Source organism: Phenylobacterium sp. RIFCSPHIGHO2_01_FULL_69_31 (assembly GCF_001824475.1).
GTDB lineage: Bacteria > Pseudomonadota > Alphaproteobacteria > Caulobacterales > Caulobacteraceae > Phenylobacterium.
Genome location: NZ_MHXN01000014.1, coordinates 159,854 through 270,196, shown reverse-complemented (window position 1 = coordinate 270,196; position 110,343 = coordinate 159,854). Strand labels below are relative to the sequence as shown.

General features: G+C 70.6%; 104 protein-coding genes, 1 tRNA gene, 2 pseudogenes and 1 riboswitch (1 of these 108 running past the window's edge). Of the genes and pseudogenes, 47 read left to right on the top strand and 60 right to left on the bottom strand.

Going from position 1 to position 110,343, the window contains the following annotated elements:
• From trmB to miaB, 8 genes and pseudogenes are all read right to left on the bottom strand, one after another.
• Positions 1 to 118 carry the start of a tRNA (guanosine(46)-N7)-methyltransferase TrmB gene (gene trmB, locus A2790_RS10610; protein ID WP_293391016.1) on the bottom strand. Its footprint begins 557 nt before the window's first position, so 118 of the gene's 675 nt are visible here — the first part of the coding sequence; the start codon lies at positions 116 to 118; its stop codon lies off the left edge, out of view.
• Positions 119 to 178: 60 nt separating this feature from the next.
• Positions 179 to 490: pseudogene (locus tag A2790_RS10605) on the bottom strand (DUF1232 domain-containing protein); the annotation flags it as partial.
• Between the two features lie 8 nt (positions 491 to 498).
• On the bottom strand, positions 499 to 1,719 hold the full coding sequence (metK, locus tag A2790_RS10600) for a methionine adenosyltransferase (RefSeq protein WP_293391013.1): 1,221 nt from the start codon (positions 1,717 to 1,719) through the stop codon (positions 499 to 501).
• An 88-nt stretch (positions 1,720 to 1,807) separates the two neighbouring features.
• Positions 1,808 to 3,364: an apolipoprotein N-acyltransferase gene (gene lnt / locus A2790_RS10595; RefSeq protein ID WP_293391010.1), complete on the bottom strand. Its 1,557-nt coding sequence runs from the start codon at positions 3,362 to 3,364 to the stop codon at positions 1,808 to 1,810.
• 27 nt (positions 3,365 to 3,391) lie between these two features.
• The gene (locus A2790_RS10590; RefSeq protein WP_293391007.1) at positions 3,392 to 4,291 is read right to left on the bottom strand and encodes a hemolysin family protein; all 900 of its coding nucleotides are present in this window, start codon (positions 4,289 to 4,291) and stop codon (positions 3,392 to 3,394) included.
• On the bottom strand, positions 4,269 to 4,745 hold the full coding sequence (ybeY, locus tag A2790_RS10585; RefSeq protein ID WP_293391004.1) for an rRNA maturation RNase YbeY: 477 nt from the start codon (positions 4,743 to 4,745) through the stop codon (positions 4,269 to 4,271). The genes A2790_RS10590 and ybeY overlap by 23 nt, the downstream gene beginning before the upstream one ends.
• Positions 4,742 to 5,698 carry a PhoH family protein gene (locus A2790_RS10580; RefSeq protein WP_293391001.1) on the bottom strand — a complete coding sequence of 319 codons (957 nt, stop codon included), beginning with the start codon at positions 5,696 to 5,698 and terminating at the stop codon, positions 4,742 to 4,744. The genes ybeY and A2790_RS10580 overlap by 4 nt, the downstream gene beginning before the upstream one ends.
• Positions 5,695 to 7,041 (bottom strand): tRNA (N6-isopentenyl adenosine(37)-C2)-methylthiotransferase MiaB, encoded by a 1,347-nt coding sequence (gene miaB / locus A2790_RS10575; protein ID WP_293390998.1) that lies wholly within the window; start codon positions 7,039 to 7,041, stop codon positions 5,695 to 5,697. The genes A2790_RS10580 and miaB overlap by 4 nt, the downstream gene beginning before the upstream one ends.
• A gap of 142 nt (positions 7,042 to 7,183) precedes the next feature.
• On the opposite strand from miaB, the gene A2790_RS10570 reads away from it, so the two are divergent.
• Entirely contained in the window at positions 7,184 to 8,506 is a 1,323-nt protein-coding gene (locus tag A2790_RS10570; protein ID WP_293390995.1) for an alpha/beta hydrolase, read from the top strand.
• 6 nt (positions 8,507 to 8,512) lie between these two features.
• Here A2790_RS10570 and A2790_RS10565 read toward each other — a convergent pair whose 3' ends face one another.
• The 8 genes from A2790_RS10565 to A2790_RS10530 form a co-directional block, all read right to left on the bottom strand.
• A complete protein-coding gene (locus tag A2790_RS10565; protein WP_068876681.1) occupies positions 8,513 to 8,884 on the bottom strand; it encodes a Fur family transcriptional regulator in 372 nt (123 codons plus the stop codon).
• Positions 8,885 to 8,956: 72 nt separating this feature from the next.
• Positions 8,957 to 9,415, bottom strand: coding sequence for a GNAT family N-acetyltransferase (locus A2790_RS10560; RefSeq protein WP_293390993.1), 459 nt, complete (start codon positions 9,413 to 9,415; stop codon positions 8,957 to 8,959).
• The gene (gene tsaB / locus A2790_RS10555; RefSeq protein ID WP_293391443.1) at positions 9,406 to 10,050 is read right to left on the bottom strand and encodes a tRNA (adenosine(37)-N6)-threonylcarbamoyltransferase complex dimerization subunit type 1 TsaB; all 645 of its coding nucleotides are present in this window, start codon (positions 10,048 to 10,050) and stop codon (positions 9,406 to 9,408) included. The genes A2790_RS10560 and tsaB overlap by 10 nt, the downstream gene beginning before the upstream one ends.
• A gap of 62 nt (positions 10,051 to 10,112) precedes the next feature.
• Positions 10,113 to 10,688: a NifU family protein gene (locus A2790_RS10550; RefSeq protein WP_293390990.1), complete on the bottom strand. Its 576-nt coding sequence runs from the start codon at positions 10,686 to 10,688 to the stop codon at positions 10,113 to 10,115.
• Between the two features lie 48 nt (positions 10,689 to 10,736).
• Positions 10,737 to 11,213 (bottom strand): universal stress protein, encoded by a 477-nt coding sequence (locus tag A2790_RS10545; protein WP_293390987.1) that lies wholly within the window; start codon positions 11,211 to 11,213, stop codon positions 10,737 to 10,739.
• Positions 11,214 to 11,268: 55 nt separating this feature from the next.
• On the bottom strand, positions 11,269 to 12,303 hold the full coding sequence (gene trpS, locus A2790_RS10540; protein ID WP_293390984.1) for a tryptophan--tRNA ligase: 1,035 nt from the start codon (positions 12,301 to 12,303) through the stop codon (positions 11,269 to 11,271).
• Between the two features lie 124 nt (positions 12,304 to 12,427).
• Positions 12,428 to 14,065: a murein biosynthesis integral membrane protein MurJ gene (murJ, locus tag A2790_RS10535; protein ID WP_293390981.1), complete on the bottom strand. Its 1,638-nt coding sequence runs from the start codon at positions 14,063 to 14,065 to the stop codon at positions 12,428 to 12,430.
• Positions 14,066 to 14,147: 82 nt separating this feature from the next.
• Positions 14,148 to 14,696 carry a GNAT family N-acetyltransferase gene (locus A2790_RS10530; RefSeq protein ID WP_293390978.1) on the bottom strand — a complete coding sequence of 183 codons (549 nt, stop codon included), beginning with the start codon at positions 14,694 to 14,696 and terminating at the stop codon, positions 14,148 to 14,150.
• Positions 14,697 to 14,775: 79 nt separating this feature from the next.
• On the opposite strand from A2790_RS10530, the gene mutS reads away from it, so the two are divergent.
• Together mutS and A2790_RS10520 are read left to right on the top strand one after the other, a co-directional pair.
• Positions 14,776 to 17,466, top strand: a complete 2,691-nt coding sequence (gene mutS, locus A2790_RS10525; protein WP_293390975.1) for a DNA mismatch repair protein MutS — start codon at positions 14,776 to 14,778, stop codon at positions 17,464 to 17,466.
• A gap of 2 nt (positions 17,467 to 17,468) precedes the next feature.
• Positions 17,469 to 18,077: an HAD-IA family hydrolase gene (locus tag A2790_RS10520; RefSeq protein WP_293390972.1), complete on the top strand. Its 609-nt coding sequence runs from the start codon at positions 17,469 to 17,471 to the stop codon at positions 18,075 to 18,077.
• A 12-nt stretch (positions 18,078 to 18,089) separates the two neighbouring features.
• Here A2790_RS10520 and A2790_RS10515 read toward each other — a convergent pair whose 3' ends face one another.
• The gene (locus tag A2790_RS10515; RefSeq protein ID WP_293390969.1) at positions 18,090 to 18,446 is read right to left on the bottom strand and encodes a hypothetical protein; all 357 of its coding nucleotides are present in this window, start codon (positions 18,444 to 18,446) and stop codon (positions 18,090 to 18,092) included.
• A 111-nt stretch (positions 18,447 to 18,557) separates the two neighbouring features.
• Here A2790_RS10515 and A2790_RS10510 point away from each other — a divergent pair, with 111 nt between their 5' ends.
• Positions 18,558 to 21,380 carry a [protein-PII] uridylyltransferase gene (locus A2790_RS10510; protein WP_293390967.1) on the top strand — a complete coding sequence of 941 codons (2,823 nt, stop codon included), beginning with the start codon at positions 18,558 to 18,560 and terminating at the stop codon, positions 21,378 to 21,380.
• Between the two features lie 78 nt (positions 21,381 to 21,458).
• Positions 21,459 to 23,270, top strand: a complete 1,812-nt coding sequence (locus A2790_RS10505; RefSeq protein ID WP_293390965.1) for a DEAD/DEAH box helicase — start codon at positions 21,459 to 21,461, stop codon at positions 23,268 to 23,270.
• 3 nt (positions 23,271 to 23,273) lie between these two features.
• Here A2790_RS10505 and A2790_RS10500 read toward each other — a convergent pair whose 3' ends face one another.
• Positions 23,274 to 24,221: an ABC transporter ATP-binding protein gene (locus A2790_RS10500; protein ID WP_293390963.1), complete on the bottom strand. Its 948-nt coding sequence runs from the start codon at positions 24,219 to 24,221 to the stop codon at positions 23,274 to 23,276.
• Between the two features lie 93 nt (positions 24,222 to 24,314).
• On the opposite strand from A2790_RS10500, the gene A2790_RS10495 reads away from it, so the two are divergent.
• Positions 24,315 to 24,602 (top strand): zinc-finger domain-containing protein, encoded by a 288-nt coding sequence (locus A2790_RS10495; protein ID WP_082765337.1) that lies wholly within the window; start codon positions 24,315 to 24,317, stop codon positions 24,600 to 24,602.
• A 38-nt stretch (positions 24,603 to 24,640) separates the two neighbouring features.
• On the opposite strand, the gene dnaN is transcribed toward A2790_RS10495, so the two are convergent.
• The 3 genes from dnaN to hrcA all read right to left on the bottom strand — a co-directional run bounded on the left by dnaN (position 24,641) and on the right by hrcA (position 27,583).
• Positions 24,641 to 25,759 (bottom strand): DNA polymerase III subunit beta, encoded by a 1,119-nt coding sequence (gene dnaN / locus A2790_RS10490; RefSeq protein WP_293390957.1) that lies wholly within the window; start codon positions 25,757 to 25,759, stop codon positions 24,641 to 24,643.
• A 182-nt stretch (positions 25,760 to 25,941) separates the two neighbouring features.
• On the bottom strand, positions 25,942 to 26,541 hold the full coding sequence (grpE, locus tag A2790_RS10485) for a nucleotide exchange factor GrpE (protein ID WP_293390954.1): 600 nt from the start codon (positions 26,539 to 26,541) through the stop codon (positions 25,942 to 25,944).
• Between the two features lie 16 nt (positions 26,542 to 26,557).
• The gene (gene hrcA, locus A2790_RS10480; protein ID WP_293391441.1) at positions 26,558 to 27,583 is read right to left on the bottom strand and encodes a heat-inducible transcriptional repressor HrcA; all 1,026 of its coding nucleotides are present in this window, start codon (positions 27,581 to 27,583) and stop codon (positions 26,558 to 26,560) included.
• A gap of 143 nt (positions 27,584 to 27,726) precedes the next feature.
• On the opposite strand from hrcA, the gene rph reads away from it, so the two are divergent.
• Entirely contained in the window at positions 27,727 to 28,440 is a 714-nt protein-coding gene (gene rph / locus A2790_RS10475) for a ribonuclease PH (RefSeq protein WP_293390951.1), read from the top strand.
• A gap of 351 nt (positions 28,441 to 28,791) precedes the next feature.
• On the opposite strand, the gene A2790_RS10470 is transcribed toward rph, so the two are convergent.
• Together A2790_RS10470 and A2790_RS10465 are read right to left on the bottom strand one after the other, a co-directional pair.
• Positions 28,792 to 29,031, bottom strand: a complete 240-nt coding sequence (locus A2790_RS10470) for a helix-turn-helix transcriptional regulator (protein WP_293390948.1) — start codon at positions 29,029 to 29,031, stop codon at positions 28,792 to 28,794.
• A 9-nt stretch (positions 29,032 to 29,040) separates the two neighbouring features.
• The gene (locus A2790_RS10465; RefSeq protein WP_068876676.1) at positions 29,041 to 29,598 is read right to left on the bottom strand and encodes a DUF2975 domain-containing protein; all 558 of its coding nucleotides are present in this window, start codon (positions 29,596 to 29,598) and stop codon (positions 29,041 to 29,043) included.
• A gap of 403 nt (positions 29,599 to 30,001) precedes the next feature.
• On the opposite strand from A2790_RS10465, the gene rdgB reads away from it, so the two are divergent.
• The 7 genes from rdgB to A2790_RS10430 all read left to right on the top strand — a co-directional run bounded on the left by rdgB (position 30,002) and on the right by A2790_RS10430 (position 36,620).
• Positions 30,002 to 30,601: an RdgB/HAM1 family non-canonical purine NTP pyrophosphatase gene (gene rdgB, locus A2790_RS10460; protein WP_293390946.1), complete on the top strand. Its 600-nt coding sequence runs from the start codon at positions 30,002 to 30,004 to the stop codon at positions 30,599 to 30,601.
• Positions 30,598 to 31,746, top strand: a complete 1,149-nt coding sequence (gene hemW / locus A2790_RS10455; RefSeq protein WP_293390943.1) for a radical SAM family heme chaperone HemW — start codon at positions 30,598 to 30,600, stop codon at positions 31,744 to 31,746. The genes rdgB and hemW overlap by 4 nt, the downstream gene beginning before the upstream one ends.
• A 125-nt stretch (positions 31,747 to 31,871) precedes the next feature.
• A complete protein-coding gene (rsmI, locus tag A2790_RS10450; protein WP_293390940.1) occupies positions 31,872 to 32,735 on the top strand; it encodes a 16S rRNA (cytidine(1402)-2'-O)-methyltransferase in 864 nt (287 codons plus the stop codon).
• On the top strand, positions 32,732 to 33,103 hold the full coding sequence (locus tag A2790_RS10445; protein WP_293390937.1) for a YraN family protein: 372 nt from the start codon (positions 32,732 to 32,734) through the stop codon (positions 33,101 to 33,103). The genes rsmI and A2790_RS10445 overlap by 4 nt, the downstream gene beginning before the upstream one ends.
• 7 nt (positions 33,104 to 33,110) lie before the next feature.
• On the top strand, positions 33,111 to 33,926 hold the full coding sequence (locus tag A2790_RS10440; protein WP_293390935.1) for a transglutaminase family protein: 816 nt from the start codon (positions 33,111 to 33,113) through the stop codon (positions 33,924 to 33,926).
• Positions 33,927 to 33,996: 70 nt separating this feature from the next.
• Positions 33,997 to 34,938, top strand: a complete 942-nt coding sequence (gshB, locus tag A2790_RS10435; RefSeq protein ID WP_293390932.1) for a glutathione synthase — start codon at positions 33,997 to 33,999, stop codon at positions 34,936 to 34,938.
• Between the two features lie 140 nt (positions 34,939 to 35,078).
• Entirely contained in the window at positions 35,079 to 36,620 is a 1,542-nt protein-coding gene (locus tag A2790_RS10430) for a YifB family Mg chelatase-like AAA ATPase (protein ID WP_293390929.1), read from the top strand.
• Here the strand turns inward: A2790_RS10430 and A2790_RS10425 are convergent.
• From A2790_RS10425 to A2790_RS24435, 4 genes and pseudogenes are all read right to left on the bottom strand, one after another.
• Positions 36,563 to 37,024, bottom strand: coding sequence for a hypothetical protein (locus A2790_RS10425; protein ID WP_293390926.1), 462 nt, complete (start codon positions 37,022 to 37,024; stop codon positions 36,563 to 36,565). The two genes, A2790_RS10430 and A2790_RS10425, sit on opposite strands and share 58 nt — an antisense overlap.
• Positions 37,025 to 37,098: 74 nt before the next feature.
• Positions 37,099 to 37,461, bottom strand: a complete 363-nt coding sequence (locus A2790_RS10420; RefSeq protein WP_293390923.1) for a hypothetical protein — start codon at positions 37,459 to 37,461, stop codon at positions 37,099 to 37,101.
• 190 nt (positions 37,462 to 37,651) lie between these two features.
• A complete protein-coding gene (locus A2790_RS10415) occupies positions 37,652 to 38,002 on the bottom strand; it encodes a hypothetical protein (RefSeq protein ID WP_293390920.1) in 351 nt (116 codons plus the stop codon).
• A gap of 115 nt (positions 38,003 to 38,117) precedes the next feature.
• Positions 38,118 to 38,282: pseudogene (locus tag A2790_RS24435) on the bottom strand (helix-turn-helix transcriptional regulator); the annotation flags it as partial.
• Between the two features lie 163 nt (positions 38,283 to 38,445).
• Here A2790_RS24435 and A2790_RS10410 point away from each other — a divergent pair.
• The gene (locus A2790_RS10410; RefSeq protein WP_293390917.1) at positions 38,446 to 39,987 is read left to right on the top strand and encodes a response regulator; all 1,542 of its coding nucleotides are present in this window, start codon (positions 38,446 to 38,448) and stop codon (positions 39,985 to 39,987) included.
• Positions 39,988 to 40,022: 35 nt separating this feature from the next.
• Positions 40,023 to 41,714 carry an MFS transporter gene (locus tag A2790_RS10405; protein WP_293390914.1) on the top strand — a complete coding sequence of 564 codons (1,692 nt, stop codon included), beginning with the start codon at positions 40,023 to 40,025 and terminating at the stop codon, positions 41,712 to 41,714.
• On the opposite strand, the gene A2790_RS10400 is transcribed toward A2790_RS10405, so the two are convergent.
• The 3 genes from A2790_RS10400 to rlmN are packed head-to-tail and all read right to left on the bottom strand — an operon-like array spanning position 41,711 to position 44,176.
• Entirely contained in the window at positions 41,711 to 42,541 is an 831-nt protein-coding gene (locus A2790_RS10400; protein WP_293390911.1) for a serine protease, read from the bottom strand. The two genes, A2790_RS10405 and A2790_RS10400, sit on opposite strands and share 4 nt — an antisense overlap.
• A gap of 1 nt (position 42,542) precedes the next feature.
• On the bottom strand, positions 42,543 to 42,962 hold the full coding sequence (locus A2790_RS10395; RefSeq protein WP_068874615.1) for a DUF350 domain-containing protein: 420 nt from the start codon (positions 42,960 to 42,962) through the stop codon (positions 42,543 to 42,545).
• Positions 42,963 to 43,009: 47 nt separating this feature from the next.
• Entirely contained in the window at positions 43,010 to 44,176 is a 1,167-nt protein-coding gene (rlmN, locus tag A2790_RS10390; RefSeq protein ID WP_293390908.1) for a 23S rRNA (adenine(2503)-C(2))-methyltransferase RlmN, read from the bottom strand.
• A gap of 155 nt (positions 44,177 to 44,331) precedes the next feature.
• Between rlmN and A2790_RS10385 the strand changes: the two genes are divergently transcribed.
• On the top strand, positions 44,332 to 45,405 hold the full coding sequence (locus A2790_RS10385) for a hypothetical protein (protein ID WP_293390905.1): 1,074 nt from the start codon (positions 44,332 to 44,334) through the stop codon (positions 45,403 to 45,405).
• A gap of 83 nt (positions 45,406 to 45,488) precedes the next feature.
• Positions 45,489 to 46,487 carry an NADPH:quinone oxidoreductase family protein gene (locus tag A2790_RS10380; protein WP_293390902.1) on the top strand — a complete coding sequence of 333 codons (999 nt, stop codon included), beginning with the start codon at positions 45,489 to 45,491 and terminating at the stop codon, positions 46,485 to 46,487.
• 3 nt (positions 46,488 to 46,490) lie between these two features.
• On the opposite strand, the gene A2790_RS10375 is transcribed toward A2790_RS10380, so the two are convergent.
• A complete protein-coding gene (locus A2790_RS10375; protein WP_293390899.1) occupies positions 46,491 to 48,671 on the bottom strand; it encodes a TonB-dependent receptor in 2,181 nt (726 codons plus the stop codon).
• Between the two features lie 121 nt (positions 48,672 to 48,792).
• On the opposite strand from A2790_RS10375, the gene A2790_RS10370 reads away from it, so the two are divergent.
• The 4 genes from A2790_RS10370 (at position 48,793) to A2790_RS10355 (ending at position 52,555) form a co-directional block, all read left to right on the top strand.
• Positions 48,793 to 49,158 carry a BlaI/MecI/CopY family transcriptional regulator gene (locus A2790_RS10370; protein ID WP_293391439.1) on the top strand — a complete coding sequence of 122 codons (366 nt, stop codon included), beginning with the start codon at positions 48,793 to 48,795 and terminating at the stop codon, positions 49,156 to 49,158.
• Positions 49,151 to 50,695, top strand: a complete 1,545-nt coding sequence (locus A2790_RS10365) for a M56 family metallopeptidase (RefSeq protein ID WP_293390896.1) — start codon at positions 49,151 to 49,153, stop codon at positions 50,693 to 50,695. Before A2790_RS10370 ends, A2790_RS10365 begins: the two co-directional genes overlap by 8 nt.
• A gap of 67 nt (positions 50,696 to 50,762) precedes the next feature.
• A complete protein-coding gene (locus tag A2790_RS10360; protein WP_293390893.1) occupies positions 50,763 to 51,623 on the top strand; it encodes an SDR family oxidoreductase in 861 nt (286 codons plus the stop codon).
• Positions 51,620 to 52,555 carry a DMT family transporter gene (locus A2790_RS10355; RefSeq protein WP_363080740.1) on the top strand — a complete coding sequence of 312 codons (936 nt, stop codon included), beginning with the start codon at positions 51,620 to 51,622 and terminating at the stop codon, positions 52,553 to 52,555. Before A2790_RS10360 ends, A2790_RS10355 begins: the two co-directional genes overlap by 4 nt.
• Before the next feature lie 6 nt (positions 52,556 to 52,561).
• Here A2790_RS10355 and A2790_RS10350 read toward each other — a convergent pair whose 3' ends face one another.
• Entirely contained in the window at positions 52,562 to 52,975 is a 414-nt protein-coding gene (locus tag A2790_RS10350; RefSeq protein WP_293390890.1) for a YkvA family protein, read from the bottom strand.
• A gap of 54 nt (positions 52,976 to 53,029) precedes the next feature.
• Here A2790_RS10350 and A2790_RS10345 point away from each other — a divergent pair, with 54 nt between their 5' ends.
• Positions 53,030 to 53,809 carry an SDR family NAD(P)-dependent oxidoreductase gene (locus tag A2790_RS10345; protein ID WP_293390887.1) on the top strand — a complete coding sequence of 260 codons (780 nt, stop codon included), beginning with the start codon at positions 53,030 to 53,032 and terminating at the stop codon, positions 53,807 to 53,809.
• 75 nt (positions 53,810 to 53,884) lie between these two features.
• Here A2790_RS10345 and A2790_RS10340 read toward each other — a convergent pair whose 3' ends face one another.
• Positions 53,885 to 55,384, bottom strand: a complete 1,500-nt coding sequence (locus A2790_RS10340) for a helicase HerA-like domain-containing protein (RefSeq protein WP_293390884.1) — start codon at positions 55,382 to 55,384, stop codon at positions 53,885 to 53,887.
• 244 nt (positions 55,385 to 55,628) lie between these two features.
• Here A2790_RS10340 and A2790_RS10335 point away from each other — a divergent pair, with 244 nt between their 5' ends.
• Positions 55,629 to 56,783, top strand: coding sequence for an AI-2E family transporter (locus A2790_RS10335; protein ID WP_293390881.1), 1,155 nt, complete (start codon positions 55,629 to 55,631; stop codon positions 56,781 to 56,783).
• 199 nt (positions 56,784 to 56,982) lie between these two features.
• Entirely contained in the window at positions 56,983 to 61,824 is a 4,842-nt protein-coding gene (locus A2790_RS10330) for an NAD-glutamate dehydrogenase (protein WP_293390878.1), read from the top strand.
• A gap of 227 nt (positions 61,825 to 62,051) precedes the next feature.
• Here A2790_RS10330 and A2790_RS10325 read toward each other — a convergent pair whose 3' ends face one another.
• Both A2790_RS10325 and A2790_RS10320 read right to left on the bottom strand, forming a co-directional pair.
• Positions 62,052 to 62,789, bottom strand: a complete 738-nt coding sequence (locus A2790_RS10325) for a LytTR family DNA-binding domain-containing protein (RefSeq protein WP_293390875.1) — start codon at positions 62,787 to 62,789, stop codon at positions 62,052 to 62,054.
• 1 nt (position 62,790) lies between these two features.
• Positions 62,791 to 63,924, bottom strand: a complete 1,134-nt coding sequence (locus tag A2790_RS10320; protein WP_293390872.1) for a histidine kinase — start codon at positions 63,922 to 63,924, stop codon at positions 62,791 to 62,793.
• Positions 63,925 to 64,146: 222 nt separating this feature from the next.
• Here A2790_RS10320 and A2790_RS10315 point away from each other — a divergent pair, with 222 nt between their 5' ends.
• Positions 64,147 to 64,794, top strand: coding sequence for a PEPxxWA-CTERM sorting domain-containing protein (locus tag A2790_RS10315; RefSeq protein ID WP_293390869.1), 648 nt, complete (start codon positions 64,147 to 64,149; stop codon positions 64,792 to 64,794).
• Here A2790_RS10315 and A2790_RS10310 read toward each other — a convergent pair.
• Positions 64,791 to 66,203 (bottom strand): short-chain fatty acyl-CoA regulator family protein, encoded by a 1,413-nt coding sequence (locus tag A2790_RS10310; RefSeq protein ID WP_293390866.1) that lies wholly within the window; start codon positions 66,201 to 66,203, stop codon positions 64,791 to 64,793. The two genes, A2790_RS10315 and A2790_RS10310, sit on opposite strands and share 4 nt — an antisense overlap.
• Positions 66,204 to 66,377: 174 nt before the next feature.
• Here A2790_RS10310 and A2790_RS10305 point away from each other — a divergent pair, with 174 nt between their 5' ends.
• On the top strand, positions 66,378 to 66,770 hold the full coding sequence (locus A2790_RS10305; RefSeq protein WP_293390863.1) for a MerR family transcriptional regulator: 393 nt from the start codon (positions 66,378 to 66,380) through the stop codon (positions 66,768 to 66,770).
• A gap of 50 nt (positions 66,771 to 66,820) precedes the next feature.
• Here A2790_RS10305 and purH read toward each other — a convergent pair whose 3' ends face one another.
• From purH to A2790_RS10285, 4 genes are all read right to left on the bottom strand, one after another.
• Positions 66,821 to 68,413, bottom strand: coding sequence for a bifunctional phosphoribosylaminoimidazolecarboxamide formyltransferase/IMP cyclohydrolase (gene purH, locus A2790_RS10300; RefSeq protein ID WP_293390860.1), 1,593 nt, complete (start codon positions 68,411 to 68,413; stop codon positions 66,821 to 66,823).
• Between the two features lie 25 nt (positions 68,414 to 68,438).
• Positions 68,439 to 68,521: riboswitch (ZMP/ZTP riboswitch) on the bottom strand.
• Positions 68,522 to 68,527: 6 nt separating this feature from the next.
• A complete protein-coding gene (locus A2790_RS10295; protein WP_293390857.1) occupies positions 68,528 to 70,210 on the bottom strand; it encodes a heparinase II/III family protein in 1,683 nt (560 codons plus the stop codon).
• Between the two features lie 7 nt (positions 70,211 to 70,217).
• Positions 70,218 to 70,877: a ribulose-phosphate 3-epimerase gene (rpe, locus tag A2790_RS10290; RefSeq protein ID WP_293390854.1), complete on the bottom strand. Its 660-nt coding sequence runs from the start codon at positions 70,875 to 70,877 to the stop codon at positions 70,218 to 70,220.
• A gap of 69 nt (positions 70,878 to 70,946) precedes the next feature.
• Positions 70,947 to 72,236 carry an RsmB/NOP family class I SAM-dependent RNA methyltransferase gene (locus tag A2790_RS10285; protein WP_293390851.1) on the bottom strand — a complete coding sequence of 430 codons (1,290 nt, stop codon included), beginning with the start codon at positions 72,234 to 72,236 and terminating at the stop codon, positions 70,947 to 70,949.
• Positions 72,237 to 72,288: 52 nt separating this feature from the next.
• On the opposite strand from A2790_RS10285, the gene A2790_RS10280 reads away from it, so the two are divergent.
• Positions 72,289 to 72,483, top strand: coding sequence for a DUF1674 domain-containing protein (locus A2790_RS10280; protein ID WP_293390848.1), 195 nt, complete (start codon positions 72,289 to 72,291; stop codon positions 72,481 to 72,483).
• Between the two features lie 113 nt (positions 72,484 to 72,596).
• Here A2790_RS10280 and pyrF read toward each other — a convergent pair whose 3' ends face one another.
• Complete coding sequence (pyrF, locus tag A2790_RS10275; RefSeq protein WP_293391433.1) at positions 72,597 to 73,289, bottom strand: orotidine-5'-phosphate decarboxylase; 693 nt, start codon at positions 73,287 to 73,289, stop codon at positions 72,597 to 72,599.
• A 97-nt stretch (positions 73,290 to 73,386) separates the two neighbouring features.
• On the opposite strand from pyrF, the gene A2790_RS10270 reads away from it, so the two are divergent.
• Positions 73,387 to 74,073, top strand: a complete 687-nt coding sequence (locus A2790_RS10270; protein ID WP_293390846.1) for a MarC family protein — start codon at positions 73,387 to 73,389, stop codon at positions 74,071 to 74,073.
• Here A2790_RS10270 and A2790_RS10265 read toward each other — a convergent pair.
• Entirely contained in the window at positions 74,070 to 74,870 is an 801-nt protein-coding gene (locus A2790_RS10265; protein WP_293390843.1) for an SDR family oxidoreductase, read from the bottom strand. The genes A2790_RS10270 and A2790_RS10265 overlap by 4 nt on opposite strands.
• A gap of 187 nt (positions 74,871 to 75,057) precedes the next feature.
• Between A2790_RS10265 and A2790_RS10260 the strand changes: the two genes are divergently transcribed.
• The 3 genes from A2790_RS10260 (at position 75,058) to A2790_RS10250 (ending at position 78,652) form a co-directional block, all read left to right on the top strand.
• Positions 75,058 to 76,995, top strand: coding sequence for a potassium transporter Kup (locus A2790_RS10260; RefSeq protein WP_293390840.1), 1,938 nt, complete (start codon positions 75,058 to 75,060; stop codon positions 76,993 to 76,995).
• Positions 76,996 to 77,364 (top strand): hypothetical protein, encoded by a 369-nt coding sequence (locus A2790_RS10255; RefSeq protein ID WP_293390837.1) that lies wholly within the window; start codon positions 76,996 to 76,998, stop codon positions 77,362 to 77,364.
• 64 nt (positions 77,365 to 77,428) lie between these two features.
• Complete coding sequence (locus A2790_RS10250; RefSeq protein ID WP_293390835.1) at positions 77,429 to 78,652, top strand: argininosuccinate synthase; 1,224 nt, start codon at positions 77,429 to 77,431, stop codon at positions 78,650 to 78,652.
• Here the strand turns inward: A2790_RS10250 and A2790_RS10245 are convergent.
• A complete protein-coding gene (locus A2790_RS10245) occupies positions 78,649 to 78,855 on the bottom strand; it encodes a KTSC domain-containing protein (RefSeq protein WP_293390832.1) in 207 nt (68 codons plus the stop codon). The genes A2790_RS10250 and A2790_RS10245 overlap by 4 nt on opposite strands.
• A gap of 128 nt (positions 78,856 to 78,983) precedes the next feature.
• On the opposite strand from A2790_RS10245, the gene A2790_RS10240 reads away from it, so the two are divergent.
• The 4 genes from A2790_RS10240 to A2790_RS10225 all read left to right on the top strand — a co-directional run bounded on the left by A2790_RS10240 (position 78,984) and on the right by A2790_RS10225 (position 83,785).
• Positions 78,984 to 79,385 carry an MAPEG family protein gene (locus tag A2790_RS10240; RefSeq protein ID WP_293390829.1) on the top strand — a complete coding sequence of 134 codons (402 nt, stop codon included), beginning with the start codon at positions 78,984 to 78,986 and terminating at the stop codon, positions 79,383 to 79,385.
• Positions 79,386 to 79,470: 85 nt separating this feature from the next.
• Positions 79,471 to 80,055 carry a hypothetical protein gene (locus tag A2790_RS10235; RefSeq protein ID WP_293390827.1) on the top strand — a complete coding sequence of 195 codons (585 nt, stop codon included), beginning with the start codon at positions 79,471 to 79,473 and terminating at the stop codon, positions 80,053 to 80,055.
• 190 nt (positions 80,056 to 80,245) lie between these two features.
• Positions 80,246 to 82,291: a caspase family protein gene (locus A2790_RS10230; RefSeq protein WP_293390825.1), complete on the top strand. Its 2,046-nt coding sequence runs from the start codon at positions 80,246 to 80,248 to the stop codon at positions 82,289 to 82,291.
• A 24-nt stretch (positions 82,292 to 82,315) separates the two neighbouring features.
• Complete coding sequence (locus tag A2790_RS10225) at positions 82,316 to 83,785, top strand: hypothetical protein (RefSeq protein WP_293390823.1); 1,470 nt, start codon at positions 82,316 to 82,318, stop codon at positions 83,783 to 83,785.
• Here A2790_RS10225 and A2790_RS10220 read toward each other — a convergent pair.
• From A2790_RS10220 to A2790_RS10210, 3 genes are all read right to left on the bottom strand, one after another.
• Entirely contained in the window at positions 83,782 to 84,585 is an 804-nt protein-coding gene (locus tag A2790_RS10220) for an NTP transferase domain-containing protein (RefSeq protein ID WP_293390822.1), read from the bottom strand. The two genes, A2790_RS10225 and A2790_RS10220, sit on opposite strands and share 4 nt — an antisense overlap.
• Complete coding sequence (locus tag A2790_RS10215) at positions 84,572 to 85,597, bottom strand: hypothetical protein (RefSeq protein WP_293390820.1); 1,026 nt, start codon at positions 85,595 to 85,597, stop codon at positions 84,572 to 84,574. The genes A2790_RS10220 and A2790_RS10215 overlap by 14 nt, the downstream gene beginning before the upstream one ends.
• Positions 85,598 to 85,703: 106 nt before the next feature.
• Positions 85,704 to 86,855, bottom strand: a complete 1,152-nt coding sequence (locus tag A2790_RS10210) for a sugar-transfer associated ATP-grasp domain-containing protein (RefSeq protein WP_293390818.1) — start codon at positions 86,853 to 86,855, stop codon at positions 85,704 to 85,706.
• Between the two features lie 68 nt (positions 86,856 to 86,923).
• Between A2790_RS10210 and A2790_RS10205 the strand changes: the two genes are divergently transcribed.
• The gene (locus A2790_RS10205; RefSeq protein WP_293390816.1) at positions 86,924 to 88,036 is read left to right on the top strand and encodes a glycosyltransferase; all 1,113 of its coding nucleotides are present in this window, start codon (positions 86,924 to 86,926) and stop codon (positions 88,034 to 88,036) included.
• 52 nt (positions 88,037 to 88,088) lie between these two features.
• Here A2790_RS10205 and A2790_RS10200 read toward each other — a convergent pair.
• The 3 genes from A2790_RS10200 to A2790_RS10190 all read right to left on the bottom strand — a co-directional run bounded on the left by A2790_RS10200 (position 88,089) and on the right by A2790_RS10190 (position 89,899).
• Positions 88,089 to 88,163, bottom strand: a tRNA-Gly gene (locus tag A2790_RS10200).
• Positions 88,164 to 88,289: 126 nt separating this feature from the next.
• Positions 88,290 to 89,033, bottom strand: a complete 744-nt coding sequence (locus A2790_RS10195; protein ID WP_293390813.1) for a DUF6065 family protein — start codon at positions 89,031 to 89,033, stop codon at positions 88,290 to 88,292.
• Between the two features lie 158 nt (positions 89,034 to 89,191).
• Positions 89,192 to 89,899 carry a PEPxxWA-CTERM sorting domain-containing protein gene (locus A2790_RS10190; protein ID WP_293390810.1) on the bottom strand — a complete coding sequence of 236 codons (708 nt, stop codon included), beginning with the start codon at positions 89,897 to 89,899 and terminating at the stop codon, positions 89,192 to 89,194.
• A gap of 208 nt (positions 89,900 to 90,107) precedes the next feature.
• On the opposite strand from A2790_RS10190, the gene A2790_RS10185 reads away from it, so the two are divergent.
• The 4 genes from A2790_RS10185 to A2790_RS10170 all read left to right on the top strand — a co-directional run bounded on the left by A2790_RS10185 (position 90,108) and on the right by A2790_RS10170 (position 92,453).
• Entirely contained in the window at positions 90,108 to 90,614 is a 507-nt protein-coding gene (locus A2790_RS10185; RefSeq protein WP_293390807.1) for a YbaK/EbsC family protein, read from the top strand.
• A gap of 69 nt (positions 90,615 to 90,683) precedes the next feature.
• Entirely contained in the window at positions 90,684 to 91,583 is a 900-nt protein-coding gene (locus A2790_RS10180; RefSeq protein ID WP_293390804.1) for a co-chaperone YbbN, read from the top strand.
• 6 nt (positions 91,584 to 91,589) lie between these two features.
• A complete protein-coding gene (locus A2790_RS10175) occupies positions 91,590 to 92,243 on the top strand; it encodes an LON peptidase substrate-binding domain-containing protein (protein WP_293390801.1) in 654 nt (217 codons plus the stop codon).
• Positions 92,244 to 92,252: 9 nt separating this feature from the next.
• Positions 92,253 to 92,453 carry a Trm112 family protein gene (locus A2790_RS10170; RefSeq protein WP_293390798.1) on the top strand — a complete coding sequence of 67 codons (201 nt, stop codon included), beginning with the start codon at positions 92,253 to 92,255 and terminating at the stop codon, positions 92,451 to 92,453.
• On the opposite strand, the gene A2790_RS10165 is transcribed toward A2790_RS10170, so the two are convergent.
• Positions 92,454 to 93,701 (bottom strand): UbiH/UbiF/VisC/COQ6 family ubiquinone biosynthesis hydroxylase, encoded by a 1,248-nt coding sequence (locus A2790_RS10165; RefSeq protein ID WP_293390795.1) that lies wholly within the window; start codon positions 93,699 to 93,701, stop codon positions 92,454 to 92,456.
• 168 nt (positions 93,702 to 93,869) lie between these two features.
• Here A2790_RS10165 and A2790_RS10160 point away from each other — a divergent pair, with 168 nt between their 5' ends.
• Genes A2790_RS10160 through A2790_RS10150 form a run of 3 tightly spaced genes read left to right on the top strand, consistent with a single transcriptional unit; the run spans position 93,870 to position 97,216 of the window.
• A complete protein-coding gene (locus A2790_RS10160; RefSeq protein ID WP_293390792.1) occupies positions 93,870 to 94,976 on the top strand; it encodes an HlyD family secretion protein in 1,107 nt (368 codons plus the stop codon).
• Positions 94,977 to 94,980: 4 nt separating this feature from the next.
• Positions 94,981 to 96,606 (top strand): DHA2 family efflux MFS transporter permease subunit, encoded by a 1,626-nt coding sequence (locus A2790_RS10155; RefSeq protein ID WP_293390789.1) that lies wholly within the window; start codon positions 94,981 to 94,983, stop codon positions 96,604 to 96,606.
• 1 nt (position 96,607) lies between these two features.
• Complete coding sequence (locus A2790_RS10150) at positions 96,608 to 97,216, top strand: TetR/AcrR family transcriptional regulator (RefSeq protein ID WP_293390786.1); 609 nt, start codon at positions 96,608 to 96,610, stop codon at positions 97,214 to 97,216.
• A gap of 24 nt (positions 97,217 to 97,240) precedes the next feature.
• Here the strand turns inward: A2790_RS10150 and A2790_RS10145 are convergent, their stop codons facing one another.
• The 3 genes from A2790_RS10145 to A2790_RS10135 form a co-directional block, all read right to left on the bottom strand.
• Entirely contained in the window at positions 97,241 to 98,062 is an 822-nt protein-coding gene (locus A2790_RS10145) for an enoyl-ACP reductase (RefSeq protein WP_293390783.1), read from the bottom strand.
• Positions 98,063 to 98,142: 80 nt separating this feature from the next.
• Entirely contained in the window at positions 98,143 to 98,913 is a 771-nt protein-coding gene (locus tag A2790_RS10140; protein ID WP_293390780.1) for an SDR family NAD(P)-dependent oxidoreductase, read from the bottom strand.
• Positions 98,913 to 99,479, bottom strand: coding sequence for a DJ-1/PfpI family protein (locus tag A2790_RS10135; protein WP_293390777.1), 567 nt, complete (start codon positions 99,477 to 99,479; stop codon positions 98,913 to 98,915). Before A2790_RS10135 ends, A2790_RS10140 begins: the two co-directional genes overlap by 1 nt.
• 54 nt (positions 99,480 to 99,533) lie before the next feature.
• Here A2790_RS10135 and A2790_RS10130 point away from each other — a divergent pair, with 54 nt between their 5' ends.
• Complete coding sequence (locus tag A2790_RS10130) at positions 99,534 to 100,058, top strand: DUF2244 domain-containing protein (protein ID WP_293390774.1); 525 nt, start codon at positions 99,534 to 99,536, stop codon at positions 100,056 to 100,058.
• Here A2790_RS10130 and A2790_RS10125 read toward each other — a convergent pair.
• The 4 genes from A2790_RS10125 to hslV are packed head-to-tail and all read right to left on the bottom strand — an operon-like array spanning position 100,051 to position 103,571.
• A complete protein-coding gene (locus A2790_RS10125) occupies positions 100,051 to 100,836 on the bottom strand; it encodes a M48 family metallopeptidase (protein ID WP_293390771.1) in 786 nt (261 codons plus the stop codon). The two genes, A2790_RS10130 and A2790_RS10125, sit on opposite strands and share 8 nt — an antisense overlap.
• Positions 100,837 to 102,135 carry an ATP-dependent protease ATPase subunit HslU gene (hslU, locus tag A2790_RS10120; RefSeq protein ID WP_293390768.1) on the bottom strand — a complete coding sequence of 433 codons (1,299 nt, stop codon included), beginning with the start codon at positions 102,133 to 102,135 and terminating at the stop codon, positions 100,837 to 100,839. It abuts the gene before it with no gap.
• A 16-nt stretch (positions 102,136 to 102,151) separates the two neighbouring features.
• Positions 102,152 to 103,033 carry a nuclear transport factor 2 family protein gene (locus tag A2790_RS10115; RefSeq protein WP_293390766.1) on the bottom strand — a complete coding sequence of 294 codons (882 nt, stop codon included), beginning with the start codon at positions 103,031 to 103,033 and terminating at the stop codon, positions 102,152 to 102,154.
• A complete protein-coding gene (gene hslV, locus A2790_RS10110; RefSeq protein ID WP_293390763.1) occupies positions 103,020 to 103,571 on the bottom strand; it encodes an ATP-dependent protease subunit HslV in 552 nt (183 codons plus the stop codon). Before hslV ends, A2790_RS10115 begins: the two co-directional genes overlap by 14 nt.
• Before the next feature lie 39 nt (positions 103,572 to 103,610).
• Here hslV and moeB point away from each other — a divergent pair, with 39 nt between their 5' ends.
• Positions 103,611 to 104,357 carry a molybdopterin-synthase adenylyltransferase MoeB gene (gene moeB, locus A2790_RS10105; protein ID WP_293390760.1) on the top strand — a complete coding sequence of 249 codons (747 nt, stop codon included), beginning with the start codon at positions 103,611 to 103,613 and terminating at the stop codon, positions 104,355 to 104,357.
• Here moeB and A2790_RS10100 read toward each other — a convergent pair.
• Entirely contained in the window at positions 104,354 to 106,348 is a 1,995-nt protein-coding gene (locus tag A2790_RS10100) for a S9 family peptidase (RefSeq protein WP_293390758.1), read from the bottom strand. The genes moeB and A2790_RS10100 overlap by 4 nt on opposite strands.
• Positions 106,349 to 106,538: 190 nt before the next feature.
• On the opposite strand from A2790_RS10100, the gene A2790_RS10095 reads away from it, so the two are divergent.
• Complete coding sequence (locus A2790_RS10095) at positions 106,539 to 108,338, top strand: autotransporter domain-containing protein (RefSeq protein ID WP_293390755.1); 1,800 nt, start codon at positions 106,539 to 106,541, stop codon at positions 108,336 to 108,338.
• Between the two features lies 1 nt (position 108,339).
• On the opposite strand, the gene A2790_RS10090 is transcribed toward A2790_RS10095, so the two are convergent.
• Both A2790_RS10090 and A2790_RS10085 read right to left on the bottom strand, forming a co-directional pair.
• Positions 108,340 to 109,656: an ATP-binding protein gene (locus A2790_RS10090; protein WP_293390752.1), complete on the bottom strand. Its 1,317-nt coding sequence runs from the start codon at positions 109,654 to 109,656 to the stop codon at positions 108,340 to 108,342.
• Positions 109,656 to 110,333, bottom strand: coding sequence for a response regulator (locus A2790_RS10085; protein WP_293391431.1), 678 nt, complete (start codon positions 110,331 to 110,333; stop codon positions 109,656 to 109,658). The genes A2790_RS10090 and A2790_RS10085 overlap by 1 nt, the downstream gene beginning before the upstream one ends.
• Between the last annotated feature and the right edge of the window lie 10 nt (positions 110,334 to 110,343).

The window sequence follows — 110,343 nt, the reverse complement described above, 5'->3', positions numbered from 1 at the left end:
GGCCCGCCGGGACGCGTAGGCTGGGCAGGCGCGCCTCCATCAGCGCGGCCTGGCGCGGCTTGATCGGCCGCGACTTCAGACGGCCGAACGAGCGGAGCGGCGGGTGGTGGTCGGACATCCGCAGGCTCTAGCGCAGAGCGTCGACGATCGCGATAGCGACAGCCGCCGAAAGCCCGACCCAGACGAGCCCGACGGCGATCGCCGCAGCTTTGCTGATCGGGCGTCTCGCGGCCGCCTCCGCCTCTTTGCGATGCGCGGCGAGCACCTCGGCCGGGATCAACCGAAGCGCCAGCCAGAGACCGGCCGGAACCAGGATGAGATCGTCGAGGTAGCCGAGCACGGGCACGAAGTCGGGGATGAGGTCGATAGGCGAGAACGCGTAAGCCGCCACGACGATCGCGACGGCCTTGGCGTACCAGGGCGTCCGCGGATCTCGGGCCGCGAGCCAGACGGCGTGGGCGTCACGCTTCAGCGCGAACGCCCAGGCCCGCAGGCCCATCAGGCCAGCGACTTCAATTGCTCGGTCAGGTCGGTCTTCTCCCAGGAGAAGCCGCCTTCGTTGTCGGGCTGGCGACCGAAGTGGCCGTAGGCGGCCGTCCGCGCGTAGATCGGACGGTTCAGCTGCAGGTGCTCGCGGATCGCCCGCGGCGTGGCGCCGCCGATCATCTGCGGCAGGGCCAGTTCCAGCTTCGCCGGGTCGACTTCGCCCGTGCCGTGCAGATCGACGTAGAAGCTCAGCGGATTGGCCACGCCAATGGCGTAGCTGATCTGGATCGTGCACTTCCGCGCCAGGCCCGCGGCGACGACGTTCTTGGCCAGGTAGCGGCAGGCGTAGGCGGCGGAGCGGTCGACCTTGGTCGGGTCCTTGCCCGAGAAGGCGCCGCCGCCGTGCGGGCTGGCGCCGCCGTAGGTGTCGACGATGATCTTACGGCCGGTCAGGCCCGCGTCGCCGTCCGGCCCGCCGATCTCGAAACGGCCGGTCGGATTGATGTGCCACTTGGTCTTCTTGGTGATCAGGCCGGCCGGGATGACGCTCTCGACGTAAGGCTTGATCACGCCTTCCAGGCGCTTCGGCGTGGCGATGTGCAGGCCCATGCGCTTCTTGTGCTGGGTCGAGACCACGATCTGCAGGATCTCGACCGGCCGGCCGTCCTCATACCGCACCGTGACCTGGCTCTTGGCGTCCGGCTCGAGCACCGCGCACTCGCCCGAGTGGCGGACTTCGGCCAGCTTCCGCAGGATGTCGTGGCTGTACTGCAGGGTCGCCGGCATCAGCGCCGGCGTCTCGTCGCAGGCGTAGCCGAACATGATCCCCTGGTCGCCCGCGCCTTCGTCCTTCTTGTCGGAGGCGTCGACGCCCTGGGCGATGTGGGCCGACTGTTCGTGCAGGTGGCAGGCGTACTTCGCCTTGTTCCAGTGGAAGCCCTTCTGCTCGTAGCCGATGTCCTTGATCGCGGCGCGGACCTTGGGCTCCAGCGACTTCACGATTTCCTTGGTCAGGGCCTTGTTCTCGGCCTTGGAGGCGCCCGGCTTGCCCGCGCGGACTTCGCCGGCCAGCACGATCCGGTTGGTGGTCACCAGGGTCTCGCACGCCACCCGGGCCTGCGGCTCGACGCTGAGGAACGCGTCGACGACGGTGTCCGAGATGCGGTCGGCCACCTTGTCGGGATGACCCTCGGACACGCTTTCGCTGGTGAAGATGTAGCTGGAACGGCTCAAGGGCTAGGCTCCGGAGAAGGACGCGGCATGGATGACGGCCGGCAAGTAGGTCGCTCGCCTATAAAGAAATCCTTATGTGGCGCCAAGGCTAGGTCCCCTGATCGGCGAGTGTGCGCGGTCGCCGCCGACGGCCGGCGAGCCAGGCGCCGGCGGACAGGGCGAGCAAGCCTGCGAAGGCGGCATCCCCGACCCGGCTGTAGATCGTCCGCGGGCCAGGCGCGGGCAGGCGCGCGTCGATGACCCCGAACTGACCCAGGCCGAGCATCTTGCCTGCGACGATCCGCCCCTGCGGGTCGATCACCGCGGAGACGCCGGTCGGCGTGGAGCGTACGATCGGCAAGCCCTGCTCGATGGCGCGATAGCTGGCGATGTTGAGGTGCTGCCAGGGTCCGCTGGTGCGGCCGAACCAGGCGTCGTTCGACACATTCAGGATCCAGGCCGGCCGTTCCCCGCCGGCGCCAAGACCCGGGAACAGGGCTTCGTAGCAGATCAGCGGCTGCACCGCGGGCATGCCTTCCACCACCAGCGGACGAGGCGGGGGCCCGGCGGTGAAATCGTCGGGCATGTGGACCAGGGCCCGGATTCCCAGACGCCCGGCGAGATCGCCCAGCGGCATGAACTCGCCGAACGGCACGAGCCGGAACTTGTCGTAGTAGCCCGCCACACGCAGCGCGGCGTCCTCGCGCCGGAACGCCACCAAGGTGTTGAAGTAGCGATAGGCGCCGCGGCCGTCGGGCTCGGCCCGGTTGGCGCCCATCAGCAGGATCTGCCCCGGTCGCACCGCATCGCGCAGGCGCGGCGCGTAGGGTGAGCCATCGGCGATCAGGTCATCGATCACCGCCGGCAGGGCGCCTTCCGGCCAGATCACCACGTCGGGAGGCCGCGCGGCGGGCCGCCGGGTCAGGTCCTCGTAGGCCGAGAACACCAGGTCAAGGTTTTCGGGCTTCCACTTGTCCTTCTGGTCGATGTTGGCCTGAACCACGCGGATTACCGGCGCGTCGGCCGCATAGGTCGTCCGCGCTGCGGCGGCGAGGCGGCCCGCGCCACCCGCGTAGAGGATCGTCAGGCCGATGCCAGCTGCCACAAGCATCGCCGCCTGCGCGGAGCGTCGGACCGAAAGCATCAGGGTCGCCGGCGTCGCGGCGAGGGCCAGGGTGATCCAGGTCAGCCCGTACACGCCCACCACGGCCGCCGCCTGGGACGGGGCGCTGCCGGCGCGCCAGGCCTCGCCCACCAGGTTCCACGGGAAGCCGGTCAGGATGTGGCCGCGCAGCCATTCGGCAGCGGCGAAGACCCCAGCGAAGACCAGCACCTTCCACGCGCTGCGGGGCCGCAGCGCCCGATAGGCGAGGCCGGCAAGTCCCCAGAACAGGGCCAGCCCGCCGCCCATCAGCACGACCGCGAACGGCGCCATCCAGCCGTAGATCGCCGCGTCGACGAGGAAGGGTTCGCCGATCCACCACGTGGAGAGACCGAAATAGCCAAGGCCCGCCAGCCAGCCCATCAGGAAGGCCTGCCGCAGCGGCTTCGGGCCCTGCACCGTCTCCAGCCGCAACAGGACGAGGCTGAATCCCAACAGGCCGAACGCAAGGCCGAACGGCGGATGCGCCAGCCCCGCGGCCAGGCCGCCCAGGAGCGCCGTCACTGGGGCATACCAGCGGGATCGCGCCACTCAGGCCTCGGCGGGGGCTTCGGCCACGGGCGCCCGGCGGACCCGAACGCGCTTCACGCGCCGGGGGTCGGCCGCCAGCACCTCGAGCAGGTAGCCGTCGGGATGCTCGATCCGCTCGCGTCGCTGGGGCACGCGCCCGGCCAAGGCGTTGACCAGGCCGGCGACCGTGTCGATTTCTTCGTCGAGGTCCTCTGGCGCAAGGTCGGCGCCGTCGCCGATGGCGTGCTCGAGCTCCTCCAGGGGCGCGCGGCCGTCGACGATCCAGCCCTCGTCGTCGGCAACGATGGGCAGGTAGGCCTGGTCGCTCTCCTCGTCGTGCTCGTCGGAGATGTCGCCGACCAGGGTTTCCAGCAGGTCCTCGAGCGTCACGAGGCCATCGACCCCGCCGAACTCGTCGATGACCAGGGCCATGTGAATGCGCTTGGCCCGCATGGTGGTCAGCAGGCGCTCGGCGGCCATCGACGGCGGCACGTAGAGAACCTCCCGGACCAGGTGGCGCCGGCCGGCCAGGACATGGTCGTCCGGCTTGGGCTGGCGCGACTTGCTGGCGAGCAGCTTGAACACGTCCTTCACGTGGACGACGCCCACCGGCTCGTCCAGCGTCTCCTTGTACACCGGCATCCGGCTATGCTCGGCGTCCACGAAGCGTGCGATCAGCTCGGCGAATGTGCAGCCCCGCTCGATGCCCACGATGTCCGCTCGCGGCTTCATCACGTCCTCGACCCGAAGGTCCTGGAACGCGCGCGCCTGGCTGACCAGCTCGCCGCCGGTTTCGCTCAAAGGCTCGGGAGCCTCGTCGGCGGCCGCCTCGGCGGTGCGCCGGAAGAGATCGAACAGGCCGAGGAGCCCGCGCCTGCGTCGGCGCGGGCTCTGTCGACTAGGAGGTTCGGGGTCGTTCATGCTCTCCTTCACCGGCCGCATAGGGGTCTGGGACGCCCAGACCGGCCAGCACCGCACGCTCAAGGCCTTCCATGGCCTCGGCCTCATCATCGCCGATGTGATCGTATCCGAGAAGATGCAGAACGCCGTGGACCGTCAGGTGCTGCAAATGGTGGCTGAGCGGCTTGCCCTGCTCGGCCGCCTCCCGGGCGCAGACCCCATAGGCCAGGGCCACGTCGCCCAGGTGCTCCTCGGGATTGGCGGGTGCGGGAAACGACAGCACGTTGGTGGCCGAATCCTTGCCCCGGAACCGGTCGTTGAGCTCACGCACCGACTCGTCGTCGGTCAGCAGAAGCGTGACGGCCCCCGCGGTCCCCTCACGCGCCAGCGCCGCCTCCGCCGCCTGGCGCACGACCGCTTCCGCCTCGGGAAGGGCCGCGGTCCACGACGGGTCCTCGACCTCGATGTCGATCAAACCGTGCGTCCGCGCTTGGCCGCATCGGCGTCGTATGCGTTCACGATCCGCTCGACCAGCGGGTGACGCACCACGTCTTCCGAGGAGAAGCGGACGACGCCGATGCCCCGGACGCCTTCCAGTAGGCCCACGGCATGGGCCAGGCCGCTGTCGCCGGGGTTGGGCAGATCGATCTGGGTCGGGTCGCCCGTCACGGCCATGCGCGAGCCCTCGCCCAGGCGGGTCAGCACCATTTTCATCTGGGCGCGGCTGGCGTTCTGGGCCTCATCGACGATGACGAAGGCGTGGCTGAGCGTCCGGCCGCGCAGGAAGGCGATCGGGGCCACCTCGATCTCGCCCTTCTCGCGCCGCCGGCGAAGCTGCTCAGCGCCGAGGATATCGGTCAGCGCCTCCCAGACCGGCGCCATGTAGGGATCGACCTTTTCGTTCATGTCGCCCGGCAGAAAGCCCAGGCGCTCGCCGGCCTCCACCGCGGGACGCGACACGATCAGGCGATCCACCGCCCCGCGTAGCAACATGCCCGCGCCATGGGCGACGGCCAGGAAGGTCTTGCCGGTGCCGGCCGGCCCAAGGCCGAACACCAGCTCGCACTGGCCGAGGGCGTCGAGGTACTTGGCCTGGGTGGCGGTCTTGGGGGCCACCTGCCCGCGGCGGCCGACCGGCAGGTTCGCCGCGCCGGGCGCGCCGGGCCCCGAACGCGCCTGGCCGATGGCGACGCGGACGTCCGCCTCCTCGATCTCCAGGCCCTGGTCGGCGCGCTCGGCGATGGTCTGCACCGCCTTCTTGGCCTGGCCGCGCGCCTTGGCGTCGCCGGACAGCGAGACCCCGCCGCCGGGCGTCTCGACCAGCACGCCGAACGCGTCCTCGATCAAGGCGGCGTGACGGCTGTTGGCGCCCGCCACCGCGCGGACGGCGGCGTCGGACAGGGCGATGAATTCGGGAGCTCGGCTCAAGCGGTTTCCAGTTCAAGCACGCCGGCCAGGCTGTTCTGGGCGGCGCTTTCCACCTTCACCGGAACGATCTGGCCCAACATCCGATCCGGGGCCGTCACGTGGACCGCCTGGAGGTAGGGGCTCTTGCCCACCAGTTGGCCGGGATGGCGGCCGGTCTTCTCGAAAAGCACCGCCAGCGTGCGGCCCGCCTGGGCGCGATTGAAGGCCAGGCGCTGTTCGTCCAGCAGGGCGTTGAGGCGCGCCAGCCGCTCGTCCTTGACCTCCTCGGCCACCTGACCCGGCATGGCCGCCGCCGGCGTGCCCGGGCGGCGGGAGTATTTGAACGAGAAGCAGCTGGCGTAGTTCGCCTCGCGGACCAGCTGCAACGTGGCCTCGAAGTCGGCGTCCCGCTCGCCGGGGAAGCCGACGATGAAGTCGCCCGACAGCGCGATGTCGGGCCGCGCGGCGCGCACTTTCTCGACCAGGCGCAGGTAGCTCTCGGCCGTGTGGGCGCGGTTCATGGCCTTGAGGATCTTATCCGATCCCGCCTGCACCGGCAGGTGCAGATAGGGCATCAGGGCCTCGACCTCCGCATGGGCGGCGATCAGGGCGGCGTCCATGTCGCGCGGGTGGCTGGTCGTGTAGCGGATGCGGTCCAGGCCGGGGATGTTCGCCAGGCGGCGAACCAGGCCGGCCAGGCCGCCTTCGGCGCCGTCGTAGGCGTTGACGTTCTGACCCAGCAGGGTGACCTCGCGCACGCCCTGTTCGGCCAGGCTGCGCGCCTCGGCCTCGATGTCCGCCGCCGGGCGCGACCACTCGCCACCACGGGTGTAGGGGACCACGCAGAAGGTGCAGAACTTGTCGCAGCCTTCTTGGACCGTGAGGAAGGCCGAGACGCCCGTGGGCCGGCGCGTGGCGGCGAGCACGTCGAACTTCTCGTTGGGCGCGAAGTCCGCGGCCAGCCGTTCGCCGCGGGCGCGATGGGCGCGCGCGATCAGTTCTGGAAGCTGGTGATAGGCCTGCGGCCCGACGACCAGGTCCACCGCGGGCTGGCGGCGCATGATCTCCTCGCCCTCGGCCTGGGCCACGCAGCCCGCCACGGCGATGGTCATCCGCGCGCCGCCCTCGGCGAGGCGCTCGTCGCGCATCTCGCGCAGCTTGCCGAGCTCGGAATAGACCTTCTCGGTGGCCTTCTCCCGGATGTGGCAGGTGTTCAGCACCACCAGGTCGGCGCCCGCCGGATCGTCGGTCATGCCGTAGCCCAGCGGGCTGAGCACGTCGGCCATCCGCTCGCTGTCATAGACGTTCATCTGACAGCCGTAGGTCTTGATGTAGAGGCGCTTCGAGGGCGCTTGCTCGGACATGGCCGGGGTTATGGGGTTGCAGGCGGGGCGGCGCAAGTTACGGCGGCGGCCAGCCCGGTCCACACGTGACAGGAATTTAATCGCCGCCGCCGCCTCCGCACGCACCAGACGCGGCCTCCTACCGATCAGGATGGGGAGACTGATGATGCGTCGGCGTTGGTTGCATTTGGCGGCGGTCGCGGCCCTGGCCGCCCTACCCGGGCTGGCGATCGGCCAGGAGGCGCCGCCTGCAAGCGCGTGCCACTTCGGCGCCTATCGCTTTGCGGATGGAAGCCATCTGGTCATCGATTCCAGCGACGAACCGAACCTCCGCTACCGGCGCATGGACGGCGTGAGCGGCAAGCTCTTTCGCGTCGACGAGGGCCGCTACGAGGGCGGAGCCGGCTGGGCGGTCCGCGAGCCCGTCACGGTCAAGGCGCATCTCGACGCCTGCAGCGAAGGACGGCTTGCGATGCAGCAGGGGGCCGGCCCGGTGATGGAAGCGCGCCGCGTGCCGTTGCCGACGCACCCGATCACCTTCCAGAGCGGCGCAGAGCGGCTTTACGGAGAGCTGGTCCTGCCGGCGGAAGGGCCGCCCAGGGCGGTCGTCGTGCTGCAGTACGGGTCGGGCCGCGAGTCCGCCGTCTACAACAACTATGTCCAGCACCTGCTGCCGCTGAAGGGCGTCGGCGTCTTCGTCTTCGACAAGCGCGGCACGGGGCGTTCCACGGGCGGCTACAGCGCCGACTTTCCGGTCCTGGCGGACGACATGGCGGCGGCGATCGACGCCGTACGGGCCCGGCCCGAGCTGGCCGGCATCCCGCTGGGCGTGATGGGCGAGAGCCAGGGCGGCTGGGTCGCCCCCTTGGCGGCCAACCGCCGGCCCGTGGACTTCGTCGTGGTCAGCTATGGCCTTGCCGTGAGCCCCGTCGAGGAGGACCGGTCCGAGGTCGCCGCCAGCGTCCGCGCCTTCGGTCCCGTCGCGCTCGCCCGCGCCCAGGCCCTGCACGACGCCGCGACACGGGTCGTCGCCAGCCGGTTCCGCGAGGGCCTGCCCGAGCTCGAGCGCCTGAAGGCCCTCAACGCACAGGAGCCCTGGATCGCGAACATCGGCGGCGACTACACGAGCCTGCTCGTCGCCACACCGGCGGCAGACATCGGGAAGGTGCGGGCCGCGTTCGACTTCCCCATCGACTTCACCTACGAGCCCCGCCCCGCCCTGGCTGGCCTATGGGCGCCGTCGCTCTGGATTCTCGCGGGCCGTGACACCGAGGCGCCGCACGAAAGCACGCGGGCGGTCCTCAGGCAGTTGCACGCCCAGGGCTCGCCCATCGACATCGCGATCTTCCCACAGGCGGACCACGGCATGATCGAGCGGGAGGCCGGGCGCGTATCCCCCGGCTATTACGACCTGCTCGCCGACTGGATCAGCACCCGGCGGCTGACGCGGACCTACGGTGACGCCAAGCTGATCCCGCGGCGCTGACCGCGCTCACTCCTCGATCGGCATCCCGTAGAGCTCGAGCCGGTGGTCCACGAGCTTGTAGCCGAGCTTCTTGGCGATCGCGATCTGCAGCGCCTCGATCTCTTCGTCCACGAACTCGACGACCTTGCCGGTCTTCATGTCGATCAGGTGGTCGTGGTGGTCCTCGCTATGCTCTTCGTAGCGCGAGCGGCCGTCCCGGAAGTCGAGGCGGTCGATGATCCCGGCTTCCTCGAAGAGGCGCACGGTCCGGTAGACGGTGGCGATCGAGATGTGCGGGTCGACGGCGTGGGCCCGGCGGTGCAGCTCTTCCACATCGGGATGGTCGGTGGCCTGGGAGAGCACGCGCGCGATCACGCGGCGCTGCTCCGTCATGCGCATGTTCTTCTCGAGGCAAAGTTTCTCGATGCGGTCCGACACGTGGGCCTCTCTTCGTTCACGTAGAGGATAGGTCTAGTCAGGTCCGGATGTAAGGTCGAGACGCATGACGAGCGCATCGGCGCGGCCGTCGGCGCCGCGATCGTAATAGCCCCGGCGCAGGCCGGCCCGGTAGAAGCCGAGACGCTCGTACAGCGCCACGGCGCCGGCGTTGCCCACATCGACCTCGAGGAACACCGCCCGTGCGCCGGTCTGGCGCGCCACGCCGAGCGCCGCCGTCATCAGCGCCTGGCCCACGCCGCGGCGGCGCGCCCAGGGGGCCACGCCGACGGTGAGGATCTCCGCCTCGCCGGCCACGGTCCGGCAGATCAGCACGCCGGCCGGGTCCTCTGCCCGCACGACGAATCCGAACACGCCGGTCCCGCCATCCAGCAGGGCGTCGAAGTCCGCCTCGTCCCAGGGCTTGTCGAAGGCCTGGGCATGGACGGCGGCCATGTCCGGCGCGTCGGCCGCGCTTGCGGCGGTCAGCTCCATGGGTCGATTCCGCCAGGCAGCTTGGCGTCCGGCGCGCGAAGGTAGAGTGGGCGGATCGGCGCGGGGGGCCGTGCGGCGGCCAGGCGCGCCACGGCGCGGGCGTCGCAGCCTTCCGGCGTCAGGATGTGCGCGCCCGGCGCCGCTTCGGCCAGCAACGGCGCGCCTGAGCCGACCAGGGTCAGGGCCCGCCCCATGGCGAGCTCGGCCAGCCGGGCCGCGGCCGTGCCGACCGGCAGGACATCGGGCGCCATCAAGGCGTGGCCGTCGTCGAAGACCTGGAGATAGAGCTGGTCCCGCCGGGCGTCGATGACGGCGGCGACCAGCCCCTGCGCCTCCGCGGCCAGCGCTTCCAGCGATCCCACGCCCACGGCCGGGACTCCAAGCGCCGAGGCGAGCCCCTTGGCGAAGGCGACGCCTACCCGCAGGCCGGTGAACGAGCCCGGTCCGACCGTGGCGCCGATCCGTTGCAGCTTGGAGAACGGAAGGCCGGCGTCGGCCATGACGGCCTTGGCCATCGGAGCCAGTCGCTCCTGGTGGCCGCGCGCCATCGCCTCGGACGCGTACGCGAGCACCGTCTCGCCATCGAGCACGGCGACCGAACAGGCGTTGAGGCAGGTGTCGAGCCCGAGGACGATCATGGGGGGGGGCGTAGCGGATGCGCGGCCGCTCGGGAAGCGGTCGCGCTTGGCCCCCGCCCTTACAGCGCCTGTTCGACCGCGGTGACTTCCGGGACGTAGTGCTTGAGCATGTTCTCGACCCCCGCCTTCAGCGTCGCGGAGGATGACGGGCAGCCGGAGCAGGCACCGCGCATGTTCAGCCACACCACGCCGGTCTCGACGTCGAAGCGGTTGAACAGGATGTCGCCGCCGTCCTGGGCCACCGCCGGGCGGATGCGGGTGTCCAGCAGGTCCTTGATCTCGGCCACGATCTGGGCGGTCTCGCCCTCGTAGACGCCGTCGTCATGGCCGCCTGCGTCGCTATCGCTCTCGTCCGCGAACAACGGCCGGCCCGAGGTGAAGTGATCCATGATGGCGGCCAGGATCGGCGCCTTCATGAGGGGCCAGTCCACCGAGGCGTGCTTGCCCACGGTGATGAAGTCGGGGCCATAGAACACCCGGGTCACGCCCATGATCTCGAACAGTTCGGCGGCCAGCGGCGAGGCGGCAGCCTCCTCCGGGGTGCGGAAATCGCGCGTGCCGTCGCCCAGCACGGTCTTCCCGGGCAGGAACTTCAGGACCTCGGGGTTCGGCGTGGCTTCGGTCTGAATGAACATGGCAGGAGATGTGGCGTCTGGCGGGGTCGGACGCAATAGCGCCAAAGGTCACGCCAGGTCGGTGATTTCCTCGTCGGTGAGGTCGCCGGGGACGATGGTGATCGGCACCTTGCGGCTGCCGAACTTCACGCCGTCCTTGGCGATGGCGGCGACCAGCGGACCGGGGCCGCGCCCCCCGACGGCGGCGGCCAGCACCATGACCTTGATGTCCGGGTCGTCCGACAGCACCTGCTTCAGGGCGGCGCGGGTGGAATCGGCCTCCTTGATCAGGAACTCGGGCGCGAGGCCCGTCTCGGCCTGGACGTACTCCGCCGTCTGCTGCAGCGAGGCTTCGGCTTCCTGCCGCTGCTGGCGGGCGATCTCGTCGCGGACGCCGGACCAATGCTCGAACACGGCAGGCTCGATCACCTTGAGGAGCGCCACATAGCCGCCCGTCGAGCGCGCACGGCGACAGGCAAAGCGGAGCGCCGCCTGGAACTCCGCCGTGTCGTCGGCCACCACGAGGAACTTGCGCCGGTTGCTCATGGGCGGAACCTGCGCTGCGGCGGGCGGGGAGGCAAGATCGCAGGGGCTGACAGCCTCAGCCCGCCCAGTAACCCACAAGCTTCTTGACCTCGGCCACCGTGGGCGCAGCGAGTTCTCGCGCTCGGCTCGCACCGTCGGCCAGGATCCGGTCGATCTCGGCGGGATCGGCCAGCAGCCGACGCATCTCGCCGCCGATCGGGCCCATGACCGACACGGCCAGGTCCGCCAGCTTCGGCTTGAACGCCCCGAAGCCCTGGCCGGCGAACTCGGCCAGCACCTGGGCCTCGCTCTGGCCGGCGAGGGCGGCGTAGATGGTCACCAGGTTCTTGGCCTCGGCGCGGCCCTCCAGCCCTTCCATCGTCTCGGGCAACGGGTCCGGATCGGTGCGGGCCTTGCGGACCTTCTGCGAGATGGCGTCGGCGTCGTCGGTCAGGTTGATGCGCGAATTGTCCGACGGATCGGACTTGCTCATCTTGGCCGTCCCGTCGCGCAGGCTCATCACCCGGGCGCCGGGGCCCTGGGTCAGGGGTTCGGGCAGCGGGAAGTAGCCCGGCGCCGAGAAGTCGTTGTTGAACTTCTGGGCGATGTCGCGAGTCAGCTCCAGATGCTGCTTCTGGTCGTCGCCGACCGGCACCTTGGTGGCCTTGTAGACGAGGATGTCGGCCGCCTGGAGGACCGGGTAGGTGTAGAGCCCGACGCTCTCGCGCTCCTTGTGTTTGCCGGCCTTGTCCTTGAACTGGGTCATCCGATCGAGCCAGCCGAGGCGGGCGACGCAGTTGAACACCCAGGCCAGTTCGGCGTGCTCCGGCACCGCCGACTGGGCGAAGATGGTCGCGACCTTGGGATCGAGCCCGGTGGCCAGGTAGGCCGCGGCGATCTCGCGGACCTGCTGTTTCAGCTTCGCCGGCTCCTGCCACACCGTGATGGCGTGCATGTCGGCCACGAAGATGAAGGTCGGGATTTCGTGCTGGAGGCGCGCGAACTTCACCAGGGCGCCCAGGTAGTTGCCCAGGTGCAGGTCGCCGGTGGGCTGGACGCCGGAAAGCACGCGTTCGGGGCCCGCGTAAGGGGCCGGAGCTTGGTCGGTCATGATGGTGGCTTCTCTAGGGAACGGACAGGCGGGCGCAAGCCCGGTTTTCACGGATGGGCGGTCAGCGCCATCGCCAGGTGAGACGTTCGAAAGCCATGCAGGAGCCGATAGCGCCGCCGGGCCGTCAGGGCAAGTCGGCGGGCGGCGCGGCCACATCGCCCTTGCGCCGGCGGAAGGCGGCGCGAGCCTCGCGGGGCGTCACGCCGCCGAAGGCGAACAGCAGGACGGGATAGAGCGCCGCGCCCGCCAGGCAGACGAGAAGCACCGCGATCTCCTTGGTCCCATGCCGCAGCATCGACGCCAGCGGCGCCTCCAGGGCCGGCCGGAAGTGCGAGGCCAGCGCCACGGCCACGCCCATGCCGACGCTGGCCAGAGTGACGCGCACAACCTTGCCCACCGCCCGCTTCGACGGCGTCCAGATGGATTTCGCGCGGAGATAGGCCACCATCTGAAAGACGGTGATCCACGACGCCGCGGCGGTCGCGAAGGCGATCCCCTGGAACCCCATCGTGAAGAACAGCGCCACGCCCAGCGCGATATTCACGGCTACTGAGATCAGCGAGTAAACCATGGGGTTGCGCGTGTCGCCGCGGGCGAAGAACGCCGGCTGCAGGATCTTGATCAGCACGAAGGCCGGGACGCCCCAGCCGTAGTGGAACAGCAGCTTCGCCGAATCCAAGGCGTCCTGGCTGGTGAAGGCGCCGCGGGTGAAGAACCCGTCGGTCAGGTAATAAGGCATGCCCATGAGGGCCGCGGCGGCCGGCAGGCTGAGCGCCAGGCCGAACACCACCGCCTGGTCCATGGCGCCCTGGGCGTCGTCCTTGTCCTCGACCTGGAGCGCGGTGGAGAGACGCGGCAAGAGGGCCACGCCGATGGCCACGCCCACCAGGCTGAGCGGCAGCTGGTAGAACCGCTCGGCCACGTTCAGCCACACCCGCATGCCCGCCACCTGGCTGGCCAGCATGGCCGAGATGAACAGGTTGATCTGGGTGGCGCTGGAGGCGATCACGCCAGGGACCATCCGGCGGAGCATCGTCTTCACCTGCCCGGTCAGCCGCAGGTGGCGCGGATGGATGCGGGCGCCCGAGCGGTGCGCGCCCCACCAGCAGAGCGCCGCCTGGCTGACCCCCGCGACCAGGACGCCCCAAGAGGCGGCGTAGGCGGCGGTGGTCGGGTCCTTCTGCGGCAGGACGGCGGCCAGCATCACCACGTTCAGCAGCGTGGGATAGAAGCCGTAGATGATGAAGCGCCCGCGCGCCTGCAGCGTGCCGGCGAACAGGGCCGCGATCACCATGCAGGGCAGGTAGGGCATGGTGATCTGGGTCAGGATCACGGCCAGCTTGAACTTGGCCGGGTCCTCCAGGAACCCATAGCTGTAGACCGTCATGATCCACGGCATGGCGAGCTGGCAGGCGATGGTGATGGCAATGGTCACGGCCGCCATCGTCGCCAGGGCGTCGGCGGCGAAGCGGTCGGCCGCCTCCTTGCCCTCGGCCACCAACCGCTTGGCGTAGTCGGGCACGAAGGCCGCGGCGAAGGCGCCTTCGGCGAACATCCGCCGGAACAGGTTCGGGAAAGCCAGCGCGGTGTAGTAGGCGTCGGCGGCGATGGTCTGGCTGGCGCCCAGCCGCGCGGTGATCGCCAGGTCCCGCGCCAGCCCCAGGAACCGGCTGACCAGCGTCAGGCCCGAGAAGATCGCCGACGAGCGGAGGAGGCCGCCCTTCTTGGCGGGAGGCTGGGCGTCGGCGGGGGTCTCGGTCACGGAGGCCTAGGTCGGCTGCGTCGGGAAGCGCGTCAACCTAGCCGCTCGCCGGGATGCAGGCGTGTGGAATCTCGATGCAGCCTCAGCCGGTGAGGCGCCGGATGTCGGGCCAGAGATAGGCCACCTCGTGCAGCATGGCCCCGCCTGGCCCCGCTTCCATCCGCGCAGGCTCGGCCTCCCCGCCCAGGTGCTCGTAGAACCCGCGGGCGGCGACGTTGTCCCGCAGCACCGAAACCATCAGCGACAAGGCCCCGCGCGCCGCGAGCGTCCGGGCGGTTTCCGTCAGCAGGCGCGCGCCGAGCCCTCGGCCCTGGGCGGCCCGTAGGAGATAGAGGGTCGCCACTTCGGCCTCGCCTGCCCGCTTGCGGCGCGATGGTCCCGCCTGGGCGTAGCCGACGATGCCGGCCCGGTCCGCGGCGGCCAGGGTCACGTCGTCCGGGCCGGGATGCAGCAAGGCGCGCGCGAAGCGGCGCGCGTGGCTCGGCTCCGACATCCGGGCCAGGTAAGCGTCCGGCAGCAGCCCGCGATAGGTCTCGCGCCACGCCGCGACGTGGACGCGGGCCAGCGCCTCGGCGTCCGCGGGGCCGGCGGGAAACACGACGAACTGCGTATCGACGCTGCCGTGGGCCATCTATCCACAGCTTGGCGCTCGCGCGTTGCCGTTCAAGGGGGTGCGGGACGCGGGGCATCCCGTTAACGTCCGCCGTTCCATGAACGCCCAGGTCGCCACCGCCACGCCCGATCCCGCCGCCGGCGCCACGCCGGTGATGGCGCAGTACTTCGAGGCCAAGGCCCGCCAGCCCGACGCGCTGGTGTTCTTCCGCATGGGCGATTTCTACGAGCTCTTCTTCGAGGACGCTCAGAAGGCGGCCGCGGTGCTGGGCATCACCCTGACCGCCCGCGGCAACCACGGCGGCAATCCGATCCCCATGGCCGGCGTCCCCGCCCACGCCATGGAAGCCTACCTGGCCAAGCTGGTCCGCGCCGGGTTCAAGGTGGCGCTCTGCGACCAGATGGAAGATCCCGCCGAGGCCAAACGGCGGGGCGGTTCCAAGGCGGTGGTCCGGCGCGACGTGACCCGCGTGGTCACCCCCGGCACCCTCACCGAGGATGGCCTGCTGGATGCGCGCGGCGCCAACCGCCTGGCCGCCGTGGCGGTGCGCGCGGGCGCGGCGGCGGTGGCCAGCGTGGAGCTCTCCACCGGGGAGGTGGAATGCCTGGCGGTGACGGTGGCCGGCCTGGCCTCGGCCCTGGCGGCGCTGGGACCCTCCGAGGTGCTGGTCCCGGACCGCCTCTTCGCCGACGAGGCGGTGTCCGCGGCGCTGAAGCAGGGCGGCGGGTTCGTCCAGCCCATGCCCAGCGCCCTCGCTGAGCCCGGCGCGTCCGAGACGCGGCTGAAGCGACTCTATGGCGTCGAGACCCTGGACGGCTTCGGCCAGCTTTCGGGCGCCGAAGTCTCGGCCCTGGGCCTCATCGCCGCGCACCTGGAAACTACCCAGGCCGGCCGGATGCCGGCCCTCTCCGCCCCTCGCCGCGCGGGCGAGGCCGACGTGATGGTCATTGACCCGGCCACGCGCGCCAGCCTGGAGATCGAGAAGTCCACCTCCGGCGCCCGGGACGGCTCGCTGCTGTCGGCCGTCGACCGCACCGTGACAGCGCCCGGCGCCCGGTTGCTTGCCGCCCGTCTGGCGCGGCCGCTGCTGGACCCCGCCGCCATTGACGCGCGCCTGGACGCGGTGGCCTGGTTCTGCGCCCACCGCGGGCAGCGCCAGAGGCTGCGCGAGACGCTGAAGGGCTTGCCCGACATGGCCCGGGCGCTCAGCCGCCTGGCCCTGGGCCGCGGCGGGCCGCGGGACCTGGGCGCCCTGCGCGATGGGCTGAACGCCGGCGGCGCGGTCTGCCAGCTGTTCAGCGACACCAAGGATCCGCTGCTGACCCTGCCGGCCGAGACCGCCCAAGCGCTCGGCGCCTTGCATCTGGCCCACACGCCGGACCTCGCCGCCTTCCGCGACCTGCTGGTCCAGGGGCTGGGCGGTGACCTGCCGGCGCTGACCCGCGACGGCGGCTTCGTGGCCGACGGCGTGCGGCCGGAGCTGGACCAGGCCCGCGCGCTTCGCGACGACAGCCGCCGCGTGATCCTGGCCCTGGAGGCCCGGCTTGCAGCCGAAAGCGGCGTGGCGCTGAAGGTCCGGCACAACGCCGTCCTCGGCTATTTCGTCGAGACCACCGCCAAGGCGGCGGAGCCGCTGATGCAGGCGCCGCTCAATGCGACCTTCATCCACCGGCAGACCCTGGCCAACCAGGTGCGCTTCACCACCGTCGAGCTCGCCGAATTGGACGCCAAGATCGCCCAGGCCGCCGAGCGGGCGCTGGCCATCGAGCTCGACACCTTCGAGGCCTGGCGCGCCGCCGCTACAGGCGTCGCTGCCGCCATCCAGGCCGCCGCGCAGGCCGCGGCTACGCTCGATGTCGCCGCCGCCCTGGCGGAGTGGGCCGACGACGTCGGCGCGACCCGCCCGATCGTCGACCGCTCCACCGCCTTCGAGGCCGAGGCCGCCCGCCACCCGGTGGTCGAGAACGCCGTCCGCCGCGCCGGCGAAGCCTTCACCCCCAACGACTGCCGCCTGGACGGCTCGGGCGTCGGGGCGGCGCGCCTGTCGCTGGTGACCGGGCCGAACATGGCCGGTAAGTCCACCTTCCTGCGCCAGAACGCCCTGCTGGCGGTGCTCGCCCAGGCCGGTTGCTTCGTGCCTGCCAGGCGCCTACGCATCGGCGTCGTCGACCGCCTGTTCAGCCGGGTCGGCGCGGGCGACGATCTGGCCCGCGGCCGCTCGACGTTCATGATGGAGATGGTGGAGACCGCCGCCATCCTGAGCCAGGCGACGCCGCGCAGCCTGGTGATCCTGGACGAGATCGGCCGCGGCACGGCGACCTACGACGGCCTGGCTATCGCCTGGGCCTGCGCCGAGGCCCTGCACGAGACCAACCGCTGCCGGGCGCTGTTCGCCACGCACTACCATGAGCTGGCGGTCCTGGAGGGTCGGCTCCCCTACGTGTCCAACCTCAGTCTGAAGGCCAAGGAGTGGAACGGGGACCTGATCTTCCTGCATGAGGCAGGCCCCGGACCGGCCGACCGGTCCTATGGGGTCCAGGTAGCCAAGCTCGCCGGCGTCCCTGCGCCGGTGGTGAGCCGCGCCCGCCAGGTGCTGGAGCGCCTGGAACGCGAGGCGGCCGGCCCGGCCAACCTCGACGACCTGCCCCTGTTCGCCGCCGTCGCCGAGCCGGAGGCCAAGTTCGGCCCCAGCAAGGTGGAGGAAGCCCTGCAGGTCCTCGACGTCGACGGCATGAGCCCCCGCGAGGCGATGGACGCGCTTTATCGCCTCAAGGGACTGCTGGGCTGAGGGTGGCGGCTCTGAAGGCCCTGATGGTCGACGTGGACGGGGTGGTGATCCGTCCTCGCCCCGGCGGCTGGGCGGCAGACCTGGAGGCCGACCTCGGCCTCTCGCCAGCCGTGCTGCATGACCAGTTCTTCGGGCCGCATTGGGCGGACATCGTGCTGGGCCGCGCAGGCTTGCACGAGCGGCTGGGACCCGTCCTCGCGGAGCACGCGCCGCACCTCACCAGCCACGACCTGGCCGCCTACTGGTTCGAGAAGGATGCCGAGCTCGACGAGACGCTGCTGGCCGACCTCGCCGCCCTGCGCGCCCGCGGGGTCCAGTTGCACCTGGCGACCATCCAGGAGCATGAGCGGGCGGCCTACCTATGGGACACACTGGGGCTCCGCGACCGGTTCGACGCCATGCACTACGCCGCCGACATGGGCTGCCGGAAATCTGAGGCTGCGTTCTACAAGATGGTCGAGGCGCGGACCGGCTTCCGGGCCGAAGACCTGGCCCTGCTCGACGACACGCCCGCCAATGTCGACGCCGCACGCGCTGCGGGCTGGGGCTCGGTGCTGTGGACCGGCGCGGCGCCGCTGGCAGACGTGCTGGCGACGCACGGTTTCGCCTGACGCCGGCTGCGCTCAGCTTTCCCGCGCCGGGCGCGGTTTCCGCCGCTTGCGGGTCACGACCGTCACCGTAAACGCCGAGCCGGCCCGCGCCTTGAGCCGCTTGCGCGCGGCGTCCGCCAGGCCCGACTTGCCCGTGCTGACCGTGGGGGTCGGGGCGGCTGACTTGGTCTTGCCGGGCGCGAGGCCGTGACGCTTGCGCGCACGCTCGTCCTGGCCCGCCTGCTCGGCGCGGCTCTGGGCCGTCCGGGCGGTGAGGTCCTTGATCAGCGCCTTGCCCTTGCGCGTGCGGCCGGTCAGCGAGGGGGCGATGTAGCTGTTGGCGTTCCAGCCCACCGGGGTAGAGCCGCCCCGATACGATCCTCTGCCCATGATCTACGCCAACTCTCGAACGCGGAGCGCGGGCATAGCGGGCCGTCCGCCCAGGGAAAAGCGCGAACCTCCTGCGCGCGTTAACGAACTCGCCTATATGCGTACTGCGCCATGCCGACCCGCCTGAAACCCACCCGCCTGGAATATGTCGTCGACGGCGTGCGGCTGCGCGCCCAGCTGTCGGCGGCGGCCCTGGAGCACCTGGGCGACGAGACGGCCCAGCGCAAGGCGGCGCTGGACATCCTGAAGGCGGCGCTGTTCCGCGGCCGAATGATCGCCAAGGAGCGGCTGGAGAACGGCGCCGGCGGGATCGAGACCGCGCGCCTCCTGTCCGGCGTCACCGACGAGGTGGTTTCGGCGCTCTACGACTTCACCACTGTCCACGTGTTCCGGGCCCGCAACCCCACCGAGGGCGAGCGTCTGGCGCTGATGGCGGTGGGCGGCTACGGGCGCGGGACCCTCGCGCCCTACTCCGACATCGATCTGCTGTTCGTCCGGCCCTACAAGCAGACCGCCCATACCGAGAGCGTGATCGAGTTCATGCTCTACGCCCTCTGGGACCTGGGCTTCAAAGTGGGTCACGCCTCGCGGACCATCGAGGAGTGCATCAAGCTCGCCCGCGAGGACTTCACGATCCGCACCTCGATCCTGGAGGCGCGGCGGCTGACCGGTGACGAAAGCCTCGCCAACGACCTGGTCCGCCGGTTCCAGACCGACGTGGTCAAGGGCACGGGCGCGGAATTCGTGGCCGCCAAGCTGAAGGAGCGGGACGAGCGTCACGCGCGCGCCGGCGCCAGCCGCTACATGGTCGAGCCCAACATCAAGGAGGGCAAGGGCGGCCTGCGCGACCTGAACACGCTGTTCTGGATCGCCCAGTACCTGCATCCCGGCCAGTCCATCGAGAAGGTGCTGCAGCTCGAGATGTTCGCCCGCCGCGAGGTGCGCGCCTTCATCAAGGCCACGGACTTCCTGTGGGCGGTGCGCGCGCACCTGCACTTCACGACCGGGCGTCCCGAGGAGCGCCTGACCTTCGACCTGCAGCCCGAGATCGCGCGGCGGATGGGCTATGGCGACCGCGGCGACGCGCCGGCGGTCGAGCGGTTCATGCGCCGCTACTTCCTGATCGCCAAGGACGTGGGCGCCCTGACCCGCGTGTTCGCCGCCAAGCTGGAGGCCGACCAGGTGAAGATGGCCCCCAAGGGCATCAGCCGCTTCATTCCGGGTCGCACGGTGAAGCGCAAGCCGCTGGACGAGCCCGGCTTCCACGAGGTGGGCGGGCGCCTGGACGTCGACCCGGACATCTTTGAGCAGGACCCGATCAACCTCCTGCGGATGTTCCGGATCGCCGACCAGCGGAACCTGGACCTGCACCCCGACGCGTTCACCGCCGCGTCGCGGTCGATCCACCTGATCACGTCGGCCGTGCGCCGCGACCGCCACGCGGCGAAGGTGTTCCTCGACATCCTGGCGCGCGGGCGCGACCCGCGCACGACCCTGACCCTGATGACCGAGGCGGGCGTCCTGGGCCGCTACCTGCCCGAGTACGGGCGGATCGTCGCTCAGATGCAGTTCAACATGTACCACTCGTACACGGTGGACGAGCACACCCTGCGCGCCGTGGGCGTCATCGCCGACATCGCCGCGGGCCGCCTGGCCGAGGACCATCCGCTGGCGGTCCAGGTCACGCCGCTGATCGCCGACCGCGAGGCGCTGTTCCTGGCCATGCTGCTGCACGACACCGGCAAGGGCGGGGCTGGCGGCCAGGAGGTCGCGGGGGCTCGCGCCGCCCGGCAGGCGTGTGAGCGCCTCGGCCTGGAGCGCTCGAAGATCGAGCTGGTCGCCTGGCTGGTCGAGCACCACCTGGTGATGAGCGACTATGCCCAGAAGCGCGACGTGTCCGACCCCCGCACGGTGTCGGACTTCGCCCGCATCGTGCAGACGCCCGAGCGCCTGCGCCTGCTGCTGGTCCTGACCGTGGCCGACATCCGCGCGGTGGGGCCGGGCGTGTGGAACGGCTGGAAGGGTCAGCTGATGCGCGAGCTCTATTCGGCCACCGAGGCGGTATTCCGCGGCGGCCGGGGCTCGGACGCCGCCGCCGCCCTGCGCCGCTACCAGGAGAACGCCGCCTACGACGCCCGCGTGCGCCTCGCCAAGGCCCAGCCGGGCGCCGAGACCTGGGGCGACGCCATGGAGGACGCCTACTTCACGGCCTTTACGGACGCGGAGGTACAGACCCACGCCCGCCTCGCGGCCCTGGCCTCGGCCGCCGGCGCGGGCGGAGCTGCGGAGTGCCGGATCCGCGCCGACCTCAACGCTTCGGAGGTCGTGGTGGCCGCCACCGACCGCTCGCGGCTGTTCGTGGACCTGGCGGAGGCGATCACGGCCGCGGGGGCCAACATCGTCGGCGCGCGCGTCTTCACCTCCAACGCCGGCCAGGCGCTGGACGTCTTCTACGTGCAGGACATCACCGGCCAGCCGTTCGGCGCCACCGACGACCGTGTGCTGAAGCGATTGGCTGAAAGCCTGGCGGGCGCCGCGCGGGGCGAGCCCCACGGCCGCGAGCCGCGCCGCCAGGACCTGGGCCGGGCGGCCGCCTTCACGATCACGCCCACCGTCATGCTGGACAACGAGGCGTCCGAGACCTCGACCGTCGTCGAGGCGTCTGGCCGCGACCGACCGGGCCTGCTCGCCGCCTTGGCGCGGACCCTGTCGGACGCGGGGCTGGAGATTACCTCCGCCCACATCGACGGCTATGGCGAACGGGCCGTGGACGCCTTCTATGTGGTGGACGAGGCCGGCGCGAAACTGAGCGATACCCGCAAGGGCAATGCGCTGAAGGCGGCGCTGCTTTCGGCGCTGAACGCCAGCGAGACCGAGGCCGGCCAGGCGCGCCGCGCCAACCTTCCACGAGCGCGCGCCAGCGTCGCACGCTAACGATTGGACTTGCGTTTGGGCGCGATGAGGCGTCCAAGGGCCGCCATTTCGCGCCTGAAGCGCGACTAAGGACTTTCCATGCCTTTTCCGACCACCCATCCGGCGCTGGCCCAGGCGCTCGGCGCCCAGGGCTATCGTGAGCCCACCCCCGTGCAGGAGGCCGTTCTGGCCGCCGAGCCCGGCCGCGACCTGCTGGTCTCGGCGCAGACCGGATCGGGCAAGACCGTTGCCTTCGGCCTGGCGGCCGCCGAGCCGCTGCTCGGCGAGGCGGCGCGTTTCGACCGCGCGGCGGCCCCCCTGGCCCTGGTAATCGCCCCCACCCGCGAGCTGGCCCTGCAGGTCAGCCGCGAGCTGGAATGGCTTTACCGCGAAGCCGGGGCCGTCATCGCCACCTGCGTCGGCGGGATGGACGCGCGGCGCGAGCAGCGGGCGCTGGCCATGGGCTCGCACATCGTGGTCGGCACGCCGGGCCGCCTGCGCGACCACCTGGAGCGGGGCAACCTGGACCTCGGCTCGCTGAAGGTCGTGGTGCTCGACGAGGCCGACGAGATGCTCGACATGGGCTTCCGCGAGGATCTCGAGGAGATCCTGGACACCACGCCGGCCGAACGCCGCACCTTCCTGTTCTCGGCCACGATCGCCAAGGAGATCGCCTCCCTGGCCAAGCGCTACCAGCGCGACGCCGTGCGCATCGACACCATCCGCCGCGACGAGGCCCACGGGGACATCGAGTATCGCGCCGTCCGCGTGGCGCCGAACGAGGTGGAGAACGCGGTGGTCAACCTGCTGCGCTACTTCGAGAGCCCCGGCGCCCTGATCTTCTGCGCCACCCGCGAGCGGGTGCGGCACCTCTACGGCAGCCTACGCGAGCGGGGCTTCGCGGTCGTCCAGCTTTCGGGAGAGCTGTCGCAGAAGGAGCGGTCGGATGCGCTGCAGTCCCTGCGCGACGGCCACGCCCGGGCCTGCATCGCCACCGACGTGGCGGCCCGCGGCCTCGACCTGCCCGAGCTGGGGCTGGTGATCCACGCCGACCTACCGTCGAACACCGCCGCGCTCCTGCACCGCAGCGGCCGGACGGGCCGCGCTGGGCGCAAGGGCACCTCGGTGGTCCTCGTGCCGCACACCAAGCGCCGCCAGGCCGAGCGGCTGCTGCAGCTCGCCAAGCTGGACGTCGAATGGTCGGGGGCGCCGCTGGCCGAGGAGATCCGCGCCAAGGATCAGGCCCGCCTGCTGGAGAGCCCGCTGCTGACCGAGGAGCCCAGCCCGGAAGACCTGGAGCTGGCCAAGCGCATCCTGGCCGACCGCAGCCCCGAGGCCGTTGCCGCCGCCCTGATCCGCCTCCACCGCTCGCGCCTGCCCGAGCCGGAGGAGATGTTCGGCGACGTGCCCAGCCACGACCGCGGCGCCGACCGGGGACCGCGCCCGCCGCGGCCCGAACGCGCGCCCCGCGACGAGCTGCCCGGCGTCAGCGACGGAACCTGGTTCCGCCTGCCGGTCGGCCGCTCGAAGAACGCCGACCCCAAGTGGCTGGTGCCGCTGATCTGCCGCCTCGGCCACGTGACGAAGAAGGACATCGGGGTCATTCGGATCTTCGACCACGAGACCAAGTTCGAAATCAGCAAGGAGGCCGAACCGCGCTTCCGCGAGGCGGTGAAGGCTGCCGCCGACGCCGGCGAGATCCGGATCAACCCGGGCAGCCCGCCCGGCGCCGCACCCGAACGGTCAGGCCCACGCCCGCCCCGGCGAGATGGCCCTCATCCCGCGGGGCCCCGTCCCGCCGGCCCGCGTTCGGCCGGCCCCCGGCCCGGCGGTCCGCGCAAGGATGGCCCGCCCCGTAAGGGTCCCCCGCCCAAGCGCGGGAAGGGAAAGCCGAACCAGGGCGGCTTCTAGCCTTTAGGCCTCGACCTTCGGCGCCGAGGTGAGCGAGACGAACACGTCCTCCAGGTCCGGGTCCTCGGTCGAGATGTCCCGGATGTGCAGGCCGGCGGCGCGGATGGCCGCCAGCACCTGTTCGACGCTGGACTGGCCGGTGCGATAGGTCACCGAGAACCCGCCGGACTTCAGGAGCTTGGTCTCGAATCCCGGCAGGTTCGGCGCGGCGGGCAAGGGCTCCTCGGGCGTCACCAGCACCATCCGGGTGTCCATCCGGCGCAGCAGCGTGGTGGTGGGCTCGCACGCTACGACCTGGCCGCGGTTGATGATCGCGATCTGGTCGCAGAGCTCCTGGGCCTCTTCCAGGTAGTGGGTCGTGAGCACGATGGTCACGCCCTTGCGGTTCAGCTCCAGCACATAGTTCCAGAGCTGCTTGCGCAGCTCCACGTCCACGCCGGCGGTGGGCTCGTCCAGGATCAGCACCGGCGGGTTGTGCACCATGGCCTTGGCGACCATCAGCCGGCGCTTCATGCCCCCTGAGAGCTGGCGGACATAGGCCTTGGACTTGTCGGCCAGGCCCAGGGCGGCCAGCAACTCGTCCGAGCGCCGCTCGGACTTCGGCACGGCGTACATGCCGGCGGCGACCTCCAGGGCTTCCTTGGGCGTGAAGAATGGGTCGGCGGCGATTTCCTGCGGCACCACGCCGATGGCGGCGCGGGCGTCGCGCGGTGACTTGTCGATGTCGCGGCCCCAGATCGAGACCGTGCCCGAGGTCTTCTGGCAGAGGCCGGCCAGGATGTTGATGAAGGTCGACTTGCCGGCCCCGTTCGGCCCCAGCAGGCCGAAGATCGAGCCGCGGGGGATCGCCAGGTCCAGGCCCTTCAGCGCCTGCATCTCCGGCGTGGTCTTGGTGGCGGCGTAGGTCTTGACGAGGTTCTTGGCCTCGATCGCGTATTCCGGAAGGTCCATGTCGTCCTGTCGTTGACGGCGAAAGCCGCGCTCGCATACCTAGGCGCGCGCCGACCCTGCGCCAAGCGGGCGGCCCTCAAGGTAACGAAGATCATGGCCCGTAAAGCTGTCGCGAAGCCCAAAGTCGAACCGGCGCCCGCCAAGCCGGCGCTCATCGTGGACGCGAACCCGCCCGAGGTGATCGTCGTCCGGACCGGCCGCATCGCCTGCGACGGCGTCGGCGGCGCCCTGGGTCATCCGCGCGTCTGGCTGGAGATGGGCGAGGCGACCTTCGTCGAGTGCCCGTACTGCGATCGCCGCTTCGTGCTGGCGGCCGGCAGCGAGGGCCCGGAGGATGAACGCCTGGCGCCCGGCGTCTACGAAGGCCCGCACGGACACTGAGGCCAATTCCTCCCCCCGATGGGGGAGCAATTCGTCCGTCAAACCCGGAGCGGCATCAGGATGTACTGGACGTCCGCATCGCCCGGGTCGAGGACCAGGGCCGGATCGTTCGGGCCGCCGAAGCGCAGCTCCATCGAGCCGCCCGAGATCTGGTCCGTGATGTCCAGCAAGTAGCGGGCGTTGAACGACAGCTCGAAGGGCTCGCCGTCGTAGTCGATCTCCAGCTCTTCCACCGCCTGGCCGGCTTCCATGTTGCGGACGGTCAGGACCACCCGCCCCGACTCGATGGCCATCCGGACCGAGCGGCTCTTCTCCGCCGAGATGGTCGCCACGCGGTCCACCGCCTGGGCGAAGAGCTTGGCGTCGACCATGACCGTGCGGTTGTTGTCCTTGGGGATGACCCGCGCGTAGTCGGGGAAGTTGCCGTCGATGACCTTTGAGGTCAGGGCCGCGCCGCTCATCTCCAGCCGCACCTTCTGGGGGCTGATCTGCAGGGTGACGTTCTCGCCTGCGTCCTCCAGCAGGCGGCGCAGTTCGCCGATGGTCTTGCGGGGCACGATGACGCCCGGCGTGCCCGAGGCGCCTTCCGGCGCGGCCATGTCGGCCAAGGCCAGGCGCGAGCCGTCGGTGGCCACGGCGCGCAGGCGCGGGCTGCCGTCCACCACCACCGTGTGAACATAGAGACCGTTCAGATAGTAGCGGGTCTCCTCGGCCGAGATCGCAAAGCGGGTCTTGTCGATCAGGCGGATGAGGTCGTTCACGTCGACCTCCATCTGGCCCGAGAAACCCTCGGCCGACATCACCGGGAAGTCCCCCGCCGGCAGGACCGGCAGGTTGAACCGCGAGCGGCCGGCCGCCACCGTCAGGCGCGGATCCTCACCCGTGAAACTCAGCGAGACGTCGGCGCCCTCGGGCAGCTTGCGCACGATCTCGTAGAGGGTGTGCGCCGGCGCGGTGATCTGGCCGGGCTGGTCCACCTGGGCCATGGCCTCGTCGATGATCTCGAGGTCGAGGTCCGTCGCAGAGAAGGTCAGCCGGTCCCGTTCGGCCGACAGCAGCACATTCGACAGGATCGGGATGGTGTTCCGGCGCTCGACGGCGCTTTGCACGTGTCCCAGCGCGCGGAGCAGCGCGGCGCGTTCGATCGTAAGCTTCATTTCGGTCCCGGCTCGCCAATCGCCCGCCGTCGGCGAATCACCCGTGCCGGCGTGCGCCCCGAAAAGAGGGGACTTGCGACATTAGCGAAATCGCAACGCTGTGAAAGAGCGAGGCGGCCTCGCCCACAGCAAAACGCCCCACGGAGGCCGCGGGGCGTATCGCTGACGTCACGAAACCGCGGTCAGGCGCGGGTATCGACCGACCCGCCGGCGTCGGCGCCCTCGTCGGAGGCATAGGGATTGGCCCCACCCTCGGGCTTCGGTGCGCCAGCGACCTTCGCCGCCACAACCACCATGGCGGGGCGGACCAGCCGCCCGAGCAACTCATAGCCCGGTTGCAGGACCTGGATCACCCCGCCCGGCTCCACGTCCGTCCCGGGCTGTTCCATCATCGCCTGATGCTTGTGGGGATCGAACTTCTCGCCCTTGGCCGGGTCGATCTTCTTCAGGCCGTTGTTCTCGAAGGCGCTCTGCAACGCCTTGGACGTCATCTCGACGCCGACGATGAAGTTCTTCGCCGGGCCATCGACGTCCGCGGGAACCGAAGCCAGGGCACGGTCGAAATTGTCCGCCACGCCCAGCAGGTCGCGGGCGAACTTGGTGATGGCGTAGGCCCGGGCGTCGTTCATCTCGCGCTCGGCCCGGCGCTTGGTGTTCTCGGCGTCGGCGGCGTAGCGAAGCACCTGCTCCTTCAGCGCCTGGACTTCGGCCAGCAGCGCCGGCGCATCGGCATCCGTGCCGTCCGCGGCGTCGAGGTCGGCGGGCGTGTTGTCTTCGGACATAGCTGTCGTCGTATCCCTAAGTGTTCATCACCTGGCCAAGCACCCGGGCAGTGTAATCCACCAACGGTATGATCCTGGCATAGTTCAGTCGGGCGGGGCCGATCACGCCGATCGCACCCACGACTTTCTGGGCGCCCGTCATATAGGGCGCGGCGATCACAGCGGAACCCGAAAGGGAAAAGAGTCGCGTTTCCGCGCCGATGAAGATCCGCACCCCCTCGCCGTCGCGGACCCCGTCCAGCAGTTGGATCAACTGTTCCTTCTGCTCCAGGTCCTCGAACAGGGACCGGACGCGCTCGAGATCCTCCAGGGTGTCGCGGTCCTCCAGCAGGTTGGCCCGGCCCCGCACGATCAGCGCCCGCTCCTCGGCCTCGCCGCCGCCCCAGGCCGCCAGCCCGTCCTCGACAAGCTTGGCGGCGGTCGCGTCCAGCTCCTGGCGGGCGCGATCCAGTTCGGTGCGCAGGTCGGCCTTGGCTTCGCCCAGGGTGCGGCCGCGCAGGCGGGCATTGAGGAAGTTGGAAGCCTCCTGCAGCGCCGACGGGGTCACGCCGGCGGGCAGGCGGATCAGCCGGTTCTCCACCGCCCCGTCGTCGAAGACCATGATCGCGAGCGTACGGTCGCCCGAGAGCTGGACGAACTCCACGTGGGTCACGCCTGCATCGCGCATCGGCGTCACGACCACGCCGGCGCCGCCGGCCAGACCCGAGAGGATCTTCGAGGCCTCGTTCAGCGCGTCCTCGTAGTTGCGCCCGTGCGCCTTCAGCCGCGCCTCGATGTTGCGCCGCTCCTCGTCGCCGACGTCGCCCACCTCCATCAGCCCGTCGACGAACAGCCGCAGGCCCGCGTGCGTGGGCAGCCGCCCGGCGCTGACATGCGGCGCGCCCAGAAGACCGAGCTGGGTCAGATCCTGCATGGTGTTGCGGATCGAGGCCGGCGACAGCGAGACCCCGGCCTTCGAAAGGGTGCGCGAGCCAACCGGCTCGCCGGTTTCAAGATAGCTTTCCACGATCCGGCGGAAGATCTCCCGAGCCCGGGAGTCCATGTCGGTGAGCGTGGGCCCATGCGAGAACAGCGTCGGTGGCACGGCGGTTTTCAGCGGCCTCTCTGGCCCATGGACGGCGTCATCGCGATCTAGGATAAGCGCGGCCCGAACCGGCGCAAGCCGCACCCGAAAGACCCTCGCACATGCGCCCGTCCGAACGCACCCCCGATCTGCTGCGCCCGATCACCCTGGAGACGGGCGTCACCCGCTATGCGGAAGGCTCGTGCCTGATCACCGCGGGCCACACCAAGGTGCTGGTGACCGCCAGCCTGGAAGAGGGCGTTCCCGGATTCCTGCGCGGCAAGGGCCAGGGCTGGGTCACCGCCGAATACGGCATGCTGCCCCGCGCCACCCACACCCGCGGCCGCCGCGAGGCCGCCCAGGGCAAGCAGTCGGGCCGCACCCAGGAGATCCAGCGCCTGATCGGCCGCTCGATGCGCGCGGTCATCGACCTGAAAGCGTTGGGCGAACGCCAGATCACCCTGGACTGCGACGTGCTGCAGGCGGACGGCGGCACCCGCACGGCGTCGATCACCGGGGCCTGGGTCGCGCTGCGGCTGGCCACGAAGTACCTGCTCGACGAGGGCGTGATCGCGACCGACCCGATCCTGGACCAGGTGGCGGCGGTGAGCTGCGGGATCTTCACCGGCACGCCGGTGCTGGACCTGGACTACGAAGAGGATTCCAACGCCGAGGCCGACGCGAACTTCGTGCTGACCGGCTCGGGCGACATCGTCGAGATCCAGGCGACCGGCGAGAAGCGCGGCTTCAGCCAAGCCGAATTCGAGGCCCTATTCTCGCTGGCCCGCAAGGGCATCGGCGAGCTGTGCGAAATGCAGCGGGCTGCAACGGCCTGAGCCGACTCGGAATCGAAAACGGCGCCGCCCGGGCAGGGACGGCGCCGCTTGCGTTCTCGGACCCCGGCCGTCGCCTACGGCGAGACCGGGCCCTGTTGGATCAGAAGAACACGTTGAAGCGCATCGCCGAAGCCGGCAGGCGCTCGAGTTCGCGCGCCAGCGGGGCGAACATCGCGTCGAGGAACTTTTCGATCAGGGCGACCATCTGCGTCACTCCATTGTGCAGTGCAATGTAGCTGGGCAGATAGGCTCTTCCCTCGCGGGATTCAATGATTTCCCGTCTCGATGAATAAATCTGCGCTGCAATGCCGCATGGTCCGATTGCGGCGCAGCATCCTGCGCGGCCGGAGCCTATTCCCCCTCGTCGTCGAGGAACCCGTCGTCGGGGCCGGCCTCGTACACGAGGAGGTCACCGGGCTGGCAGTCCAGTTCGCGGCAGAGGGCGGCCAGGGTCGAGAAGCGCACAGCGCGGGCCTTGCCGGTCTTCAGGATCGACAGGTTGGCGATGGTGACGCCCACGCGGTCGGCCAGCTCGGTCAGCGACATGCGTCGCTCAAGCAGCACGCGGTCGAGGCTTACACGGATCGGCATCGGGCGGACCTAGATCGTGAGTTCGGCTTCGCGGCGCAGGCGGGCGCCTTCGCGGAACACCTCCGCGAGCACGAAGACCACGAGGACGGAGAACCAGGCGGTGAGGCTCATGCTGGGTTCGATCCGGTTGACGCCCGGAAGGAGCCACGCGCTGACGGCCCAGAAGGCGTAGCGCCCCAGTTCCAGCCCCGCCAGCATCAGGCCGATCAGGCGCAGGCGCGCCACGTTGTCGGGGTGGAAGGGGTCGCCGGCGGTCAGGGTGGCGAAGATGCGCCGGAGCGATCCCACGATGACCAGGATGCCCGCGAGGTAGAGCGCGGCGGCCAGGAGGCCGCTGGTGATGGATGAACCGTTGGTCGCCAGCTCGCCCAGGGCGCTGTCCCGCGCGATCGCGCCGGGGTCGGTGGCCCGTGTGAGGTTGGCGAGGAGATCGGGGTTGAAGCTCAGCAGCAGCGCCGCGAGCGTTATCAGCGAGAGTGCGGCGACGCCGATCCAGAGGGCTGCGAAGACCACATCCAGAATGATCTTCAGAAAGCTCGAAACCGAACCCGGACCCAAGGCGCGCATGCCTGACGAACTCCCCCTGCGTGGCCGTCTGGATCCGCCGCGGCGTGGCCGTTCAGGCCAGGGCCGGGGCGGATCGGACGATCCTCATAAGCTCAAGGACCGGAGTCTTAGAGGAAGGCGGCGCGGGCGGCGATGCTGAGGATCGGCATGGCGGCCAGGACGACAACGAAGGTCATGGCGGCGCGGTCGAGTTGGTTCATGACATTGGCGAACATTTTCAGTCTCTTTCGGTTTGCTGCGCTGCAGCGTTGGGTGGTTCAGGACCCGTCGTCCTGATGTGATTATCGATACGCCCACATCGATTTTCGATCACGTGAATATCGAGTAACGATATTAAACTTTTGCAATGCAACACGCCGGGCCGCGGGTAATGTCCGCGCCCTGTGAGAGTGCGGAGCAGATCATGTCCCTGAAGCTGGAGCCGGGCGCCCGACTGGTGGTGGCGACCCACAACCCGGGCAAGGTGCGCGAGCTGATCGAGATCCTGGACGGCCGCTTCGACTTGGTCGCGGCGGGCGAGCTGGGCCTGCTGGAGCCCGACGAGACCGAGACGACCTTCGCGGGCAACGCCCTGCTCAAGGCCCGAGCGGCGGCCGACGCCTCCGGCCTGATCGCCCTCGCCGACGACTCGGGGCTGTCGGTGACGGCGCTGGACGGCGCGCCCGGCATCTTCTCGGCGCGATGGGCCGGGCCGGAAAAGGACTTCGCCATGGCCATGCGGAAGGTCGAGGAACGGCTGGAGGAAGTGGGCGCCGACGACTACTCGGCCTGGTTCACCTCGGCCCTGGCCGTCGCCTGGCCGCACGGTCCCGCCGTGGTGGTCGAGGGCCGGGTGGACGGGACGCTGACCTTCCCCCCGCGCGGCGACAAGGGCTTCGGCTACGACCCGATCTTCCTGCCGGAAGGCCACGACATCACCTTTGGTCAGATGGCGCCCATCTCGAAGGACGCCATGAGCCACCGGGCACGCGCCTTCGCCAAGCTCAAGGCTGCCCTGCTTTGACCGTCCCGCTCGGGGTCTATGTCCACTGGCCCTATTGCGCGCGCATCTGTCCCTACTGCGACTTCAACGTCTTCAAGGCCAAGGGCCGGGACGCCGAGGCGGCGGCGCTCGCGCGCGCCATCGTCGCCGACCTGGAGGCGCAGCGGGCGCTGACCGGGCCGCGCGAGCTGGTCTCGGTGTTCTTCGGTGGCGGCACGCCGTCGCTGATGGATCCGGCGTGGACCGCGGAGATCCTGGAGGCGGCCCAGCGCCTATGGACGCCCGCCGCGGACCTTGAGGTGAGCCTCGAAGCGAACCCCACCGACGCCGAGGCCGGCCGGTTCGCCGCCCTTGCCGAGGCCGGTGTGAACCGGCTGTCCCTGGGCCTTCAGGCGCTGGACGACGCGGCGCTGAGGTTCCTGGGCCGCAATCACGACGCCGCCGAGGGCCGGCGGGCGGCGGAGGCGGCGGCGCGCGCCTTCCCGCGCCTGTCGCTGGACCTGATCTACGCGCTGCCCGGCCAGACCGCGGACGCCTGGTCCGAAGAGCTGAGAGCCGCCATCGCCCTCGGCGCCGAGCACCTGTCGCCCTATCAGCTGACCATCGAGCAGGGCACCGCCTTCGATCGCGCGGTGCGGCGCGGAACGTTCACACCGCCCGACGAGGACCTCGCCGCCGACCTCTACGAGACCACCCAGGCCACCCTCGAAGCCCAGGGCTTCCAGGCCTACGAGGTGTCGAACCACGCCCGCGGCGAGGCGGCACGCTCGCGCCACAACCTCGTCTACTGGAAAGGCTGGGACTACGTCGGCGCCGGCCCCGGCGCCCACGGCCGTCTGACGCTCGGCGGGGTGCGTGAAGCGACCACCGCCGCCGACCGCCCGGCCGACTACATTCGCCGCGTCGCGGAGAGGGGGACCGGCTTCGCGGATCGGGAGGCCTTGAGCCCGATGGCCGCCGCCGAGGAGCGGGTGTTGCTGGGCCTGCGCATCGCCGAGGGCGTCCCCTTCGCGGAACTCGCCGCCCTGGGTCTCGGACCCGCACACCCCAGGGTCCGCCGCCTCGTGGAGCTCGGCCTCGTGGCCGACGATCCATTCCGCCTGCGGGCGACCCCGGCAGGCCGGCAGGTTCTGGACCGGCTGACCGCCGAACTGGCCGCCGGTTGACCCCGGAAGGCGGCGCGGAACACCCGATCCTGGGGTCACATGCAACCCTGGCGGCTCGATCTCGGTTGCGCCTGCAATGGTCGCTGAGCTTGCCTTTGCGCGCCGGAGCGGCGAACCCTCCCGCCATGGCCCGCGCCCTGCCCACCCCCGCCTTCGACGAAGCCCCGCTGGCGCCCGGGCTCTATGTGGTGGCGACGCCGATCGGGAACCTGCGCGACATCACGCTTCGCGCGCTGGACGTGCTGCACCAGGCCGACCTGATCCTGGCCGAAGACACCCGGGTCACCGGCAAGCTGCTGGCCGCCTTCGGCATCAAGGGCCGGATGGAGCGCCACGACGAGCACGCCGCCGATCGGGTCCGGCCCCGGGTGCTGGCGGCGCTGGCCGAGGGGCAGCGGGTGGCGATCGTCTCCGACGCCGGAACGCCGCTGATCTCGGACCCCGGCTACCGGCTGGTGCGCGAGGCGGCGGAGGCGGGGCATCGCGTGGTCCCGATTCCCGGGGCTTCGGCGCTTCTGGCCGGCCTGTCCGCCGCCGGCCTGCCGACGGACCGGTTCCTGTTCGTGGGCTTCCCGCCGCCGAAGAGCGCGGCGCGGCGCACCTTCCTGGCCGAGTTCGCCGGCGTGCGCGCCACCCTGGTCTTCTTCGAGGGCGGCTCGCGCCTCGCCGACAGCCTGGCCGACATGGCCGCAGTGCTGGGCGACCGCGAGGCGGTGGTCTGCCGCGAGCTCACCAAGCTGTACGAGACCTTCTACCGCGGACCGCTTTCGGGGCTCGCCGCAGACCCGAAGCTGGACGCGCCCAAAGGCGAGATCGTGATCCTGGTGGCCCCGGGCCGCGAGGTCGAAGCGACGCCGGCCGACGCCGACGCGGCGCTGGCCGATGCGCTGTCGCGCCTGAAGCCCGCGGACGCCGCGGCCGAGGTGGCAAAGGCGCTGGGCCTGCCGCGACGCGACCTCTACCGCCGGGCGCTGGAGCTGAAGCGGTGAATGTTCGCGCGGCCCGGGGCGCGGCGGCGCGGCTCTCGGGCCGGCGCGCCGAGGCCTGGGCCGCCGCCTGGCTGATGGCCAAGGGCTACCGCATCCTGGGCTTCCGGCTGAAGACGCCCCAGGCGGAGATCGACCTCCTGGCTAAGCGCGGGCCGGTGCTCGCCGTCGTGGAGGTGAAGAGCCGCACCAGCCTGGAGGCGGCGCTGGAGACCGTCACCCTCGACCAGCGCGACCGCCTGCGGCGCGCAGGCGCCGCCCTCGCGGCCAATCGGCCCGCCCTCGCAGCCTGCACGGTCCGCCTGGATCTACTTGCCCTCGCCCCGGGCAAGCTTCCTAGGCATATTCCCGATGCCTGGAAGGGGGACTGAGGCCGGGATGGATCGCGAAGAGGCCGAGAACATCCTGTCGGAAGCCGGGAGCGCCCCCGAAGGCGCCTTCCCGTTGCTGGAGGCCGCCATCGCCTGCGCTATCCACGAGGATCCGACCCGGGATCCCGCGGCGGCGCGCGAAATGGCGGCGATTAGCGTCGAACGCCTGGCCGAGCGGCTGAAGCGCGAGAGCCCGGAGGAAGCGATCGCCGAGACCATGGCCGGCGACATGGGCCTGTCCGGCGACCTGTTCACCATCGAGGACCCGGAGAACGCGGACGTGATCTCGGTCGCCAGCCGCCGCAAGGGCCTGGCCGTGACCATCGCCCTCTTCTACCTGCACGCGGCGCGCAAGTGCGGGTTGACCTTGCAGGGCGTCGACTTCCCGGGCCACTTCCTGCTGCGGATCGAGACCGACGAGGGGCCGCTGGCGCTGGACCCGTTCTCGGAAGGCCGGGTGGTGCTGCCGTCGGAGCTCACGCGCCGCGCCCTGCATGCGGGGCTCACCCCCAACGTCGCCGACCGGCTCGACCGGCTCATGGCGCCCGTGAGCGACCGGGCGGTGCTGCTGCGCCTGCAGAACATCATGTTCGCCAACGCCAGCGCCTACGGCGATTTCGCCCGCGCCGAGCGGGCGGCCCTGCGCCGGGCCCTGCTGGATCCCACCGACCACCGCCCGTGGCTCGACGTGGCCGCCGCCCGGGAGGGCCAGGGGGCGCTGGCCGGAGCCCTGGTCGCCCTGCAGCGCGCCACGGCCCTCGATGGCGGCGCCGCCCTCGCGGCCCGCGCCCAGCGAGAACGCGTGCGGCTGCGGCTGAACTGACGGGCAGCTTGGCTGGCGCTCGGCGCTCGGACCCCCTATGTCGGCGGGGCCATTCCCCGAGGAGCCGCGCATGTCCCTGAAGGTCGCCGTCCAGATGGACCCCATCGAAGGGATCAACATCGAGGGCGACACCAGCTTCCTGATGATGGAATCGGCCCAGGCGCGCGGCCACTCCCTGTTCGTCTACCTGACCACGACGCTGGCGATGGAGAACGGCCGCATCTTCGCCCGCGGCCGCGATGTGACGGTCCAGCGGGTGAAGGGCGACCACGCCCGGCTGGGCGAGATGCGGAAGGTCGAGCTCAGCGAATTCGACGTGGTGCTGATGCGCCAGGATCCGCCGTTCGACATGCACTACATCGACGCCACCTTCTTCCTGGAAGCGATCCACCCGAAGACCCTGGTGGTCAACAACCCGGCCGAGGTGCGCAGCGCGCCGGAGAAGCTGTTCGTCACCAAGTTCCCGGACCTGCAGCCGCCGACCCTGATCACCTGGGATCGGGCCGCCATCCTCGACTTCCGCGCGGAGCACGGCGACATCGTGCTGAAGCCGCTGAACGGCCGCGGCGGCTCGGGCGTGACCCGCCACCTCAAGGACGATCCGAACCTCGACACCCTGCTGGAGCTGCACGCCGAGCTCGGGCGCGAGCCGGTGATCGTGCAGAAATTCCTTCCGTCGGTGACCCGCGGCGACAAGCGGATCCTGCTGATCGACGGCGAGCCGGTCGGCGCCATCAACCGCGTGCCGGCCAAGGGCCAGATCCGGTCCAACCTGGCGGTAGGGGGCGAGGCCCAGCCCGTAGAGCTGTCGGCGCGCGACCGCGAGATCTGCGCCGCCATCGGGCCGGAGCTCAAGGCCCGGGGCCTGATCTTCGTCGGCATCGACGTGATCGGCGAGTGGCTGACCGAGATCAACGTGACCTCTCCCACGGGCGCCGTGGCGCTGAAGCGCTTCACCGGCATCGATGCCACGGAGGTGATGTGGCGCCGGATTGAGGCGCTACGCGCATAGGTTTAGATTGTCGTCTAAGATATGTCCGGAAGTTACGGAAACGTCTTACTTTCCCCATAAGTTCGTTTTTTGTTCTTGATCCGAGCCAGGCCGTGTGCTGGGTTGTGGATAACTTGAGGCGGACCACAAGGGGTTGAGGGATGTCGGCGCGGGTGGTGACCCTGGCCTTCCGGGGCGTCGAAGCGGTGCGCGTCGACGTGCAGGTCCAGTTCACCGGCGGCGAGCAGAAGTTCTTCCTCGTCGGCATGGGCGACAAGGCCGTGTCCGAGAGCCGCGAACGGGTCCGCGCGGCCTTCCAGGGCCTGGGCCTGGCCCTGCCCGCCCGCCGCATCATCGCCAACCTGGCCCCCGCGGATCTGCCGAAGGAGGGCAGCCATTACGACCTCCCGATCGCCCTCGCCATCATGGCTGCGATGGGGATCATCCCGCCCGATGCGCTGGAGGACTGGGCGGCGGTGGGCGAACTGGCGCTGGACGGCCGGATCACGCCGGTGGCCGGCGCCCTGCCCGCGGCGGTGGCGGCGGGCGGACTCGGCCTGGGGCTGATCTGTCCCGAAGCCTGCGGCCCGGAGGCGGCGTGGGCCGGCGACACCCGGGTGCTGGCGGCGCCGTCCCTGATCGCCCTCGTGAACCATTTCCGTGGGACCCAGATCCTGTCGCAGCCCAAGGCCGGCGACATGCTGGACGGCGAGCGGGTGCCCGACCTGCGCGACGTCAAGGGCCAGGAGAACGCCAAGCGCGCGCTCGAGATCGCCGCGGCCGGGGGCCACAACCTCTGCTTCGTGGGGCCGCCCGGGTCGGGCAAGTCCATGATGGCTGCGCGCCTGCCCGGCCTGCTGCCGCCGCTGACCCCGGCCGAGCTGCTGGAAACCTCGATGATCCATTCGGTGGCCGGGCTGATCGCCAAGGGACAGCTCAGCCGCGCGCGCCCCTTCCGAACGCCGCACCACTCCGCCAGCATGGCCGCCCTGACTGGCGGCGGCCTCCGGGCCAAGCCCGGCGAGGTCAGTTTGGCGCACAACGGCGTGCTGTTCCTGGACGAACTGCCGGAGTTCGGCGCCCAGGCGCTGGACAGCCTGCGCCAGCCGCTGGAGACCGGCGAGGTGGTGGTGGCGCGCGCCAACGCCCACGTCCGCTATCCCGCGCGCTTCCAGCTGGTGGCCGCCATGAACCCGTGTCGCTGCGGCCACGGCGGCGCGGGCCGCGGCGCCTGCGGCCGGGCTCCGCGCTGTCAGACCGACTATCAGGCGCGGATCTCCGGTCCGCTGATGGATCGCATCGACCTCCAGGTGGAGGTTCCGCCGGTCACCGCCGCGGACATGGCCCTGCCGCCGCCCGCGGAGGGCACGGCCGAGGCGTCCGCCCGGGTGCTGCAGGCGCGGGCGATGCAGGCGGACCGCGCCGCCGGGACCGATGGCGCGCCGCTCAACGCGCAGGCCGAGGGCGATTTCCTGGACGCCATCGCAGACCTCGACGCACCTGCGCGCGCCTTGCTGGCCAAGGCCGCCGAACAGGGTGGGCTTTCAGCGCGCGGCTGGACGCGGACCCTGCGTCTGGCGCGCACCATTGCGGACCTGGAAGGGTCGGGCCCAGTGCGCCGGGTCCACATCGCCGAGGCGCTGATCTACCGCCGGGTGGCGCCCGGGACGTCGCTGTCCGGCATGGCTTCGATCTCCGCATAGCGCCGCGGCGCGGTCCAGGCGCCGTAGCCGATCGCCGCGATCACCAGATAGCCCCAGATGATACCGGCGGTCTGATAGGCCCATCCGGAGACACCGGAATCGAGGGCGACGGCCACATGGGTCGCGACCGCAAGCAGTTGGAAGGCCCCCGAGAAGAGCGGCCAATATCGCCGGCTCTTGAGCGCGATGCCGAACAGCAGGCCGAGGAGCGCGACATCGATGATCATTACAGACCACTGGATGTCGCGGGCGCCCGCCCGGAACGCGACGAGGGTGAGCGCCCAGGCGGCGAGATAGCCTGCCGCCGCCAGGCGCTCCACATCACGACCCCGCCAGGCCGCCAGAGCGCAGACGCTCATCAGCGCTGTGGGCCAGACGAATGGCGGAAGCTGATAGGTCGTCAAGGAAGGCGGCCCCCGGAGTTGCCGAGGGCCGCAATGTGGCAGACGTCAGGGCGAGTTGGAAACAGCCGCCGCCCTCAGGAGGCGATGCGCAGGCTCCGCATGCGGACCCGCTCGACCTGCAGGCCCTCAGGCGGCGGCTTGTCTCCGCCTTCCCCGGCCATCCTCACCGCCCCCAGGCCGATCTGGCCCTGGACCACGCTGAGTTCCTTGTGGGTCTCAACGATCGCGCGACGGGCCTGGGCGAGGGCCGTGATGGCCTGGCTGGCGCGCTCCACGGCGTCCTGGCCGATGAGGGCCGAGGCGCCGGCCGCCTTGCGCAGCGCGGGCATCACCCCGGCGAGCTGGGCGGTCTTGGACAGGGCCGCGTCGATCGCGGCTTCGGCTTCGAACAGCGCGCCAGCGACTTGCTCGGCGGCCATGCGGCGTTCTTTGAGCATGAGTTCTCTCCATGCGCGGCGTGGTCACGGCGCGCTTCGATTGTTGCGTAACTGGGTTTCCTGGCCGTTCAGGCCTTTAGTAAACTGGCCGCCAGGTCGTTCAGGTAATGAAGCCCGGCCAGCATCCCTCCGAACGCGAGGGCCGTGACCAGGGCGATCCCGACGATCGCGCCGAGCCGGAGCGCGGGGCTCAGCTCGTTGCGGCGGGTCCAGCTTCCGGCTCGCCCTTGAAGTTCTCGTCCAGGAGAACCCAGGTCAGGCAGAGGATTTCCCGAAGCACCATTTCCGGCGGCTTGAACGGCGCCAGTTTCCGCGTGGCGGACACCAGGTGCCGCGCCATCTCGGCCTGCGTCGGCGTCGCCGAGAGATCGACGAGCTGCCGCTCGAGCTGCGTCCAGGAGAAGCCGGGAAGAAGCTCCTCCCGCTTCGCCAGGGCCGGCCATCGCGCCTCGAAGTCGTCGATCTCCCGGCGAAGGCGAAGCGCCCTCCCAACCACCGCTCTGTTCTCGAAACCCGGCTGCTGACCCATCGGACGCCTCATCAGTTGACGCCTCATCGGGCCAAGGTTGAGGCGGCGCGTCTGTCCTGATCGCGTCGTGTCCTGATTCAATCAGGACAGGATTGACCTCCACGTCACGGAGGAGCTTGGCCGCCTTGAAGCGGTCGTCGACGCCCAGCTTTCGGCGGGCGCGGTCGCAATAGGTATCCACCGACGTCTTCGACATCCCGAGCTCGCGGGCGATCTGCTTGGAGCTCAGGTGCTGGTCCACGAGGCGCAGGCAATCGCGCTCTCTCTGCGTCAGAAGCTCGACAGGGTTCATGACGCCCCCCCAAAGCGCACTACGGACCTCGCTCGACAGTAAACGACGGCTTCGGCGCGGCGTCTACTTGGTCGGGGACAAAACAGCGGTTCGCGTTGTTTTGTAGCATATCCGACGCTCGCTTGACTCACCGTTAAGCCGTTGGCCCTAAGCCTTCCCGGCCATGCGCAGACCGTCTCGACCCCTGTCCGAGCGCCGACCCAACCGCGCCCAGATCAGCGCGGAACAGCTCGCGTCGCTGAGCCATGAATTCCGTACCCCGCTGAACGGGGTGCTGGGGATGGCCCGCCTGCTGGAGGGGACCAAGCTCACCGCCGAGCAGAAGGCCTATGTGTCGGCGCTCCACGACAGCGGCCAACACCTGCTGACCCTCGTGAACGACGTCCTGGACTACGCCAAGCTCGGCGCCGGCCGCGTTGAGCTGCACCCGGCGCCCATGGAGGTCGAGGGACTGTTGCGCAGCGTCGCCGAGCTCCTGTCTCCGCGGGCTCGTGAGAAGGGCGTCGAGATCGCCTGGGCGGCGCCGCCCGCACCGGCCGCCGTCCACGCCGACGAGGGGCGCCTGCGCCAGATCCTGCTCAATTTCGCCGGAAACGCCGTCAAGTTCACCGACACCGGCGGCGTTCTGATCGCAGCGTCCTCGCCCGAACCCGGTCGCCTGCGCCTCCGCGTCGAGGACACCGGCCCCGGCGTGTCGCAGAGCGACCGCGAACGCATCTTCGAGGAATTCGCCCAGGCCGAGGCCGCACACGCCGACCTCGGCGGCGCAGGCCTGGGGCTCGCCATCGCGCGGCGGCTCGCGCGCGCCATGGGCGGCGAGGTGGGCGTCGAAACCGCACCTGGCGGCGGCGCCTGCTTCTGGTTCGAGGCGGCGTTTCCGACCATCCCGGCGGTCATACCCACGCGGCCTCTCGAGGGCCGGACGGTGGGGATCGCTTCGCCCAATCCGGTGGTCCGCGAAGCCGCGCGACTGCAGATCGAGGCCTGCGGCGGCGAGGTGGTCGCCACGGCCGCCCTGCCGGAAGCCATCGCCCGCACACGCCCGGGCGACGTGATCCTGGTGGACGCCAGCCTGGCCGCGGCGAACGGCGCCCTGCGGCCCCCGCTCCAGCGCCACGCCATCGTCCTGCTGGCCCCGGACGAGCGCGAGCGCCTCGCCCGCTATCGCCGCGCCGGATTCGCCGGCTACCTCATCAAGCCGCTGCGCCGCGCCTCGCTGGCCGAGCGTGTGCTGATCGCGGCAGGCGCCGCCGCCGACCCGAGCCAGCCCGCCCAGGTGGACGAACGCGTCGCGACGGCCGCCGCCCCGGGCGCACGGATCCTGCTTGTCGAGGACAACCCCATCAACGCCCTGCTCGCCAAGGCCCTGCTCAATCGCGAGGGCTGCGAAGTGGAGCACGCTGTCGGCGGCGCCGAGGCCTTGGCGGCGGCCGAGGTCGGCGTCTTCGACCTGGTCCTGATGGACATGCGGATGCCGGGCCTCTCCGGCGAGGAAACGGCCCGGCGGATGCGCGCGGGCGGGATCAAGACCCCGATCGTCGCCCTCACCGCCAACGCCTTCGAGGACGACCGCCACGCCTGCCTCGCCGCCGGCATGGACGACTTCCTGGTGAAGCCGCTGTCGCCCGACGCCCTGCGCGCCGCGCTGACCCGCTGGACCGTCTCCGCCTTGCCGAAGCCGGCGGCGCGCGCCAAGTTCGGCTGAGCGGAGCCCCGGGGGGCTCCCCTTCCGGAGACCCCATGAGCGCTGAAGCGGAACCGAGGCGGAGCGCGCTGTCGGCCATCGCGGTCTTCTTCGAGCGCCGGGCCCTGGTGATGCTGGCCCTGGGTTTCGCCTCCGGCCTGCCGAACCTGCTTATCTTCGACACCCTGTCCCTGTGGCTGCGCGAGGCGGGCCTGTCGCTGAAGGTCATCTCGATCTTCGCGCTCGCCACGCTCAGCTATTCGCTGAAGTTCCTCTGGGCGCCGCTGATCGACCGCACCCAGGTGCCCGGCCTCACCCGGCTTCTCGGCCATCGCCGCAGCTGGATGATCGTGCTGCAGGTCCTGCTGATGCTGGGCCTGTGGCTGATCTCGGGCGTCGACCCCGCGACGAACCTGGCGCTGATGGCGGCCTTCGCAGCCTTCGTCGCCTTTGTGTCCGCCACCCAGGACATCGTCATCGACGCTTGGCGCATCGAAGCCGCCGAGGTCGAGAAACAGGGCGCCATGGCCGCCGCCTACCAGTGGGGCTACCGCGTCGCGATGATCGTGGCGGGCGCAGCCCCCCTTTTGCTGGCCGAGGCCTACGGCTGGAGCGCCTCCTACGCCGTGATGGCCGGGCTGATGCTGCTGGGCGTGGCCGGCGTCCTGGGCGCGCCGCGCGAGAAAGTCCACGCGGTGCGGCCGATCCACGCCGAGGGTGTCCCCAGCCGGCCGGCGCTGGAGCTGCCCGAATGGATCGCGCGCCTGGCGGTCTTCGCCCTGGGCGCCCTGCTCTTGGGAACGGGCCTGGCGGCCGACGCCTCGCTGCTGGCGGCGGGCCTCTCCGCCATCGGCCTGCCGGACGCGGGCCTCGCCCTCACCGATGCCTGGGCGATGAAGCCACAGGGGGTCTATTTCCAGCTCGCCGCGGTCGCGGCGGGTCTGGCCGTCATTGTGCTGGCGGTCTGCCCGATCCCAGGGCTGAAGACCCGGCCCGGCGTCTATCTGTTCGCCGCCCTGGGCGAGCCGCTGGCCGACTTCCTACGGCGCTACAAGGGGGTGGCGGCGCTGATCCTGGCGCTGATCTGCCTCTACCGGCTGTCGGACTTCGTGCTGAACATCATGAACCCGTTCTATGCCGACCTCGGCTTCACCAAGGTGGAGATCGCGGAGGCCCGCAAGGTGTTCGGCGTCGTGATGACGGTGATCGGCGTGGGCCTTGGCGGCTTTTCCGTAGCCCGGCTGGGCATGATGCGGGCCCTGGTGGTGGGCGCCTTCGCCGGCCCCCTGAGCAATCTGGCGTTCGCCTGGCTGGCCACCCAGGGACCGCAGCTCTGGGCCCTCTTCGTAGCGATCGGTATCGACAACATCGCCGGCGGCATCGCGGGCACCTGCCTGATCGCCTACATGTCCAGCCTGACCTCCGCCGGCTTCACCGCGACCCAGTATGCGCTGTTCTCGTCGCTCTACGCCCTGCCGGGGAAACTGGTCGCCTCGCAGTCCGGGCGCATCGTGGAGTCGTCCGCCGCCTCGGCCGACGCGGGCGGCGCGTTCGGCGGGCTGAAGGCGCTGTTCGTCCGCCTGCCCCCCGAGGCGTATGCGGGCGCCATGGAGAAGTCGCAGGTGACGCCGGCGGCGCTGGGAGCCGGGTATCTGGTCTTTTTCCTCTACTCGGCGCTGGTCGGCGTGGCGGCCGTGATCCTGGCCTTCCTGGTGGCCCGCCGGCAGCCGGCGGCCGAGCGCGACTAGTTGTCGAGGCAGACCACCTGGGCCACCTGCAACTCGCGGCGCAAGTCGTCGGCCACATAGAAATAGTTCTGCGGCGTGATGGACTCGCCCACCGCGGCGGTATCGGCGCGGCGGTTGCTGGCGGCCAACGTGGCGCGGACGATCTCCGGCGCCGTGGTGTAGATGCGTCCCCGCCGCGGGCTCTCGGCGATGGTGACGCCCAACACCCGACCCTGGGCGTCGAGCGCCGGGGCGCCTGACAGACCGCCCAGGGTGCCCTGCAAGCCCTCGGTCCGCCCGGTCTCGGCCCAGACCAGCACCGGCTCGGTCCGCGCCCCGTGACCGCGCACGACCAGGTTCTCGCGGCCCAGCAGCCTGGAGCTGGCCTCCCCGGGCTCGCCCTGCGGGAAGCCGGGGTGGAAGGCCCGCTGGCCGCGCTTCAAGGGTTCGGCCAGCGCCAGGGGTAGCGGCGCCGATCCGCCCTCGGTGAACAGCAGCGCCGCCTCCCCGCGCGGATCGACGCGGACGTTCACCGCGACACCGGTCTCCGGGCCCACGACGATCGCCGCCCGCTTGCAGCCGTCGACCACGTGGCGGGCCGTCAGCCAGACCCCGGCGCGGGCGATGGAAAAGGCGGTTCCGGCGGCGGGACCGCCAGTGTCCGGCACATCCACGACAACCGAAGGGTCGAAGGGAGATGCAGGGCCCAGCGCCTCGCCCAGCGGGTCGGCGCCCTTGGGCGGCGGCGGCGGCGCGTCGGTGCGCTCGTCTCGGCCCAGGGCGGCGAACAGCAGCGCCACCACGATCGCGGCATAGACCACCCAGTCCGGCAGCCGCGGAAAGCGCATCCTAGCTGCGCGCCGCCGCGATGATCAGGGCGGTGGCGACTTTCGCTCCCACCAGCAGGGCCGCGGCCGACATCTCTCCCTCCTGGATCCGGCGCGGGAGGCCGCGCAGAAGCATGTCCACCAGCCGGAAGACCAGGAGCTGGACCACCACGGTCACCGCGCCCCACAGCCCGATCTCGATGACGTTGGTCGAAGCCCGGAGCGAGGCCGACAGCGGGATCGCAAGGCCCAGCAGCACGCCGCCCAGCGACACGGCCGCCGCCGTGTTGCCCTCGCGGATGAGGGTGATCTCCTTGTGTGGGGTCAGCAGCACATAGAGCGCCGCCGCCGCGAACAGGATCAGCACGGTCACCCCGGCGTGCGCCAGGAATACCGGGAAGCCGGAGGCGAAGGCCTGGATCTCAGGCGAAGGTATCGGCATGGACGCGTCCCCGTTACTGCGGGCGCAGGGTTACCACAGCGGCGCTTCTATTCCGAAGCTTCGGCCGCGGCCTTGCGGCGCGCCGACGCACGCAGCTTCTCGCTCTCGCTCTTCAGCTGCCCACAAGCGGCGAGGATGTCGCGGCCGCGCGGCGTGCGGATCGGCGAGGCGTAGCCGCCGCGGTTCAGGATCGCCGCGAACTGCTCGATGGTGGACCAGGAGGAGCATTCGTACTCGGTCCCCGGCCAGGGATTGAACGGGATCAGGTTGATCTTGGCCGGGATGCCCTTGAGCAGTTGGACCAGGGCCTTGGCCTCGGCCGGGCTGTCGTTGACGCCCTTCAGCATCACATATTCGAAGGTCACCCGCTTGGCGTTGCCGAGGCCTGGATAGGCGCGGATGCCGTCCATCAGCTCCTTCAGCGGGTACTTCTTGTTGAGCGGCACCAGCTTCTCGCGCAGCTCGTCGTTGGTGGCGTGCAGCGAGATGGCCAGCATGGCCTGGGTCTTCTCGCCGAGCGCCTGGAGCTGCGGCACGACGCCGGAGGTCGACACGGTGATCCGCCGCCGGGAGATGGCGATCCCCTCGTTGTCGGCGATGATGTCGATGGCCTGGGCCACGTTATCCAGATTGTAGAGCGGCTCGCCCATGCCCATGAACACGATGTTCGAGAGCCGGCGATCCTCCTTGGGCGAGGGCCATTCGCTAAGGTCGTCCCGGGCGACCTGGACCTGGGCCACGATCTCGGCCGCGGTCAGGTTGCGCACCAGCGCCTGGGTGCCCGTGTGGCAGAACGTGCAGTTCAGGGTGCAGCCGACCTGCGAGCTGACGCACAGCGCCCCGGCCCGGCCCACGTCGGGAATGTAGACGGTCTCGACCTCGATCCCCGGGCCCATGCGGATCAGCCACTTGCGGGTGCCGTCCTTCGACACCTGGCGCTCCACCACTTCCGGGCGGGCCAGGCTGAAGGCCCCGGCCAGGGCCGCGCGGGTCTCCTTAGCGACGTCGGTCATCTGGGCGAAGTCGGTGACGCCGTAGTGATGCATCCAGCGCCACAGCTGGCTGGCGCGCATCTTGGCCTTGTCCTTCGGCACGACGCCCGCGTCCACCAGCGCGGCCGCCAGCTCGGTGCGGCTGAGGCCCGTCAGGTTTGTTGGGGCCGTCGCAGTAGTGGGCCGGGCCGGCGCGCGGCTGAGATCGAGGGTCACGCCCAAGGAATTCGGTCCTTCTGGAGAGCGGCGAATATAGGTGACACGGGGCCCGTCACCAAATCGCTGCCGCCGGACCCGTCGCCGCAGGCGTTGACGGGGGTCAAGGCGCTGCTCGCCCTCGGGTGGGAGGAACGGGCGACGCGACAGGAGGCCCCCGCATGCTCTCACGCCGAACGGTGGCGCTTGGCCTGGCCGCCGCGCCCCTGGCCGCCTGCGGATCGAGCGGGTCCTATCGCGACGCCGCCACCTCGACTTGGCGGCTGATCGAGCCCAACGGGCCGGGCCTTCCGGCGCGGGCGCTGGTGCATGCCGCGACGCTGGCGGCGAACAGCCACAACACCCAACCCTGGCGGTTCGCGGTCGAGGGCCAGGCGATCCGGATCCAGCCGGATTTCACGCGGCGAACACCGGTGGTCGATCCCGACGATCATCACCTGTTCGCGAGCCTGGGCTGCGCAGCGGAGACGCTGCTTCAGGCCGCGCCCCACTACGGCTGGCGGGGGCAGATCGAGAGCTTCGACCGGAGTGGCGGTGTGCGCCTGGCGTTAGAACGCACCGCACGGCCGGACGGAGGTCTGGCCCCCGCGATTCCCCGCCGGGCTTCGACACGGGGCGACTACGACGGTCGGCCGGCGCCCGTCGCCGTCCTCCAGGCCCTGCAGCGCGCAGGCCCGGGCACGGTGGACACGGTGCTCATCACCGACGGCGCGCGCCTCGAGCAGGCCACGGAGTTCATCGTCCGCGGCAATGCGACCCAGGTTCGCAGCCCCGCTTTCCGCCGCGAGCTGAAGGCCTGGATCCGCTTCGACGGCGCCGAGGCTGCGCGCCACCGCGACGGGCTCTATGCCGCATCGTCTGGCAATCCCACGCTGCCCCGGGCGCTGGGAGCGCTGGCGTTCGACCTGGCGTTCACCGAGGCCGGAGAGACCGACAAGATCGTCCGCCAGATGCGCAGCTCGGCGGGGCTTGCGGTGTTCTCCGCAGGCACGAACGACCCCCGCGGGTGGCTCGAGGCGGGCCGCGCCTACACCCGCTTTGCCTTGACGGCTGAGATGGCCGGCCTGCGGACCGCCTTTCTCAACCAGCCCGTGGAGGACGCCGCCACCCGCGGCCCGTTCGCCGCCTGGCTGGGAACATCGGGCCGCCGCCCGGACCTGGTCGTCCGGTTCGGCCAGGGGCCAGGCCTGCCGCGATCCCTTCGGCGGCCGGTCCGCGACGTGCTTTCCGCCTGAGCCGCGCCCGACAGGCTTCAAACATCCGTTCGACTTGGTTAGGGTCGCGCCGCAAATCGCCAGACCAACCGGGAGAGACGTCCATGAAAGCACTTCTGAGCAAGGCCGTCGGCGGCCCGGAGACCCTGGTGCTGGAGGACGTGCCCTCGCCGGAGGCCAAGCCCGGCCAGGCGGTGGTCCAGGTGAAGGCCATCGGGGTCAACTTCCCCGACGTGCTGATCATCGAGGACAAGTACCAGTTCAAGCCCGAGCGGCCCTTCTCGCCCGGCGGCGAGATCAGCGGGATCGTCAAGTCCGTCGGCGAGGGCGTGACCCACGTGAAGCCGGGCGACCGGGTGCTGGGCAACACGGGCTGGGGCGGCATGGCCGAGGAGCTGGCCCTGGAGGCCGCCCGGCTGGTGAAGATCCCCGATTCCATGCCCTTCGAAGACGCCGCCGCCTTCATCATGACCTACGGCACCAGCTGGCACGCCCTGAAGGACCGGGCGAACCTGCAGGCCGGGCAGTCGCTGCTCGTGCTGGGCGCCGCGGGCGGCGTCGGCCTGGCGGCCGTCGAGTTGGGCAAGGCCATGGGCGCCAATGTGATCGCCGCCGCCTCCAGCCAGGAGAAGGTCGACCTGTGCCTCAGCCGCGGGGCGAAGTCCGGCGTGGTCTATCCCAAGGGACCGTTCGACCGTGATGGACAGAAGGCGCTGGCGGCGCTGTTCAAGGACGCCACCGGCCCGAACGGCGCCGACGTGATCTATGACGCCATTGGCGACGCCTATGCCGAACCGGCGCTGCGCTCCATCGCCTGGGAGGGCAAGTACCTCGTGGTCGGCTTCGCGGCGGGCGAGATCCCCAAGATCCCGCTGAACCTGGCCCTGCTGAAGGGTTGCGAGATCGTCGGCGTGTTCTGGGGCGCCTGGGTGGGCAAGAACCCGAAGAAGCACCAGGAGAGCGTCGCCGAGCTCCTGCAGATGTACGCCGACGGCAAGATCAAGCCGCACGTGTCCGAGACTTTCCCCCTGGCCGAGGCGTCCAAGGCCATCGCCCACCTCGCCAGCCGCAAGGCCATGGGCAAGGTCGTGGTCACCGTCTGACGGCTATGGCGAGGGCGGTCCGCCGCCCCCGCCGAAGTCGAAGCCCGGGTCGCGCGGCTTGCCGCCGCCGAGGGTCCAGACGAGGCCGATGGAAATCCCCCGCGTGTCGACACTCTGCGAGAGCCGCCGGGTCAGGCTCGGGGTGTCGACGACCTCCGTGTAGGAGAAGGTGTCCAGGGCGTCCTGGATGGTCACCAGGCCGGAGATCCGACCGTTGAATTTGTGGCGGTAGCCGATGTTCAGCATGCCCGCCGGCTTGATGTAGCCCTGGGCGGTCAGCCGCCTGGCGTTGGCGAAGCCGCTGACCTGGATCAGGTCGTCGGGCGTCACCTGCCAACTCAGGCTCGCCCGGCCGGACACCGTCACCGTGGAGCGCCTGTCCGTCAGCCCTTGGGCCGAGCCGTCGAGCTCGTTCCAGTAGAGGTTGCTGCTGACGTTGTAGGTGAGTCTGGGACCTAGCCGGCCATTGGCCACCAGTTCCAGCCCGCCCGCCCGCGTCTGGGCCACGTTGTCCCGGGTGATCAGGAAGACGCCGCCGCCCAGGTCGCGGGTGACGTCCGACAGCACCCGGTCGTTCTCGCGGTAGTACAGGGTCGCCAGGTAGTTGGCGGGGCTCTTCCGGTACTGCCAGCCCAGCTCGTACGACCGGGTCTGCTGCGGCTTCAGGTTCGGGTTGCCGGACCTGTAGGTCACGGGGTCGAGCAGGAACGGGAAAGGGTTGTAGACATCCGGATCCGGCCGCTGGACGCGTTCGCTGTAGCTGGCCGTGAAGGTCTGGGTGTCGGTGGCCTTCCACGACAGGTGCAGGCTTGGATAGGCGCGGGCGCTGTCGTTCTCGTCCTTTCGGTTCAGCGTCGCCTGGGTGAGGTCGATGCGGGAGTCCTCCAGCCGCAGCCCCGCCAGCACCGTCACATCGCCGATCGGCCGCTCATAGGTGACATAGGCCTGGCTGAGCAGCTGCTCGAACTTGAATAGGCTGGTGAGCGACGGGTCCGGGTTTGTGGGGGGCGACGCCGATCCCCGAAACCCGAGGTTGTGCTGGCTGTTGTCGTCGCGCTGGACGTCGAAGCCCAGCTTCAGCGTCGAGCCGTCGGCGAAGGGGCGGACGTAGTCGCCCTTGAGCTGGACCTGCTGGTAGTCGTTGTAGGTCGGCTGGTCGTCGAAGGCCTCGCCCGCCATCGGCAGCCGGGTGAACGTGGCGCCCGTGCGCCGGCGGTCATAGTCGGTGGCCTCGTAGCTCAGGCTCAGCGACACCTCGTGGCCCTCGCCCTCGAGCTTGCGGCGCAGGCTGGTGGTGAGTTCGCGGTTGAACCGTTTCTGGCGGACGCTGGTCTGGCGGTCGAACACCTCTGCCAGCACGCCCAGACCATCGCGCCGCTCGGTGTGCGTGAGGCTGTCGAGGTCGAAGCGAAAGCGCTGCAGGCGCAACTCGCCGCTCAGGCGGGTGTCGGCGTCGAGATCGTAGTCCGCACTGGCCCTGCCGCCGATCAGCTCGACCGTGACGTGGTTCACGCCCGCGACCGCCGTGTCGGCGAGGAGGCCCGTCGCCGGGTCGAGCCGGGAGCGCTCCTCGCGGGTCTGCTGCTTCTGCGGGTCGTGGCGGAAGAAGGCGTCGGCCGAGACGCTCAGGTCCTTGCCGTTGTAGCCGGTGCTGGCGCTGGCGAAGACCCGCTCGCTGGTCCCGGCAGTGAGCCGGGCCGAGCCGGTCTGACCCGCGCCCTTGGCCTTCTTGGTGATCAGGTTGATGACCCCGGCCGTCCCGTCGGCGCGGAACTCGGCCGAAGGATTGGTGATCACCTCGACCCGTTCGATCCGATCGGCCGGCAGGGCCTGGAGCGCCTGGCCCTTGCCTTCGCCCCGGAACTGACCCGAGGGCTTGCCGTCGATGAGGATGGTGACGTTCGGGTCGCCGCGCAGGGCGACGTTGCCGTTCACGTCGACGTCCACGGAGGGGACGTTGCGCAGCGCGTCCCCGATGGAGCCGCTCTGGGCCTGGAGGTCCGAGGCGACGCTGTAGCTGCGCCGGTCGATGGACGCCTGCACCGCCGGCGCCTGGCCGGTGACCACCACCTCGCCCACGGTTCCCGCGGGCGGCGGCTTCCGCGCCGGGTCCGGGGGCGTTTGCGCCAGGACGGCCGTGGGGAGGAGGGCGACCGTCGCCAGCCAGATCAGCCTCTTTCGCATCACCCCCTCCAACATGAACGCAAAGTCACTGGCCCCGAGGACCGATCCAGCTCAGGATACAGCTGTACTTTCGTCCAAAATACACGTGTATTTTTGGTAAGGCGGAGGATTGGGCTTGGCCGTGAAGATCTCGGGCGCCGAGAGCCAGATCATGGAGGCGCTGTGGCGGAAGGGCCCACTGACCCCCGACGGCATCGTCGACGAGGTCGGCGAGGCGCACGGGTGGGCGCCGGGCACGGTGAAGACGCTGATCACCCGGCTGCTGCGCAAAAAGGCCATCGAGGGCCGGCGCGAAGCCGAGGGTTACCTCTACCGCCCACTGCTCAGCCGCACCGACTATGTTCAATCCGAGAGCCAGAGCCTGGTGGACCGGCTGTTCGACGGCGAGGTCGCGCCCCTGGTCGCCCATTTCGCCGAGCACCGCGCCCTGACGCCCAAGGACATCCAGGTGCTGAAGAAGCTAATCTCGGATCTCGAAGATGAGTGACGCCCTGCTCATCCTCGGCGCCGCGAACCTGGCGGCGGCCGTCGCCGTGGCGCTGGTCCTGATCCTGCGCAGACCGGCGCGGAAGCTGTTCGGTCCGCGGATCGCCTACGGCCTCTGGCTGCTGGTTCCCCTGGCCGCCCTGGGCATGCTGCTACCGGCCCGCGTCGAGACCGTGACCGTCCGAGCGACCCCGGGATCGACGGCGCAGGCCTCTTCGTTGGCGGCGCAAGGCGTCTCGCCGAACGTGCCCGACGCCCCGTTCGACGGCTGGGGCCTCGTCATGGGCCTGTGGATCGCCGGCATCCTCGCCCACCTGGCCTGGATCGCGTTGCGGCAGGCGCAGTTCGGCCGCGACGCCGAGGCCGGTCTCGCCGGGCCGGCGGCGGTGGGCGTGCTGCGGCCGCGCGTCGTCACGCCGTCCGACTTCAGCCGTCGCTATTCCCCGCGCGAACAGTTCATCGTGCTGGCGCACGAGGAGACCCACATCGTCCGCCACGACACGCGCATCAACGCCTTCGTGGCCGCCGCCCGCTGCGTCAACTGGTTCAATCCGATGCTGCATGTGCTGCAACGGTTCCTGCGGATCGACCAGGAACTGGCCTGCGACGCCCAGGTGATCGCCAGGCATCCGAAGGTGCGCCGCTCCTACGCCGAGGCCATGCTGAAGACCCAGCTCGCCACGCGTCCGCTGCCCTTGGGATGTTACTGGTTGCCCGCCCGGGCCCATCCGCTGGCCGAGCGCATCCGGCTGCTCTCCCGCACTGCCCCCAGTGCGCGCGACCAGGCGCTGGGCCTGACGTTGCTGACCGCCCTGACCCTTGCGGTCATGGGTTCGGCCTGGTCCGTGAAGCCCGTCCGCGTCCATGTCGTCGAGCTGCCCACGGTCGCCCTGCACCGGGCGCCTGTCTCGATCGCCGCCGCGCCCGCGGAGGTCCCGTCGCCAATCGCGAGCCCGGCGGCGGCAACGGCCCCGGCCGCCATTCCCGCCCTGCCCTCGACGCCGGACGCGGTGCTCACAGAAGCGCAGGCCGACGCCCAGGCCGCGCCCATGCCGCCGGACGTCGTCGAACCCACAGTGCGCCTGCCCCGCCAACGCCGGATCTATGCCGTCGCCGAACGGTCCTCGGTGGAGCCCGGCTCGGCCGTCCGCCTGGTCGCCACCGCGCTCGATCCCGAAGGTCGCCCGCTCGCGGCCGACTTCACCGCGTTCGGCTCCCAACGCGAATACCGGATGGGCGCCTTCGTGAACTCCGGAAGCCGGCAGAGCCTGTTCACCAGCGTCGTCCAGCGTGGCGAGCGCCTCTGGGTGACGGCCAGCCTGAACCGCCGCTTCCGGGGCGACGAGGTGGGGACGATCGAGATGCGGTCGGGCGAGACCCGGGACCTCGTTCTGCCCAATGGCCAGGTGGTCACGCTGACGCCGACGCTGCGCACCGAAACCCCGGAAGAGATCGCCGGCGCCATGGAGCCCAGGGGCCGGGATCTTGAGGATGCCTGGCGTTTCTACCGCCGACGCTGCGGCGAAGGGGGCTGCTGATCCGGGTTGCCGCTGGGTCCGCTCGCCCTTACTGATCGATGATAACCAACACGAGGGGGAGACGGCGATGGCGGGCAGACTCGAAGGCAAGGTCGCGGTGATCACCGGCGGGGTGTCGGGGATCGGCCTGGGCACGGTGGAGCTGTTCGTGGCCGAGGGCGCGAAGGTGGTCGCCGCGGATATCCAGGACGAAAAGGGCGCCATGCTGGAGCAGCGGTTCCCGGGCCGGGTCCGCTACGCCCACTGCGACGTTACCAAGGAGGCCGAGATCAAGGCCGCCCTCGACCTGGCGGCCAGCGAGTTCGGCGGCCTGGACATCCTGTTCAACAACGCCGGCATCTCGGACGCCATGCGCGAGATCCCCACCATCGAGGCCGAGACCTGGAGCTGGATCTACGACGTCCTGGTCCGCGGGCCGGCCTTGGGCATGAAGCACGCTGTGCCGCTGATGCTGGCTAGGGGCGGCGGGGCCATCGTCAACACGGCGTCGATCGCGGGTCTCCAGGCCGGCTATGGCCCCATCGCCTATTCCTCGGCCAAGGCGGCGGTGATCCACATGTGCCGGGTGGCCGCCGCCCAGCTCAGCCCGCAGAAGATCCGCGTCAACGCCATCTGCCCCGGCCTGATCGCCACCTCGATCTTCGGCGCTTCCTTCGGCCTGCCGCGCGCCGTCGCCGACCAGATGGCCGCCCAGGTCGTCGAGAATGCGCCCAAGGTGCAGCCCGTGCCCAAGGCCGGCCTGCCGGAGGACATCGCCCAGGCCGCGCTTTACCTCGCGTCCGACGCCTCGGCCTTCGTGACGGGCACGCACCTGGTGGTCGACGGCGGCATCACCGTCGGCCCGCGGCATAGCTGGGACGCCACCGGACCTTCGCCGTTCGCCGAGCTGTTCGGGGACCTCGCGCCGCCGCAACCCGCCCAGTCGTGACCGGCGCGGGCGCACAGTCCTCCGGCAATCCCGGCCTGTCGCCCAACCTCCAGGGCGCGCTCTGGATGCTGCTGTCGGCCGTCACCTTTTCGGTGATGACCACGCTGATCAAGTTCCTGGGCGACGACTATCCGGCGGCGCTGCAGACCTTCTACCGCCAGGCGGCCGGCGTCGCGATTCTGCTGCCGGTCATCCTGCGGCACCGCGGCGCCGCCTTCGCCACCAGCCGGCCCGGCATCCTGATCTTCCGGTCTCTGGCCGGGACGGTGGGCGTGATCCTCTCATTCTACGCCTTCCAGAAGATGCCGCTGGCGGACGCCAACGCCCTGTCCTTCACCCGCACCCTCTGGCTGGTGCCGCTGGCGGCCCTGATCGTGAAGGAGCCGGTCGGGCCCTTGCGCATCGGCGCAGCGCTGTTCGGCTTTGTGGGGGTGCTGGTGATGGTCCGGCCCGGCGCGGGCGGCGAGTTCGCCATCGGTCTGCCGGCGCTGGCCATGCTGGCCTCCGCCCTGCTGTTCGCCTTCACGGTGACCGGCATGAAGGTCCTGACCCGCGACCATTCTACCACCGTGATCCTGGTCTGGTCGGCGGTGCTGGGTTTCGTGCTGTCGATCCCGGGGGCGATCCTGACCTGGCGCGTGCCCGAGCCCACGGACCTCCTGCTGCTATGCCTCATGGGCGTGATCGCGACGGTCAACCAGGCCTGCTACATCAAGGGCATGTCGCTGGGCGATGCAGGCGCCATGGCCCCCATCGACTACACGCGGCTGGTCTTCACCGCCGCCATCGGCTTCTTCCTGTTCGCCGAGATCCCCGGCGTCTGGACCATCGCCGGCGCCGCCATCGTCGTGGCCTCCACCCTCTTCATCACGATCCGCGAGCAGCAGATCGCGCGGTCGGCCCGGCTCTCCGCAGAGCCCGACGCACGCTGAGGAGGGTCAGTCCCCGCGCAGCCGCTCGATGTCGCGCTTGGCGGCCAGCTTGTGGCGGGGTTTCAGGTTGCGGCCGAGCAGGGCCAGCAGGGCGGTGAAGACCGCCGCGTCGTCGGTGTAGCCGAGGCCCGCGATGAAGTCGGGGACCGCATCCACGGGCATCACGAAATAGGCCAGGGCGGCCAGCATCATCCCCTTGGCCGCCAGCGGCGTCTCGTCGTCCTTGGCGCAGTACCAGACCGACAGGGCCTCCTTGGCGAAGGGGACCTTGGCCGCCACCCGGCGCATCTTGGGCCAGAAACCTTCGTCGACCCGCTGCTCGTTCAGCTTCATCACGGCCGGGACCAGCGCGCGGCTGGGCGCGATCTCGGCCTCGGGATCGAAGCTGACGTCGGGTGACACTTTTTTGCGGGCGCTCATCAGGCTAAGCCTTCGCCGAATTCACTTACGCCATCATATGGGAGCGAAGCGTCCATGGAACTCAATTCATCCGTCGCGGCGGTGGTCACGGGCGGCGCCTCGGGCCTCGGCGAGGCCACGGTCCGCGCCCTGGCGGAAAAGGGCGTCAAGGTCGCCATCTTCGACATGAACGAGGCCAAGGGCGAGGCCGTTGCCAAGGAGATTGGCGGCGTCTTCTGCAAGTGCAACGTCACGTCGGAAGAAGAAGTCGACGCCGCCTTCGCCAAGGCCCGCGCGGCCCACGGCCAGGAGCGGATCCTGGTGAACTGCGCCGGCACGGGCAACGCGTTCAAGACCGCCAGCCGCGACAAGGCCACCGGCGAGACCAAGCACTTCCCGCTCGACGCCTTCAACTGGATCATCCAGATCAACCTGGTCGGCACCTTCCGCTGCATCGCCAAGTCGGCGAAGGGCATGCTGGACCTGGAGCCGATCAACGGCGAGCGCGGCGCGATCGTGAACACCGCCTCGGTGGCGGCCGAGGACGGCCAGATGGGCCAGGCGGCCTATTCGGCATCGAAGGGCGGCGTGGTCGGCATGACCTTGCCCATCGCCCGCGACCTGGCCGGCGACGGCATCCGGGTGAACACCATCCTGCCCGGCATCTTCGAGACCCCGCTGATGGCCGGCGCCCCGCCGCAGGTGAAGGAAGCCCTGGCCGCCTCGGTGCCGTTCCCCAAGCGCCTGGGCCAGGCGCCGGAATACGCGCAGCTGGCGCTGACCATGATCACCAACGGCTACTTCAACGGCGAGGACGTCCGCCTGGACGGCGCCATCCGCATGGCGCCGCGCTAAGCGGCCACGCCGCCACCGAAACAATCGAGCCCTCGCGAAAGCGGGGGCTCTTTTGTTTGGGCAGCCGAAACTTTTCTAATACCGCCGCCGACGCGTCGGCCGGCTTCCGCCTGCAAGGCCGCCCAGGACGCCGCGGATCAGTTCGCGGCCGACCTGGCTGCCGATGGTGCGCAGCATCGACTTCGCAAAGGCCTCGCCCATGCTCTGGCGGTTCGAGGCCCTCGCGCGCGGCGCGGGCTGGCCTGAGGCCTCGTCCCCTTCCCAAGATCCGCGGCGCGGCGCGGGCGCCTCCGGCTCGGGCTCGGCCTTCTGCTGCAGCATTTCGTAGGCGGACTGGCGGTCGACCACCTGGTCGTAGACCCCGCGGACCGGGCTGGCGGCCAAGACCGCCGTCCGCTCCGCCGGCTGCAGCGGCCCGAGCCGGGAGGCGGGGGGCCGGATCAGCGTCTTCTGCACCACGGTGGGGGCGCCCTTCTCGTCCAGCACGGAGACCAGGGCCTCGCCGACGCCCAGGCCCTGGATCGCCTCGGCGGTGTCGAAGGCGGGGTTGGTGCGGAAGCTCTCGGCCGCCGCCCGCAAGCCCTTCTGATCGGCCGGGGTGTAGGCGCGCAGGGCGTGCTGGATGCGGTTGCCCAGCTGGCCCAGCACCGTGTCCGGGATGTCGGCGGGGTTCTGGGTGACGAAATAGACGCCGACGCCCTTGGAGCGGATCAGGCGCACCACCTGCTCCACCTTCTCCAGCAGGGCCTTGGGCGCGTCGCGGAACAGGAGGTGCGCCTCGTCGAAGAAGAAGGCCAGGCGCGGTTTCTCAGGGTCGCCCACCTCGGGCAGCTCCTCGAACAGCTCGCTCATCAGCCAGAGCAGGAAGGTTGCGTAGAGCCGGGGGCTGGCGATCAGCCTGTTGGCGGCCAGGATGTTCACATAGCCGCGGCCCGACGGATCGGTCCGCATCAGGTCCGAAAGCGCCAGCGCCGGCTCGCCGAAGATGTTGGTCCCGCCTTCGGTCTCCAGCACCAGCAGGTTGCGCTGGATCGTGGCGATGGTGGTGGGCGAGATGTTGCCGTAGCGGGCCGAGAGTTCCTTGGCGTTCTCGGAGGCGTAGGTCAGGGCCGCCTGCAGGTCCTTGAGGTCCAGCAGCAAGAGGCCCTCCTCGTCGGCGGCGCGGAACACCACCATCAGGACGCCTTCCTGGACGTCGTTGAGCTCCAGCATCCGCGAGATCAGCAGCGGCCCCATCTCCGAGACGGTGGCGCGGATCGGATGGCCGGACTCGCCGAACAGGTCCCAGAACACCGTCGGCGCGGCGGCCGGGGTCAGGGCGAGGTTCATGGTCTGGGCGCGAGCGAGCATCTTCTCGTTCGGGGCGCCGAGGGCTGCGATCCCGGAGAGGTCGCCCTTCACGTCGGCGGCGAAGACGGGCACGCCCGCATCCGACAGGCCCTGGGCCAGGATCTGCAAGGTGACCGTCTTGCCGGTCCCCGTCGCGCCGGCCACGAGTCCGTGGCGGTTGGCGCGGTTCAGCAGAAGCTGCTCCGGATGGTCAGAGAACCCGATCAGCACGCCGTTGTCGGCCATCTTCCACTCCTGGTTTCCCGTCATCACTACGCACGCCGCGTCACGGGCTCAACGGCGCCGTTCCGCTCGCCACGGGGAGCAGGCGGGAAGGACGCGGGCCGGCACGCGACATCGTTGCCGAAAACTGCCCGGTGCGGGGCAAATTCGCTCCCCTTTTCAGCGCAGACAGGGTAGAGCACACCCGATTTGACGGCGACGCCGACGCCGCCGACATTGCCGCCGAGCCATCCTCCCGAAAGCGTGCATGCCCGTCCCCGCCGCCGATCCGGTCTCGCGAAACGCCCTGGTGATCCTGGCGACCATCGCGGCCGGCGCCGTCCTCTACATGCTGTCCGACATCCTGACGCCGCTGGCGCTGGCCATGTTCCTGGCGGTGATGATCGACGGGTTCGCCCGCGTGCTGCAGGCTCGCCTTCCGGGGGTCGGAGCCCGCGCCGCGGTGCCGCTGGCGGTCGTGCTGTCGGTGGTGATCTTCGGCGGCGCGGCGTTCTTCATCGCCGACAATGCGACGAGTTTCGCCAGCCAGCTGATCACCTATACGCCGAAGCTCAACGGGCTGATCGCCCGCATCGCCGGCCTCGTCGGCATGGATGTGCCGCCGACCCTGACCCAGCTGATCCAGCAGGTGGACCCCGCGAGCCACCTGGGCCAGGTGGCCCGGGGGCTGCAGAGCTTCGCCTCAACGGCGGCCTTCGTCCTGGTGTACCTGGGCTTCATCCTGGCGTCCCGGCGCGGCTGGGAGCGCAAGGCAGTCAGCCTGTTCGCCACCCGCGACGAGCGCCAGGAGGCGGTGGGCGCCTTCCTGCGCATCCGCAACGGCGTCGAGCAGTACCTGTGGGTGCAGACGGTGACGGGCCTGATGATCGCCGTGGCCTCGTGGCTCGCCATGGCCGCCGTCGGCCTCGACAACGCCCTGTTCTGGGCGATCCTGATCTTCATGGCCTCGTACATCCCCGTGGTCGGGGGAATCGTGGCCGTCGCCCTGCCGCCGATCTTCGCCCTCGTCCAGTTCGACGGGCTCTGGCAGGCCATCGTGCTGTTCGCCGTGCTGCAGGTGATCGGCATGTTCGTCGGCAATGTGATCCAGCCCCGGATGCAGGGCCGAAGCCTCAACATGGACCCGATCGTGCTCCTGCTGGCCCTGGCCTTCTGGAGCGTGATCTGGGGGCTGCCCGGCGCCTTCCTCTCCACGCCGCTCACCACCGTGATGATGGTGATCCTGGCCCAGTTCGCCGGCACCCGCTGGATCGCGGTCCTGCTATCCGCCGACGGCGACCCGGGGCAGCTGAAGCAGCATTTGGCCGACGACCCGTCCGCCGGCGGGCCGTCTCGGGGCGCCCCCAAGACCTCTTCAAAGACGGCCGCAAAGCCGGTCGCGAAACGCGGTTCACGATCTTGAGAGCTGGGACTTCAACTGTGCTGACCCCCTCCCTATCTACTGTTGGCTGGACGACACATTCGTCTGGCGGGTGCGTCCGTTTCCCAACCCCGCGGGCGCAGCGAGCACCCAGCATTCCGTCGCTCCCCCACGACGGAAGCACGCGGCGCCGGACACTCTCCTCCGGCGCCGTTCTCGCGTCTGGTGCGGAGGAGCGGCAATGAGCCGCTCTCCCCGCGCCGGATCAGGGCTGGCCAAGTCCCTTCAGACCGAACTCCAGGATGATGCGGCTTCGGCCGGCGTGAAGGCCTTCGCCAAGCAGGCCGCCGACGACGCCCAGCCCGACGAGCTGCCCGAGCTGTCGGCCGCCGACCTCGCCCGCAATCTCGCCGACTTCTGGCGCTTCGCCGAGCGCCGACGCGGCCGCGCGCCTCAGATCCGCATCGCCGCCGCCACGGGCGCCGAACTGGATCGGCTGGAGATCGTCCAGGACGACGCCCCGTTCCTGGTGGACAGCATCATGGGCGAGATCGCCGACCAGGGCCTGTCGGTCCGGGCGATGTTCCACCCGATCGTCGAGGTCCAGCGCGACCGCAGCGGCCAGCGCGGCGCCTCCGGGACGGCCCGGCGCGAGTCGATGATCCAGGTCTTCCTGGAGAACATCGGCCCCGACCGCGAGCGCGCCCTGCTCGAAGGGGTCAAGGCGACCCTGGCCGATGTCCGCGCGGCGGTGGAGGACTTCCCCGCCATGCTGGCGCTGATGTCCAAATCGTCCGCCGAGCTGGCCGAGACCGGCAAGGCGCGGCCCGACGAGATCGAGTTCCTGGAATGGCTGCACGCCCAGCACTTCGTGTTCCTGGGCGCCCGCGTCTATGAGTATCCGCGCCTGAAGAGCGGCGAATACGCGGCCGAGGAGCCCGTCTACCAGGCCAAGGACGGCCTGGGCGTGCTGCGCGACCCCGACCGCACGGTGCTGCGGCGGGCGAACGAGCCGGCGGTGCTGATGAGCGCGGTCAAGGACCGCATCGTGCGCGACCCGGCGGTGACCATCGCCAAGTCCAACGTAAAGAGCCGGGTGCACCGGCGCGGCTACATGGATTACGTCGGCATCAAGCGCTACGGCGAGGATGGCCGGCCCACGGGTGAGGTCCGCTTCGTGGGCCTGTTCACCGCCGAAGCCTACGACCAGCCCGCCGGCGCCGTGCCGCTGGTCCGCGAGAAGGTCGCCCGGGTGATGAAGCGGGCCGGCGCCGCGCCCGGCAGCTACAACGAGAAGCGCCTCAAGAACATCGTCGAGAACCACCCCCGCGACGAGCTGTTCCAGGTCAGCGAGGACGAGCTCCTCGGCATGGCCATGGGCATCCTGCACCTTTCGGACCGCCCGCGGGTGAAGCTGTTCGAACGCCGCGACCCGTTCGACCGGTTCGCCTCGGTGCTGCTGTTCGTGCCGCGCGACCGCTACGACTCCGACCTGCGCAAACGGGCCGGCGAGCTGCTGACCGAGGCCTATGGCGGCCGGCTGTCGGCCTACTATCCCAGCTTCAACGACACGCCGCTGGCGCGCGTCCACTTCATTATCGGCTTCACCCCCGGCCAGCACCGCAACCCGGACCTGCGCAAAGTCGAGGCCGAGATCGCCGAGGCGGCGCGCACCTGGGAGGACCGCTTCGACGCCGCGGTGCGAGCGAGCGGTCGTGATCCCGACGCCGTGGCCGAGATGGTCGCGCGCTATCGCGAGGCCTTCCCGGCCGGCTACCGCGACCGTTTCGATGCGGCCGAAGCCCTCGCCGACACGGCCGAGTTCGAGGCCTTCGCTGAGGGCCAGGCGATCCGCGTGCGCGCCTATCGCACCCCTTCCGACAGCCCGCTGCACTTCCGGTTCAAACTGTACCGCCCGGGTGAGCCGGCCCCCCTGGCCGATGTCCTGCCGATCCTCGAGAGCATGGGCCTGAAGGCCCTGGCCGAGGCCGGCTTCAAGGTGACGCCGGAGGGCCAACCGGCGGTCTGGGTGCACGACTTCGAGATCGAGGATCCGCGTGGCGGCAACCTGGTCTTCGCCGACATCAAGGACGTGTTCGAGGACGCCGTGGCCGCGGTCTGGACCGGCCGCACCGAGAACGACGGGTTCAACCGCCTGGTGATGGAGCTCTCCATTCCCTGGCGCGACGCCGCCCTGGTCCGGGCCCTGGCGCGCTATCGCCAGCAGTCCGGCCTGGATCCGTCGCAGCGGGTGCAGGAACAGGCGCTGTCGAACCATCCGGGCGTCACCCGCCTGATCCTCGACCTGTTCCGCATCAAGTTCGATCCGGCGATCGCCGCCGACCTCGACGCGCGTCGTGCGCAGGCCGAGGCGGTGATGGCCGAGATCGTCGAGGCGCTGCAGCTGGTCGAAAGCCTGGACGACGACCGCGTGCTGCGCCGCCTGGCGCTGCTGGTCGGCGCCATCCAGCGGACCAACTTCTACCAGCGCGCCGGCGACGGGGCGGTGAAGCCCTACATCTCGTTCAAGGTGGCCAGCGGCGAGCTCGCCGACCTGCCCGCGCCCAAGCCGTTCCGCGAGATCTTCATCTGGTCCACCCAGGTCGAAGGCGTGCACCTGCGCTTCGGGCCGGTGGCCCGCGGCGGCCTGCGCTGGTCGGACCGGCGCGACGACTTCCGCACCGAGGTGCTGGGTCTGGTGAAGGCGCAGCAGGTGAAGAACGCGGTGATCGTGCCCGTTGGCTCCAAGGGCGGCTTCTATCCGAAGCAGCTGCCCAAGGGCTCGCCCGACGCCGTCCGCGCCGAGGCCATCGCGGCCTACAAGACCTTCCTCTCGGGCCTGCTCGACATCACCGACAACCTGGATGCGGCCGGCAAGGTCATCCGGCCCGACAGCGTGATCGCCCACGACGGCGACGACCCCTATCTGGTGGTGGCCGCCGACAAGGGCACCGCCACCTTCTCGGACATCGCCAACGGGGTCGCCGAGTCCTACGGCTTCTGGTTGGGCGACGCCTTCGCCTCCGGCGGGTCGGTCGGCTACGACCACAAGGCCATGGGCATCACCGCCCGCGGCGCCTGGGAAGCCGTGAAGCGGCACTTCCGCGAGATGGGCAAGGACATCCAGTCCGAACCCTTCACCGTGGTCGGTTGCGGCGACATGTCGGGCGACGTGTTCGGCAACGGCATGCTGCTGTCTCGCTGCATCCGCCTGCAGGCCGCGTTCGACCACCGCGACATCTTCCTGGACCCCGACCCCGACCCGGCGAAGAGCTATGCCGAGCGCGAACGCATGTTCGCCCTGCCGCGCTCGTCCTGGCAGGACTACGACAAGAAGAAGATCAGCAAGGGCGGCGGGGTCTTCTCGCGCGCGCTCAAGTCGATCCCGCTGTCGCCGGAGGTGCGGCGGTTCCTCGGGACCGAGGCCGAAGCCCTGTCGCCCAGCGAGGTCATCAACCTGATCCTCAAGGCGCCGGCCGAGCTGCTCTACCTCGGCGGCATCGGCACCTATGTGAAGGCCAGGACCGAGTCCCACATGGACGCGGGCGACAAGGCCAACGACGCCGTGCGCGTCAACGGCGCGGACCTGCGGGTCAAGGTCGTCGGCGAGGGCGCGAACCTGGGCCTGACCCAGGCCGGCCGCATCGAGTTCGCCGCCGCCGGGGGCCGGGTCGAGACCGACGCCATCGACAACTCCGCGGGCGTCGACAGCTCGGACCACGAGGTGAACATCAAGATCACCACGGGGATCCTGGAACGGCAGGGCAAGCTCAGCCGCGCCCAGCGCAACAAGCTGCTCCCGACCATGACCGACGACGTGGCCCGCCACGTCCTGGTCCACAACTACGACCAGACCCTGGCCCTCTCCCTGCTGGAGATGGACTCGGCGGGCGAGCTGGAACCGCACGCGCGGTTCATGTCCGAGCTGGAGCAGGCCGGCCGCCTGGACCGGGCGGTCGAGGGCCTGCCCGACGCCATGGAGATCGCCGAACGGCTGAAGTCCGGGCGCGGCCTGCTGCGGCCCGAGCTGGCCGTGCTGCTGGCCTATGGCAAACTGGAGCTGAAGCGGGAGATCGTCGCCAGCCACGCCACCCGGGACCCCTTCTTCGAGAGCCGGCTGGAGGCCTACTTCCCCAAGCCGCTGCGCAAGTACAAGGACGCCATCCGCGCCCACCGCCTGCGGCCCGACATCATCGCGACCGTGATCGCCAACGACATGATCAACCGCTGCGGGCCCAGCTTCCCGTCGCGGACCATGACGTCGGCCGGTTGCGACGTGGTGGCGCTGACCGCCGGCTACGAGGCCGCCAAACAGGCCCTGGATTTCGAGACGCTGTGGGCACAGGTCGAGGCGCTGGACCTCAAGATCCCGGCCTCGGGCCAGATGGCGCTGTTCCGCCGCCTGGTCACCGGCCTGCGGGGCGCCACCTTCTGGCTGGCGCGCCGTGCTGGGCGTGAGGGGCTGACGGTGGCCGAGCTGACGGCGCAGTACGTTCCTGGGTTCCGTCGCCTCCAGGGCCTGATCCCGGAGATCCTGTCGCCGGTGGAGTGCGGCCAATTCGACGACCGCGTCCGCCAGTTGCAGGACGCCGGGGCGCCAGCGGCGCAGGCGCGGGCGGTCGCCGCCCTCGGCTTCCTCACCACCGCCGCCGACCTGGTGGACCTGGCCGAGGCGTCGAGCTGGCCGCTGCAGAACGTGGCCCGGCTCTACTACGCCACCGGCGCGGCCTTCGCCTTCGACCGGTTGCGGGCGGCGGCCGGGGAGTTCCGCGCCGGCGACATCTTCGAACGGACGGCGCTGCGCCGGCTGATCGAGGACCTGCTGACCGAACAGACCCAGCTCACGCGGGCCATCATGTCATTCTCGGGCGGCGCGCAGGCGGGCGACGACGACATTCACGCCCGCAGCGCGGTGTCGGCCTGGGCGGCGCTGCGGCCGGAGCAGTCGCGGGCGGCGACGCGCACGGTCGACGAGATCGAGGCCGGCGGCGGCGGATGGACGTTCGCCAAGCTCACCATCGCCAACGCGGCCCTGCGTGAACTGGCCGCCGAGGCGGCGAGCGGGCGCAAGCGGCGGAGCTGAGCCGGACGTTCCACCTCCGCCGCCCTGGGGAGGCGCCCGCATCGGGGTGCGGGGCGTCGCTGAGAGGCCGGTCGGGGGAACCCGGCCGGTGCGGCGGCGGAGGCGGGTCCGGGGCCACGGGGAAAATTGCGGCCCCTGGATCGGCGTCAGCCCGATGACCGTGCCCGCCGCGGGCCTTGGCCGCACGCCCCGTGCGATGGACGCCGCCCTTGCGTCGACGAACGACCTCAGGCCGTGGCGTTGAGACCCAGCCGTGCGAGGACCGCCTTCACATAGGTGGGGCCCACCGCGACGTTCACGCCATCGCGCAGCACGAGTGCGATCAGGCCCTTCCCCAGACGCTGCACCTCCTGGACCCGGCTGAGGTTCACGAAGGCCGAGCGGTGGACGCGGGTCAGCATCGTGGGGTCGAGCATTTCCTCGAGCGCGGTCATGGTCAGCCGGTGGATGTGGCTGCGCGTGGGGGTGTGCAGCAGCACATAGTCCCGCGCCGCCTCGATCCAGTCGAGGTCTGCGGCCGAGACCCGCACGTGGCCGTTGCGCCCCGGCACCCAGAACGACACGGCCTCGGCCGCCACCGGCGGGACCTCAGGCGGCGCTTCGCGCAGGGCGCGGCGCCGGCGGGCCCGCTCCACCGCCTGGCGCAGCCGGTCGAAACGCACCGGCTTCAGCAGATAGTCGGCCGCTTCCACGTCGAAGGCGTCGGCGCCGTACATCTCGAACGCGGTGACGAAGACGATTTCCGGGCGCTCGTCGGCCGGCAGCGTCGCGGCCACCGACAGGCCGCTGCGTTCCGGCATCTGGATGTCCAGCATGACGAGGTCGGGGGTCAGCGCCTGGATCTGCTCCAGGGCCTCGCGCCCGTTGCGCGCCACGCCGACGACCTCGACCCCCGAGATCTGCTCGAACAGCGCCTGCAGCCGCTCCAGCGCGGCGGGCTCGTCGTCCACCAGCAGCACGCGCATATCAGGCCACCCGCCGCGCCGCTTTCGGCTTCAGCGTCCGGATCAGCGGCATCCGAACCATCGCGAGGAATCCCCGCTCGCGCGCCGTGGTCTGGAGCACGCCGCGCGGGCCGTACAGGACCTCGAGCCGCTGGCGGATGTTCTTCAGGCCGACGCCGCCGCCCTGGGCCGGCTCGCCCAGCCGCTCAGCGTCGTCCTCGACCAGCACCACCAGGTCGTCGCCATCGCGCGCGACCTCGAGGCGGACGGTGACCGCGCCGGTGGCGCGCGAGACCCCGTGCTTGACCGCGTTTTCGATCAGCGGCTGCAGGATGAAGCTGGGCACCACGGCGCCGCGCAGGTCGTCGGGACACGAGAAATCCACGCCCAGCCGGTCGCGGAAGCGGACGCTCTCGATCTCCAGATAGGCCTGGATGTTGGCCAGCTCGTCCTCCAGCGGGATCATCCCTTCCGGATCGGCCGCCAGCGTCACCCGCAGGAAGCCGGCCAGCTTCTCCAGCATGTCCTCCGCCTCGGCGTTACGCTTGGTGATGACGGCGGACGAGACGGCGTTCAGGGTGTTGAACAGGAAGTGGGGGTTGAGCTGGTAGCGGAGCGCGGCGAGCCGGGCGGCGGTGGCCTGGCCCTCGGCCTCGGCCGCGGCGGTGCGGGCGTCGGCAAGCTGGCGCTCGTGCTCCAGCAGCGCCCGGTTGGCCTGCAGCATCATGTAGAACGCCCCCAGCAGCCCATACATCCACGACAGGCCGAATAGGTTGCTGATACCCCGAAACACCAGGCGCTGGTTGGCAAGCTGCGCCGCGGCGGGGTCGATCAGGTCGCGCAGTGCGCCGCCGAGGGTCAGGTCGGCCAGCGAGTTCACCGCCCCGCAGGTCAGGGCCAGCCCGACCAGCGCCCCGTAGCGGACCGCCGCCGACCGATGTCGCAGCCGCGCCATCACCCGGTAGACGATCAGCGACAGGCCGCAGCCGACCACCGCGATGAGCAGGACGCTGGCGCCCACCGCTGCGTTGGCCCGGCCGTCGATGGCGATCGGCAGCAGGTTGAAGACGATGTCGAGGCCCCACACCGCCAGGGTCAGCCAAAGGGCCTGGCGGGCGGTCTTGCGGTCGATCTCGCGGATGAAGGCGGCTGGCATTGCGGCGACCATAGCGCAGGCGTGGGGTCCGGACGCCAGGGTTCGTCGCAGGCTCGTCCGGTCCGGTCGAAAGGCCGGTGGGTCCGCGAGCCGCCCTGGTCGGCGTCCCGCCGGGGTTCGTCGATGCGGCGCAGGCGGACCGGCGCAGGTCGCCCGGCGGCTGACGGCGCCCCGACCGCCCGTCAGTTTCGCCGCGATCCCAGCAACAGACGGAGTAACAGCGTGCGTAAGCTTGTTTCCCTCGCCGCCCTGGCCTGTGCGGCCTCCATGGCCACCGGCGCCGAGGCGGCCCAGATCTTTCGGCAGAACTTCTCGGGCGGGCTCACCGCGCAAGAGCAGGTGAGCGGCAACTTCCGGGTCGGCAACGGCATCGTCGGCCACGCGACGGGCGGCTACCGGGACTACGAGTACTCCTTCTACCAGCTCTCGCTGGACCTGACGCAGTACCTCGACGCCCTGCTGGTGTTCGACTTCGACATCGTCTCGGAAGCCCGCTACGACGGCTTCAACGTCGTGGCCTCGGACACCGGCGTGTTCGAGCCCAAGGCGGGCCTGCTGTCGCCCATCACGGCCGGCGTCTACGCGCCGATGAGCAACAACCTCTCCCGGCTCGGGGACACCGGCGTCTCCGGGACGAAGGCCGGCCGGGCCACCTTCGACCTGAGCCAGTTCGCTGGCGGGACCGTGGACCTGCGCTTCCAGTTCCAGTCCGACTACTTCGCCACCGGGCGGGGCCTGCAGCTCGACAATCTCGTCGTCACCGGCACGCCGGTGGCCGGGGTTCCCGAGCCCGCCACCTGGGCGATGATGATCTTGGGCTTCGGCGCGGCCGGCTCGGTCCTCCGCCGCCGTCGGATGGCCCTGGCCTAGCTTCCCAGCCGGAACGGCACCGTGCGGCGCTCGTGCTTGGGCACGCTGAGCCGCCGGTCCACCGGCGGGAAGGCCCGCTGGGCGCAGTCGTCGCGCTCGCAGATCCGGCAGCTGACCCCGATCGGCGCGGCGGGCCCCTTGAGGTCCAGACCTTCGGAATAGACCAGCTCATGGGCGTGGGCGATCTCGCAGCCGAAGCCCAGCACATAGCGGCGGTCGGGCGCCAAGTAGCTCTCCGACCGCTTCACCACCGCCCGCGCTACGCAGAGGTAGCGGTCGCCGTCCGGCATGGACGCCACCTGCACCAGGAACCGGTCCGGCGAGGCCACCGCGTCGTGCACGTTCCACAGCGGGCAGGCGCCGCCGAACCGGGCGAACCGGAACCGCGTGGCGCTGTGCCGCTTGGTGATGTTTCCCGCATAGTCCAGCCGCACGAAATAGAATGGCACCCCCCGCTGGCCCGGACGCTGGAGGGTGGAGAGCCGGTGGCACACCTGCTCCAGGCTGGCCCCGAAGTGGGCGGCGAGCTGCTCCACGTCGTGCCGCTGCTCCCGCGCCGCGGCCGCGAACCGGCGGTAGGGCGTCAGGAGGGCGCCGGCGGCGTAGTTGCCCAGGCCGATGCGGCAGACGTCCACCGCCTCCGGGCTCTTGAACCGCGCGTCGCTGAGCTCGGCCTCGATGATGTCCGAGAGGTTCGCCACCGCCACGTGGAACGCCATCTGGAAGGCCCGGGTGGCGGCGGGCTGGGCGGTGTTCAGCCACAGCTCGTGCACGGCCGGGTCGTAGCGGCGCATCACGTCGCCCAGCGGCGCATAGCGCACACGCACGCCCAGCCGCTCGCGCAGGTACATTTCCAGCAGCATGTCCGCCGACGCCGGCTGGTCCAGGCCGATCTCCTGGGCCAGGTCCTCGGCCGCCCGGTCCAGGCTGTCGATGTAGTTGTCCTTGAAGTGGAAGAAGTCGCGGACCTCTTCGTAGGGCAGCAGCGAGCTGGCCGACATGGCCTCGTCCAGGGCCACCGCCTCCTCGGTCAGCTTCAGGCGCTCGGCCAGGCGGTGGTTGGCGCGGTGCAGGTCCAGGAACCGGCGGGCCAGCCCCGGCGACTGCTGGGCCACCTGGCGCAGCTCGCTGAGCGGGATGGGAACCTCGGCCGAGCCGCTCTCGGCCACGGCCTCCCGCAGGTCCGCCAGCAGGCGCTGGTCGCCATCGGCCTCGAAGGTTTCGGCCGGGACGCCGAAGGTCTCGATCAGGCCCATCAGCACGCGGTCGGTGACCGGCCGCTGGTTGGCCTCGATCTGGGAAAGATAACTCACCGAGATGCCGAGCTTGCGGGCGCAGGCCTCCAGCCGCCATCCGTTCCGGGCGCGCAAGCTGCGCACCTTGGGTCCGACGAAGAGCTTGTATCGCATTTTACAATTTCACAAATGCGGCGCCCGCGAAGGCCAACTCTTCGCACGATGTCATTTGAGCTGCGAGGGAAAATAGCGCGTATTCCGCGGCGAGTGTTCCGGAGCGTCGCCTCGCAGGCCCCGTACAACTTCACTGGCTTGTGTAGATCTCCGGTCTCCAACGGGATGGAAGCCATGACCAGAGAGAACATCCACCACCTGCCCCGGCTCGGCATGTCGGGCGCCATGCGCCTGTTCGGCCTGACCGCCCGCGCGCTGCGCTTCTATGAGGAAAAGGGGCTGGTCGAGGCCCGCCGCGACCGGCTGAACGCCCGCTACTACGACCCCGTCGCCCGCGGCCGGCTGGAATGGATCGCCCGCCTGCGCAAGGCCGGCGTCTCACTGCCCGACATCGAAGAGGTGCTCAGCGCCGACGAGGACGGCCGCGGCCACGACTGCGCCCTACGCAAGCTGGAACGCCGCCGCGAGGCGCTGACCGCCGAGCTCGGCCAGCTGGACGAGGTGCTGGCCGATCTCCAGACGCCGCGCACCGAAGGCGCCGCCCGCAGGCTGGGACGCTCGATCTAACACCTACTGGGATGTCGTCCCGGTTGGCGCCGCCAACCGGGACGATGGCTTTAGTGCCGGAAGACCCGCACGCCGGTGAACACCATGGCTAGGCCGCGGTCGTCGGCGGCCGCGATGACCTTGTCGTCGCCGATGGAGCCGCCGGGCTGGATCACCGCGGTGCACCCCGCGTCCGCCGCCTGGATGAGGCCGTCCGGGAACGGGAAGAACGCTTCCGACGCACAGGCCGAGCCCCTCAGATCCAGGCCGAAGTCCGCGGCCCTGAGGGCGGCGATCCGAGCCGAGTCCTTTCGGTTCATCTGGCCGGCGCCGACGCCCAGGGTCTGGCCCGCGCGGGCATAGACGATGGCGTTCGACTTCACGTGCTTGGCGATGGTGAAGGCGAACAGCATGTCCCGCACCTCCTCGTCCGTCGGCGCGCGCTTGGTCACCACCGTCAGGTCCGCGGGCGTCAGGCGAGCCGCATCACGGCTCTGCACCAGGAAGCCGCCGGCCACCGAGCGGAAGGTGTTCCCGGCCGCCGCCGGGTCGGGCAGGCCGCCGGTGGTCAGCAGGCGCACGTTCTTCTTCTTCGCAAACAGCGCCACGGCGTCCGGATCGGCGTCCGGAGCGATCACCACCTCGGTGAAGATCTCCAGGATCTTTGCGGCCGTGGCGGCGTCCAGCGTCGAGTTCAGCGCCACGATGCCGCCGAACGCGCTGGTGGGGTCGCACGCCAGCGCCCGGTCGTAGGCCTCCGCCATCGAGGCGCCGGTGGCGACCCCGCACGGATTGGCGTGCTTGATGATCGCGCAGGCGGGGCCGCTCGCCGGGTCAAACTCGGCGATCAGCTCGAAGGCCGCGTCGGTGTCGTTGATGTTGTTGTAGCTCAGCTCCTTGCCCTGGAGCTGCCGGGCCGTGGCGACGCCCGTCCGGGGGTTCGGGAAGCGGTAAAAGGCGGCCGACTGGTGCGGGTTCTCGCCGTAGCGCATCGTCTGGACAAGCTCGCCGGCGAAGGCCAGGCGCTTCGGCGCGGTCTCGCCCAGGGCGCCCGCGAACCAGGTCGAGATCGCCGCGTCATAGGCCGCCGTCCGGCCATAGGCCCGCGCCGCCAGGGTCTTGCGCAAGGCCAGAGATGTCGCCCCGCCGTCCGCCAGCTCGGCCAGCACCTCGGCCATATCGGTCGGATCGGTGCAGATGGCGACGTAGCCGTGGTTTTTCGCCGCCGATCGGATCATCGCCGGCCCGCCGATGTCGATGTTCTCGACGCAGGTCTCGTAGTCGCCGCCGGCGGCCACCGTCTGCTCGAAGGGGTAGAGGTTGACGTAGACGAGGTCGATCGCGCCGATCCCGTGCTCGTCCATGGCCACCCTGTGGGCGGGGGCGTCGCGCACGCCCAGGAGGCCGCCGTGGACCACCGGATGCAGGGTCTTCACCCGGCCGTCCATCATCTCCGGGAAGCCCGTCAGGTCGGCCACGTCCTTCACCGGCAGACCCGCGTCGGCGATCGCCTTGCGGGTGCCGCCGGTGGAGACCAGCTCGACGCCGAGCGCCGCCAGCTTCTGGGCCGCCTCGATCAGGCCGGTCTTGTCGGACACCGAGATCAGGGCGCGGCGGACCACGACCTTGTCGGGCGAGGGCGGGAAATCGGGGGCTGCGGGCACGGCATTCTCCTCTGAGGTTCGATCAGGAAAATGCCCAGGCGCGCGGCGGTCTGCAGTCCGCGCTCCCCGGTGGTCGCCCACCTTTAGTCGCCAGTCACGCGGAATGGGCGCGCCTTACGCCTGCGCCTTCGGCCCGTCAATCTGCTGGCGGGCCGGCGCGAGCTTCCACCGCACCCGGGCGCCGGAGTCCGCCCGCCGCTGGCCCCGCAGCACGAGCTGCAGGCCCCGCCCGCCGGCCAGAGGTTCCAAAGCGATGTCGAGGGCGTCGTTACGCAGGATCCACCCCTCGTGGCCGCTGATCGGACGCAGCAGCACGCTCCGCCTGTCCTGCGACACCAGCGCCTGCACGCCGGGGTGCAGCGGGAAGCGCAGGGCGTAGGGGACGAAGTGCCGGCCGTCGGGACCCTGCGCCCGGGCGGTGGGCGTCAACCGGTCCTCGCCCCGCAGCTCGCCGGCCTGGGTGTCGAGGTAGAGCCGCCGCTGGTGCACCAGCCCGTGCTTCGCCATCCAGCCATGGTGCGCGAGATCCAGCCACACGGCGCCGGGAGCCTCGTGCCGCTGGGCGTTCACCGCTGCGGCGGGCGCGGCCAGGCGCGCACCCAACACCCGGGCGGGAAAGCCCCGCAGCACGCGCGCGTCAGGCAGTTCGCCCACCTCGACCGTGCAGGCGCTGGCGATCCCCCGCCCGGCGCCCGCGTCGATCAGCCGGCGGCCGCCCACCAGCACCTGCATCGCCAGCGGCTGGTCGCAGGCGTGCTCGCTCCAGGCGCCGCGGGGCGGCGGGGCGGCGTCCGCCACGATTTCCAATGTGCGCGCCTCGAGCCGCTGGTAGCCGCCGAGGTCGTTGGCCGCCGGACGGTCGCCGGTCTCGTCCTGTGCGCGGGCCGCCGCCACATAGGACGCCGAACGCGCCGCCCCGCCGTGAAAAGCCGCGAGGGCTCCATCGGCCAGGGTGAAGAAGCGCACGGTCGCGGCCAGGCGGTCGATCGCCCGCTGCACGGCGTCGGGAGCGGCCAGGCCGCGCTGGACCATGGCCTCGTCGAGGGTCTGCAGATCGAACAGCAGCTCCAGCGCCAGGTCGGGGCGGCGCGAGGCGTGGCCGCCCTCGGCCCCGACGGTCAGGTCCAGCGCGCGGCCCAGCTTGCCCAGCGCCCGGTCCAGCAGCCGCTTGCCTGCCGGCCCGCGCAGGGAGACCCCAGCCACCGCCGCGCAAGCCGCCCGCTCGGCCGCCGTCGCCACGCTGCCCGGCCCCAGGAGGTCGCGCGCCTGCCGGGCCAGGTCGCCGGCGATCTTCGCCGTCTCGGCCTCGGACGCACGGGCAGCCAGCAGCGGCCCCGCGCAGGCCAGGTTGAACACCCGGCGCGCCATGACCTCCGGCGCCCAGGAAAACGCGTTCCAGGTTCCGAATACCCGGCGCCAGTCCAGCACCAGGCGCAGGGCCTCGGCCGCCCCCTCCGGGCCGGCGGCGATCAGGTCGGGCAGCCAGTCGAACCGGTGCAGGGCCTCGGCGAAGGCCTTCGTCGGGCTGGGACGGTCCCAGGGATCCCCCCGCACGCCCACCACCAAGGTCACGCCGTCGTGGACGAAGGCGCCGGCCAGGATGGCGCGGCCGGCCTCAGCGTCCGCCGGGCGGAAGTCGCGCGGCTGCAGGCTAAAGCCGGTGGGCCGCGGCCGGGCGGTAAGCCATCGGTTGAGGGCCGCGCTGCGCCACTCCTCCGTCAGGATCCGCCCGCCGCCGACGACCAGGGCCCGCGCCAGGTGGCGGCCGGGAAGCGGTGGCGCGCGGAGCCCGGCCAAGGGCGGCTCAGCCCCGGAGGGCGGCGATGTTGGCGGCGTAAAGCTCCGCCCCGCCGCGGAAGACGGCGGTTCCGGCCACCAGGGCCGTGGCCCCCGCGGCGATGCACAGGGGCGCGGTCTCAGGCGTGACCCCGCCGTCCACCTCGAGCGGGATGTCCCGGCCCTCGGCGTCGATCATCTTCCGCAGCGCCTCGATCTTGCGAAGCTGGGAGTGCATGAACGTCTGGCCGCCGAAGCCCGGGTTGATCGACATGACCAGGATCAGGTCGATCTCGTCCATCATCCACTGGATCACCGACGGGTCGGTCGAGGGGTTGAACACCACGCCGGCCTTCGCCCCCAGCTTGCGGATCTGCTTCAGCGTCCGGTTCAGGTGTGGCCCCGCCTCGGGGTGGACGCTGACGTAGTCGGCCCCGGCGTTCACGAAGGCCTCGATATACGGGTCGGCCGGGGCGATCATCAGGTGGCAGTCGAACGGGATCTTGGCATGTGGCCGCAGCGCCTTCACCACGTCCGGCCCGATCGTGATGTTCGGCACGAAGTGGCCGTCCATCACGTCCACATGCACCCAGTCGGCGCCGGCGGCCTCGATGGCGGCAACCTCCTCCCCCAGCCGCGCGAAGTCGGAGGCGAGGATCGAAGGGGCGATGATGGTCCTGCTGGCCATGGTTCCGCTTAGCCTGATGCGGGCCCTACTGCCAATCACGCGTGGCAGCGAAGGCCCATGACGCCGCGCTCACGCCTGCCGCCTCATCCGGGCGACGTAGAAGCCGTCCGTCCCGCCCGCGCGATGTTGCGGCAGGATCCGCAGGGTCCCGTCCGCGCGCAGGCTGGCCTCGGGCGCCCCGCCTTCGCCGGGCGTCATCGGCTCGAGGGCGAAGTCGGGATGGCGCGACAGGAAGGTAGCCACCTGGCCTTCGCCCTCCTCCAGCTCCAGCGAGCAGACGCAGTAGACCAGCCGGCCGCCGGGCTTCACCCGCCTGGCGGCGCTGGCCAGCAGCCGGGTCTGGACGCTGGAGAGCTTGGGGATGTCCGCCGGGCTCGCCACCCACAGCATGTCGGGGTGGCGGCGGAAGGTGCCGGTGGCCGAGCAGGGCGCGTCCAGCAGCACGCCGTCGAAGGTCCGCCCGTCGCTCCAGTCCGCACCGTCGGCGACCACCACCTCGGCGGTGAGCCCGGTGCGGGCGAGGTTCTCGGACACCCGCTTGATGCGGCCGGCCGAGCGGTCGAGGGCGGTTACCTTCGCGCCCGCCTCGGCGAGCTGTAGCGTCTTGCCACCCGGCGCGGCGCACATGTCCAGCGCAGTCTCTCCGGCCTTCACCCCCAGTAGCCGCGCGGGGATGGCGGCCGAGGCGTCCTGCACCCACCAGCGGCCTTCGGCGAAGCCGGGCCACGTCGAGACCTCGCCCTTCAGCCCCACGCGCAGGCTGCCGCCCGGCAGGGGCTCGGCCTCCAGCGCGGACGCCAGGTCGCCCGCGTCAGCCTTGGGCGTCACATCGGTCGCAGGCTCCGCGCCGATCAGGGCGGCGATGGCGGCGGCGTTGTCCGGGCCATAGGCGGCACGCCACCGTGCGGCCAGCCAGGTGGGCGCCATCAGGTCGGGATCGTCGAGGTTCGGCGGCTCGCGCGTCAGGCCGCGCAGCACGGCGTTGACCAGTCCTTTCAGCGCCGCCCCGCCCTTCTGGGCGGCGGCCAGATCGACCGTCGCCCCCACCGCCGCGTGCGCCGGCGTCTTCAGCACCAGCAGCTGGGCCGCGCCCAGGCGCAGCACGTTCACGATCCGCTCGGGCGGCGCCTTCTTCAGTCGCGCCTGCAGGGCGGTGTCGATGGGTCCCAGCCAGCGCAGGGTGGCCATCACCAGGGCGCGGGCGAAAGCGCGGTCCCGCGGCTCCAGCGCCGCGAGGGCCGGGTGCGAAAGCCCTTCGTCCAGACCCGCCCGCCGCGACAGGGCGGTGGTCAGGAGGTCGAGGGCGGCGGCGCGTGCGGGCAGGCCGCGGACGTCTTCAGGCGTATCGGTCGAAGTCACGGCGGCGGCGTGCCCTCTTGGGCCGGCGCGCGCAAGGGATTAGATCAAGGGCATGGACGATCTCCCGCCCAACGCCGCCCCCGACAAGGCGCTGACGCCCGCCGCCCGCCGCGCCCTGGAAGAGGCCGCCGCCCGCCACGCCGCCGAGGCTGAGGCCGCCCGCGCCTATGAAGAAGGCGGCCCCAAGGGCCCCGAGCCCACCCGCTTTGGCGACTGGGAGCGCAAGGGCATCGCGGTGGATTTTTGATTGCTCCCCCGTCGGGGGAGCTGTCGGCGAATGCCGACTGAGGGGGTCTTCAACGGCCCTGGAGACCCCCCTTCCCTTCGGGCCGCCTCCCCCGACGGGGAGGAAGCGGCTCGTTAAACCCCTAGCATCTCCGCCGCCACGCGCCGGGCGGCGGCCTGGGGATCGTTGGCGGCGGTGATGGGACGGCCGCAGACGATGTGGCTGGCGCCGGCCTTCAGGGCGTCGGAGGGTGTCGCGGCGCGCGCCTGGTCGTTCTTGGCGGCCCAGTCGGGGCGTACGCCCGGGGTCACCACGAGGAAGTCCTTGCCGCCGAGCTTGCGCGCCAGCTCGGCCTCGTGCGGGCTGGCGATCACCCCGTCGCAGCCGGCGGCAATGGCCTGGTGGATGCGGCGCTCGACCAGGGCGCGGGCGGTCTCGTGGTAGCCGGTCTCGATCAGGTCTTCGTCCGTCAGGCTGGTCAGCACGGTCACGGCGAGGATTTTGAGGTTCGACGCCCCCCGGCCCCGCACCGCCGAGGCCATCACCTGGGGCTCGCCGTGCACCGTCAGGAAGTCGCAGCCCGAGCCGGCCAGCACCGCGGTCGCGCGCTGCACCGTGGTGCCGATGTCGTGCAGCTTCCAGTCCAGGAACACCTGCTTGCCGGCCGCCTTCAGCTCGCGGGCCAGGGTCATGCCCTCGCCGCCGGCGAACAGCTCCAGGCCGACCTTGTAGAAGGCGACGGCCTCGCCCAGGGCCTCGACCATCGCCCGCGCCTCGGCCACCGAGGGCAGGTCCAGCGGAATGATCAGGCGCGGATCGGCCTTCACGGACGGTTGCGCGAGCACGGTTGCGGCGGCCATGGTTCTGGCTCCGGGTTGGGCGGCAGGGTGGCCCGCCGTCTTCGAATTGGGCTAAGACCCTGACATGAGCCAGGCCGAGTTCGCGGTCAACTTCTTCGTCGCCCTGTTCGCCCTGATCGACCCGGTCGGGAACGTCCCGCTGTTTGCCGCCGCGACGGCCGGCGCGAAATCGCGCGATCGGGCGTGGATCTCGCTCTACATCTCGCTCTTCGTCCTGGGCTTCCTGACGCTGTTCTACTTCTCGGGCCTCAGCCTGCTGGAGTTCTTCGGCATCTCGCTGCCCGCGTTCCGCATCGCCGGCGGCATCATCCTGTTCCTGCTGGGGCTGGAGATGGCCCGCGACGACTTCACCGCCACCTTCACCGAGGCCGCGGACGCGCCGGTCGTCACGGGGCGCGCCTATGTCCGCAAGCGGTTCGAGCGGATGATCGTGCCCTTCGCCATGCCGCTGCTGATCGGTCCGGGCGCGATCTCCACCGTGGTGATCTATGCCAGCCAGGCCCGCAGCTTCGGCCTGCAGGGCGCCGCCATCGGCGTGGGCGTCATCGGCGGGGTGGCGCTGGCCACCTTCCTGTCGTTCCTGGCGACGCCGATCATCACCAGGATCCTGGGCCGGATCGGCCTGACCATCGTGGTCCGGGTTCTGGGGCTGATCCTCTGCGCCCTGGCGATCCAGTTCATCCTGGCCGGCTTCGCCGAGAGCACCACCGGCTTCATCCGCCCCGGCGTCGCCAACCCCTACGGGCACTAGAGCTTGCGGAAGCGGCTGCCCTGCGACGCCATCAGGCCCAGGACCCAGTCCTCCGGCACGGCCTTCGCGATGGCGGCGATGGCCTTGTTGGGCGCACCAGGAACGCAGACGGCGCGGTTGGCCTCCACCGCCTCGTAGCCCGCCGCGGCGACCTCGTCGGCGCCCATCCAGAGCCAGGCCGGCGTGGACGAACTGGCCAGCTCACGGGTGCCGTTCACGTCGTGGAATTCGGACCAGGTGAAGCCCGGGCACAGGGCCGAGACGTGAACGCCGTCCCCGGCGACTTCCAGGTGCAGACTCTGGGAGAACCGCACCAGGAACGCCTTCGACGCGGCGTAGAGCGTGTGGCCGGCCGCCGGCGGGACCAGCCCCGCCAGGGAGGCGACGTTGACGATCCGCCCGAACCGGCGCTGCCGCATTCCGCCCAGCACCCGGTGCGCCAGTTCGCAGGACGCCGTGGTCATGACCTGGATGAAGGCGGCCTGGTCCTTCCAGAGCGTCTCGCCGTAGCCGCCGGGCAGGCCGTAGCCGGCGTTGTTCACCAGGCAGTCCACGGTGCGGCCGTGCGCGGTCAGGTGGTCCAGGATGTCGCCCGGCGCCTCGGGCTCGGCGAGGTCGGCGGCCACCGTCAGGGTCTGGACGCCCCAGCGCAGCCGGATCTCCTCGGCCAGGGCGTCCAGGCGCTCGATCCGTCGGGCGGTGAGCGCCAGGTCGTACCCGTGGCTGGCCAGGATACGGGCGAAGGCGGCCCCGATGCCTGCCGACGCGCCGGTCACGAGCGCCAGTTTTCGATCCATTCCGGGCCCCCGAACCGTTCGCGTCGAAACTAGAGCGACAGTCGCCCCGTTCAAGGCGCAAGCTGGGCTGCGACACCTGCGACGGAGGTCGTGCGATTGTACGCCGTTCGGATTGGGTGTATTCGCGCCCGCCGCGACGGCATCGGGCCGCGAACGAGGGTCTTTCGGGACCCTTCGGAGATATTGGATGGCTGATCCGTCGGTCGACGCTCAAAAGGCGTCCGAAGACACGTCGCAATCCCAGAACGGGCACGGCTCGAAGAAGGAAGGATTCTGGGCGCTGGCGCTCGGGTCCGTCGGCGTGGTGTTCGGCGACATCGGCACCAGCCCGCTCTACGCCATGCGCGAGGCCCTGGGGCACAGCCGCGGCGGCGGCGGCGGCGAGATGGCCGTCCTGGGCGTGGTCTCGCTGATCACCTGGGCCCTGATCCTGATCGTGACGATCAAGTACGTCGTCTTCCTGATGCGCGCCGACAACAAGGGCGAGGGCGGCACCCTGGCCCTGATGGCCTTGGCCCAGCGGGTCAGCCCCGGCGGGCGCTCGCGGATCATCTTCTTCCTGGGAGTCCTCGGCGCGGCGCTGTTCTACGGCGACGGCATCATCACGCCGGCGGTCTCGGTGCTGGGCGCCGTGGAGGGGCTCAGGGACGCGCCGGGCGTGCCGGCGCGCGCCGGCGACCTGGTGCTGCCGATCTCGGCGTTCATCCTGATCTGCCTGTTCCTGGTGCAGTCGCGCGGCACGGCCAGCATGGCCAGGTTCTTCGGGCCCATAACCGCCGTGTGGTTCCTGACCCTGGCCGGCCTCGGCCTGCTCCACATTTCGGACGACTTCTCGATCCTGCGCGCCGTGTCGCCGCACTACGGCGTCATGTTCCTGATCGACAACGGTTTTCTGGGCTTCATCATCCTGGGCAGCGTCTTCCTGGCGGTGACCGGCGCCGAGGCGCTGTACGCCGACATGGGGCACTTCGGGAAAGGACCGATCCGCGTGGCGTGGCTGGGCCTCTGCCTGCCGGCCCTGGTCCTGAACTACTTCGGCCAGGGCGCCCTGGTGCTGGCGCACCCGGAGTCCCGCGCCAACCCCTTCTTCGACATGATCCCCGAGGTCGCCTACTGGCCCGTCCTGCTGCTGGCGACCCTGGCCGCCATCATCGCCAGCCAGGCGGTGATCACCGGCGCCTTCTCCATGACCCAGCAGGCGGTATCGCTCGGACTGTTCCCGCGCATCGACATCCGGCGGACGTCCGAAACCCAGGCCGGCCAGATCTATGTCCCGCAGGTGAACACCTTCCTGCTGGTGGGCGTCCTGGTGCTGCTGGTGATGTTCCGCACCTCGTCGAACCTGGCCTCGGCCTACGGCATCGCGGTCACCGGCTCGATGTTCGTCGACACCCTGCTGTTCTTCTACATCGTGCGGTACATGTGGAAGCGGCCGGTCTGGCAGGCTGCGGGCGCCTCGCTCGCCTTCGGCGCCCTGGACGTGGTCTTCATCACGTCCAACCTCCTGAAGTTCTTCGACGGCGCCTGGCTGCCCCTCGTCCTGGGCGCGGCCCTGGTGGTGATCATGTGGACCTGGACCCGCGGCGCCCAGATCCTCACCGACAAGACGCGGCGCGACAGCGTTTCGCTCACTGAGCTTGCCGACATCCTCAAGGCGCGCGCGCCGCACCGGGCGCCGGGCACGGCGATCTTCCTGACGAGCGATCCGGACACCGCCCCGGTCGCGCTGATGCACAACCTCAAGCACAACAAGGTGCTGCACGAGAAGAACATTATCCTGTCGGTGCACACCGCCGAGACGCCGCGGGTCAGCGACGACAACCGCGTGCGGATCGAGCCGGTGAACGAGGACTTCAAGAAGGTCATCATCGGCTACGGCTTCATGGAGCAGCCGAACGTGCCCAAGGCCCTGGGCCTGTGCCGCAAGCAGGGGCTGAAGTTCGACATCATGGCCACGTCGTTCTTCTTAGGGAGGCGCAGCGTGGTCCCCTCCGCCCAATCGGGCATGCCGCTCTGGCAGGACAAGCTGTTCATTTTCCTGATGAAGAACGCCGCCAACCCGACCGACTTCTACAAGATCCCGCCGGGCCGCGTGGTCGAGATGGGGACCCAGGTCACCGTCTAGATGCTCACCGCCCTGCACTTCATCGCCGACGGCCTGTGGATCGTCGCCATGGCCCTGATCGCCTCCACCAGCCGGGGCGCGCTGAAGCGCGTGCCGGCCGACGCGAGGATGCCGATGCAGTGGGGCAAGGATGGCCGTCCCACCTGGCGGCTGGCCCGCAACGTCGCCCTGGGCGCGATGTTCGGCACGCCGCTGGTGCTGGGCCTTGCGCTGTCGGCCCTGTCGCGGCTGGCGGTCCACGACCTGCAGTCGGCGGTCATCCTCTTCCTCACGCGCGCCCTGCTGGCGGGGCTGTTCGCCGTGGTGTGCCTGACATGGCTGCGAGGCAGTCTGCGCACGCTGGAGGACGAGGGCGTGGTTTCGCCTTGAACCCTCGGGCCGCCTGCCCTTAAAGGCGCGACGTCTCCGCTTCTCTCCGAAGGCTCCCAACCCCATGGCCGACATCAAGAAGGTCGTCCTCGCCTATTCCGGCGGGCTCGACAGCTCCACCATCGTCAAGTGGCTGCAGACCGAGCTGGGCGCCGAGGTGGCGACCTTCACGGCCGACCTGGGCCAGGGGGAGGAGGTCGAGCCGGCGCGTCACAAGGCCATCACCCTGGGCGTGAAGCCGGAATACGCCTTCGTCGAGGACGTGCGGGAGGAGTTCGTCCGCGACTACGTCTTCCCGATGTTCCGCGCCAACACGGTCTACGAGGGCCAGTACCTGCTCGGCACCTCGATCGCCCGGCCCCTGATCGCCAAGAAGCAGATCGAGATCGCCCGGAAGATCGGCGCCGACGCGGTGGCCCACGGCGCGACCGGCAAGGGCAACGACCAGGTCCGCTTCGAGATCGCCTACTACGCCCTGGAGCCCGACATCCACGTGGTGGCGCCCTGGCGCGAGTGGGACTTCAAGAGCCGCGAGGCGCTGCTGGACTTCGCCGAGAAGCACCAGATCCCGATCACCAAGGACAAGCGCGGCGAGGCGCCGTTCAGCGTCGACGCCAACCTGCTGCACTCCTCCTCTGAGGGGAAGGTGCTCGAGGACCCGGCGGTCGAAGCGCCCGAGTTCGTCCACCAGCGCACGATCAGCCCCGAGGATGCGCCGGACAAGCCGACCGTCTTCACCATGGATTTCGAGAACGGCGATCCCGTGGCCATCGACGGCGAGAAGCTGTCGCCGGCCGCGCTGCTGACCAAGCTGAACCAGCTGGGCCACGACAACGGCGTCGGCCGCCTCGACCTGGTGGAAAACCGCTACGTCGGCATGAAGTCGCGCGGCGTCTACGAGACCCCCGGCGGCACGATCCTGCTCCACGCCCACCGCGGCATGGAATCGATCACCCTCGACCGCGGGGCCATGCACCTGAAGGACGAGCTGATGCCGAAGTACGCATCGCTCATCTACAACGGCTTCTGGTTCGCCCCCGAGCGCGAGATGCTGCAGGCGGCCATCGACCTCTCGCAGAAGAACGTCACCGGCCAGGTGCGGGTGAAGCTCTACAAGGGCGGCGTGACCGTGATCGGCCGCACCAGCCCCTATTCGCTGTACGACCAGGAGCTGGTCACCTTCGAAGAGGGCAAGGTCGCCTACGACCACCGCGACGCGGCGGGCTTCATCAAGCTCAACGCCCTGCGCCTGCGCGTGGCCGCCAAGCGCGACAAGCGCAGCGGTTAGGTTTCCAGCCGGTTGTAAGGGTACTGGTCGCGGATCTCGGCCTGGAAGAAGCGGCCCTTTGAGTCCGCGTCCAGGAACGAGCGATGCACCTCGCCCGGCACGCCCACATAGATGTAGCGCTCGCCGCTGGCGAAGCGGACGAGCAGCTTCTCGTGGTCCTGGTCGTAGTCGATGGCCTGGATGGCCGTGGATTCGACGTCCATCGGCAGTCTCCCAAGGGCTGTTCGCCCCGTAGAACGCGCGGCGCGATCCAATCGGTTCCCCCGGGACGCATAAGGCGCCACTGTCGCGGCAACGGCGGCGCTTGTTCGCCGCGGGCTCGGGAGGCCTCATGCAAAGTCACGCCTACGTCGCGATCGTCAGCCTGCTGGCGCTGCTGGTCTACTTCTGGATGGGGCTCCAGGTGGGCAAGGCCCGCGCCAAGTGCGGGATCCAGGCGCCGACGATGACCGGCGATCCCGTGCTGGAGCGTACGATCCGCGCGCACCACAACACCCTGGAATGGCTGCCGCTGTTTCTCGTGCCCCTCTGGCTGTTTGCCGTCTACTGGAGCGATCTCTGGGCGGCCGTGATCGGGCTGGCCTGGATCGTGGGCCGCATCGTCTACCAGCTGGGCTATGTGGCCGACCCCAAGAAGCGCGAGGCCGGCTTCCTGATCCAGGCCCTGGCCGTCGCCGTACTGCTGTTCGGAGCCCTCGGCCGCCTCGTCTATGTGCTGGCGGTGACGGGCTGATTGATACGCCGCAACCACAATTGCGGCGAAGTGTTGTGAAATATAAGTTCGCCCAAGAGGGGCTGTTCGAGTTCGAGATCCGACAATGTCAAGGAAATCAGCCGCTTTCGTCGTCGCCCTGGCCCTGTCGGCCGGGCTCGCCGCCTGTGCGACGCCGACGCCTTACCAGCCCAACGTCAAGGGGCAGTCGACCGCCGGGGGTTATTCCGAGATCCGGTTGGAGCCCAACCGCTATCGCGTGAACTTCATGGGCAACTCTTTGACCAGCCGCGAGACGGTGGAGGGGTATCTCCTCTTCCGCGCCGCCGAGCTGACGGTCGAGAGCGGCTACGACTGGTTCGCCATCGTCGACCGCGACACCGACAAGAAGACCCAGACCTACGTCGAGCCCGATCCCTTCTACCGGCCCTGGTACGGATCCTACGGCTTCTGGCGGCCGTCGTGGCGGTATTACGGCAGCGGCTATGGCTGGCGCGGCTGGGATCCCTTCTGGGGCGACCCCTTCTGGGCCGACCGCGTCGATGTCCGCACCGTCGAGCGTTTCGAGGCCTCGGCCGAGATCGTGATGCAGAAGGGGGCCAAGCCCGCCGACGACGTCCGGGCCTTCGACGCCCGCGCCGTCATCGAGAACCTGAAGCCGCGGGTTCAGTACCCCGAACCCCGGCGCTGAGGCCGACGCTTTCCCCCCGCCGCCCGGCGACGGAGGGAAGGCGCGACATCGACCCGCACGCCCGGCGCCTCCAAGCGCGCCCTTCCAACGAATAAAGAGAATGTTCCGCGAATCCGCCGGCTTGCCGTTTGCAAGCGGCGCCGTATCGGATTTTCGGGTACTGTGAAGGTTGGGCTGGAGGGTGGAAGTCATGCGTAGGGCGTCGTCGCCCCGTGTCGGCCGTTGGCCGAAGCGCCGCTGGAAGGCGGTGTTCGCGGCGGTCGTGATCAACGTCGTGGCGGTCAACGGGGCCTGGGCGGCCCAGCGCGTCGCCCTCATCGTCGGCGTCTCCAAGTACGACAAGGTCCCGAGCCTGGCGAACCCGGCCAAGGACGCCCGGCTGGTGCAGACCACCCTGCAGAAGCTGGGCTTCCAGGTGAAGGTGCTGACGGACCCCAACCGCAACCAGCTGATCGAGGGCCTGGGCGAGTTCGAGGAGGACGCCAAGGGTTCGGAGGCGGCGGTCATCTACTACGCCGGCCACGGCGCGATGATCGATGGCGTCAACTACCTGCTTCCCAAGGACGCCCTCAGCACGAACAAGTCGGCCCTGACCGGCACCTCCGTCGAGTCCGCCCGCCTGGGCCAGGCGATGATGGGCGCCAAGGCCGTGCGCCTGATCATCCTGGACGCCTGCCGCAACAATCCCACCGCCACCCGCAGCATCGGCGGCAACAGCCGGGGCCTCGCCCGCGAGACCGGCCCTACCAGCGTCGCCGTCGTCACCCTGATGGCTGCCGGGCCCGGCCAGGTGGCCCAGGACGGCGCGGGCGGGGCCGCCAACAGCCCGTTCGCCATCGCCCTGACCCAGGCCCTCACCCGGCCCGGCATCACCGTAGGCGAGCTGCCCAGCTACGTGCAGGCCGAGGTCGAGCGGATGACCGAGGGCGAGCAGACGCCCGACCTGCAGGGCATCTGGCCCAATGTGCACTGGAGCTTCGACCCCAACGGTCCGGTCAAGTCCGCCGCGGCCAGCGGCGCCGACCTCACCAAGATCAAGTGGGAGAAGGACCAGGTCTTCTGGAACACGGTCAAGGATTCGGACGATCCGGCCGACTTCAGGGCCTATATGGAGGCCCAGGACCGCGGCGAGATCACCGGCTCCTTCCGCAAGCTCGCCGCCAACCGGATCCGGGCGCTCGAGAGACTGCCCGCCGGCTCGTTCCAGGTGGCGTCGCGCTCGGCCCAGCCCGGGCAGGACCTGGTGGTCAGCGCCCGCGAGGCCTTCGCCCGCGGGGATTACGCCGCCGCCGCCCGCGACTGGAACACCGCCGCCAAGGCCGGCAACGGCGCGGCCATGTACAACCTCGGCGTCATGTCGCTCACGGGCAAGGGCGCGCCCAAGGACGCCGCCGCCGCCGCGCGCTGGTTCAAGGCCTCCGCCGACGCCGGCCATTCGGGCGGCATGGTCAACTGGGCCCTGTGCCGCCTGAACGGCTTCGGCACAGCCAAGGACGAACGCGACGGGTTCGGCTGGCTGCAGAAGGCGTCCGACAAGGGCTCGGCCACCGCCATGGGCATGCTGGCCGAGGCCTATCTGCGCGGCCGCGGCGTGGCCCAGGATCCGCGCCAAGCGGCCGGATGGCTGCAGAAGGCGGTGGACGCCGGCGACGGTCCTTCAATCGCCCAGCTCGGCGACCTCTACGAGCGCGGCCAGGGCGTGCCGCGCGATCCGCGGCGGGCGTTCACCCTCTACGAGCGGGCGGCCGTGGCCGGCGACACCGACGCCATGGTGCGCCTGGGCTACGCCTACGAGGACGGCGAGGCGGTGGCCAAGGACGAGGTCCAGGCGGCCACCTGGTACCAACGCGCCGCCGAGGCCGGCAACAGCGAGGGGATGTCCAGCCTGGCCGTCATGCTCGAAAGCGGTAGCGGACTACCGCAGGACTATGCGCGCGCCGCAGAATACTATCGGTTGGCCGCAAACGCCGGTGACGCCCGCGGCTATCTTGGCCTAGGCAGCATGACCGCGCGTGGGGCGGGCGTGCGGGCCAATCCGGCCGAGGCGGTGCGGCTGTTCCAGGCCGCCGCCGACCGGGGCAGCGCGCTCGCCATGCGAAACCTCGGCATCATGTACGAGACCGGCCAGGGCGTGCGCGCCGACCGGAAGAAGGCGATCGACTACTACCGCAAGGCGCTTGCGGCCGGCGACCAGGACGCTCGCGGCGAACTGGAACGGCTCGGGGCCGAAAGCTAGACGACGGGAAGACGGGGGACGACGATGGAAACGCTTCGCAACGCACGCCGCCTGCGTATGGCGGTCAGCGCTGTCGCGCTGCTCAGCCTGACGGTGCAGCCGGTCATGGCCCAGGGCAAGGGCGGCAAGGACGCGGTGCTCAATGCCTGCGCGGCCCAGCGGGCGCCGCTGCAGAAGCTCGACAAGGAGTACGACGACCTCAAGAAGTCGAAGATGAGCGCCGCCATCGGCGAGGGTCTGAAGACCGGCGCCATGGTGCTGGCCAAGGGCGTGGCCAGCGGCGGGTTCGGACGCGGCGGCGGCGGCTTCGGCAGCGGCTTCGGCGGCGGCCTGGGCGGCATGGGCAACCTGATGGGCGCCGTGGGCGGCATGGCTATGCAGAGCGCGGCGCAGCAGCAGGCGGGTGGCGGCCAGGCTCCATCCGGCGGCGCCTCGCTGATGTTCGGCCAGGACATGCTGACCGGCGCCATGGGCCTCAATGTGCCGGGCGTCAGCGGCTACGGCGGCTTCGGCGGCAGCGGCGGCGACAGCATGAAGGCCTATGCCGCGCTCGCCGTGCTGGTGGCCATCGTCGCCACCGCCGACGCCTACGCCAAGCTCAAGGAGCAGGAGGCGGGCGGCGACCTGAAGAAGGCCTCGTTCAACATCGACCAGGACGCCGGCCGGCAGCTGGCCGTGAGCCGGTCCATCGCCGACAACGGCGCGGCCTTGGTGGAGTGCCGCTCGGCGCAGCTCACCGACATCAACAACCGCCTGGCCACCGCCAGCAACGACAAGGATCGCAAGGCGATCCGACGCGAGCGCACCGAGCTGACCAGCGCGCTCAAGAAGGACATCGACCTCACCGGCGGCGTGGTCGAGCAGCATACGGGCATGGCCAAGACCTTCACCCAGGGCCGGGCCATGACGGACGGCACGTCCGAGGCCGAGGTCCTGGGCTCCCAGGCGCCGGCCTATGCCGCGGCGCCGGCGGTGACCAAGCTGTCGATGCCCAAGGGCTCGGGCGCGGGCGCGTCGGGCGAGGCGCCGTCCACCGCCCCGGCCGCGGCCCCGCCGGCCCTGGTGACGGTGAAGGCGGCCGTCGTCCGCTCGGCGCCGGTGGCGTCCGCCGCGCCCGTGAAGAGCCTGCCCGTCGGCAGCGCCCTGCAGGCCAAGGTGGCCGCCGCCGACGGCGGCTGGTGGGAAGTCGATGTGGGCGGCCAGACGGGCTATGTCCGCGCCTCGGAAGTCGGCCCGCCGGGATCCGCCCCCGCCGCGCCGGTCCAGACCGCCGCCAAGGGCGGGGCTCGCGGTAAGGCCGCCGCCGCCCGCCCCGCGCCGCCGCCGCCGCCCGCCCCGGTCGGCCCCAGCAACATCCGCGCCTACAACCAGTCGGTCATCGCCGCCCGCGACAACGGCAAGGGACGCCTCGCGACCCTGATGACCGACATCCAGACGGCGGAGCGCCGCGAGTCGGTCCTCTACGCTTGGCTCTCGAACTTCGGGCTGGGTTAAGCGGCCAACGCCTGCCGCCGGCGCGCCAGCAAGGCGTCGGCGCAGGCGTAGGTGCGGGCGTTGTCCACGTCGATGGCGTGCGATCCGTCCGCAAGCACCACCGGTTCGACCCGCAGCCCGAAGCCGCGGGAAACCCGTCGGAGCGCGCCGCGCAGGGTCAGCCGTCCCAGCAGCATCAGGGCCAGGTTGACGGGCCCCAGCGCGGCGATCATCCGCAGCGGCTTCTTGGCGAACTGCCCACCGCTGCGAAAGCTCTCCGCCGCCCGCAGCGCGCCGGCGCCGGCCAGGGCGTAGAGGTTGCAGTTGGAATAGGCGTCGTCGGCGAAGCGGTAGAACCGGCGCTGTCCTTCCGGATGCGCGGCCAGCACCGCGGCCCGCGTCGCCACGGCCAGGGTCACGTCCGCCCCGCCCGCCAGCTGGGCCAGCACGGCCCGCACCGCGCCCGGCGTCAGCAGCACGTTGTCCGACGTCGTGATGAGCATCGGGCCGCCGACCCCGACCGCGGCGGCATGGACGCTGTCGGCCAGGTTGTCGGCGGCGGTCACGAAGTCCACCGGCGCGCCGCGGGGCATGGCCTCGGCGATGGCCGCTTCAGCCTGCGGCTCCACGACGATGCGGATCCGGGTGAGGCTGGGCGTCGCGAGCAGGGCGTCGACCACGTGGCGGACCAGCGGCGCCCCCTGGATCGGCGCCAGGCTCTTGTTCGCCACGCCCGCCTCGGCGGCCAGGGGATCGACGCGCCCGTCCCGCTGGGCGGCCAGCACGATCGCCGTGAACGGCGGGACGTCAGGCCGCGACATCGAGCCGCTGTCCCAAGAGGCCCTGGCGGCGCAGGCTCTCGGCCAGGATGGTCTCGATCAACTCGCCGTGGCTCCAGCCGATCTGGGCGGCCGCCATGGAGATGGTCTTCCGGGACCAGAGATTGCAGTTGAGGTTCACCTCCAGGAACTGGATCGCGCCCGTGGTCACGTCGATCCGGAACTCGAACCGCCCGTAGTCGAAGGGCGTGAACTCCCGCATCATCTCGCGGGCCCGCTCTTCGACGACCGCCAGCACCTGCGGGTCAGCCAGGGGCCGGATCTCGTAGGCCTGGCCGGCGGTGAGGTTGCGCTTCTCCTGGTAGGTGCGCAGCAGGGCCGGATCGGCCTGCTCGACGATGTGGGTCGGCAGGATCACCGGCGCACCGTCGACGGTGACGACCGAGACCTCGATATCGTGGCCCGCGATGAAAGGTTCGACGAGGGCGTCGTGGCCCTCCTCCTGCAGGCGGATGACCGCGGACTGGACGCCCGCCCAGTCGTAGGCGTCGCCGACGCCCCAGCTGGCCGAGCTGGCGTTCGGCTTGATCACATAGCGCTCGGCTGTCGGGACCTGCGCCTGCTCGACCGGCGCGCCCTGGCGGAAGATGGCCCACGGCGCGGTCGGGATACCCCGGGCCAGGGCGGCGCGCTTGCTGAGATGCTTGTCGTCGGCCAGGCCGCGCAGGATCGGGCTGGCGCCCAGGTACGGGACGCCCTGCCGCTCACAGAGGAGGGGCAGCATCATCTCGGAGTTGAGGAAGCCGCCGCGGTTCAGGAGCGGAAAGACGAAGTCCACCAGCGGCTCGTCGAACAGCACCCGGTAGTCGTCGGCCAGCATCAGGTTCAGGCCCATCGCCTCCAGCGTGGAGCGCATCTCGCGGTGATAGGTGGCGTGGGTCCCGTCTTCCGGGTGCAAGCCGCCCTCCCAGCGGGCGTGCTTGGCGATGAACAGGATCCGGAGGGCGCGCTTGAGGCTCGCCGGAATGCTTCGCGGCGTCGGGTGACGGCTCATCGGATTCTCCCACATCCGTGGACCGGCGAGCGGTCGGCTCCCCATGGCCGACTCCGGGACGACGGGCCTTCCTGTACTGACGTACCGGCCCGGCGTGACGTCTCCGCTACGCTTTGTTGGCAAGATGATGAGCGAGCAGCTCGCCATAGCGGCCCTCGCCCAGGCCCCGGCGCGCGGCGCGCTGGGGCATCAGGACACCGGGCTTGCCGTTGCCCTCGATCAGCAGCGGGCCCTCCGGCGTCATGGCGATGTCCCAGCCGATGAGGGCGTAGTCGGCGAAGGCCTCCGCATGGGCCCGCACGGCCAGCGCCTTCACGCCCGTCCAGTCGGGGAGCCTGCGGCCCAGGATCGGGGCGCCCGTCACCGGATGTCTTTCATGATCGCCCCCGCCATAGCCCTTGCAGGCGAGACCCAAGGCGCCATCCTCTAGGTCGACTGACGAGATCAGGCCGCCGGCCTTCATGTTGTCCACGCGGGCCGCGGGATCGGAGGCGAAGCGGAACGTCGCGCTGACGACCTCGGGGACGCCCGCCTCGTCCAGGATGGTCACGACCCGGACGGTGGGCAGGGCGTCCAGCGCGAGGTCGGACAGGGCCGGATGGGTGGCTATGCGCGGCTGAACCACCAGGGTCCCGCGCGCCGTCTTGAGGGTCGCGGGCAGCCGCGCGGCCAGGTCGGCGGCGTCCGCGAAGGCGCCCAGCAGGGTCAGGCCGTCGCCGCCTTCGCCGTACGCCGGCTTGGCGACCAGCTCGCGGCCCGCTGGATCGGCGCCGGGCGCCAGCCGATCCCGCGCGACGATGGCCACGATCTCGGGATGCGGCAGACCGGCGGCCCGGCACCGGTCGTAGAACAGCGCCTTGTCGGCCAGGGCGCAGCCCGCGGTCCAGCCGAGAGGATTGATGCGCTTGTTGAGCGCCGCGTCCTCGAAGCGGCGGATATAGCCGTCCAGCGCCGCGGCCTCCTCGATCCGGAAGAGAGCCACGTCCTGCGGGTCGGCGAACCGCGCCCGGGCGATCTCGATGGCCCGCGCCCGCCAGCTCTCCTCCAGGCCAAACTTCCGCTGCACCTTGCGGGCCCGCCACGGGATCCAGGCGCGGAAGCCCAGGCCGACGGCAGCGTCCAGGGCGGCGCGCAACGGCCCCCGCGTCGCCCGTCGCTGGCGATAATGCTCGGCCAGGAAGCCGCCGCTCACGGGGGCCAGCACCCCCGGATAGATCGCGTAGGCCTTCTTGAGGAAGTAGAGCCGGTCATACCCCATCCGGCGGCCCTAGCATCGGATTGTTACAATCACCCGGTAGCGCACGTGACACAGGGCCGGAGCCGCCGATGCGCCACGTCTACCTTTATGTCCACGACCTGCGTTCGAGCGGCGTGGTGCGCAACGCCCTTGATTTCGCAAAGCGGCTGTCGCAGGACCATCCGACAACCCTCGTCGCCGGCTATGGCCAGGGGTTCTTCGCCGAGGAAGCCGTGCGAGGCCCGTTCCGGCTGAAGATCCTGGCCGGGCGGGAGGGCGCGCTGGGACGCGGCGTCGCCGCCCTGCGGCTGCGCGCCTGGCTTTCGAAGCAGCCGGGCGGCGTCCTGATGTCGGTGGGCAACATGGGCCACTGGACGCCGTTCCTGGCCTGCCAGGGCCTGCGCCACATCGCCCGCATCTACTGCATCAGCAACGAGGTGGCGCGGGATGACGGCTTGAAGAGCCGGCTCCGCCTGGCCTGGATGGCGGCGCTTGTGCGGGACGCGGCGCGGATCGTCGTCGTCGGCCGCGCGCTGCGGCGCCTGCCGCTGTTCGCGCGCGCCATCGAGACCGGACGGGCAGCCGAGCTGCCGAACGGTGTCGACAAGGCCCAGGCGACGCGGCTCTCCCGCGCCCCCGCGCCGCATCCGTGGCTGGAGGAGCCGGTCCCCGTCGTGCTGGGCATCGGGCGGCTGCGGCCGCAAAAGAACTTCGACCTGCTGATCGAGGCGATGGGCCGGGCGCGCGCCAGCCGCCGCCTGCGCCTGGCGATCATCGGTGGCGGCGCGGACGAGGAACGGGAACGGCTGGCGAGGCTGGCCCGGGCCGCGGGCCTGGATCAGGACTTCCTGCTGGCGGGCGAGACCGACAATGTCTTCGCCTGGCTGTCGCGGGCGGCCGTGTTCGCCCTGCCGTCGCGGTGGGAGACCTCGTCCCTGGCCCTGCTCGAAGCTCTGGCGGCCGGAACACCGGTGGTGGCCTCGCGGCTGGCGGGGGACGCCGCCCTGGTGCTGGATGAGGGCCGCTATGGGCTGCTCTTCGATGGCGACGACCCGGACGCCCTGGCGCAGGCGGTGCTGGCCCAGGCGCAGGCGCCGGTCCGTCCCGGCGAGCGCGCGCTGGCCTACGACCTCAGCCTTACGAACGACCTCTACGCGGGACTGGTGGACGAGGTTCTCGCTCGCGGGATACGCAGCGCCTGATGTGCGAACGGCGGCCCGAAGGCCGCCGCTGGATCGCCGATCAGCTTGAATTTGGAGCGGGCGAGGCGATTCGAACGCCCGACCCCAACCTTGGCAAGGTTGTGCTCTACCCCTGAGCTACGCCCGCGCTCCGTAGGGGCGATAGTCAGCCCCAAATGCGAGAGGCGGCCTTATGGCAGACGGCCTCTGCGTTTGCAAGCGGGCCGAAGCGGCATTTTTTAAGGTCGCCCGACCCGCCTGCGCCGACCCTGTTCTAACGGAACTTCGGCGCCTTCAGCCGGCGCTTGTTGACGTGGCCCTCCGGGGCGTCCGCCTTCACTTCCTCCGGGTACTCGCCCTTGAAGTAGTAGCGTTGCCAAGCCTCCTTGGTGGCTTCGGGGTCGCCGCGGAAGATGCGCTGGTTGAACTCGCTGCGATGCTTCTCCCAGACGTCGTACTGGTGGCGCAGCTCCGGGTCGGAATCCATGCGGCGGATCACCGGCTGGATCTCGTGCAGCGTGTGGTCCTGCAGCAGAGTGATGAAGCAGAAGGGCTCGCCCTTCTCGAACCGCACCCGGCCGGGGCGGGTGAAGATCCAGTTCATCGTGAAGGGAAAGGGCAGCCAGTCGGTCTCGACCACGCCGGCGAGCGGCTGAATCCCGTCCTTCACGTGGTTCGGCGGGCCCATGGCCATCATCGACCAGCCGGGCGGCGTGCGGAACAGGTAGCCGGGGTGCAGCGTCAGCACGCCATGGCTGAAGTGGCTGGTGGCCAGCCGGTGGAAGTCCGGGTTGGGGTAATCCGGCTTAAGGGTCAGGTCGGACTGCATCAGCCCGCCGTTCCATTCGGCCGTGAATGCGACGGGGCAGAGGATTTCCCAGCCGGACGAGTTGGCCATGTTGAGCGGCAGACACCGGTAGGGATGCCGTGCGGTGAAGGCGTCCATCCAGGCCCGCTGCGGGCGGCCCGGCACGATTTCCGGGGGCCGCTCGGTGGTGGGGAAGCACTCAAGTTCCATGGACCCTCGCTCTTGCTACTCGCGAGACCCTTAAGCGCGGCCCTGGCGGTCCGTCCAGTGGACGAGCTCGGCCCCAGACATGGAAAAACCCCGGCCGCTCGCGCGACCGGGGCTGTTCCTTTGCCCTGGAAACCCGAAGGTTCCCGAGAGGCGTATGCTTAGGCCAGAGCCGCCTTGCGTCGACGGAGCATGGCGCCAGCGCCGCCGAAGCCCATGATCATCAGGGCCCAGGTGCCGGGTTCCGGAACCGCCAGCGAGCCAGCGAGGCCGTCGAACTCGAACGAGTTTTGGGCAGATTCGAAGGTGATCGAATTCACGCCCATGCCGCCGAAATCGTAATAGACGCGGTAGCCCAGCGTCCGGTCGCCATTGCCGTCGGGCGAGCCGCCCCAAATCTGATCGCCGGTGAGGATCTGGGAGGTGCCGTTGCGGAAGTTGAACGTCACCTTGTTGAAGAAGTCCGGCGAGCCCATGTAGAAGCTGAACGAGGTCAGAGCGTAACCGTTTTCGCCAGAGAACGTCGCGGAGCCGCCAGCCGGCACCGACAGATAGTCGGTCGGATCCACGTAGATCGTGTTGCCATCGCTCGTGACCGGCACGCCGCCATCAGCGAGCGGAAGCGGCGGCGGAGCGGAGGTGTTGATCGGATCGGGCGTCGTCGTGACTTCGATGCCGCCCGAGAACGAAACGTTCGTGTTCGCGATCCCGTCGAAATCGTAGAGCATCGTCTGACCGTGGGCGGCAAGCGTGCTGCCGTACAGGTCATTCTGCACCGTGTCGCTCACCGTGACGGCGGCGTTCGCGGCCGAGGCCGCAGCGAGGATACCAAACGCGGCGGAAGCCGCGGCAAGCGTACGAATCTTCATCTTGTCTTCCCCAACGTCTGGCCCCCACCACATGTCGGAGGCGACCTTCAGACTTAACAATATATGAATGCCAAGCGCTCTGCGACTCGATTCGCCTAACAAGCGTATGTCAGAAAGAAGCGCCGTGGTTTCAACCGGTTGGTGTCAAGTCGCCCCGGTGGCCCAGGGTCGATTCGTCGCACGGCGCAGCTTTGTTATGACGGGGTCTATGAAGCGCTGCAACGATCTTCTTGCGTTCCTGTCGGATCACCGAATCCAGGCCGTCACGCATGAGCACCCCGCCGTCTTCACCGTGGACGAGGGCGAGGACATCAAGGCCCGGATCCCAGGCGCCCACACCAAGAACCTGTTCCTCAAGGACGCCAAGGGCCAGCTCTGGCTGATCTCGGCCGAGGGGCGCGCCCGCATCGACCTGAAGCGGCTTCACACGGTGATCGGCTCGGCCCGCCTCTCGTTCGGCAGCGCCGAGCTCATGGGCGAGACCCTTGGCGTCACCCCGGGCTCGGTGACCGCCTTCGGCCTGATCAACGACAACGACCGCCGCGTCCGCTTCGTGCTGGACCGGACGCTGGCCGAGGCCGACCGACTCAACTTCCACCCGCTGACCAACACCGCCACGACCACGGTCACGCGCGACGGGTTCCGCGCCTTCCTGGCCGCACTGGATGTCCGGCCGATCATCGTGGATTTCGCCGCGATGACGCGCATCGACTAGCGCCGGGCCCCTGTTGCGACCATCTTGGCAAAAGGACGTTAGAGACCAAGTGACAGGGGACTTTCGGGCATGACCCTCATTGGGGAAACCCAAGGCGCGCCGGCCGCCGCCGATCTGATCAAGGACGCCACCGACGCGAGCTTCATCGCCGACGTCGTGGAAGCCTCGAAGACCACGCCGGTCATCGTCGACTTCTGGGCGACGTGGTGCGGCCCGTGCCGCCAGCTCGGCCCGGCCCTGGAGAAGGCCGTGCTCGCCGCCAAGGGCGCTGTGAAGCTGGTCAAGGTCGACATCGACGCCAACCCCGCCTACGCGGGCCAGCTGCGGGTGCAGTCGATCCCGGCCGTGTTCGCGTTCGTCGATGGCCGGCCCGTGGACGGCTTCATGGGCGCTCTGCCCGACAGCCAGGTGAAACAGTTCGTCGACCGCCTGGCCAAGCAGGGCGGCGCCTCGCCCATCGACGAGCTGTTGGGCATGGCGAAGGAGTCGCTGGAGCTGGGCGACGCCGGCGGGGCGGCCCAGGCCTACGCCCAGGCGCTGCAGATGGACCCGACCCACGTCAAGGCGATCGGCGGCATGGCGCGCGTGCTGCAGCAGGCCGGCGACCTGGACCAGGCGCGCGAGGTGCTGGAGATGGCGCCGCCGGACGCAAAGGATCCCGACATCGATGCGGTGCGCGCCGCGCTGGCGCTGGCGGACCAGGCCCCCTCCGAGACGGCGGTGTTCGAGGCCCGGATCCTGGCCGACGCCGACGACCACGAGGCGCGGCTCGAGTACGCCAAGGCGCTCGCCGCCTCCGGGCAGATGCACGAGGCGGTCGACCAGCTCATCGAGAGCATCCGCCGCGACCGGGAGTGGAACGATCAGGCCGCCCGCAAGCAGCTTCTCACCATCTTCGAAGCCGCCGGACCCATGTCCGACGTCGCCAAACAGGGCCGGCGCAAGCTCTCGACCATCCTGTTCAGCTGAGGCGCGATGGCTCCCTACCGTCAGCTTTCCGACCTGCCGCAATTGATCCCGGTGTTCCCGCTGGACGGGGCCCTGCTGCTCCCCGGCGGCGAGCTGCCTCTGCAAATCTTCGAGCCGCGCTACCTGAACATGGTCGACGACGCCATGGCCGGCGACCGGGTGATCGGGATGATCCAGACCCGGGGCGGCAGCCGGGCCCGCCCGAAGCTCTCGGACGTCGGCTGCCTGGGCCGGATCACCAGCTACGCCGAGACGTCCGATGGCCGGTACATGATCACCCTGACCGGCGTCTGCCGCTTCGAGGCGGGCGAGGAGCTGGACCTGCGGCTGCCCTATCGCCAGCTGCGGGCGAACTACGAGCGCTTCCGGGTCGACCTCGCGGACGAGGAGGCGGGCGCGACCGAGGCCGCCCGCGCCCGGTTCGCGACGGCGCTGAAGCGCTACCTCAATCGCCGCGAACTGGACATCGACTGGGAGACCGCCAGCGAGGCTCCGCTGGAAGCGCTGGTCAACAGCCTGTGCATGGGCCTGCCCTTCGAGCCCGCCGAGAAGCAGGCCTTCCTGGAGGCGCCCGACTTGGCCAGCCGGTTCGAGGTGCTGACCACCCTTCTCGAGATCGACGCCTCCGATCCGGATGACGAGCCCCATCAGCTGCAGTAGAGGGACGCCATGAGCGATCCTGCGCCCGCCCTCGACGTCGATCCCCGCCTGTTGGAGGTCCTGGTCTGTCCGGTCACCCGCGGACCGCTGGCCTACGACCGCGCCCGGCAGGAGCTCATCAGCAAGGGCGCGCGCCTGGCCTATCCGATCCGGGACGGCGTGCCGATCATGCTGCCCGAGGAAGCCCGCCCGCTGGGCGAGGGCGAGTAGCTACAGCGCCTCGCCGCGCAGCAACCGGGGCAGGTCGCCCACCGCGCCCCCGGCCTCGTGCATGAAGAACCGCCGCGCCGGGGCGATCCTGTTCACCGCCGCCATGCCGGCGCCGCGCGCGATGCGAAGCAGCGGGTTGTCGTTGGAAAACAGCCGGACGAAGGCGTCCATCCCGGCCGAGAGCGTCACCGTATCGAAGCGGCGCCAGGCCGCGTAGCGCTCCAGCACGACCTCCGAGCCGATGTCCTCGCCCACGCGGACCGCATCGACCAGGACCTCGGCGAGGGCGGCTGCGCCCTTGAGGCCCAGATTCAGGCCCTGGCCTGCGATCGGGTGCACCCCGTGGGCGGCGTCGCCCAGCAGCGCCACCCGCGGCGCCGCGAACCGCTCGGCGAGCTGGAGGCTTAAGGGGTAGGTGAAGACCGGCCCCTCGATGGCGACGGCGCCCAGGAATTCGCCAAACCGCCGCTCCAGGTGCGCCTGGAACACCTCGGGCCGCGCGCCGGCCAGGGCGGCGCCGCGGGCCGTGCTTTCCGTCCAGACCAGGCTGGCGCGATCGTCCGTCAGCGGCAGGATCGCGAAAGGTCCGCCCGGCAGGAAGTACTCATGCGCCACGCCCTGGTGAGGGCGCTCCAGCCGCACGGTCGCGACCACGCCGGTCTGGCGATAGTCCCAGCCGATGGCGCCGATGCCGGCTGCTGTCCGGATCACCGAGCCCCGGCCCTCGGCGCCGACGGTGAGGGGCGCACGCAGGACCCGCCCGTCGGCCAGGGTGACCTCGGCGAGACGGGGGCCGAAGGTCGCGCCGGTGACGCGCGCGGGGGCCAGCACCTCGATCCCGGCGGCCTCCACCGCCGCCGCGAGCGCTACGCGGGTGCGGCGGTTCTCCAGCAGGTAGCCCAAGGGCTCGCCGTCCGAACGGTCGGCGATCTCGCCGGAGTAGAAGCGCAGGAAGAACGGCAGCGGACCGCCGGACGCCGCGCCGGGTGTCGTCGCATCGGTGACCAGGATCTGCTCGATCCGCTGGGCATGCGGCTCCATCGCCTCGCCGAGATCCAGCGCCTTCCACTGGCGGAACGCGGCATAGGCGATCGCCGAGGCGCGCCCGTCGAAGGTCGGCGCCAGCTGGGCGTCGAAGGCCACCGGATCGATCAGGATCGGCTTCAGGCCCGCCCTCGCCAGGGACAGGGCAAGGGTCGCGCCGGCGATGCCGGCGCCCGCGATGATGACGTCTGCGTCCTGGCTCATGGCAGGGATAGGCCACGAAACCCGGCCCGGCGTCCAGCGGGCGCCTCGACGATCCGGAATGATGGACACCCGCGTCCATTCTTCACTTGCCGCTAACGCGGGCGAGGCATATCTCGAGACAGGGATTGGACCGCAGAGTCCACTTTTCGTTCGAGAGGCGTTCGCCGAATGGCTGGTATGCCGAGAGGCCGCATCGTTCCCCTCGCCGCCGGGGGTCTGGCGGCCGTAGCCGTCGCCGTGGGCGGCGGGCTCTGGTGGCTGGACCGCCAGAAGTACGAGACCACCGACAACGCGTTCGTGGCGGCCGACAAGGTGACGGTCGCGCCCCTGGTGGACGGCTACGTGGCCGAGGTGCTGGTCGACGACAACCAAGCCGTCAGTCCCGGGCAGGTGCTGGTCCGGATCGATCCCGCGACCTTGCGGGCGCGTCTGGCCCAGGCCGAGGCCAACGCCCGGGCCCTTGAAGCGGCCGTCAGCGCGGTCGACGACAAGGCCCGGCTGGAGCAGGCGATGATCGCTCAGCGCGCGGCGGCGGTCGACAGCGCCCAGGCCCAGGCCAAGTGGGCCGACAGCGAGTTGAAGCGCTACGGGTCGCTCGCGGGCGAGGGCTGGGTGTCGCCGCAGCGGGCGCAGACCGCAAGGACGGCCCAGGAGCAGGCGGTGGCCGCCGTGACCCAGGCCCGCGCGGCCCTCGAGGCCGAGCGTCGCACCGCCCAGTCGCTGGGCTCGGCCCGCGAGCAGAGCGTGGCCCAGGCCGCCGCCGCCCGGGCCGCCGCCGAACAGACCCGCATCGATCTCTCGAGGACTGAGATCCGAGCCCCAGTGGCCGGCGTCGTCGGCGCTCGCGCCGTGCGGGTCGGCCAGTACGTGCGGCCCGGCGGCGCCCTGATGAGCATCGTGCCGCTCGCCGACGCCTATGTGGTGGCGAACTTCAAGGAGACGCAGGTCTCGCGCCTCCGGATCGGCCAGCCCGTGGAGATCCACGCCGACGCCTTCGGCGACACCGCCATCAAGGGCCGGATCGACAGCTTCGCCCCGGCCACCGGCGCCGAGTTCGCCCTGATCCCGGTGGAGAACGCCGTCGGCAACTTCACCAAGATCACCCAGCGCCTGCCGGTCCGCATCGCGATCGACCGGAACCAGAAGCTGGCCGGCGGCCTGCGGCCCGGGCTGTCGCTGAAGGTGAAGGTGGACGTGACCCGCGACACCGGCCCCGCGTTCGCCGAGGCCGGCCAGACCCCCGAGCGCTTCGCCCGCCAGGGCGCCCAGAACTAGTCCCGTGACCGACGCGGTCCTTCCCCCCGACCCGGCCCGGGCCCGGAAGCCCGAGGCCCCCGCCGTGCTGGGCGCGGACGGATCGCACGTCGACTGGGTGAAGGTGTTCCTGGGCTTCGGCGGGATGGTGATCGGCCAGTTCATGGCCATGCTCGACATCCAGATCGTCGCCAGCTCCCTGGTCCAGATCCAGTCGGGGATCGGGGCCACGGCCGACGAGATCAGCTGGGTGCAGACGATCTACCTCCTGGCCGAGGTCGTGATCATGCCGCTCACGGCCTACCTGACCAAGATGTGGGGCACGCGGTCGTTCTATGTGATCGCCGTGATCGGCTTCATCGCCACGTCGGTGGCGGTGGGCCTGTCGTCCTCGGTGGCGATGATGATCGTCTTCCGCGCGCTGCAGGGCCTGTTCGCCGGGGCCATGATCCCGCCCGTCTTCGCCACCGCCATGACGGTCTTCCCGCCCGAGCGCCGCATCACCGCCAACGTCATCGTCGGTCTGATCGTCACCCTTTCCTCGACCATCGGCCCCACGCTGGGCGGCCACCTCACCGACCTGCTGAGCTGGCGCTGGCTGTTCTTCATCAACATCCCGGTGGGGATGCTGGTGATCTTCCTCGTCGGGCGCTACGCCAACTTCGACAAGGGCGACCCCAGCCTCTCGCGAGGCATCGACTGGTGGGGCCTGGGCCTCATGACCGTGTTCCTGCTCTCGATGCAGTACGTGCTCGAGGAGGGCAGCAGCGAGGGCTGGTTCGAGGACGGCATCATCCTGTGGCTCACGGTCCTGGCCGTCCTGACCGGCGTCGCCTTCATCTGGCGCCAGCTCACCTACTGGCAGCCGATCGTGTCCCTCGCGCCGTTCCGCGACCGCAACTTCAGCCTCGGCATCGTGATGACCTTCGTCACCGGCGTCAGCCTGTTCGGCGGCACGTTCCTGATGCCGATCTTCCTGGGACAGGTGCGGGGCTTCTCGTCGGCCGAGGTGGGCAACACCATGCTCGTCTCGGGCCTGACCATGTTCCTCTCCGCGCCGATCGCCGGCCGCTTCGTCCGCATGGTGGACGCGCGGATCGCCATGATCGGCGGCTTCGCCCTGGCCGCCTGGGCGATCCAGCTGGGGGTGCGCGTCACCGACGAGTGGGGCTTCAACGAGTTCTTCGTGCTGCAGGTGGCCCGCGGCCTGGGCACCATGGTCGCCATGATCGCGGCCCAGCAGATGAGCGTCGCCTCCCTGCCGGTCACGATGATGAAGGACGCCTCCGGACTCATAAACCTGGTGCGCAACGTCGCCGGAGCCATCGGCCTGGCCATGCTGACCACCATCCTCAGCCACCAGGGCGCCATCCACTACATGGACTTGGCCAGCGCCGCCGGGCAGGCGAACGCCTCCAGCGCCGCCTTGCTCGACGGCCTCACCGCCATGATGACCGAGGGCGGCGTGGCCGACCCCGAAGGCACGGCCCGCAAGGCGATGAGCGCCATGCTCCACCGCCAGGCGGCGGTGCTCAGCTTCGGCGACGCCTTCGCGGTGCTGGCCCTGGCCTGCTGGGTCGCCGTCGGCCTCGCCTTCTTCGCGCGGCCCGGTCCGGCGATGCCGGGGCCCTCGGAGGGCGGAGGCCACTGACATGCCGCGCATCGCCGGCCAGATCGACGTCTCCAAAAACGAGGCGATCCTGGACGCCGCCATTGAGGTGTTCGCCGAGCGCGGCGTGACGGCTTCGATGGAGGACATCGCCCGCCGCGCCTGCGTCTCCAAGCAGACCATCTACAATCACTACGGGTCGAAGGCGGACCTGGTCCGGGCGGTGATGGACCGCCGCGTCCACGAGATCACCGCGTCGCTGGACGCCCCCAGCTCGGTCGAGCGCCCGGGCGCGGCCCTGGCCGAGTTCGCGCGCGTGCTGCTGCAGGCGGTCATGCGTCCGCAGGGCCCGGCCTTCCTGCGCATGGCGATGCTCGGGGTCTCCGAGATGCCCGAGGTGGCGGCGGCGATCTACGAGGCCGGCGCCCGGGCCAGCCGCCAGCGGCTCGCCGCGTTCCTACAGCTGGAGACCGACGCCGGCCGCCTCGCCTGCCCCGATCCGATGCAGGCGGCGGAGTTCTTCGCCGGCATGGTGCTGGGGTCGCTGCAGATGGCCACCCTGCTGGGCGTCGACCCGCACCTCGACGAAGCAAGGATCGACCACATCGCCACCGAGGCCGCGGCCCGCTTCATGCGCGCCTACGCGCCCTGAGGCGGCCTGAGGGCGGCCTGGCGCCTAGCCCTCGCCGTCCTCGTCGTCCGAAAAGCCCATGATGTGGAAGCCGGCGTCGACGTGGATAACCTCGCCGGTCGTCGACTTGCCGAGATCCGACATCAGCCACAGGGCCGCGCCGGCCACGCCCTCCATGGAGGTGTCTTCCTTCATGGCCGAGAGCGAGCGGCCTTTTGCCAGCATGCCGCGGCCGCCGGAGATGCCGGCCAGCGAGAGCGTCTTCATGGCGCCGGGCGAGAGGGCGTTCACCCGGATGCCCTTGGGCCCCAGGTCGCGGGCCGCATAGCGGGTCGCCGCCTCCAGCGCCGCCTTCGCCACGCCCATGGTGTTGTAGTTCGGGATCGCCCGCTCCGAGCCCATGTAGGTCAGGGTCACGATCGAGCCGCCCGCCTCGGGCATCAGCGCGGCCGCGCGCCGGGCGCAGTCGACGAAGCTGAAGGCCGAGATGTTCATCGCGCGCAGGAAGCCTTCGCGCGTCGTGTTGTCCACGAAGCTGCCCTTCAGCTCGTCCTTGTTGGCGAAGGCGATGGCGTGGAGGAAGAAGTCGATCTGGCCGAAGGTCTTGGCCACCGCGCCGAAGGCCTCGTCCATGGAGGCGTCGTCGGTGACGTCGGCCGCGACGATCAGCTTGGCGTTCACGCTTTCGGCCAGCGGCGTCACGCGGCGTTCCATGCCCGGCAGGTGCATGAAGGCCAGGTCCGCGCCCTGGGCAGCCAGCTGGCTGGCGATGCCCCACGCGATGGACTGGTGGTTGGCGACCCCGGTGATGACCCCCCGCTTGCCCTTCATCAGGGTTCCGGTCGGCATCTGATAATCGTCGGCCACGTGGTGTTCTCCCATCCGTCGTTGGGCGGTTTGTGGCCGATCCCCCTTCCCATGTCGAGGATGTGGAGGGCGCGGCGGCGCTACCTCCGATCCACGGCGAAGGGGCCGAAGGCCTGTTGGACGGGCATGATCTCCAGGGTGTTGACGTTGATGTGGGCCGGGAGCTTCAGCACGCTCTCGCACACGAGGGCTACGTCGTCGGCGCTCATAGCCTGGACGCCCTGGTAGACCTTGCCGGCCGCGTCGGCGTCGCCCTTGAACCGGACCACCGAGAACTCGGTCTCGGCCATGCCGGGCTCGATGGACGTGACCCGCACCTTCGCGCCCAGAAGGTCGGCGCGCAGGTTCAGCGAGAACTGGCGCACGAAGCTCTTGGTCGCGCCGTACACATTGCCGCCGGGATAGGGATAGTTGGCGGCCACGGACGAGATGTTGAGGATGTCGCCGCGGTCGCGGGCCACCATGCCGGGCAGGACGGCGCGGGTGATGCGCACGAGGCCGGTCACGTTGGTGGCGATCATGGTCTCCCAGTCGCTCAGCGCCGCCTCGTGGGCCTTGTTCAGGCCCAGGGCCAGGCCGGCGTTGTTGTAGAGGATGTCAATCGCCTCGAAGGCGGCCGGCAGACTCGGGAGCAAGGCTTCGACCGACGCCGCGTCGGTGACGTCGAGTTCGCGGGTGAGCAGGCGGTCGGTCCCGAGCTCGGCGGCGAGGGCTGCCAGGCGCTCGGCCCGGCGGCCGGTGGCGATCACCCGCCCGCCCGCGGCGATCAGCCGACGGGTCATGGCCTCGCCGAAGCCGGAGGTGGCGCCCGTCACCAGGGCGATGCGCCCGTCAGCCCACGTCTCGCTCATCATCCCACCTTCGCCACGGAATCCACGATCTGCGCCGCCGCCTGCGGGCCGATGAGGCGCTCCACGATCCAGGCGGCCAGGTCCTGGGTGGCCAGGCAGCCGCCGCCGGTGGCGACATTGCCGTGGATCACCAGGGGCCGGCGCTCGGTGCGCACGCCCATCGCCTCGAGCTCGGCGAAGACGCTGGGATAGGTGGTTGCGCTCAGCCCTTCAAGCAGCCCCAGGGCGGCCAGGATCAGGACGCCGGAATCGATGGCGGCGATGAGCTGCCGGGACGGGTCGAGCCGGAGGGACGAAAGGAAGGCCGGATCCTTGATCTTCAGGCGGCTGCCGGGACCGCTGACGATGAAGACCGCATCGGCGCCCTCGGCCCAGGACAGCGGCTCGTGCCGGTCGATGGCGAGGCCGGAGTAGGAGGCGAAGCGCGCACGGTCGGCGCAGATCCGCACGTCCCACTCCCCGTCGAAGGCGGCGTAGGTGGGGTCCTTGACGCGGTAGAACAGGTCCCAGGGCATGAACAGGTCCACGTCCGTGAACCCTTCGAACCCGATCATGGCGATCTTCATGCGCGGCCTCCAACCCTGCTGACGGCCTCAGTTGGGGCGGCGGGCGCCCGGGCCGTGAGAGCCAGTTCCGCGGGCGTGGACTTCGGCCTATCCTGCGAGGCCATGAGCCGGCCGCTCTACATGGACGCCGAGATCAAGCCGAACCGCTCGCTGTCCGAGCGGGGGTTCGTGATTCTCATCTCGATCATCACGGCGGCCAACGTCGCCTCGGCGGTGGTGTTCATCCGCATGGGCGCGCACTACGTCGTGCCCTTCCTGGGCCTGGACGTGCTGGCGGTGGTGGTGGCCTTCGCGGTGAGCTTCCGGGCCGGCAAGGTGATCGAGCGCGTGCAGGTCAGCCCGACGCAGGTGCGGATCACCCGTGAAACGCCCAAGGACATCCGGGTGATCTGGGAAAGCCCCACAGCCTTCACGCGCGTCGCCACGGTGCGCGACGAGGAGGATCGAGTGATGGCGCTGACCCTCAGGCTCTCCGGGCGGGAGACCGCCGTGGCCGCAGCCTTGAGCCCCGGCGAGCGCGGCGAGTTCGCCAGGGCCCTGGAAGATGCCATCTGGCGCGCGAGGCGCGGGGCTATCTGACCTGGGCCGGAGCGCCCGAGACAGCCGCCTTCAGTTCGGCCAGGCGGCGGTCGTCGGCGGGATGGGTGGAGATCACCTCGGGCGGCTTGCCGGCGGCCTCTGCCCGGGCCGCCATCCGCTCCCAGAAGCGCACCGCGGCGGTTGGGTCCATGCCGGCCTTGCGCATCAGGTCGACGCCCACGCGGTCGGCCTCCAGTTCGTGCCGGCGCGAATAGGGCAGGATGACCCCGAACATGGCGCCCATGCCGAGGGCCGCGCCGATCTCGTCGGCGTACTGGCCGGCGTCCTCGGCGATCAGGCGCTCGATGATGGCGACGCTGGCCTGGACCGCCAGTTCCTGGCTCACCCGCTCCGCGGAATGGCGCGCGATCACGTGGCCCACCTCGTGCCCGAGCACGGAGCCGACCTCCTCGTCGCTTTGGGCGAACTCCAGCAGGCCGCGGAAGAACCCGACCTTGCCGTTGGGCAGGACGAAGGCGTTGAACTCGGGGCTGTCCAGCACCGTGAACGACCAGTCGAGGTCGGTGCGGCCGGCGGCCTTCACCAGCGGCGCGCCGATCCGCGCCAGGCGGGCGTGGGCCGCGGGGTCGGCCACCGGCGGGATCTTGGCGGACATCTCCGCCCAGGCCTGGTCGGCGAGGGTGGCGAGCTGGCCGTCGTCCACGACAACGAACTGCCGGCGCCCCGTGGCCGCGTTCTCGCTGCAGCCGGCGAGGGCGGACGCCCCCAGCGCCGCCATGAAGCCCCGGCGCGACAGTCCCCAGCAGGCGGCGCACATCTAGAGGATGAACTTGCTGAGGTCGGCGTTGCCCGCCAGTTCGCCCACCCGGCCCTGCACATAGGCCGCGTCGATGACGATGGTCTCGCCGGTGCGGTCGGCGGCCGTGAAGCTGATCTCCTCCATCACCTTCTCCAGCACCGTCTGCAGCCGCCGGGCGCCGATGTTCTCCACCGAGCCGTTCACCGCCACCGCGGCGTCGGCCAGGGCGTCGTAGGCGTCCTCCGTGAAGCTCAGGGTCACCCCTTCGGTGGCCAGCAGGGCCTGGTGCTGGCGGACCAGGTTGGCCTCGGGCTCCACCAGGATCCGGCGCATGTCCTCGCGGGTCAGGGCCTTCAGCTCCACGCGGATCGGCAGGCGGCCCTGCAGCTCGGGCAAAAGGTCGGACGGCTTGGCCACGTGGAAGGCGCCGGAGGCGATGAACAGGATGTGGTCGGTCTTAACCGGCCCGTACTTGGTGGAGACGGTGGTGCCCTCGATCAGCGGCAGCAGGTCGCGCTGTACGCCCTCGCGGCTGACGTCGGCCCCGGCGCGCTCTCGGCTGGAGGCCACCTTGTCGATCTCGTCCAGGAAGACGATGCCCTGGTTCTCGGCCAAGGACAGGGCTTCGGTGGTCAGGGCCTCCTGGTCGACCAGCTTGTCGCTCTCCTCGGCGATCAGCGGCGCCCAGGCGCCGGAGACGCTGGTCTTGTGGGTCTTGGTGCGGCCGCCGAAGGCCTTGCCGAACATCTCGCCGATGTTGAGCATGCCCATGTTGGGCTGGCCCGGGATCTCCATCATCGGCATGGACGGCCCGCTGTCGGCGAGCTGCAGCTCCACCTCCTTGTCGTCCAGCTCGCCGGCGCGGAGCTTCTTGCGGAAGCTCTCCCGCGCGGCGGTGGAGCCGGGGCCGGTTAGGGCGTCGAGGATCCGCTCCTCGGCGGCGGCCTCCGCGCGGGCGCGGACGCCCGCCCGCCGCTTCTCGCGCACCATGGCGATGGCGCTTTCCACCAGGTCGCGGACGATCTGGTCCACGTCGCGGCCGACATAGCCCACCTCGGTGAACTTCGTGGCCTCGACCTTCAGGAACGGCGCCTGGGCCAGCTTCGCCAGGCGGCGGGCGATCTCGGTCTTGCCGACGCCCGTGGGGCCGATCATCAGGATGTTCTTCGGCGTGACCTCGTCGCGCAGGTCGTCCGGCACGCGCCGGCGGCGCCAGCGGTTGCGCAGGGCGACGGCCACGGCCTTCTTCGCCTCATGCTGTCCGACGATGTAGCGGTCGAGTTCGGAGACGATCTCGCGGGGGGAAAATTCGGTCATGTCGGCCGCTAGATAGTCACGAAGCGGGCGGTGCGACAGCCTCTGCCTGAACCGGGGGCGCCTGGAGGGGCGGGGCGGCGAGCAGTTCGTCGAACAGCAGCCGCCATCCGCCCGCGTCGTTGCGCCAGATCCGCACGTAGTGGCCGCGCTGTTCGGCCCCGCCGGCCGTCCAGCGCGCCGCGCCATAGGTCCAGGCCATATCCCCGGCGCTGGAGGCCTGGCCGCCCAGGGGGGCGAAGGCGATCGACGTGGCGCGGGTGGCGAGCTCGGCCTCCAGATCCGCGCGGCCGGTCGGCGGTTTGCGGCGCGAGCCGACGATGCGCCCGTCGTCCGCCACCACGGACAGGAACGCGGCCTGCACGTCGGTCTTCGCCGCGGCGTGCAGGGCGATCTCGGCCTTCATCACCTGGTCCATGGCCTTAGCCGAGGAGCCGGCCTGGTGGGCGGCGGGCCGGGCGTAGGCCACGTCCGACCCTTTCGGCGCGGCGCCGGTCTGGTCGCTGGGCGGGCCGCCGTCGAACAGCCACTTCCACGACCCGTCCGGCTGCTTGGCCCAGACCGTGAAGTAGTAGCCGCCCGGCTTGCCGTCGGCGGTGTAGGGGCCGGTGGTGAAGCCGAGGTCGCCCGAGCGGGCGATCCCCGCCCACAGGGGCCACCAGGCCAGCTCTACGCCTTTCGGCCGCGGCTGGCTGTAGACCGCCTTGGCCAGCAGCGGTTCGGGCGCGAACACGATGCCGTCGGGGGCCGAATGCTTCAGGAAGCTGGCCTGCACGCCCAGCGCCTGGCCGTCGGCCGCGAAGGCCCGCTCGGCGGCGACGACCGGCGCCGGGGTCACCGGCGCGGCAAGGGCAGGGAAGGCGAGGAAGGCCGCGATCAGGGCGACGCTAGAGGACCTCAACCGTCAGTTCTCCATTGGTGTAGACGCAGATGTCTGCGGCGATACCCATGGCTTTGCGTGCGACCGTCTCGGCGTCCAGGCCGTTTACGTCCAACAGCGCCCTGGCTGCTGCGAACGCATAGTTCCCGCCGGAGCCGATGGCGGCGACGCCGTATTCCGGCTCCAGCACGTCGCCGACGCCGGTCACGGTGAAGATCTGGTCCTTGTCGGCGACGAGCAGCATGGCCTCGAGCCGCCGCAGGTAGCGGTCGGTCCGCCAGTCCTTCGCCAGGTCCACGCAGGCGCGGGCGAGCTGTTCCGGATACTGCTCCAGCTTGGCCTCGAGCCGCTCGATCAGGGTGAAGGCGTCGGCGGTGGAGCCGGCGAAGCCCGCGATGACCCGGCCGCCGGCCAATTTGCGGACCTTCTTGGCGGTCCCCTTGACGATGGTCTGGCCCATGGACACCTGGCCGTCGCCGGCCACGACGGTCTTGCCGCCCTTGCGCACCGCCAGGATGGTGGTCCCGTGCCAATCGGGGAAGGCTGAGCTATTCGACATCCGGGCGATGTGAGCAGCGCGCCGGCCGAGGTCAAGGGAATGACATTCGACGACGAGGAGATCGAACGCTACGCCCGGCACCTGGTGCTGCGCGAGGTGGGCGGTCCGGGACAGCAGAAACTGAAGGCGTCCAGTGTGCTGATCGTCGGCGCGGGCGGCCTGGGCGCCCCCGTGGCGCTGTACCTGGCGGCGGCGGGCGTGGGCACCATCATCCTGGCCGATCCCGACGACGTCGACCGCTCGAACCTGCAGCGGCAGGTGATCTACGCTGAGGACGACCTGGGGCGGCCCAAGGTGGATGCGGCGGCCGACCGGCTGGCGGCGCTCAACCCGCATGTGTTCGTGGCGGGATTCCAGGGCGCGTTCGACGCCTCCACCGCCGACCAGCTCGTCGAGGGCGTAGACCTGGTGCTGGATGGCACCGACGACTTCGCAACCCGATACTGCGTCAACGACGCCTGCGTGCGCCACGGCAAGCCGTTGGTCTCGGGCGCCATCGGCCGCTGGACAGGCCAGGTGGGGGTGTTCGGCCGCCAGCCCTGCTACCGCTGCCTCGTGCCCGAGATCCCGCCCGACGCCGAAACGTGCGTAGCGGTGGGGGTGGTGGGCGCGCTGGCGGGCGTGATCGGCTCGATGATGGCGCTGGAGGCGGTTAAGCTGATCGTGGGCGCCGGCGAGCCGCTGGCGGGCCGCCTGCTGATCTACGACGCCCTGGCGGCGGAGACGCGGACGGTGCGGGTGGCCGGGGATCCCGACTGTCCGGTCTGCGGGGGCGCCGCCGCCTAGATGTGCTTGCCGATGAAGGCGGTCGCGGTTTCCAGCACCGTCTTCCATGTGGCGTCGGACCAGCCCCGGTGGCCTTCGCCTTTCAGCTCGACGAGATCGCACGTCTTGCCGGCGGCCTTCAGGGCCTTGGCCATCAGGCGCGACTGTTTGGGGTCGACGATGGTGTCCTCGGTCCCGTGGATCAGCAGCACCGGCGCCTGGATCTCGGCCACGCGGCGCGCGGGGGAGGCGCGGATCAGCAGGTCCTCGTCGGCGCGCGGGTCGCCCATGGACGCGCGCCAGTAGGCATAGGTCGGCGAATCCACCCCGTCCTCCCGGCGGGAGAAGGCCAGGCTCTCGATCAGGTCCGCGTCCCCGGCGATGGAGACCACCGCCCGATAGAGATCCGGCCGCCGCACGGCGCCCATCAGGGCCGAGTAGCCGCCATAGCTGGCGCCCAGGATCGCCAGCCGCTTCGGGTCGGCCCGGCCCGCGGCGACGAGCTGGTCGACGGCGTCCTCCACGTCCGCCTGCATGCGGTCGGCCCACTGGCGGCGGCCCTGCTCGGCGAACGCCCGCCCGTAGCCGCCGGAGCCGCGGAAGTTCGGCTGCAGCACCAGCCAGCCGCGCGCCGCCAGGGCCTGGGCGGTCAGGTCGTAGTCCAGATAGTCGCGCACCTCCGGTCCGCCGTGCGGCATGACCACCATGGGCAGCGGCTTGCCCGCCGCCTGGATCGGGACAGTCAGGTAGGCGGGGATCTCGGCCCCGTCGCGCGTGCGGACCTTCAGCGCCTCGCCCTTGGCCAGCCGGTCGGGCGTGAGCCACGGCTTGCAATGGCCGACATATTCCAGCCGCCGCGTCTGGCGGTCGTAGACCTGGAACGAGCCGGGCTCCTGCGGACCCGTGGCGCGGAACAGCATCCGCTTGTGGGCGACGTCGATGTCGTAGAGCTGGACGTTGCAGGTGTTCTTCAGGGCGGCGTTCACGGCCCGGAAGTGCGGGGCCAGCGCCGGGTCGGCGAATTCGTAGTTGAGCCGGTCGTCCCAGTAGGCGCTGGCCACCAGCTTGAGGTTCTCGTCGACGAAGCACGTCTCGAAGTCGCGATCCGGGCGCTCGGCGATCACGTCGCCGAACGTCTGGCTGGCCAGGTCGAAGGTGCGGATCACGCTGGTGTCGCGGCCCTCCATGCGCTGGCAGACCAGGAACACGCCCGCCTCGGGGGTCGGGCCCACCACGTCGAAATCGGGCAGCTTCTTGCCCTCGGTGAACCGCGACTTGCGGATCAGCTTCCAGTCCTTCTCGCCGGGGGCGCGGCCATAGACCCACCCGATCGTCCCACGGGCGTTGGAGTCCATCCGCAGCATCGGAACGCCGCCCTGGGTCAGCCAGAAGTCGGTGGCCGCCACGCCCTGTTCCACCAGTTCGGCGGCGCCGGTGTAGACGTCCACCTGGAACAGGCCATAGGCGCCGCGGCTGTCGTTCCAGGCCTGCATCAGCACCCGGCGCGGATCGTCCTTCAGGTAATCCACCACCCGCGAGGCGTCGAAGCCGCGGCGCAGCACCGAGCGCGATCCAGCGAACATCACCACCGGGTCCTGGCCCTTCAGGTCGACCGAGATCACCCGCTTCACCGGCACGGGCACGAAGGTGTCGTAGAACCAGAGGCCGTAGGGCTGGCCCTTCTCGTCCTTGTGGAAGGTGATCCAGATCAGCAGCCGCTCGTTGTTGGCCCACTCCACGTGGCTGACCGATTGTTCGCCGATGACGGCCGCGTCGGGTCGCGCCGAGAGGTCTGCCAGGCGCGAGAGCGTGACGTAGGCGTTCTTCTTCCCGTCCTTGACCTGGGTGCGCAGGATCGCCAGCTGCTCGCCGTCGGGCGAGATCGCGGCGTCGTGAACATCGGGCTCGCGCAGCAGCTCGTCGATGCTGGGCGGCGTCGGGGCCGCGCCGGCCGCCTGCGCCGCAACGGGCGCCATCGCCGCGGCGGCGAGCATCGCGCGGCGCGTCAGCATGGTCCGAACGGAAGTCGCAGGCGCATTGAACGCCGATGCTTGAGCGTCGCGCGAGCGCCCGTCAATGGCGCCGGGGCGCACGGAGGCCGGCGTCGCCGTGGCAACAGTTTGTCACGATCGGTCACGCGCCGCTCACAGGCCGGCGCCGTCCCCGCAGGAAGGTCCCGCTCCCCCGAGTGAGGAGTATCCCATGCCGTCCTTTCCGAACGCCGCCCCCCGCCGGCTGACCTCGCGCCTGCTGGCCGCCGGCGCCACGCTGGCCCTCGCGGCGCCGGCCGCCGCCCAGGAAGCTTCGCCCTACGGCCGCATGGTGGTGTTCGGCGACAGCATCTCGGATGGGGGCGCCTATGGGGCCAAGGCGCCCGCCGGGGCGGGCAGCTTCACGACCAATCCCGATCCGGTGTGGGTGGAGGTCATCGCCTCCGGCATCGGCCTGCCGCTTACGACGCACGTCGCGGGGGGCGACAACTACGCCGAAGGCGGCGCGCGAGTGAAGGAGCCCAGGCCCGATGCGCCCGGCGACCTGCCACGCACGCCGGTGGTCAACCAGATCGACGCCTTCCTGGCCAAGGGCGGGACCTTCGACCCCGGCACCCTCGTGGTCATCCAGGGCGGCGGCAACGACGTCTTCGCCACCCAGACCAATGGGCTGGGCTTCACGCCCATCGACCTCGCGATCCTGGATCAGGCCGCCCTCGACCTCGCGGCGCAGGTCAAGCGCGTCGAGGACGCGGGCTCGGCGACCATCGTCTCCGTTAGCGTGCCCAAGTTCGAGGTCTTCAACAGTCGCTACCGGTCCGCCCTGGCAGCCACCGGGGCCAATGTCCTCTATTTCGACGTGGCGGCCCTGATCGCCGAGATCGAGACCAATCCGGGCGAGTTCGGCATCGTGAACACCACCGACCGCGCCTGCCGCGGCACGGCGCTGGACTCGTTCCGCTGCCTGCCCGGGACCTACGTGACGCCCGACGCCAACCGCACCTATCTCTACGCGGACAACGTCCACTTCACCGGCGTGGTGCACGAGATCGAGGGCGACGCCGTGCTGGCGACCCTGCGCGCCCCGAGCCAGGTGGGCCAGCTTCCGTTCACGGCGCACGCGATCATGCGCTCCACCCAGGACGGCCTCGCCGAGTTCGCGCGCGCCGAGCCGGGCCGCGGCGGCGGCTGGACCCTGTTCGGCTGGGCGGAGGGCGGCCAGTTCGACATTGACACGCGGGCCCGCGCCAGCGGCCTGGACGGCGACACCGCCGCCGCCACCGCGGGCGCCATGCGGACGGTGCGCCCGGGGATCAGCGTGGGCGGGGCCTTCAGCTGGAGCCAGACGGATGGGGAGTTCGGCAGCGACACCGGCGGCTTCGACCTGCGCACCGTGACGGTGACGGCGATGGCCCGGGTCGAGCGCGGCCCGTTCGACGCCGCCCTGCACGCCGCCTATGGCGACCTGGCGTTCGACGACGTCGAGCGGCGCGTGGTGCTGGGCCCGGCCGAGCGGATCGAGGCCGGCGACACCAACGGGCGGATGTGGTCGGCCGGCGCCGAGGTCGGGCTGACCCGGCAGGCGGGCGACTTCACGGTGCGGCCGCTGGCCGGGCTGCGCTACGAGCACGTCACCGTGGGCGCCTATGCCGAAGCCGGCGCGCGATCGACCCAGATCACGTTCGGCAAGCAGACCGTGGAGAGCCTGACGGCTTCGCTCGGCGCCCAGGTGGGCTGGGCCGCGACGGAGACCGCCCGGCCGTTCGCGCGGCTGAGCTATGAGGCCGACCTCCTGGACGAGGCCCAGTGGCTGACGATCACGCCCAGTGGCGCGCCGGTCTCGTTCACCAGCGAGACGTTCCGGCCAGACGACAGCTATTTCGCCTACGCGGTCGGCGTGACGGCCGAACTGCAGGCCGGGCTCTCCGGCAGCCTGCTCGTGTCCGCGACGTTCGGGCGCGGGGCGATGGACTCGGCGGCGCTGCGCGCCGGCGTGCGCGGGCGGTTCTGACTTAGGCCCCCTGCAGTCGAACGGTGGCGCGCAGCCCGCCCTCGGGCCGGTTCTCGAGGGTGAGGCTGCCGCCCTGGCTCTCGGCCAGCCCCTCCACGATCGCGAGCCCCAAGCCCGCGCCTCCCGTGCCACGGCCGCGCGAGGGCTCCAGGCGCTCGAAGGGCTGGGTGAGGCGGGCGAGAGCCGCGGGCGGCGCGCCAGGCCCATCGTCCTCCACGGCCAGGGCCACGGTCTCGCCCTCCCGCCAGGCCCGCAGCCGCGCGCTGCCGCCGTAGCGGACCGCGTTGTCGACCAGGTTGTCGACGATCCGGTGCAGGGCGATGGGCGAGGCGCGGACGCACAGCGGCCCGCCGGGCGGGGTGGCGTCGGACACCGGCTGGCCCAGCTCGCTGCGGCGCTGGACCAGGGCGGCGAACTCGGCGCGGACGTCCAGGATCTCGGCCTCGCCGCCGGGCGCCCGCGTGGCGTCCCGGGCGAACAGCAGGGCGTCGTCGACCAGCTGGCCCATCTCCTCCAGGTCGGCGATGGCGCGGGCCTGCTGGTCCGGATCGGCGATGAACTCGGCGCGCAGCCGCAGGCGGGTCAGGTAGGTGCGCAGGTCGTGGGCGATGGCCGCCAGCATGCGGGTCCGGTCGTCGAGCAGGCCGCGCACCCGGTGCTTCAGTTCGTTGAGCGCCGACGACAGGTCCCGCACCTCGCGCACCCCCCGCTCGGGCAGGTCGGGGGCATGGACGTCGTCGGCGATGCTGCGGGCGGCCCGGGCGAGGCGGCGCACCGGCCGGATGGTCCACAGGCTGACCGACAGCACGCCCAGCATCACCGCCAAGGCCGCCAGGGCGAAGACGTAGGCGCGCTCGGTGACCCGCTGCACCAGGGTCTGGTTGCGCTGGACGATCATCACCTCGCCCGTGCGCAGGCCGACGAGCAGGCGGATGCGGCCCTTGGAGGGTTGATCGCGCCGGACCTGGATCCGGAAGGGGCGATCTTCAAGGTCCCGGCCGTAGCGATCGAAGAAGCGGGCGAGGCGCGGGACCCGCTCGGCCGCCTCGCCGTTCGGCTCGATGGGGAAGCCTTCCACGACCTCGACCGCCATCGGGCCGCGGTTGAGGGCGTCCGCCACCAGGGGCCGGACGTCGGGCGGGGCCGCTTCCAGCGCCCGGGCCATCGCCGCGGCGTCGCGGGCGGAAGGCAGGCGAAAGACCAGGGGTCGGCCGTCCGGCCAGATCACCACCGCCAGGACCGCCGCCTGCAGCAGCACCAGCCCGATGGTCATCACCAGGGCCAGGCGCAGGGCCAGGCTGTCCCGCAGGCGCGGCATCAGCTCTTGGCGACGGGCAGGGCGAAGAGGTAGCCGCCGCCCCGGATGGTCCGGATCACGGTCGGCGCCCGGAAATCGTCCCGCAGCTTGCGGCGCAGCCGGCTGAGCTGGACATCGATGGTGCGGTCGAAGGGCGTAGCGTCCCGGCCCCGCGTCCAGTCCAGCAGCTGTTCGCGGGTGAGGACCCGCTGCGGATGGGTCACGAAGGCCAGCAGCAGGTCGAACTCCCCGCCCGTCAGCTCCACCTCCTCGTCCTGCGGGTCGGTCAGGCGGCGTGCCGGGGCGTCGAGGGTCCAGCCGCCGAAACGGTAGGTCTCGCGCGGCATCGGGCGCGCGGTGCTGTGCGCCTCGCGCGTGCGACGCAGGACCGCGCGCACCCGGGCCACCAGCTCCCGGGGGTTGAACGGCTTGGCCACATAGTCGTCGGCCCCCAGCTCCAGGCCCAGGATCCGGTCGATGTCGTCGCCCTTGGCGGTGACCATGATCACCGGCGTCTGCACCGGCGCGTTGCGCAGCCGCCGGCAGATGGACAGGCCATCCTCGCCCGGCAGCATCAGGTCCAGCAGCACCAGGTCGACCCGCCGCCGCTCGAGCAGCCGGTCCAGCTCCTCGCCCCGGGCGCAGGTCGCCACGTCGAACCCCTCGCGGGTCAGGAGGCCGTCCACCAGGAGGCGGATCTCAGGGTCG

Excerpts from the sequence above, each read along its gene's own strand:
- A2790_RS10210 (WP_293390818.1), bottom strand. The coding sequence starts at position 86,855 with ATGGGGTATGACCGGCTCTACTTCCTCAAGAAGGCCTACGCGATCTAT.
- A2790_RS10395 (WP_068874615.1), bottom strand. The coding sequence starts at position 42,962 with ATGCCGATACCTTCGCCTGAGATCCAGGCCTTCGCCTCCGGCTTCCCG.
- A2790_RS10400 (WP_293390911.1), bottom strand. The coding sequence starts at position 42,541 with ATGCGCTTTCCGCGGCTGCCGGACTGGGTGGTCTATGCCGCGATCGTG.
- A2790_RS10570 (WP_293390995.1), top strand. The coding sequence starts at position 7,184 with ATGATGCGTCGGCGTTGGTTGCATTTGGCGGCGGTCGCGGCCCTGGCC.
- A2790_RS10470 (WP_293390948.1), bottom strand. The coding sequence starts at position 29,031 with ATGCCGATCCGTGTAAGCCTCGACCGCGTGCTGCTTGAGCGACGCATG.
- A2790_RS10550 (WP_293390990.1), bottom strand. The coding sequence starts at position 10,688 with ATGTTCATTCAGACCGAAGCCACGCCGAACCCCGAGGTCCTGAAGTTC.
- A2790_RS10265 (WP_293390843.1), bottom strand. The coding sequence starts at position 74,870 with ATGGATCGAAAACTGGCGCTCGTGACCGGCGCGTCGGCAGGCATCGGG.
- A2790_RS10190 (WP_293390810.1), bottom strand. The coding sequence starts at position 89,899 with ATGAAGATTCGTACGCTTGCCGCGGCTTCCGCCGCGTTTGGTATCCTC.
- A2790_RS10215 (WP_293390820.1), bottom strand. The coding sequence starts at position 85,597 with ATGAGCCGTCACCCGACGCCGCGAAGCATTCCGGCGAGCCTCAAGCGC.
- A2790_RS10170 (WP_293390798.1), top strand. The coding sequence starts at position 92,253 with ATGAGCGATCCTGCGCCCGCCCTCGACGTCGATCCCCGCCTGTTGGAG.
- A2790_RS10160 (WP_293390792.1), top strand. The coding sequence starts at position 93,870 with ATGGCTGGTATGCCGAGAGGCCGCATCGTTCCCCTCGCCGCCGGGGGT.
- A2790_RS10090 (WP_293390752.1), bottom strand. The coding sequence starts at position 109,656 with ATGCCGCGCCTGCGGGACAGCCTGGCCCTGCGCCTGGCCCTGGTGATG.
- mutS (WP_293390975.1), top strand. The coding sequence starts at position 14,776 with ATGAACGCCCAGGTCGCCACCGCCACGCCCGATCCCGCCGCCGGCGCC.
- A2790_RS10165 (WP_293390795.1), bottom strand. The coding sequence starts at position 93,701 with ATGAGCCAGGACGCAGACGTCATCATCGCGGGCGCCGGCATCGCCGGC.
- A2790_RS10365 (WP_293390896.1), top strand. The coding sequence starts at position 49,151 with ATGAGTGACGCCCTGCTCATCCTCGGCGCCGCGAACCTGGCGGCGGCC.
- dnaN (WP_293390957.1), bottom strand. The coding sequence starts at position 25,759 with ATGAAGCTTACGATCGAACGCGCCGCGCTGCTCCGCGCGCTGGGACAC.
- A2790_RS10385 (WP_293390905.1), top strand. The coding sequence starts at position 44,332 with ATGCTCTCACGCCGAACGGTGGCGCTTGGCCTGGCCGCCGCGCCCCTG.
- A2790_RS10530 (WP_293390978.1), bottom strand. The coding sequence starts at position 14,696 with ATGGCCCACGGCAGCGTCGATACGCAGTTCGTCGTGTTTCCCGCCGGC.
- rsmI (WP_293390940.1), top strand. The coding sequence starts at position 31,872 with ATGGCCCGCGCCCTGCCCACCCCCGCCTTCGACGAAGCCCCGCTGGCG.
- A2790_RS10305 (WP_293390863.1), top strand. The coding sequence starts at position 66,378 with ATGACCAGAGAGAACATCCACCACCTGCCCCGGCTCGGCATGTCGGGC.
- hslV (WP_293390763.1), bottom strand. The coding sequence starts at position 103,571 with ATGTCGAATAGCTCAGCCTTCCCCGATTGGCACGGGACCACCATCCTG.
- A2790_RS10320 (WP_293390872.1), bottom strand. The coding sequence starts at position 63,924 with ATGCCAGCCGCCTTCATCCGCGAGATCGACCGCAAGACCGCCCGCCAG.
- A2790_RS10240 (WP_293390829.1), top strand. The coding sequence starts at position 78,984 with ATGCAAAGTCACGCCTACGTCGCGATCGTCAGCCTGCTGGCGCTGCTG.
- A2790_RS10415 (WP_293390920.1), bottom strand. The coding sequence starts at position 38,002 with ATGAGGCGTCCGATGGGTCAGCAGCCGGGTTTCGAGAACAGAGCGGTG.
- A2790_RS10405 (WP_293390914.1), top strand. The coding sequence starts at position 40,023 with ATGAGCGCTGAAGCGGAACCGAGGCGGAGCGCGCTGTCGGCCATCGCG.
- A2790_RS10250 (WP_293390835.1), top strand. The coding sequence starts at position 77,429 with ATGGCCGACATCAAGAAGGTCGTCCTCGCCTATTCCGGCGGGCTCGAC.
- A2790_RS10205 (WP_293390816.1), top strand. The coding sequence starts at position 86,924 with ATGCGCCACGTCTACCTTTATGTCCACGACCTGCGTTCGAGCGGCGTG.
- rdgB (WP_293390946.1), top strand. The coding sequence starts at position 30,002 with ATGTCCCTGAAGCTGGAGCCGGGCGCCCGACTGGTGGTGGCGACCCAC.
- A2790_RS10220 (WP_293390822.1), bottom strand. The coding sequence starts at position 84,585 with ATGTCGCGGCCTGACGTCCCGCCGTTCACGGCGATCGTGCTGGCCGCC.
- A2790_RS10565 (WP_068876681.1), bottom strand. The coding sequence starts at position 8,884 with ATGCGCATGACGGAGCAGCGCCGCGTGATCGCGCGCGTGCTCTCCCAG.
- A2790_RS10560 (WP_293390993.1), bottom strand. The coding sequence starts at position 9,415 with ATGGAGCTGACCGCCGCAAGCGCGGCCGACGCGCCGGACATGGCCGCC.
- A2790_RS10340 (WP_293390884.1), bottom strand. The coding sequence starts at position 55,384 with ATGGCCGACAACGGCGTGCTGATCGGGTTCTCTGACCATCCGGAGCAG.
- A2790_RS10175 (WP_293390801.1), top strand. The coding sequence starts at position 91,590 with ATGGCTCCCTACCGTCAGCTTTCCGACCTGCCGCAATTGATCCCGGTG.
- rpe (WP_293390854.1), bottom strand. The coding sequence starts at position 70,877 with ATGGCCAGCAGGACCATCATCGCCCCTTCGATCCTCGCCTCCGACTTC.
- A2790_RS10140 (WP_293390780.1), bottom strand. The coding sequence starts at position 98,913 with ATGAGCGAGACGTGGGCTGACGGGCGCATCGCCCTGGTGACGGGCGCC.
- A2790_RS10260 (WP_293390840.1), top strand. The coding sequence starts at position 75,058 with ATGGCTGATCCGTCGGTCGACGCTCAAAAGGCGTCCGAAGACACGTCG.
- A2790_RS10345 (WP_293390887.1), top strand. The coding sequence starts at position 53,030 with ATGGAACTCAATTCATCCGTCGCGGCGGTGGTCACGGGCGGCGCCTCG.
- A2790_RS10495 (WP_082765337.1), top strand. The coding sequence starts at position 24,315 with ATGGCCCGTAAAGCTGTCGCGAAGCCCAAAGTCGAACCGGCGCCCGCC.
- A2790_RS10350 (WP_293390890.1), bottom strand. The coding sequence starts at position 52,975 with ATGAGCGCCCGCAAAAAAGTGTCACCCGACGTCAGCTTCGATCCCGAG.
- gshB (WP_293390932.1), top strand. The coding sequence starts at position 33,997 with ATGTCCCTGAAGGTCGCCGTCCAGATGGACCCCATCGAAGGGATCAAC.
- A2790_RS10380 (WP_293390902.1), top strand. The coding sequence starts at position 45,489 with ATGAAAGCACTTCTGAGCAAGGCCGTCGGCGGCCCGGAGACCCTGGTG.
- A2790_RS10500 (WP_293390963.1), bottom strand. The coding sequence starts at position 24,221 with ATGGACCTTCCGGAATACGCGATCGAGGCCAAGAACCTCGTCAAGACC.
- A2790_RS10440 (WP_293390935.1), top strand. The coding sequence starts at position 33,111 with ATGGATCGCGAAGAGGCCGAGAACATCCTGTCGGAAGCCGGGAGCGCC.
- A2790_RS10150 (WP_293390786.1), top strand. The coding sequence starts at position 96,608 with ATGCCGCGCATCGCCGGCCAGATCGACGTCTCCAAAAACGAGGCGATC.
- A2790_RS10225 (WP_293390823.1), top strand. The coding sequence starts at position 82,316 with ATGGAAACGCTTCGCAACGCACGCCGCCTGCGTATGGCGGTCAGCGCT.
- A2790_RS10195 (WP_293390813.1), bottom strand. The coding sequence starts at position 89,033 with ATGGAACTTGAGTGCTTCCCCACCACCGAGCGGCCCCCGGAAATCGTG.
- A2790_RS10100 (WP_293390758.1), bottom strand. The coding sequence starts at position 106,348 with ATGCTGACGCGCCGCGCGATGCTCGCCGCCGCGGCGATGGCGCCCGTT.
- A2790_RS10545 (WP_293390987.1), bottom strand. The coding sequence starts at position 11,213 with ATGAGCAACCGGCGCAAGTTCCTCGTGGTGGCCGACGACACGGCGGAG.
- A2790_RS10125 (WP_293390771.1), bottom strand. The coding sequence starts at position 100,836 with ATGTGCGCCGCCTGCTGGGGACTGTCGCGCCGGGGCTTCATGGCGGCG.
- A2790_RS10235 (WP_293390827.1), top strand. The coding sequence starts at position 79,471 with ATGTCAAGGAAATCAGCCGCTTTCGTCGTCGCCCTGGCCCTGTCGGCC.
- A2790_RS10465 (WP_068876676.1), bottom strand. The coding sequence starts at position 29,598 with ATGCGCGCCTTGGGTCCGGGTTCGGTTTCGAGCTTTCTGAAGATCATT.
- trpS (WP_293390984.1), bottom strand. The coding sequence starts at position 12,303 with ATGACCGACCAAGCTCCGGCCCCTTACGCGGGCCCCGAACGCGTGCTT.
- A2790_RS10515 (WP_293390969.1), bottom strand. The coding sequence starts at position 18,446 with ATGGGCAGAGGATCGTATCGGGGCGGCTCTACCCCGGTGGGCTGGAAC.
- A2790_RS10410 (WP_293390917.1), top strand. The coding sequence starts at position 38,446 with ATGCGCAGACCGTCTCGACCCCTGTCCGAGCGCCGACCCAACCGCGCC.
- A2790_RS10185 (WP_293390807.1), top strand. The coding sequence starts at position 90,108 with ATGAAGCGCTGCAACGATCTTCTTGCGTTCCTGTCGGATCACCGAATC.
- A2790_RS10505 (WP_293390965.1), top strand. The coding sequence starts at position 21,459 with ATGCCTTTTCCGACCACCCATCCGGCGCTGGCCCAGGCGCTCGGCGCC.
- moeB (WP_293390760.1), top strand. The coding sequence starts at position 103,611 with ATGACATTCGACGACGAGGAGATCGAACGCTACGCCCGGCACCTGGTG.
- A2790_RS10270 (WP_293390846.1), top strand. The coding sequence starts at position 73,387 with ATGAGCCAGGCCGAGTTCGCGGTCAACTTCTTCGTCGCCCTGTTCGCC.
- hslU (WP_293390768.1), bottom strand. The coding sequence starts at position 102,135 with ATGACCGAATTTTCCCCCCGCGAGATCGTCTCCGAACTCGACCGCTAC.
- A2790_RS10280 (WP_293390848.1), top strand. The coding sequence starts at position 72,289 with ATGGACGATCTCCCGCCCAACGCCGCCCCCGACAAGGCGCTGACGCCC.
- A2790_RS10230 (WP_293390825.1), top strand. The coding sequence starts at position 80,246 with ATGCGTAGGGCGTCGTCGCCCCGTGTCGGCCGTTGGCCGAAGCGCCGC.
- A2790_RS10245 (WP_293390832.1), bottom strand. The coding sequence starts at position 78,855 with ATGGACGTCGAATCCACGGCCATCCAGGCCATCGACTACGACCAGGAC.
- A2790_RS10330 (WP_293390878.1), top strand. The coding sequence starts at position 56,983 with ATGAGCCGCTCTCCCCGCGCCGGATCAGGGCTGGCCAAGTCCCTTCAG.
- A2790_RS10420 (WP_293390923.1), bottom strand. The coding sequence starts at position 37,461 with ATGCTCAAAGAACGCCGCATGGCCGCCGAGCAAGTCGCTGGCGCGCTG.
- A2790_RS10135 (WP_293390777.1), bottom strand. The coding sequence starts at position 99,479 with ATGAAGATCGCCATGATCGGGTTCGAAGGGTTCACGGACGTGGACCTG.
- A2790_RS10590 (WP_293391007.1), bottom strand. The coding sequence starts at position 4,291 with ATGAACGACCCCGAACCTCCTAGTCGACAGAGCCCGCGCCGACGCAGG.
- A2790_RS10325 (WP_293390875.1), bottom strand. The coding sequence starts at position 62,789 with ATGCGCGTGCTGCTGGTGGACGACGAGCCCGCCGCGCTGGAGCGGCTG.
- rph (WP_293390951.1), top strand. The coding sequence starts at position 27,727 with ATGCGCCCGTCCGAACGCACCCCCGATCTGCTGCGCCCGATCACCCTG.
- A2790_RS10255 (WP_293390837.1), top strand. The coding sequence starts at position 76,996 with ATGCTCACCGCCCTGCACTTCATCGCCGACGGCCTGTGGATCGTCGCC.
- A2790_RS10360 (WP_293390893.1), top strand. The coding sequence starts at position 50,763 with ATGGCGGGCAGACTCGAAGGCAAGGTCGCGGTGATCACCGGCGGGGTG.
- A2790_RS10180 (WP_293390804.1), top strand. The coding sequence starts at position 90,684 with ATGACCCTCATTGGGGAAACCCAAGGCGCGCCGGCCGCCGCCGATCTG.
- A2790_RS10335 (WP_293390881.1), top strand. The coding sequence starts at position 55,629 with ATGCCCGTCCCCGCCGCCGATCCGGTCTCGCGAAACGCCCTGGTGATC.
- grpE (WP_293390954.1), bottom strand. The coding sequence starts at position 26,541 with ATGTCCGAAGACAACACGCCCGCCGACCTCGACGCCGCGGACGGCACG.
- A2790_RS10095 (WP_293390755.1), top strand. The coding sequence starts at position 106,539 with ATGCCGTCCTTTCCGAACGCCGCCCCCCGCCGGCTGACCTCGCGCCTG.
- A2790_RS10375 (WP_293390899.1), bottom strand. The coding sequence starts at position 48,671 with ATGCGAAAGAGGCTGATCTGGCTGGCGACGGTCGCCCTCCTCCCCACG.
- A2790_RS10310 (WP_293390866.1), bottom strand. The coding sequence starts at position 66,203 with ATGCGATACAAGCTCTTCGTCGGACCCAAGGTGCGCAGCTTGCGCGCC.
- hrcA (WP_293391441.1), bottom strand. The coding sequence starts at position 27,583 with ATGGACTCCCGGGCTCGGGAGATCTTCCGCCGGATCGTGGAAAGCTAT.
- A2790_RS10510 (WP_293390967.1), top strand. The coding sequence starts at position 18,558 with ATGCCGACCCGCCTGAAACCCACCCGCCTGGAATATGTCGTCGACGGC.
- miaB (WP_293390998.1), bottom strand. The coding sequence starts at position 7,041 with ATGTCCGAGCAAGCGCCCTCGAAGCGCCTCTACATCAAGACCTACGGC.
- A2790_RS10430 (WP_293390929.1), top strand. The coding sequence starts at position 35,079 with ATGTCGGCGCGGGTGGTGACCCTGGCCTTCCGGGGCGTCGAAGCGGTG.